General features: G+C 28.9%; 118 protein-coding genes, 3 tRNA genes and 1 pseudogene. 58 read left to right on the top strand and 64 right to left on the bottom strand.

The window, feature by feature from the left end:
* From L8W56_RS03070 to L8W56_RS02985, 19 genes and pseudogenes are all read right to left on the bottom strand, one after another.
* Nucleotides 1-1,732 (bottom strand): radical SAM/SPASM domain-containing protein (locus L8W56_RS03070; RefSeq protein WP_263659392.1); only part of this gene is annotated, 1,732 nt, incomplete at its 3' end.
* Nucleotides 1,732-2,367 carry a hypothetical protein gene (locus tag L8W56_RS03065; RefSeq protein ID WP_263659391.1) on the bottom strand — a complete coding sequence of 212 codons (636 nt, stop codon included), beginning with the start codon at nt 2,365-2,367 and terminating at the stop codon, nt 1,732-1,734. The genes L8W56_RS03065 and L8W56_RS03070, both read right to left, overlap by 1 nt.
* A gap of 10 nt (nt 2,368-2,377) precedes the next feature.
* Complete coding sequence (locus tag L8W56_RS03060) at nt 2,378-4,444, bottom strand: hypothetical protein (RefSeq protein ID WP_263659390.1); 2,067 nt, start codon at nt 4,442-4,444, stop codon at nt 2,378-2,380.
* Between the two features lies 1 nt (nt 4,445).
* Nucleotides 4,446-4,631: a hypothetical protein gene (locus L8W56_RS03055; RefSeq protein ID WP_087685567.1), complete on the bottom strand. Its 186-nt coding sequence runs from the start codon at nt 4,629-4,631 to the stop codon at nt 4,446-4,448.
* The gene (locus L8W56_RS03050) at nt 4,618-5,016 is read right to left on the bottom strand and encodes a hypothetical protein (RefSeq protein ID WP_039625773.1); all 399 of its coding nucleotides are present in this window, start codon (nt 5,014-5,016) and stop codon (nt 4,618-4,620) included. The genes L8W56_RS03055 and L8W56_RS03050 overlap by 14 nt, the downstream gene beginning before the upstream one ends.
* Nucleotides 5,013-6,029, bottom strand: coding sequence for a DUF5309 domain-containing protein (locus L8W56_RS03045; RefSeq protein WP_257941563.1), 1,017 nt, complete (start codon nt 6,027-6,029; stop codon nt 5,013-5,015). Before L8W56_RS03045 ends, L8W56_RS03050 begins: the two co-directional genes overlap by 4 nt.
* An 88-nt stretch (nt 6,030-6,117) precedes the next feature.
* Nucleotides 6,118-7,671: a hypothetical protein gene (locus L8W56_RS08850; protein WP_412175539.1), complete on the bottom strand. Its 1,554-nt coding sequence runs from the start codon at nt 7,669-7,671 to the stop codon at nt 6,118-6,120.
* 320 nt (nt 7,672-7,991) lie between these two features.
* Nucleotides 7,992-10,449, bottom strand: a pseudogene (locus tag L8W56_RS08845) (hypothetical protein); the annotation flags it as partial.
* The gene (locus L8W56_RS03035; RefSeq protein ID WP_263659388.1) at nt 10,446-11,564 is read right to left on the bottom strand and encodes a hypothetical protein; all 1,119 of its coding nucleotides are present in this window, start codon (nt 11,562-11,564) and stop codon (nt 10,446-10,448) included. The gene L8W56_RS03035 and the pseudogene L8W56_RS08845, both read right to left, overlap by 4 nt.
* A gap of 63 nt (nt 11,565-11,627) precedes the next feature.
* On the bottom strand, nt 11,628-11,987 hold the full coding sequence (locus L8W56_RS03030; protein WP_263659387.1) for a hypothetical protein: 360 nt from the start codon (nt 11,985-11,987) through the stop codon (nt 11,628-11,630).
* Between the two features lie 13 nt (nt 11,988-12,000).
* The gene (locus tag L8W56_RS03025; protein WP_263659386.1) at nt 12,001-12,642 is read right to left on the bottom strand and encodes a hypothetical protein; all 642 of its coding nucleotides are present in this window, start codon (nt 12,640-12,642) and stop codon (nt 12,001-12,003) included.
* On the bottom strand, nt 12,632-12,838 hold the full coding sequence (locus L8W56_RS03020; RefSeq protein WP_047208152.1) for a hypothetical protein: 207 nt from the start codon (nt 12,836-12,838) through the stop codon (nt 12,632-12,634). Before L8W56_RS03020 ends, L8W56_RS03025 begins: the two co-directional genes overlap by 11 nt.
* On the bottom strand, nt 12,835-14,331 hold the full coding sequence (locus tag L8W56_RS03015) for a hypothetical protein (protein ID WP_087685564.1): 1,497 nt from the start codon (nt 14,329-14,331) through the stop codon (nt 12,835-12,837). Before L8W56_RS03015 ends, L8W56_RS03020 begins: the two co-directional genes overlap by 4 nt.
* A complete protein-coding gene (locus tag L8W56_RS03010; protein WP_039625751.1) occupies nt 14,321-14,584 on the bottom strand; it encodes a hypothetical protein in 264 nt (87 codons plus the stop codon). Before L8W56_RS03010 ends, L8W56_RS03015 begins: the two co-directional genes overlap by 11 nt.
* Nucleotides 14,574-15,866, bottom strand: a complete 1,293-nt coding sequence (locus tag L8W56_RS03005; protein ID WP_257402308.1) for a terminase large subunit domain-containing protein — start codon at nt 15,864-15,866, stop codon at nt 14,574-14,576. Before L8W56_RS03005 ends, L8W56_RS03010 begins: the two co-directional genes overlap by 11 nt.
* The gene (locus tag L8W56_RS03000) at nt 15,857-16,234 is read right to left on the bottom strand and encodes a DNA-packaging protein (RefSeq protein WP_257402309.1); all 378 of its coding nucleotides are present in this window, start codon (nt 16,232-16,234) and stop codon (nt 15,857-15,859) included. The genes L8W56_RS03005 and L8W56_RS03000 overlap by 10 nt, the downstream gene beginning before the upstream one ends.
* Nucleotides 16,224-16,610: a RusA family crossover junction endodeoxyribonuclease gene (locus L8W56_RS02995; RefSeq protein WP_263659385.1), complete on the bottom strand. Its 387-nt coding sequence runs from the start codon at nt 16,608-16,610 to the stop codon at nt 16,224-16,226. Before L8W56_RS02995 ends, L8W56_RS03000 begins: the two co-directional genes overlap by 11 nt.
* Complete coding sequence (locus L8W56_RS02990; protein WP_263659384.1) at nt 16,607-17,272, bottom strand: hypothetical protein; 666 nt, start codon at nt 17,270-17,272, stop codon at nt 16,607-16,609. The genes L8W56_RS02995 and L8W56_RS02990 overlap by 4 nt, the downstream gene beginning before the upstream one ends.
* A gap of 7 nt (nt 17,273-17,279) precedes the next feature.
* Nucleotides 17,280-18,266 carry a hypothetical protein gene (locus tag L8W56_RS02985; RefSeq protein WP_263659383.1) on the bottom strand — a complete coding sequence of 329 codons (987 nt, stop codon included), beginning with the start codon at nt 18,264-18,266 and terminating at the stop codon, nt 17,280-17,282.
* Between the two features lie 32 nt (nt 18,267-18,298).
* Between L8W56_RS02985 and L8W56_RS02980 the strand changes: the two genes are divergently transcribed.
* Nucleotides 18,299-18,640, top strand: a complete 342-nt coding sequence (locus tag L8W56_RS02980) for a hypothetical protein (protein ID WP_250325565.1) — start codon at nt 18,299-18,301, stop codon at nt 18,638-18,640.
* A 126-nt stretch (nt 18,641-18,766) separates the two neighbouring features.
* Entirely contained in the window at nt 18,767-18,916 is a 150-nt protein-coding gene (locus L8W56_RS02975; RefSeq protein ID WP_263659382.1) for a hypothetical protein, read from the top strand.
* Here the strand turns inward: L8W56_RS02975 and L8W56_RS02970 are convergent.
* Together L8W56_RS02970 and L8W56_RS02965 are read right to left on the bottom strand one after the other, a co-directional pair.
* Complete coding sequence (locus tag L8W56_RS02970; protein WP_087685558.1) at nt 18,913-19,095, bottom strand: hypothetical protein; 183 nt, start codon at nt 19,093-19,095, stop codon at nt 18,913-18,915. The two genes, L8W56_RS02975 and L8W56_RS02970, sit on opposite strands and share 4 nt — an antisense overlap.
* Nucleotides 19,082-19,312 carry a hypothetical protein gene (locus L8W56_RS02965; RefSeq protein WP_318529804.1) on the bottom strand — a complete coding sequence of 77 codons (231 nt, stop codon included), beginning with the start codon at nt 19,310-19,312 and terminating at the stop codon, nt 19,082-19,084. Before L8W56_RS02965 ends, L8W56_RS02970 begins: the two co-directional genes overlap by 14 nt.
* Nucleotides 19,313-19,461: 149 nt before the next feature.
* Here L8W56_RS02965 and L8W56_RS02960 point away from each other — a divergent pair, with 149 nt between their 5' ends.
* The 7 genes from L8W56_RS02960 (at nt 19,462) to L8W56_RS02930 (ending at nt 23,293) form a co-directional block, all read left to right on the top strand.
* Complete coding sequence (locus tag L8W56_RS02960) at nt 19,462-20,163, top strand: XRE family transcriptional regulator (protein ID WP_257402313.1); 702 nt, start codon at nt 19,462-19,464, stop codon at nt 20,161-20,163.
* Between the two features lie 8 nt (nt 20,164-20,171).
* Nucleotides 20,172-20,552 (top strand): hypothetical protein, encoded by a 381-nt coding sequence (locus L8W56_RS02955; protein ID WP_257402314.1) that lies wholly within the window; start codon nt 20,172-20,174, stop codon nt 20,550-20,552.
* A complete protein-coding gene (locus tag L8W56_RS02950; protein WP_257402315.1) occupies nt 20,536-21,219 on the top strand; it encodes a hypothetical protein in 684 nt (227 codons plus the stop codon). Before L8W56_RS02955 ends, L8W56_RS02950 begins: the two co-directional genes overlap by 17 nt.
* A gap of 15 nt (nt 21,220-21,234) precedes the next feature.
* Nucleotides 21,235-21,657 carry a protein-export chaperone SecB gene (locus L8W56_RS02945; protein ID WP_257402316.1) on the top strand — a complete coding sequence of 141 codons (423 nt, stop codon included), beginning with the start codon at nt 21,235-21,237 and terminating at the stop codon, nt 21,655-21,657.
* 6 nt (nt 21,658-21,663) lie between these two features.
* Nucleotides 21,664-22,338, top strand: a complete 675-nt coding sequence (locus L8W56_RS02940; protein WP_263659380.1) for a DNA/RNA non-specific endonuclease — start codon at nt 21,664-21,666, stop codon at nt 22,336-22,338.
* 161 nt (nt 22,339-22,499) lie between these two features.
* The gene (locus L8W56_RS02935; protein WP_263659379.1) at nt 22,500-23,015 is read left to right on the top strand and encodes a Panacea domain-containing protein; all 516 of its coding nucleotides are present in this window, start codon (nt 22,500-22,502) and stop codon (nt 23,013-23,015) included.
* On the top strand, nt 23,006-23,293 hold the full coding sequence (locus L8W56_RS02930; RefSeq protein WP_039625734.1) for a hypothetical protein: 288 nt from the start codon (nt 23,006-23,008) through the stop codon (nt 23,291-23,293). Before L8W56_RS02935 ends, L8W56_RS02930 begins: the two co-directional genes overlap by 10 nt.
* Nucleotides 23,294-23,308: 15 nt before the next feature.
* On the opposite strand, the gene L8W56_RS02925 is transcribed toward L8W56_RS02930, so the two are convergent.
* Nucleotides 23,309-24,004: a sel1 repeat family protein gene (locus L8W56_RS02925; protein WP_412175227.1), complete on the bottom strand. Its 696-nt coding sequence runs from the start codon at nt 24,002-24,004 to the stop codon at nt 23,309-23,311.
* A 230-nt stretch (nt 24,005-24,234) separates the two neighbouring features.
* Here L8W56_RS02925 and L8W56_RS02920 point away from each other — a divergent pair, with 230 nt between their 5' ends.
* Nucleotides 24,235-24,426 carry a hypothetical protein gene (locus tag L8W56_RS02920; RefSeq protein ID WP_066008559.1) on the top strand — a complete coding sequence of 64 codons (192 nt, stop codon included), beginning with the start codon at nt 24,235-24,237 and terminating at the stop codon, nt 24,424-24,426.
* Here L8W56_RS02920 and L8W56_RS02915 read toward each other — a convergent pair.
* Nucleotides 24,407-24,556 carry a hypothetical protein gene (locus L8W56_RS02915; RefSeq protein WP_263659377.1) on the bottom strand — a complete coding sequence of 50 codons (150 nt, stop codon included), beginning with the start codon at nt 24,554-24,556 and terminating at the stop codon, nt 24,407-24,409. The genes L8W56_RS02920 and L8W56_RS02915 overlap by 20 nt on opposite strands.
* Before the next feature lie 50 nt (nt 24,557-24,606).
* Here L8W56_RS02915 and L8W56_RS02910 point away from each other — a divergent pair, with 50 nt between their 5' ends.
* The 12 genes from L8W56_RS02910 to L8W56_RS02855 all read left to right on the top strand — a co-directional run bounded on the left by L8W56_RS02910 (nt 24,607) and on the right by L8W56_RS02855 (nt 32,286).
* On the top strand, nt 24,607-24,885 hold the full coding sequence (locus L8W56_RS02910) for a hypothetical protein (protein ID WP_263659376.1): 279 nt from the start codon (nt 24,607-24,609) through the stop codon (nt 24,883-24,885).
* Nucleotides 24,886-25,489: 604 nt separating this feature from the next.
* On the top strand, nt 25,490-25,693 hold the full coding sequence (locus L8W56_RS02905; protein WP_039625728.1) for a hypothetical protein: 204 nt from the start codon (nt 25,490-25,492) through the stop codon (nt 25,691-25,693).
* Nucleotides 25,693-25,944: a hypothetical protein gene (locus L8W56_RS02900; protein WP_263659375.1), complete on the top strand. Its 252-nt coding sequence runs from the start codon at nt 25,693-25,695 to the stop codon at nt 25,942-25,944. The genes L8W56_RS02905 and L8W56_RS02900 overlap by 1 nt, the downstream gene beginning before the upstream one ends.
* The gene (locus tag L8W56_RS02895; RefSeq protein WP_263659374.1) at nt 25,934-26,794 is read left to right on the top strand and encodes a lambda exonuclease family protein; all 861 of its coding nucleotides are present in this window, start codon (nt 25,934-25,936) and stop codon (nt 26,792-26,794) included. The genes L8W56_RS02900 and L8W56_RS02895 overlap by 11 nt, the downstream gene beginning before the upstream one ends.
* 1 nt (nt 26,795) lies before the next feature.
* The gene (locus tag L8W56_RS02890; RefSeq protein WP_039625725.1) at nt 26,796-27,512 is read left to right on the top strand and encodes a hypothetical protein; all 717 of its coding nucleotides are present in this window, start codon (nt 26,796-26,798) and stop codon (nt 27,510-27,512) included.
* A complete protein-coding gene (locus L8W56_RS02885) occupies nt 27,496-28,191 on the top strand; it encodes a hypothetical protein (protein WP_263659373.1) in 696 nt (231 codons plus the stop codon). Before L8W56_RS02890 ends, L8W56_RS02885 begins: the two co-directional genes overlap by 17 nt.
* 191 nt (nt 28,192-28,382) lie before the next feature.
* The gene (locus L8W56_RS02880; protein ID WP_412175538.1) at nt 28,383-29,042 is read left to right on the top strand and encodes a hypothetical protein; all 660 of its coding nucleotides are present in this window, start codon (nt 28,383-28,385) and stop codon (nt 29,040-29,042) included.
* Between the two features lie 361 nt (nt 29,043-29,403).
* On the top strand, nt 29,404-30,177 hold the full coding sequence (locus tag L8W56_RS02875) for a hypothetical protein (RefSeq protein ID WP_263659371.1): 774 nt from the start codon (nt 29,404-29,406) through the stop codon (nt 30,175-30,177).
* Entirely contained in the window at nt 30,177-30,572 is a 396-nt protein-coding gene (locus L8W56_RS02870) for a hypothetical protein (protein ID WP_263659370.1), read from the top strand. Before L8W56_RS02875 ends, L8W56_RS02870 begins: the two co-directional genes overlap by 1 nt.
* A 173-nt stretch (nt 30,573-30,745) precedes the next feature.
* Nucleotides 30,746-31,426 (top strand): antA/AntB antirepressor family protein, encoded by a 681-nt coding sequence (locus L8W56_RS02865; protein ID WP_263659369.1) that lies wholly within the window; start codon nt 30,746-30,748, stop codon nt 31,424-31,426.
* 10 nt (nt 31,427-31,436) lie between these two features.
* Nucleotides 31,437-32,096 carry a pentapeptide repeat-containing protein gene (locus L8W56_RS02860; protein ID WP_263659368.1) on the top strand — a complete coding sequence of 220 codons (660 nt, stop codon included), beginning with the start codon at nt 31,437-31,439 and terminating at the stop codon, nt 32,094-32,096.
* A 10-nt stretch (nt 32,097-32,106) separates the two neighbouring features.
* Complete coding sequence (locus L8W56_RS02855; RefSeq protein ID WP_039625719.1) at nt 32,107-32,286, top strand: DNA-binding protein; 180 nt, start codon at nt 32,107-32,109, stop codon at nt 32,284-32,286.
* Here L8W56_RS02855 and L8W56_RS02850 read toward each other — a convergent pair.
* From L8W56_RS02850 to L8W56_RS02835, 4 genes are all read right to left on the bottom strand, one after another.
* Nucleotides 32,279-33,490 carry a tyrosine-type recombinase/integrase gene (locus tag L8W56_RS02850; protein ID WP_263659367.1) on the bottom strand — a complete coding sequence of 404 codons (1,212 nt, stop codon included), beginning with the start codon at nt 33,488-33,490 and terminating at the stop codon, nt 32,279-32,281. The genes L8W56_RS02855 and L8W56_RS02850 overlap by 8 nt on opposite strands.
* Nucleotides 33,491-33,672: 182 nt before the next feature.
* Nucleotides 33,673-33,749 (bottom strand) — tRNA-Arg (locus tag L8W56_RS02845).
* Between the two features lie 42 nt (nt 33,750-33,791).
* Entirely contained in the window at nt 33,792-34,808 is a 1,017-nt protein-coding gene (locus L8W56_RS02840; RefSeq protein ID WP_263659366.1) for a sensor histidine kinase, read from the bottom strand.
* Between the two features lie 2 nt (nt 34,809-34,810).
* Nucleotides 34,811-35,662, bottom strand: coding sequence for a DUF234 domain-containing protein (locus L8W56_RS02835; RefSeq protein ID WP_133319274.1), 852 nt, complete (start codon nt 35,660-35,662; stop codon nt 34,811-34,813).
* A 58-nt stretch (nt 35,663-35,720) separates the two neighbouring features.
* Here L8W56_RS02835 and L8W56_RS02830 point away from each other — a divergent pair, with 58 nt between their 5' ends.
* Nucleotides 35,721-36,986 carry an aminotransferase class V-fold PLP-dependent enzyme gene (locus tag L8W56_RS02830; protein WP_263659365.1) on the top strand — a complete coding sequence of 422 codons (1,266 nt, stop codon included), beginning with the start codon at nt 35,721-35,723 and terminating at the stop codon, nt 36,984-36,986.
* Here L8W56_RS02830 and L8W56_RS02825 read toward each other — a convergent pair whose 3' ends face one another.
* The 6 genes from L8W56_RS02825 to L8W56_RS02800 all read right to left on the bottom strand — a co-directional run bounded on the left by L8W56_RS02825 (nt 36,987) and on the right by L8W56_RS02800 (nt 42,412).
* Entirely contained in the window at nt 36,987-37,745 is a 759-nt protein-coding gene (locus tag L8W56_RS02825) for a basic amino acid ABC transporter substrate-binding protein (RefSeq protein ID WP_263659364.1), read from the bottom strand.
* A gap of 190 nt (nt 37,746-37,935) precedes the next feature.
* Entirely contained in the window at nt 37,936-39,099 is a 1,164-nt protein-coding gene (gene ftsW, locus L8W56_RS02820; protein WP_220566762.1) for a putative lipid II flippase FtsW, read from the bottom strand.
* A 69-nt stretch (nt 39,100-39,168) separates the two neighbouring features.
* Complete coding sequence (locus L8W56_RS02815; protein WP_133319278.1) at nt 39,169-39,975, bottom strand: adenylosuccinate lyase; 807 nt, start codon at nt 39,973-39,975, stop codon at nt 39,169-39,171.
* 18 nt (nt 39,976-39,993) lie between these two features.
* Nucleotides 39,994-40,713 (bottom strand): arginyltransferase, encoded by a 720-nt coding sequence (locus L8W56_RS02810; protein WP_133319279.1) that lies wholly within the window; start codon nt 40,711-40,713, stop codon nt 39,994-39,996.
* Complete coding sequence (locus L8W56_RS02805) at nt 40,713-40,973, bottom strand: hypothetical protein (RefSeq protein ID WP_012661304.1); 261 nt, start codon at nt 40,971-40,973, stop codon at nt 40,713-40,715. The genes L8W56_RS02810 and L8W56_RS02805 overlap by 1 nt, the downstream gene beginning before the upstream one ends.
* Nucleotides 40,970-42,412: an acetyl-CoA carboxylase subunit A gene (locus L8W56_RS02800; protein WP_220566761.1), complete on the bottom strand. Its 1,443-nt coding sequence runs from the start codon at nt 42,410-42,412 to the stop codon at nt 40,970-40,972. The genes L8W56_RS02805 and L8W56_RS02800 overlap by 4 nt, the downstream gene beginning before the upstream one ends.
* A gap of 119 nt (nt 42,413-42,531) precedes the next feature.
* On the opposite strand from L8W56_RS02800, the gene L8W56_RS02795 reads away from it, so the two are divergent.
* Nucleotides 42,532-42,608: transfer RNA gene (locus L8W56_RS02795), tRNA-Arg, on the top strand.
* A 1-nt stretch (nt 42,609) separates the two neighbouring features.
* Here L8W56_RS02795 and L8W56_RS02790 read toward each other — a convergent pair.
* The 5 genes from L8W56_RS02790 to folD form a co-directional block, all read right to left on the bottom strand.
* Complete coding sequence (locus L8W56_RS02790) at nt 42,610-43,368, bottom strand: CorA family divalent cation transporter (RefSeq protein WP_263659363.1); 759 nt, start codon at nt 43,366-43,368, stop codon at nt 42,610-42,612.
* The gene (tgt, locus tag L8W56_RS02785; RefSeq protein WP_220566759.1) at nt 43,362-44,483 is read right to left on the bottom strand and encodes a tRNA guanosine(34) transglycosylase Tgt; all 1,122 of its coding nucleotides are present in this window, start codon (nt 44,481-44,483) and stop codon (nt 43,362-43,364) included. The genes L8W56_RS02790 and tgt overlap by 7 nt, the downstream gene beginning before the upstream one ends.
* Before the next feature lie 89 nt (nt 44,484-44,572).
* Nucleotides 44,573-45,739, bottom strand: a complete 1,167-nt coding sequence (locus tag L8W56_RS02780; protein WP_263659362.1) for a pyridoxal phosphate-dependent aminotransferase — start codon at nt 45,737-45,739, stop codon at nt 44,573-44,575.
* A 162-nt stretch (nt 45,740-45,901) separates the two neighbouring features.
* Nucleotides 45,902-46,750 carry a signal peptidase I gene (gene lepB / locus L8W56_RS02775; protein WP_220566758.1) on the bottom strand — a complete coding sequence of 283 codons (849 nt, stop codon included), beginning with the start codon at nt 46,748-46,750 and terminating at the stop codon, nt 45,902-45,904.
* Nucleotides 46,747-47,595 carry a bifunctional methylenetetrahydrofolate dehydrogenase/methenyltetrahydrofolate cyclohydrolase FolD gene (folD, locus tag L8W56_RS02770; protein ID WP_263659361.1) on the bottom strand — a complete coding sequence of 283 codons (849 nt, stop codon included), beginning with the start codon at nt 47,593-47,595 and terminating at the stop codon, nt 46,747-46,749. The genes lepB and folD overlap by 4 nt, the downstream gene beginning before the upstream one ends.
* Before the next feature lie 81 nt (nt 47,596-47,676).
* On the opposite strand from folD, the gene L8W56_RS02765 reads away from it, so the two are divergent.
* Genes L8W56_RS02765 through L8W56_RS02735 form a run of 7 tightly spaced genes read left to right on the top strand, consistent with a single transcriptional unit; the run spans nt 47,677 to nt 53,520 of the window.
* Complete coding sequence (locus L8W56_RS02765) at nt 47,677-48,030, top strand: c-type cytochrome (protein WP_263659360.1); 354 nt, start codon at nt 47,677-47,679, stop codon at nt 48,028-48,030.
* The gene (gene hemL / locus L8W56_RS02760; RefSeq protein ID WP_263659359.1) at nt 48,017-49,294 is read left to right on the top strand and encodes a glutamate-1-semialdehyde 2,1-aminomutase; all 1,278 of its coding nucleotides are present in this window, start codon (nt 48,017-48,019) and stop codon (nt 49,292-49,294) included. Before L8W56_RS02765 ends, hemL begins: the two co-directional genes overlap by 14 nt.
* On the top strand, nt 49,291-49,569 hold the full coding sequence (locus tag L8W56_RS02755; RefSeq protein ID WP_263659358.1) for an AtpZ/AtpI family protein: 279 nt from the start codon (nt 49,291-49,293) through the stop codon (nt 49,567-49,569). Before hemL ends, L8W56_RS02755 begins: the two co-directional genes overlap by 4 nt.
* A complete protein-coding gene (locus L8W56_RS02750; RefSeq protein WP_133319289.1) occupies nt 49,553-50,038 on the top strand; it encodes a hypothetical protein in 486 nt (161 codons plus the stop codon). The genes L8W56_RS02755 and L8W56_RS02750 overlap by 17 nt, the downstream gene beginning before the upstream one ends.
* A complete protein-coding gene (locus L8W56_RS02745) occupies nt 50,032-51,228 on the top strand; it encodes an MFS transporter (protein ID WP_263659357.1) in 1,197 nt (398 codons plus the stop codon). Before L8W56_RS02750 ends, L8W56_RS02745 begins: the two co-directional genes overlap by 7 nt.
* Nucleotides 51,218-53,227, top strand: coding sequence for a flagellar hook-length control protein FliK (locus tag L8W56_RS02740; protein WP_263659356.1), 2,010 nt, complete (start codon nt 51,218-51,220; stop codon nt 53,225-53,227). The genes L8W56_RS02745 and L8W56_RS02740 overlap by 11 nt, the downstream gene beginning before the upstream one ends.
* A 2-nt stretch (nt 53,228-53,229) precedes the next feature.
* Nucleotides 53,230-53,520: a FlhB-like flagellar biosynthesis protein gene (locus L8W56_RS02735; RefSeq protein ID WP_133319292.1), complete on the top strand. Its 291-nt coding sequence runs from the start codon at nt 53,230-53,232 to the stop codon at nt 53,518-53,520.
* On the opposite strand, the gene L8W56_RS02730 is transcribed toward L8W56_RS02735, so the two are convergent.
* Entirely contained in the window at nt 53,495-54,304 is an 810-nt protein-coding gene (locus tag L8W56_RS02730) for a phosphatidylserine decarboxylase (protein WP_133319293.1), read from the bottom strand. The two genes, L8W56_RS02735 and L8W56_RS02730, sit on opposite strands and share 26 nt — an antisense overlap.
* The gene (locus L8W56_RS02725; RefSeq protein WP_263659355.1) at nt 54,305-55,435 is read right to left on the bottom strand and encodes a metallophosphoesterase; all 1,131 of its coding nucleotides are present in this window, start codon (nt 55,433-55,435) and stop codon (nt 54,305-54,307) included. It lies immediately after the preceding gene.
* 70 nt (nt 55,436-55,505) lie between these two features.
* Here L8W56_RS02725 and abc-f point away from each other — a divergent pair, with 70 nt between their 5' ends.
* The 7 genes from abc-f to L8W56_RS02690 are packed head-to-tail and all read left to right on the top strand — an operon-like array spanning nt 55,506 to nt 62,245.
* Nucleotides 55,506-57,443, top strand: coding sequence for a ribosomal protection-like ABC-F family protein (gene abc-f / locus L8W56_RS02720; protein ID WP_263659354.1), 1,938 nt, complete (start codon nt 55,506-55,508; stop codon nt 57,441-57,443).
* Nucleotides 57,444-57,496: 53 nt separating this feature from the next.
* Entirely contained in the window at nt 57,497-58,684 is a 1,188-nt protein-coding gene (locus L8W56_RS02715) for a M48 family metallopeptidase (RefSeq protein WP_263659353.1), read from the top strand.
* On the top strand, nt 58,684-59,484 hold the full coding sequence (locus L8W56_RS02710) for a HemK/PrmC family methyltransferase (protein WP_165955269.1): 801 nt from the start codon (nt 58,684-58,686) through the stop codon (nt 59,482-59,484). The genes L8W56_RS02715 and L8W56_RS02710 overlap by 1 nt, the downstream gene beginning before the upstream one ends.
* 30 nt (nt 59,485-59,514) lie before the next feature.
* Entirely contained in the window at nt 59,515-59,982 is a 468-nt protein-coding gene (locus L8W56_RS02705) for a DUF4149 domain-containing protein (RefSeq protein ID WP_133319299.1), read from the top strand.
* A 33-nt stretch (nt 59,983-60,015) separates the two neighbouring features.
* Nucleotides 60,016-60,765 (top strand): flagellin, encoded by a 750-nt coding sequence (locus L8W56_RS02700; RefSeq protein ID WP_263659352.1) that lies wholly within the window; start codon nt 60,016-60,018, stop codon nt 60,763-60,765.
* Between the two features lie 38 nt (nt 60,766-60,803).
* Entirely contained in the window at nt 60,804-61,679 is an 876-nt protein-coding gene (cmoB, locus tag L8W56_RS02695) for a tRNA 5-methoxyuridine(34)/uridine 5-oxyacetic acid(34) synthase CmoB (protein ID WP_263659350.1), read from the top strand.
* A 2-nt stretch (nt 61,680-61,681) separates the two neighbouring features.
* Nucleotides 61,682-62,245 (top strand): hypothetical protein, encoded by a 564-nt coding sequence (locus tag L8W56_RS02690; RefSeq protein ID WP_318529802.1) that lies wholly within the window; start codon nt 61,682-61,684, stop codon nt 62,243-62,245.
* Here L8W56_RS02690 and L8W56_RS02685 read toward each other — a convergent pair.
* Together L8W56_RS02685 and L8W56_RS02680 are read right to left on the bottom strand one after the other, a co-directional pair.
* Nucleotides 62,225-62,410, bottom strand: a complete 186-nt coding sequence (locus L8W56_RS02685) for a hypothetical protein (protein ID WP_263659349.1) — start codon at nt 62,408-62,410, stop codon at nt 62,225-62,227. The genes L8W56_RS02690 and L8W56_RS02685 overlap by 21 nt on opposite strands.
* An 8-nt stretch (nt 62,411-62,418) precedes the next feature.
* Nucleotides 62,419-62,943, bottom strand: a complete 525-nt coding sequence (locus L8W56_RS02680) for a thermonuclease family protein (RefSeq protein ID WP_263659348.1) — start codon at nt 62,941-62,943, stop codon at nt 62,419-62,421.
* Nucleotides 62,944-62,996: 53 nt separating this feature from the next.
* Here L8W56_RS02680 and L8W56_RS02675 point away from each other — a divergent pair, with 53 nt between their 5' ends.
* Nucleotides 62,997-64,265, top strand: coding sequence for a M20/M25/M40 family metallo-hydrolase (locus L8W56_RS02675; RefSeq protein WP_263659347.1), 1,269 nt, complete (start codon nt 62,997-62,999; stop codon nt 64,263-64,265).
* Nucleotides 64,266-64,399: 134 nt separating this feature from the next.
* The gene (locus L8W56_RS02670) at nt 64,400-65,794 is read left to right on the top strand and encodes an anaerobic C4-dicarboxylate transporter (RefSeq protein ID WP_263659346.1); all 1,395 of its coding nucleotides are present in this window, start codon (nt 64,400-64,402) and stop codon (nt 65,792-65,794) included.
* A 33-nt stretch (nt 65,795-65,827) separates the two neighbouring features.
* Here L8W56_RS02670 and L8W56_RS02665 read toward each other — a convergent pair whose 3' ends face one another.
* The 4 genes from L8W56_RS02665 to L8W56_RS02650 form a co-directional block, all read right to left on the bottom strand.
* The gene (locus L8W56_RS02665; RefSeq protein WP_263659344.1) at nt 65,828-67,684 is read right to left on the bottom strand and encodes an aryl-sulfate sulfotransferase; all 1,857 of its coding nucleotides are present in this window, start codon (nt 67,682-67,684) and stop codon (nt 65,828-65,830) included.
* A gap of 21 nt (nt 67,685-67,705) precedes the next feature.
* Nucleotides 67,706-68,443: a protein-disulfide oxidoreductase DsbI gene (gene dsbI, locus L8W56_RS02660; protein WP_263659343.1), complete on the bottom strand. Its 738-nt coding sequence runs from the start codon at nt 68,441-68,443 to the stop codon at nt 67,706-67,708.
* A gap of 13 nt (nt 68,444-68,456) precedes the next feature.
* On the bottom strand, nt 68,457-69,119 hold the full coding sequence (locus tag L8W56_RS02655) for a thiol:disulfide interchange protein DsbA/DsbL (protein WP_263659342.1): 663 nt from the start codon (nt 69,117-69,119) through the stop codon (nt 68,457-68,459).
* 196 nt (nt 69,120-69,315) lie between these two features.
* Nucleotides 69,316-69,966, bottom strand: coding sequence for a thiol:disulfide interchange protein DsbA/DsbL (locus L8W56_RS02650; RefSeq protein WP_220566742.1), 651 nt, complete (start codon nt 69,964-69,966; stop codon nt 69,316-69,318).
* A gap of 174 nt (nt 69,967-70,140) precedes the next feature.
* On the opposite strand from L8W56_RS02650, the gene L8W56_RS02645 reads away from it, so the two are divergent.
* Entirely contained in the window at nt 70,141-70,521 is a 381-nt protein-coding gene (locus L8W56_RS02645; protein ID WP_087699453.1) for a YbgC/FadM family acyl-CoA thioesterase, read from the top strand.
* Here L8W56_RS02645 and L8W56_RS02640 read toward each other — a convergent pair.
* The 3 genes from L8W56_RS02640 to L8W56_RS02630 are packed head-to-tail and all read right to left on the bottom strand — an operon-like array spanning nt 70,499 to nt 72,797.
* Nucleotides 70,499-71,716, bottom strand: a complete 1,218-nt coding sequence (locus tag L8W56_RS02640; protein ID WP_263659341.1) for a hypothetical protein — start codon at nt 71,714-71,716, stop codon at nt 70,499-70,501. The two genes, L8W56_RS02645 and L8W56_RS02640, sit on opposite strands and share 23 nt — an antisense overlap.
* Nucleotides 71,713-72,324 (bottom strand): uracil-DNA glycosylase family protein, encoded by a 612-nt coding sequence (locus L8W56_RS02635; protein ID WP_263659340.1) that lies wholly within the window; start codon nt 72,322-72,324, stop codon nt 71,713-71,715. The genes L8W56_RS02640 and L8W56_RS02635 overlap by 4 nt, the downstream gene beginning before the upstream one ends.
* Nucleotides 72,324-72,797 (bottom strand): GNAT family N-acetyltransferase, encoded by a 474-nt coding sequence (locus L8W56_RS02630; RefSeq protein WP_263659393.1) that lies wholly within the window; start codon nt 72,795-72,797, stop codon nt 72,324-72,326. Before L8W56_RS02630 ends, L8W56_RS02635 begins: the two co-directional genes overlap by 1 nt.
* Before the next feature lie 141 nt (nt 72,798-72,938).
* Between L8W56_RS02630 and rpmH the strand changes: the two genes are divergently transcribed.
* The 11 genes from rpmH to L8W56_RS02575 are packed head-to-tail and all read left to right on the top strand — an operon-like array spanning nt 72,939 to nt 84,000.
* Entirely contained in the window at nt 72,939-73,073 is a 135-nt protein-coding gene (rpmH, locus tag L8W56_RS02625) for a 50S ribosomal protein L34 (protein ID WP_012661270.1), read from the top strand.
* Nucleotides 73,070-73,396 carry a ribonuclease P protein component gene (gene rnpA / locus L8W56_RS02620; RefSeq protein ID WP_082018444.1) on the top strand — a complete coding sequence of 109 codons (327 nt, stop codon included), beginning with the start codon at nt 73,070-73,072 and terminating at the stop codon, nt 73,394-73,396. The genes rpmH and rnpA overlap by 4 nt, the downstream gene beginning before the upstream one ends.
* The gene (gene yidD, locus L8W56_RS02615) at nt 73,384-73,767 is read left to right on the top strand and encodes a membrane protein insertion efficiency factor YidD (protein ID WP_039664776.1); all 384 of its coding nucleotides are present in this window, start codon (nt 73,384-73,386) and stop codon (nt 73,765-73,767) included. Before rnpA ends, yidD begins: the two co-directional genes overlap by 13 nt.
* On the top strand, nt 73,731-75,314 hold the full coding sequence (gene yidC / locus L8W56_RS02610) for a membrane protein insertase YidC (protein WP_263659339.1): 1,584 nt from the start codon (nt 73,731-73,733) through the stop codon (nt 75,312-75,314). The genes yidD and yidC overlap by 37 nt, the downstream gene beginning before the upstream one ends.
* Nucleotides 75,298-76,143: a Jag N-terminal domain-containing protein gene (locus L8W56_RS02605; RefSeq protein WP_133319314.1), complete on the top strand. Its 846-nt coding sequence runs from the start codon at nt 75,298-75,300 to the stop codon at nt 76,141-76,143. The genes yidC and L8W56_RS02605 overlap by 17 nt, the downstream gene beginning before the upstream one ends.
* Nucleotides 76,140-77,468 carry a tRNA uridine-5-carboxymethylaminomethyl(34) synthesis GTPase MnmE gene (gene mnmE / locus L8W56_RS02600; protein WP_263659338.1) on the top strand — a complete coding sequence of 443 codons (1,329 nt, stop codon included), beginning with the start codon at nt 76,140-76,142 and terminating at the stop codon, nt 77,466-77,468. Before L8W56_RS02605 ends, mnmE begins: the two co-directional genes overlap by 4 nt.
* A gap of 13 nt (nt 77,469-77,481) precedes the next feature.
* Nucleotides 77,482-79,659 (top strand): phosphoribosylformylglycinamidine synthase subunit PurL, encoded by a 2,178-nt coding sequence (gene purL / locus L8W56_RS02595; protein WP_263659337.1) that lies wholly within the window; start codon nt 77,482-77,484, stop codon nt 79,657-79,659.
* A 2-nt stretch (nt 79,660-79,661) separates the two neighbouring features.
* Nucleotides 79,662-80,429, top strand: coding sequence for a DnaJ domain-containing protein (locus L8W56_RS02590; protein ID WP_133319317.1), 768 nt, complete (start codon nt 79,662-79,664; stop codon nt 80,427-80,429).
* Nucleotides 80,429-81,961: a bifunctional phosphoribosylaminoimidazolecarboxamide formyltransferase/IMP cyclohydrolase gene (purH, locus tag L8W56_RS02585; RefSeq protein ID WP_263659336.1), complete on the top strand. Its 1,533-nt coding sequence runs from the start codon at nt 80,429-80,431 to the stop codon at nt 81,959-81,961. The genes L8W56_RS02590 and purH overlap by 1 nt, the downstream gene beginning before the upstream one ends.
* Before the next feature lie 15 nt (nt 81,962-81,976).
* Nucleotides 81,977-83,569: a methyl-accepting chemotaxis protein gene (locus L8W56_RS02580; protein WP_263659335.1), complete on the top strand. Its 1,593-nt coding sequence runs from the start codon at nt 81,977-81,979 to the stop codon at nt 83,567-83,569.
* A 17-nt stretch (nt 83,570-83,586) separates the two neighbouring features.
* Nucleotides 83,587-84,000: an META domain-containing protein gene (locus L8W56_RS02575; protein WP_133319320.1), complete on the top strand. Its 414-nt coding sequence runs from the start codon at nt 83,587-83,589 to the stop codon at nt 83,998-84,000.
* A 10-nt stretch (nt 84,001-84,010) separates the two neighbouring features.
* Here L8W56_RS02575 and pyrF read toward each other — a convergent pair whose 3' ends face one another.
* Genes pyrF through L8W56_RS02545 form a run of 6 tightly spaced genes read right to left on the bottom strand, consistent with a single transcriptional unit; the run spans nt 84,011 to nt 88,679 of the window.
* The gene (pyrF, locus tag L8W56_RS02570) at nt 84,011-84,694 is read right to left on the bottom strand and encodes an orotidine-5'-phosphate decarboxylase (protein WP_263659334.1); all 684 of its coding nucleotides are present in this window, start codon (nt 84,692-84,694) and stop codon (nt 84,011-84,013) included.
* Nucleotides 84,691-85,089, bottom strand: coding sequence for a transcription antitermination factor NusB (gene nusB, locus L8W56_RS02565; RefSeq protein ID WP_263659333.1), 399 nt, complete (start codon nt 85,087-85,089; stop codon nt 84,691-84,693). Before nusB ends, pyrF begins: the two co-directional genes overlap by 4 nt.
* Before the next feature lies 1 nt (nt 85,090).
* Complete coding sequence (gene ribE / locus L8W56_RS02560; RefSeq protein ID WP_012661257.1) at nt 85,091-85,561, bottom strand: 6,7-dimethyl-8-ribityllumazine synthase; 471 nt, start codon at nt 85,559-85,561, stop codon at nt 85,091-85,093.
* 12 nt (nt 85,562-85,573) lie between these two features.
* Nucleotides 85,574-86,377 (bottom strand): 3-deoxy-8-phosphooctulonate synthase, encoded by an 804-nt coding sequence (gene kdsA / locus L8W56_RS02555; protein WP_263659332.1) that lies wholly within the window; start codon nt 86,375-86,377, stop codon nt 85,574-85,576.
* 18 nt (nt 86,378-86,395) lie between these two features.
* The gene (locus tag L8W56_RS02550; RefSeq protein ID WP_263659331.1) at nt 86,396-87,757 is read right to left on the bottom strand and encodes a uracil-xanthine permease family protein; all 1,362 of its coding nucleotides are present in this window, start codon (nt 87,755-87,757) and stop codon (nt 86,396-86,398) included.
* Nucleotides 87,747-88,679 carry a DMT family transporter gene (locus tag L8W56_RS02545; RefSeq protein ID WP_263659330.1) on the bottom strand — a complete coding sequence of 311 codons (933 nt, stop codon included), beginning with the start codon at nt 88,677-88,679 and terminating at the stop codon, nt 87,747-87,749. Before L8W56_RS02545 ends, L8W56_RS02550 begins: the two co-directional genes overlap by 11 nt.
* A gap of 99 nt (nt 88,680-88,778) precedes the next feature.
* On the opposite strand from L8W56_RS02545, the gene der reads away from it, so the two are divergent.
* The 5 genes from der to L8W56_RS02520 are packed head-to-tail and all read left to right on the top strand — an operon-like array spanning nt 88,779 to nt 95,259.
* Entirely contained in the window at nt 88,779-90,164 is a 1,386-nt protein-coding gene (der, locus tag L8W56_RS02540; RefSeq protein WP_263659329.1) for a ribosome biogenesis GTPase Der, read from the top strand.
* Nucleotides 90,148-90,645 (top strand): shikimate kinase, encoded by a 498-nt coding sequence (locus L8W56_RS02535; RefSeq protein WP_263659328.1) that lies wholly within the window; start codon nt 90,148-90,150, stop codon nt 90,643-90,645. Before der ends, L8W56_RS02535 begins: the two co-directional genes overlap by 17 nt.
* Nucleotides 90,642-91,601, top strand: a complete 960-nt coding sequence (trpS, locus tag L8W56_RS02530) for a tryptophan--tRNA ligase (protein WP_263659327.1) — start codon at nt 90,642-90,644, stop codon at nt 91,599-91,601. The genes L8W56_RS02535 and trpS overlap by 4 nt, the downstream gene beginning before the upstream one ends.
* A gap of 11 nt (nt 91,602-91,612) precedes the next feature.
* Nucleotides 91,613-92,848, top strand: a complete 1,236-nt coding sequence (gene serS, locus L8W56_RS02525; RefSeq protein ID WP_263659326.1) for a serine--tRNA ligase — start codon at nt 91,613-91,615, stop codon at nt 92,846-92,848.
* A gap of 8 nt (nt 92,849-92,856) precedes the next feature.
* A complete protein-coding gene (locus tag L8W56_RS02520; protein ID WP_263659325.1) occupies nt 92,857-95,259 on the top strand; it encodes a tetratricopeptide repeat protein in 2,403 nt (800 codons plus the stop codon).
* Between the two features lie 102 nt (nt 95,260-95,361).
* Here L8W56_RS02520 and L8W56_RS02515 read toward each other — a convergent pair.
* The 7 genes from L8W56_RS02515 to secA all read right to left on the bottom strand — a co-directional run bounded on the left by L8W56_RS02515 (nt 95,362) and on the right by secA (nt 102,882).
* Nucleotides 95,362-95,436, bottom strand: a tRNA-Asn gene (locus L8W56_RS02515).
* A gap of 67 nt (nt 95,437-95,503) precedes the next feature.
* Nucleotides 95,504-96,412, bottom strand: a complete 909-nt coding sequence (locus tag L8W56_RS02510; RefSeq protein WP_263659324.1) for a radical SAM protein — start codon at nt 96,410-96,412, stop codon at nt 95,504-95,506.
* Nucleotides 96,409-97,431, bottom strand: a complete 1,023-nt coding sequence (gene hemE / locus L8W56_RS02505; protein ID WP_263659323.1) for a uroporphyrinogen decarboxylase — start codon at nt 97,429-97,431, stop codon at nt 96,409-96,411. Before hemE ends, L8W56_RS02510 begins: the two co-directional genes overlap by 4 nt.
* A gap of 14 nt (nt 97,432-97,445) precedes the next feature.
* Nucleotides 97,446-97,952 carry a YqhA family protein gene (locus tag L8W56_RS02500; protein WP_087699510.1) on the bottom strand — a complete coding sequence of 169 codons (507 nt, stop codon included), beginning with the start codon at nt 97,950-97,952 and terminating at the stop codon, nt 97,446-97,448.
* A gap of 11 nt (nt 97,953-97,963) precedes the next feature.
* Complete coding sequence (locus tag L8W56_RS02495; RefSeq protein ID WP_263659322.1) at nt 97,964-98,983, bottom strand: aspartate-semialdehyde dehydrogenase; 1,020 nt, start codon at nt 98,981-98,983, stop codon at nt 97,964-97,966.
* 9 nt (nt 98,984-98,992) lie between these two features.
* Nucleotides 98,993-100,282, bottom strand: coding sequence for a sigma-54-dependent transcriptional regulator (locus L8W56_RS02490; RefSeq protein WP_263659321.1), 1,290 nt, complete (start codon nt 100,280-100,282; stop codon nt 98,993-98,995).
* Between the two features lie 8 nt (nt 100,283-100,290).
* On the bottom strand, nt 100,291-102,882 hold the full coding sequence (secA, locus tag L8W56_RS02485; protein WP_263659320.1) for a preprotein translocase subunit SecA: 2,592 nt from the start codon (nt 102,880-102,882) through the stop codon (nt 100,291-100,293).
* Nucleotides 102,883-103,001: 119 nt separating this feature from the next.
* Here secA and lolA point away from each other — a divergent pair, with 119 nt between their 5' ends.
* Nucleotides 103,002-103,508, top strand: a complete 507-nt coding sequence (lolA, locus tag L8W56_RS02480; RefSeq protein WP_263659319.1) for a LolA-like outer membrane lipoprotein chaperone — start codon at nt 103,002-103,004, stop codon at nt 103,506-103,508.
* On the opposite strand, the gene L8W56_RS02475 is transcribed toward lolA, so the two are convergent.
* Together L8W56_RS02475 and L8W56_RS02470 are read right to left on the bottom strand one after the other, a co-directional pair.
* Nucleotides 103,509-104,159 carry a flagellar basal body-associated FliL family protein gene (locus L8W56_RS02475; RefSeq protein ID WP_263659318.1) on the bottom strand — a complete coding sequence of 217 codons (651 nt, stop codon included), beginning with the start codon at nt 104,157-104,159 and terminating at the stop codon, nt 103,509-103,511.
* Nucleotides 104,156-105,502 carry an ATP-dependent DNA helicase gene (locus L8W56_RS02470; protein ID WP_263659317.1) on the bottom strand — a complete coding sequence of 449 codons (1,347 nt, stop codon included), beginning with the start codon at nt 105,500-105,502 and terminating at the stop codon, nt 104,156-104,158. The genes L8W56_RS02475 and L8W56_RS02470 overlap by 4 nt, the downstream gene beginning before the upstream one ends.
* Nucleotides 105,503-105,536 lie beyond the last annotated feature (34 nt).

Below are 105,536 nucleotides of genomic sequence, written 5' to 3'. Positions count from 1 at the left end.
TAAATTCAAGTCTTAAAAAAGGTAAGTTAATAGCTTGTATGTGATAAAAAGCATTCTTTGCGTGTTTTTCATAGTGATATTCACGCATAGCTTTTGTGGTAAAAAAGATAAAATTTCTTTCATCTTTTTTGTAATTTTTTACATTAGCTCTTAGAAAATAAGAAATATCATAAATAAAATATCCTTCTAATTCTTTAGCTTCTTGTGTTAACTTATTCCAATAAACATACTCAGTAGCAATGTGTGGTATTTTTAATCTTTGTTCTTCGCCATATCTTTGTTTATCTCCGCCAATTAAGGCCATCCATACAAAATTATCAATTGCTTCTTTAGAATTAATAAAAAATGCATCTTTTTTGATGAAAAGTTTGATTTCATCATTTTTATTAAGTTTTTTTAAAGAGCAAATATCATCAAGCTCTAAATCAAGCTCAAGTAATTTATCATTAATGCTTAGATAAAAATTGCTTTTATCATAGACTTGTTTTAAAATTTCATCTCTTGCTATGATATTTTCTAAAGAATTTTTTCTTTCATACATTTCAGAACTTAATGTTGGAAGTCTTTTATCAAGATGTTTATATATTTGATTAGCTCTTAAAAAAGTATCTATTTCAGTTTTAGCTTTTTGTTTATCAGCTTTGAAAAAATCAGGATTGTTTTTATAAATTTCTTTTTGTAAAGCACAAGTGTAGGATTTTTTAAGTCCTGTATCTTTTCTTTCTATCACGCAACTTGCTTTGCAATAATGAAAATAATCACATTCTAAACAATCTTTACTAAGTTCTAAAGAATTTTCTAATAATTGAATATTTTTATAAGCATTAAACTCTATTTCTTTAAAACTTTGATTTAAAATATTTCCACTTTTTAATTCTTTCAAAGCTTGCGATCTATGACAAATGAAACTATCGCCATTTTTTTGAATTAAAAGATGATTAGAGCAGTTTATACTATTGTTGCAATATCCACCCAAAAACTCTTTAAACCAAAAATGTTCTAGTGCAAAAGCATATTTAGTATCTTTTAGTTTTTCTCTTAAGCCTTTATAAAAATTTAGCATAGCTTCATCATTTGCCATAGCAAATTCTTTATTTGCATTAGCACTTTGATAAGCAAACATAATATAAAAATCATTTGCCATATCAAAACCTAAGCCCTCAAGCATATAAATATCTTTTATAAACTCATCTACATTTAAATGCTCACTAGTCATGGTCGCTGAAATTTGCTTAAAATATGGATAAGTGCTTAAAAGTTCTATCATTTTTAAGGTTTTCTCTAAAGTGCTTTTTCCATTTTTCAATACTCTATATTTTTCATGCATTCTTAAAGGTAAATCCACGCTAGCACTAATGCCAACTTGATATTTTTTAAAAAGCTCATAGAATTTATCTAGATTGTAAAGATTAGTTTTTAAATGCACTAAATGATTGATTGTTTTTTCTTTTTCAAAAAGTTTAATATAATGCTTATTTTCTTTAAAATAATCATCAATCGCACTTAATAAATCTTCACTATCTTTTAATGAGCAAGTACTAAATTCAGCCCCATGTAAAAACACTTCTGTGATAATCACTCCATCATCTTTTAATTTTTTAGCTATTTTTTTAAATTGCTCTGCCATATCACTTGTTTTTTCTTTTTGCTCTGTTAATTTTCCAAGATAGCAATAACTACATGCAAAATTACAATATGAATTTGGCACAAAAGTTAAACTTTTTCCTATCATTAAAAACCCTTTGCTTTCTTAAAAAGTTCATCTACTTCATCATCACTTAATTTTGCTTGTTGTTGAAAAAACAAAATAAGCTCGTTATTTCTTTCAAATTCTGTTGCATATTCCCAGCTTATTTGAGTTGCCTTAGGAGCACTTTGCATCATAGTTTCTATTGTCTCTAAAAGTCCTACTTCTAAAAGCGCTAATTTAGCTTGTCTTATACTTATCTTTCTTGGCACTCCTTTTTCATCATAATCACTCATTCTTTCTTGCATTAAAGGATGATTGTTAATGAGTGCATCAACTTCTTCTTTTAAAATACTTTGTGCTATTTCTTTTAAATTAGGGATATTAACTTGTTCTTTATCTACCTTTGTGTAGCAAGGTAAGATTTCATCTTCATTCATTTCTTCTATGGGTTTATGCCCCCAAGTTAAAGTATAAATTTGATGCAAGAAAAAATCATATTTATCATCATCTTTTTTTTCTAAGCATTTTTGCAATGAAGCCTTACTTTCATTTAAATGTTTAGCTTTGTTAATACTTTTTTGATCACTAGCACCATCTAGTGCTAAAAGCTTTTGTTCTATTCTAGCTATAGTAGTTTCAAGTTCTAAAAAATCATTTGCATTTATATTATAAAACATAATATTTCCTTTAAAAGTTATTGCCACTAGATGATGGAGCGTAAGTAGAATAAGTTATTGATCCACAAGATTTTCCATTTATATAAAAAGTTGTTGTTTTGTAATAACGATTTGTTTTTGTACTTAAAGTTAATTTTGCTTCTTTAGTGCCAATTAGGTTAGTAAGCTTGGTTTCTAAAGCTTTATCTAAATTAGCAGCAGTGCCTTTTGCTTCTTTAGCATTAATCAAATTAGTAAGTTCTGTTTTTAATGCATCTGTTAGTGATTTTGCTACTCCTGTGTTTTCTTTTTTATTAATAAGTGTTGTTAATTCTTGTTTTAATTTAGCATCTAAAGAAGATGCTACGCCGCTGTTTTCTTTAGTTTCTACATTTTCTAAAAGCTTTTCTTTTGTTTGTTCTATTTTTTGAGTATTAGTATTAATAGCATTTTCTAGTATATCAATCTTAGCATCTTTGTTTATCTTGTCAAGCTCTAAAGCCTCAACCCTAGGTTTCAAATTTACAACATCTTCTTTTATACTCACTATATCATAATCAATAGCCTTTGCATCTATCTCTTCCAAACACTCATCTTTTTTTGCATCAAGTTCGACTTTACATTCTTCTTTTTTTACATCAAGTTCTTGTTTATATTCTTCTTTTTGAGTATGTAAATTTTGCAAATGATTATTTACAAAAACATCAAATTCATTTTTATACCCTTGATAAGTAGTGATAAAAATTTGAGTTAAATTATCAATCAAAGCTTTTGATGTTTCTATATATTCCCTAAAATTATTTTCTCTTTCTTCTATATTGGAAACTATACCTGTTGCATCATCGCACATTTTTTGATAAATATCATTCATAGCTTCGATAGTGCTATCACGCAAAGCTTTTAATTCTGTCTCATAGATTAACTTGTCATTGCCTAGCTCTTTTTTAGCAACTTCGGCTAGTCTCCCCAAATCTTCATTAGCTATTAAAGCTCTTTGATTGAACCTATCATAACTTTGCTCAAAATATATTTTATATCCTTCACATTTTGCAACAAGCTCATCAAATTTAACAATAGCTTCATTTTTTGCTGTTTCTATGGATGAGATTACTTGTTTACCTTTTGCTTCTAAAGCTTCGTGTAAACCTTGTGCTTTATTTTCTAAATCACTTTCTAAATTCGCAATTTGTTCTTTGAAATTTTTTATAAGCTCTGAATATGATTTAATGTCGTTTTCAAATTCTTTGTATAAAGCAATAACTTCTTTTAACTCTTCTAAACTCTCTTTGGTTTCTAGTAAAAGATTATAAGCTTGTATTATTTCTTTATACTTTATGCCAACATCATATTTTATTTCCTCCAATTTTTTGACACTATCTATCATTTCTTGATTTAATCTTTGATTTTCAAAAAAGATAGTATTTATTTTATTTTTTATAATTTCGCTTGCATCTAAAACTACTTTACTAGCTTGCGATGAAAGCTCGTTTACTTCTTTTTTTATCTGCAAAAGCTCTGGCTTTAGTCCCCTAAGCTCATCAGCACTATAGTTTAACTCTTGCACCAAATCTTTGCAATGTTCTAATTCTCTTAAAATATCATCTTTTATTTTTGAGCTTAATTCAAAATATTCTTTTGATAATTTTGTATTATTTGTAGCTTCTGTGATAATGGCTTCTAGATCTATCTTCATACTTTCATATTTAGATAAATCATCTTTTAAGCTTTCAAATACAGGTTTATTTTCTTCTATAAAGCCTTTTATAAGCTCAAGTTCTTCTTTAGAACTTGAAAAATCATTATAAGCTTGCTCTATAAAACTAAAACGCTCTTGCATAATGCTAAATTTTTCATTAACACTAGAAAATTTAGTATCAAAATCTTTTTTATTTTCGCTAAAACTAGTATACATTGTTGAAACTTCTTGTTTTAGTTCTAGTGTTTGTTCATGTAAAGAATTTACACTCTCTTTTAAACCGACAATTTCATCAAGTCTTGTATTGTCTAAAGCTCTAGCTATAGTATCAATTCTTAATAAAATTTGATTAATTAATTCTAGCTTTTCTTTACCTGTTTTCAATTCAGCTAAACTTACCATTTTACTCCCCTGTATAAAAATCGCTATCTTTTATTCTTCTTTGGCAAAATAACAACAAATCATCCATTGCTTCAAGCCATTTTTTAGTATCCAAATAAGCTATAAAATCTAAGTTTGTAATACTTTTTTCATAATCATCATAACTCTTTGCTCTGATAAATTTTTTATATGTATCACAAGTGTGCATTTTCAAGCTCCTTTCCATCGTTACTAATATAATCATTGATAATTTCATTGCAAAGCTTTAAATACATCACATTTTCGCCTTTGCTCATCAAAAAACATACATAATTAATAACAGCGTAGCAAAGGCTTTCATCTATCATTAAATGTTCTTGTTCATCTTCAAAATTTGGCTCATCAGGGACTATCAAAAATGCATTGTTTCTAGTGTTTCTTAAGACCACTTGATCATCTTCTCTTATGGTTTTAGTGAGTACGCTAGGCTCACATTTGCCACAAATATAATAAAAAGCCTCCATAATATAGGCTTTTATAAATTTATCATCAACACTAGTTCTTTCTTTGGACATTTTCTTTAAGATAATATCCCTAACTAATACACTTTTCATTTTTTAAGCTTTAAAGCTTCACCTTCTACGCCACTAAGCCCAACACCTATAGCAAATGCATCAGCATTTCTTACTTCTAATGTGCTTTGAGTATAAAATCTTTTTGCTTTTGCTGTTGCATCAGTAGGTACATCTTCAATAAAAGTAGGAATGTAAAGCCCGTGTTTCATAAACTCAAAATCACCTGCTATTAAAACATCACCTAATCCATATTTAGGGCTTAATAGTCTATGTAAGTGAAAATTGATTGTTCCAAAATCTGTCTCAAGGCTCATAACATTTCCAACTAGATTTTTCTCATTTCCAAAAATCCTAGTAGCGAGTTTATTAATAGCCGGTTTTAAACTAGCTCCTAAAAATACATCTTTAGGTGTAGCACCACTATCCCAAATGCTTTGTAAAATTTGACTTAATTTATCTTCAGTAAGCAAGCTAGGAGTTCCGCTCCAATCTTTTGCTTCATCAAATGCTAATACATTGCCTCTTTTTCCACCACTAAAGCTTGTTTCTCCTTTTGCTATATAGTGAAACAATCCTGCCATTTCTCCACTTACACCATTTTGCGCTTGAATATGCTCTTTAAACACTGATTTTTTAACATCACTATCACGACCCAATCCAAATAAAGCATATTCTATATCTCTTTTATGCTCTTTTGTCTTTTTACCAACTTGATATTCCATCTCATTGCCACCATATTGTTTAGCTTTCATTAAAGCCGTGGTAACTGAAACTTCTGTAATAAAAATTTGTGTTGCATTAGATGTTTTTTGAGTTGTGTTTTTTGTTTCGCCATTAAATTTACTTAATTCCAAATTAGCATTCTTCTTTGGGTCTGCTAATGTGTCTGTAAGCCAAGAATGCAACAGTGGGCTTGTAACACTTGATGTGCCTATTTTGTTTAAAAGTGGTGTCTCGCTTGCACCTATTTGTATAATCTTTTCATATACGCTAGGTTTTAATTTAACATTTTGTGTTGCTGGTGGGGTAAAGTCCATAGATGACAAAGCCATTTTAAAATCTCCTTTGATATTTTTTGGAGATTTTGACAAAAATGGCTATTTCAAAACTAGTATATTTTGAAATAAATTAAAAAATATTTTATTTTTTCATATTATTTTTAAGCTTTTTAGTATATTTATCCATAAACTCCTTCCTAGCTTCTTTATCCTCTTTCAACTGAACAAGTATACTTTTTTTATGATTAGATGTTTGCTTTGATATAGTATCTATTGCCTTAGACAACATTTCTTGATATTTGACCGAATTTGATATATTTGTATTTAGCATATTATTTATAATATCATAATTACTCAATTTTACATCCTCAAATAAAGAGTGTGTATTATTTTCATTTATAAATTCAATCGCATTTTTTATTTTTATTTCAAATGCTTCACTAGGATTACTTAAAGTATCATTATATTTTATAATAAAGCCCAAAATATCAGCTTGTAAGTCCTTGTGTGTTGGTATAAAACTATCCTCAAGTTTAAGACTAGGTTGGGCATATTTTGATAAGATTTCATAAAGCTCACTAGAACTTTTATATGCATTACTTTGGTTCATACTCTCTATGGCTCTTTTAAAAAGACTAAAAAAATCTTCATTGTTATTCAATATTTTGTTTTCGTTAAGAGACTGCTTCAAGTGCAATAAATTTAATGCGTTGTTATTCAATATTCTACTAAATTCGCTATCTCCGCCACTTCTTCTCTCCCAAGCTAGCAAAGCATTAGAAATATCAGGCATCATATAGTCTAATAACGCCCTCTTACTTTCCAAGACATCTTTTGAACCCAAAAATAACATTAATTCTTTATCACTATTTATCTTTGCTTTTTCTATATTTTTTAATTTATCTTTATATTTTGCTCCTAAAGCTTGCAATTTTTCACTTTCATCACTAAGCCTTCCATCATTAGACAATTTAGAAAGCCTTATGATGGTTTCATCATCACTCTTGTCTAAAATTCTAACTATCATGGCATTTTTCTCATCAAAACCACTAAAAACATCTCTTCCAAAAACTTTTTTAGCTTGATTTATGTATCTATTTAAGTTATCACCCTTTAAATATTTTATAGCAGTGCTTCTATGATTTCCTGCTATAACCAGACCATCTTTAGTAATAGTAGGTAAGCCATCAAAATTAGAGCTTTCCTTAAAATGCTCTCTTTCGTTAAATTGTTCTCTTATGTTGTTTATAGTTGAATTAGAGTGTCTATTTCTAAACTGGTTTAAACTTCTCGTTAATGATGTTTTAAGGTCTTTTTTGTTTACTACGGCAAAAACAACATCTTCATCTACATTGAGCAAATCATCTAATATATATCCTTTTTTTATGCTTTTATAGTTTATTTCTTTTGGCTTTTGAGCTTTAAAAATTTCTAATTTATCTTGTAGTCTTTTGATATCTAATAAATCTGTTTTGCTTGTATATAAATCAAAAATATCAAACTTTTTACCATTTTTACTAGCAAAAAAATCATGTATAGATTTTTTTTGCCTGTTCTTATTGTCCTTTAATTTCTCAATTAAGTTTTCTTTAGGCTTATCTTGGGTAGAATGTTTGAAAGAATGCTGTAATAAACCGCCTTCCACATTGGTAGTACTTCCTTTAGTGGTTGCAGGAGTTGGCGTACCTGTCAGCATTTCTTTATTTCTACGATTTAATCTCTCCAAATCTTTATCTTTTGTTTTATTAATGTGTATAATTTTGCCACTATCTTTTTTTATGGCTATATTACCAACCTTATTATCTTTTAAAGGTTTAGCTATTAATGCCACCTCATCATCATAGTTTTTAAAAAAATGCGTAGGATTGTCCTTTATCTCTTTAATCACCCTAAATACATCTGCTTCATTTTTAAACATTTCAGGGTGTTTTTTAGCCATAGCTTTTAAATTCACTACCCATTCATCTTTTAAAATTCCTGTAACATTATTAATCCATTTTTCTACATTAAATTTAGCAGTATAATCACTTTTAGCATATTTAAGATCAGGCTTGTCCATATAAAAGTTATCGCCTTTGATAAGCCCTTCTTTTATTAGCGTATCTTTTAAAATTTTGTTTTGCTCTTTATCTACTTTAATATAATTATCCAAAGCATCTTTAAAGATTTTACTTTGTTCTGGATTTGATATTTTTATGTTTTTGAGATTTTTTATAATCTGCTTGTTGGTTTTAGCAAGTTTTAATGCATCTAATATTTGATTTCTTAACGCTTGCTCTTTAGCACTTTTCATAAAAGGAACTAAAGCATGTATTCTAGCAAAAGAACCGCTTATTAATATTCTATCAAAAACCCCACTAAATGTTGTGGCTATTGAAGAATTTGTTTTTTTGCCACTACTAGCTAAAGCCGTCATTATTAAGTCTTTATTGTTTTGATAAATTTTTGCATAAACATTTACTACTTCTTTTGCATATTTTAAGTCTTTACTTACAAATTCTACATTATCCATATCTTTTGATAGGCTCTTAAAATCATATCCTATATCTTCAATTCTATGTTTTGCTAGTAATGCATTAAAAGCATGTTTTTCATTTACTTTTCGCTCTGCTTCATTCATACCTTCGAAAGCTCTTTTTAAATCCTTATCTTCATTGATATTTCTAGCACCATTAGCTATTCTTTGTGCGAGCGCTTCGGGCGTTTCTTGGTCTTTTATTTTTCCTAGATAACTATTATTAAAATTTTCTTTTAACGCATAGTTTTTATTAGCATCTTCTAAAATCTTCCTTGCTAGTTCTTTATCACTTGCATTTTTTATCATAGTTTCATCTAAAGTATCTTTTACTAGTCTATAAGCTTCTTTAGTATTATATGTCTTGTTTCCTGTGGCTAATTGCTTATTTATAGCACTTCTTAAGTTAAATATTTGCTCAGCACTTAAGTCTTTATCAATAGCATCTTCTAGAAAGCTACTAATATTTGTTTTTATATCTTGCTCTAAAAAATTGTTGTTTTTAAACTCTTCAATCTTTGCTAAATCTTCTTTGCTTAACCTTATTGAGCCGTTGTTAAGCTCATCTATACTTTTTATAGCTTGAGCATATTCATTATTAATTCTTTTTTTATAAGAGCTATTATCTTTTTGCCAAGCCTTAACATCAAACTCCCCACTTAAACCAGTTTTATTCTTAAACACCTCATCTTGTTCTTTAACTATGTTTAAAAAAGAAATGCTAGCATCTTTATCGGCTTTTAAAACATCATCTAAAAAACTACCTATTTCAGGATACGCTTGTGCTGCTTTTAGTAGTATTTCTCTTCTTTGTGTAGTGGGGTAACCCGACAAAGCATTAGAAATATTTTTTAAAATAGCACTTGTTCTTTTAGCACTATCTTGTATAAATTGCGGATTGTTTTTGTTAAGTCCTTGCTCAACAAGGTTTTTTAATATTTCTATTGTAGGTTTTCCATTTTCTAAGTATATTGGGTTTTCTTTTAATATTAATTCATCAATTTGGGCTTTATTTTCCACATTTTTTGTAAGATTGTTAAAAATTGTTTCAGCATTTTGCAAGCCACCATCACTAAACTTGCCAACTATGGGAATATCTTTTTGACTGATTTTATCAATAACTCTATTTCCCTTAACAGCTATCCCATCTATCATATCTTTGCCAACAGCTGACCCTGTTTTTGCCATAGCGTATGTATTTTTTAAAGCTCTTGCACCTTTAGCTACTCCGGCTAAAGCTGCATCTCCAACTAAAGAAAGTCCAGCATTTTCCCCCATAAGCATAAGAGCTTCTTTTAAATTTGCTTTCTGATTTGTATCTTTTGTGTTCCCATAATAATCATATCCAGCTCCTAAAGATGCACCTAATGCACCCCCAGCGACCATACCAACTCCACCACCTAACATACCACCGCCAATTGCACCTGCTGTTCCTAGTGCTACACTAGCACCATTATCTCTAATCCCACGATATAAGTCACCTATTAGGCTTCCTTGAACCTTAGCATAATTGCCTTTTACATCTTTAACCCAATATGAACCATCGCTATCTTGTAAAAGTTTTCCTCTTCCGGATTTTTGAAGCTCATCTCCTAAATCTCTCATAAGCTGATTGCTTTTTCTCGCCACTTCGTTATCATCAGCAAAAATAGGTTTAGAAGCATTAAATTGAGATTGTTTATCTAAAATATAATCACTTAAATCATCAGCATTCATTTCCTGATTATTTTCATAATCATACAAATCTCGCTTGTATTGACTAATATGCCCGAGTGGATTTGTTAGATTTTGGTCTTGTATATTATATATTGAGATATTATTTCTATTTTGTGTAATTGCTTTATCTATGTCATTTCTTAACTCATCTAAATAATCATTCTTATCTTTATTATCCTGCTGCAAAAAAGCTAAAATATCACTTTCTCTTGGTTTTTCTTTTAAAAATTCTCTTATGCTCATTTTACTAACCCCTCTTTTCTTAGTTCTTCCAAGCTTACTTGTTTTCTTTTTCCTACGCTGTTGATTAAAATAACATTTCCATTAGAATCAGGTTCAGAAATTTGTGCCTCAAAGCCTCCTAAATTCACATCATAAAATTTTTGATTATTAGCAAACGCTAATAAGTTATGAGAATTTTGCGGAGCCTCTTTTGTTTTTTGGTTTTCTACTGTAATTGCTTTTTTGCTAGGTTTGTCATACTTTCCATCTTTAATATAATAAACCTTAAGCTCTTGTGCTAAACCCTCTCTAAAATCTTTTAAATCTTTTTGTCTTTGCTCTTCATAAAGATGATTAATGTAAGGATTTTTTAAATTAGAAATCTTTGCCATTTGCTCATCATAGTAAGCATTAATCTTAGCCTCATTAACAGCTATATAATCTCTTGTTATTCTTTCAAATTCTTTAGCATTTATAGTTTGTGGTTTCCAAGCTGAAGGCTCTTTATAAATTTCATCATGCCTTGTTCTATTATAGGTTGTATCTCTTCTAACTTTTTCATTATAAATACTATCACTCATAAATTTAAACAAATTATCTTGTTCGTTATTTATATTATTTGCACCAAAAAGTCCTTTTATATTTTGCCATGTTCCACCCAAAAGCCCCTGCCCATCATAATAAGAATCACCACCACCTTTTTTTATAGTATTAAATCTTTCTTCTATTGCTTTTATCTCAGGATTTGACTTTGTGTAACTTGGTAAATTAATCATTGCTTGCTTTGCTAAAAAATCATATTCTCTTTGTCTTTTTGTTTGCTCTAAATCTATTTTTGATTTTTTTAAAAGCAAATCTTGCAAAGTTAAATTACTCTTTATTCTATCTTGCTCCATAGCATACTCAAAAGCTCTTTCCTTTTGCAATAAATTATTATTTAAAAAAGCATTATTAATCTCATTTTGTTCTTGTCGAGCTTTTAATTCTTCATCTCTTTGCGCCAAAAGTCTTCTTTTGTTTTCTTCTTCTCTATATTGTTTCATACTATTGTATAAAACTCCACCTACTTTTCCTGCATTTTGGATTACACCAAGACTTGGGTTAAATACTACTTGCTGTGGGTTATAATATGCCATTTTTCTACCTTTATTTAATATCTAAAATAAAGGATTTAAGGTAACCCCTTAAATCCATAAACTTTAACTAGCCCAAACTTCTTTTAAGTTATTTTCTCTATTTTGTCTTCTTCTAAGCTCCTCTTGTGCTAAGTATTTGTTAAAATTGTAAGCATCTTTTTGAAGCTCAAAATTCTTTTTTGCCATTTTCTGCTCTTCATATCCACCCCAAAGTCCTCCGGCAAGCCCACCAAGGTCTATAAGCCTATCAAAATTAGTTCTTGCTCCATTTTTTGCTGTTTCTTTATTCCCCCATTTACTAAAATTATCAAAACCTTTGCTTAGAAAATCAGTAAATGAAAAACTATCAACCTTTGGAGCCTGAGCTTTAACTAAGTTTTTTGAAAAATCAAAACCATTATTCATTAATGCTGCGTAATTCATTAAATACCCCTCTTTAAACTAAAGATAATAATTCTTTACCTAAATCAATATTAGAAATATCATCACCTTTTTTTATTTTTGAGTTAAAATCACTCTCGCCACCTGCGTAATTTGATCTAGGTAGGCTCTCATCTGCCTTTTTACCAATATCTTTTTTATAAACCATAGCCAAAAGTGTTCTCCAGCTTTGTAAATCTCCACTTGCTAATCCACCAAGTTTGTTTGCTAATTCTCCCATAGTTTTTAAGTCAGCATTTGGATACTCTTTTCTAATTGTTCTTTCAACCTCCATGTATTTAGCACGCAAGCTTTCTTCCTCATCTTTTTGCTTAGCTTTTGCTTCTAATTTATCTAGTTTTTTAAGCCTTTCATCAATTCCATCAAGCCCTAATTGCTTTAAATACTCTTTCCTTTCTTCTTCTTCTTTACTTGGCTTATTTTTATTATTAAGCAGTGCTAAGCTTTCTTTTAAAGTTTTAATTTCATTTGCTTGCTCTTTTAAAAGTTTAGATAAATCTTGATTATTTTGTTCATCTTGTTCTACTTGCTCTACTTCTTGTCCTTCCTCTTTGTTTTGAATGGTTTCTTCATTGTCATTAAGTGAGTTTAAAAGTTCATTTAAAGCATCATTTTCATTCATTTGTTCATTCATCATCTTCTTCCTTTAGTAAATTTATTATCGTGTCTAAAAAAGCCATTTGCTCTAAAGCTTTTAGCCTATACTCTGCTGTTTGTTGTTGGTTTTTTGCCATTGCAAAACATTCTTGGTATTTTTTATCTATAAAATCAACTAGCCTCTTACCTCCTTTTGTTTGTTGTATATCAAAATTTAAATCCAATAAAATCTTCATTGCATATCCTTGTTGAAAGCAAATAAAGAATTGACATTTTTTATCCCCAAAATAGGTAAAAGTTCTTTAACTAACTCTTCATTAGCTTTAACAATTCCATATGCACTTTGCATATCCCCTATACTCATATACATTTGATAAAGTTGTGAAAATACTTGCATACTTGCTTGAAGTCCTGCTCTTCTAACTTCTTTATTCATAGCTCCAGTACCTGTTTGTATATTAAATCTAAAACTAGGTATATCCTCTCTTGTAAACCCATTAAAAAATTCATCATTTCCATACTTAAATACTAGTTTTGCAAATCTATCAAACAAAGGCTCTACAAAAGTCTCATTATATGATCTAATATAATCTGCACTTCTTCGACCACCTTCTTGTGCTTTTATGCTAATCTCAGTAGCAGTTTCATTTTGTGCAGTTTGCGCACCGTTATTTTGTGGGCTAACACCAGTAACCTCTGTGATTTCACTCTCTAAGAGTTCTAAATTAACCCCCGAGCTACTTATATTCGGTGTTGGCAAAAAACCAACACTTGAAGGCTCTGTAAGATATATTGGCTTGCCAACAGTCTCTAAGTCTTCTCTTGAAACTCCGGCAGATTTTTGAAGTATTATTTTTGGGTTTAATGCACTTCTCATTGCATCTATTAAAAGATTTCTTGTGATATTTATTTCCTTTTGCAAAGACAATGCACTTGACATAACAGGTTCGCCATAAGCACACACATATTCTTCATTGTCTATTGTTTTTAATTGTGGAAGCATTGACCCCCAAACAAAAGGCTGTCCATCTTCTAAAACCACATCATCGCGCAACAATTCCTCTTCTAAAAGTGTTGAAACAACCCATTTATCATCATCTTTTTTCACATAAATATCATATAACTTAACCTTTTTAAACTCTTCATTTTTGTCAAAATGCACATCTATATTTGTCTTTTGATAAAATCCTAATTTTTGCCTTTGCTTAATTTGTGCATGTGAAAGATAAATCTCATTTACGATAAAACTAATATCATCATTATTTAAAGCATTTGGATCAAAATAAACCTCATCTATACCAACTCTTTCAATACGAGGCATACCCTTGTGCCAAGTTACTTTTGCTATTGATGTTCCTGTTGTTAAAACATCTAAAAATAAAGGCTGAAAGAGCTTAAACAAATTAATTTCTCCTGTATAAAAATCTAAAGCTCTTTGCCACATAGCTATAATTTGCTCATCTGAATTAATATAACTTTCAATATCTGCCATTCTCTCACTGTTAAAATACACATCATTTAAAGCAGTTATTAAATATTTAATTTTTGCATTAATCTTTGGTATAAAGATGCAAGATTTGTTTCTTTTTTCATAAATTTCTTTTTTTTCATTTTTTAATAAATATGCATCTTGCAAGGCAGAAAAATAAGGCTTGTATTTTTCATAAGCATTTTTACTTTCACTTATAAGTTTTACTAAATACGTAATTTTTTCTTCTTTATTTCTCATTATTAATTCTCCATATGGTAACTTTACTAAGCTTTGTTAGCTTAGCAATATCATCATCACTCACACCTTTTTCTTTTAAAATTTTCACCATTTCTCTCTTGTATTGCTTTTTAGAAATATTTCTAAAACCCCCAAAAAGATCTAATATCCACTTAGCCAAAATTATTTTTATAACATCATCTTCTTTCTTAGCTAACTCTTTAATTTTAAGCGGATCTATATTCTCATATACCATTAAAAACTCACCAGCCATCATAACTCCAATCTTCACTAGTATTGTTTTTTGGGTGCAATTTTTCAAAGAAAGTTAAAGCTAAAGCATCACTAGTATCAGGGCTTTTTCCGTAATCTTTTTTTATCTGTTCTTTTGCCTTTATCTTTAAAAGCCCCTTATCAGAATACTCATATTCAATCATCCGTAAATCTTTTTTTAGCTCATCATCTTTGATAATTTGCATATGTTTTATGTTTTTAGCCAAAGTAAAATACATTTGTGCTCTTTTGTTTAAGTATTCATTGCTAGTTGCAGAATTTGCAGAATTTGCCTCAAATACAGGCAAGCCATAATCACTCAATATATCATATACACCAACTCCAAGCCCACAAGTATCTATAAAAATACCTCGTGGCTTTTCCTTGTCTTTATTAAATTCTGCTAAAACAACATTTGCTAAAGCACTAATACTAAGCCCACTATATTTTTTAATTTCATCTACAACAAAACCTTTTCTTTTGACCAAAACGCTCTTATCATCTCCATATCTTGCTACATCAAGTCCCCATATATTGTCTCCTTGCATTTTTTGCATATCAAAACTAACAACATTCATACTTTTTTCAATATCACTTAAAGCAAAAAGTTCTGCACTAGAGTTATCTATAAAGTCTCCATAAATTTCTTGTTTAACTACTTCGCTATCTTCTCCGCCTACTTCTTCGATTAGCTCTTTGATTTGATCTTTACTCAAAAAAGGATTATCATAACTTGAGAACTGAAAATGTTTCCAATTTTCATCACTTAATTCTTTTTTACAAAGCTCATAAAAAAGATTTTTTCCTTTAGGAACTCCACCTATAATCGCTCTTGATTTAGGATTATCAAGCAACATAGGGCGTATGGCGTTGTACCAAAGATACTCCCCTTTAGAGCCTTTTAAGATAATTCCTGCTTCGTTTAAAATTACCAAATCATAGCCAAAGCCTTCTATATTTTCAGGTCTTTCAGCACTTCTCATATGAAGCACAGCATTATTTAAAATGAGTTTTTTATCTTGAACGCTCCAAGAATAAAATTCTTTTGGGAGTTTTTTTAGCTCAGGCATAAAGTAAAGCTCGAAATAATTCTGTAAGTTGCTTTGAACCGTGTCAACCCAAAGAACATTTAACCCCATTAAAAGATTTTCTATTACATATTTTGCACTTCCTCTTGTAAAACCCAATCTTCTCCCCTTTGCTACAGTTATGAAGCGTGGATTTTTATCATCAAAAACTTTAAGTTGTGCCGGAGTGTAAGAAAAATCAAGTTTTAATTGCATTTAACTTCACTTCTTATGATTTCTATTTTTTGAACACTATCACTAACCACTTCTTGTTTATCTACATAGCCATGATTGTTTTTAAGCAAAAACATGCTTATGCTAGGAGTGTAAGTGCCTATCAAAGAATGATCTATTATAGAGCTAGCGCATCTTTGTTTAGCTATTTGAATTATTTCTCCAAATTCTGCATCTTTCTCCCAAATACTAAGAGTTTTTGTCGTAACACCTAAAAATACAGCTAGACTTTCTATTGTCTTTGGCGCATAAATAGTTTTTTCTTTTGTTTCAGCAAGTGGTGTATTTGTAGCAAAAAACTCATCAACTTTTTGCTCTAACTCATCTTTTGTTAATACTTTATTGCTCATAAGATAATCCTTCCTTAAAATCATATTGGCTAATTTCTAAATCCAAAAAAGCCTTTTTAAAAGCAACAATTTCATATTTCCCTTTTAACACGTTCTTATCATTTTCAAACAGCGCATCCAATACGGCTTTTACGATATTATCTGCATCACCATGTTTTTTATTGTTAAAACCTATTTTTAAAGAAAACTCGTATTGCTTTTTAGAGTCAAAAGCTTGATTAGGGCTTATTCCATTTTGCTTTCTAAACTCAATTTGCAAGAGTTTTTTAAAATCTAAATACTTAAGATAATCCTTGCAAACAAACTTGGCTCTTTGAGTTGTTCTTTTATAAGGCACAGGGTTATTTTTAAGCTCTATTTTTAAAGAATAGCTCATCGTATTACCTTTTCTTTGTTTTTGCTTAAATAATTAAAATTGGTGTCGGTTTTTTCTTTTAGTTTTTGAGAAAACTTTTCCAAATTTTGCAAGTGCAATATTTTTTCTTCTTCTTTTGTTTTTTGATGGCAAAGTTCTGTTTTTAATTCTATCTTTTGAATATCCAAGCTCAAATCTTTACCAACTCTATGCTGGTTTTTAAACATGAAGTCTATAAGCGCCTCTTTAAAATACCCATCTTCTACCAAAGACCCATCGTGATATGTTAATTCTTTAAAGCCATTTATACATATTAAACAATCATTTGAACTATTTTTAAGTTTTACTTTATTTTTGAGACTATCATAAGCAAAATATTCATATGTAAAATCATTTTTATATAATCTAAAAAAAGCTCTTGACTTGTAATTTCTAAAAATCCATTTTAAAAAACTTTCTTTATTCTCAAATCGTTCTTTAAACTCAAGTTGTGCTATCTTGCAAACAATTCTAAGTTTTTCATAAGTAGAACCGATGATTTTTTCACTCATACATGTCTCAAAATAATAATCTAAAAAAACATGTATATCTTTGACATCTTTTAAATATCTACCAACTATATCCACCGCTTGAGCTTCATTAAGCTCTAACAAATTCATTAAAATTTTAACTTTTTCTTTCATTTCACCCTCAACTAATACTTACTACATCAATACATTTTTGTTCTTGACTATCTTCAAATCCATAATAATCCATCAAAGAGCTCACCACACAAGCTTCAGCCTCTTTTTTTCTAACTTTAAAAGCATTTTTTCTTAATGCATTTTCCTTTGCATATTTGAGCCAAGTATGTAAGCTACCAGCAACAGAAGCCATTTTTTTGTTGCCTCTCTTCCACTGTCTAACATCCCAATACTCTATAAAATCTTCAGCCAAACTCTCATCAAAGCAAGTATTGTGTTTTTGATTAAAGGTATTAATCTGCTCCATTAGATCATCTACACTAGGTTTTTTAAATTTACCCATGCTAAACTCCTGTGTTTTTAAAGCTCCAAAATCAACAACAAAAAAAGTTCGCGTAGCGTTATTATTTTTATTTGTATTCTCTTTATTTTCTAAATTTTCTAAATTTATAAATTTATTATTATTTATACTTATATTATTTTCTTTATACGCGTGCGTGCGTGTTTCTATATATAGGGAATTTTCATTTTTTTCTTTTTCCGTATTCAAATTTCCGACTACGGAAGAAGTATTATTTTTAAATATTTTGCTTGGTTTTTTATCAGCACTTTTAAGCTTATATTCAGTTTTGTTAAAATGCTTAATTATTTCATTGTTTTCATCTTTTAAAATCCACTCATAATTAAATCTATGATGATTTGTTTTTTTAATTTGAAGTAGATTAAAATTGATTAATTCATCTTTAGCAAGTCTTAATCTTTGCAAGCTTATTCTTGTATCTTTTTTGATTAAAATAAGTTCTCTTAAGTAAATTTCACTTACTAGAGTTTTTTCACTCATTCTCTTAAGCTGTAAATAAAGTGCCAAAGCATCCATACTTAAGCCACCATAAAAAATCGTATTAGCTACTTTTGTGAAACCTCTTCTAGCTCTAAGTGGCTTTTTAGCTCCTAAAGCCACCTCTAAACTAGCTTTAAAATGCGGTATACTCATCATTTTTCCTTAATTTATTTCTCATTTTTAATATGATAAAATCAAACGCAAAAAGGCCTAAAATGGATCTACTTAACTCTTTAGCGCAGATACTAGGTGAAAAACAAGCCATTTTTATATATGGACTTATCATAGGTTTTTTACTTGGGCGTTTTTTTACAAAAGCGCAAAACAAAACGCAAATAACCACATTCCAAAGCACATGCAACGCTATTTTAAGAGTTAAAATACCCATCACTTTGGTATATAAAGATGGAATAGAGCAAGCTCCAAAATGCGATTTTTTAAGAAAAGATGGCATTTGTGCTAAAACAAAAGTCACTTGCCTTTACCTCCGAACTTTTGATGTAAAAAATGAGACAAAGAATAAATAAAAACTCCGATTAAAAATCCTATACTAAGACCCGAAAGCAAGTAGTTAATCACACTCATAAAACATCCTTTTCATCCGCACTCCTTTTTAGTTAAAATTCCCCATCTTTAAAGAAAGGAGGATTAAAATGGAAATCCAACAATTAGAAAAAATCATTTTAGATTTAAAACTAAGAGTTGAAGCATTAGAAAGCAAAGTGGCTTCATTGGAAAAGGATAAAAACACTTCGCAACACTTTAGTCTTGACACTCCAGATTTAATTAGCGACAAAGATTAATCCTTATTAAGTATCAAAGCGTTTTCAACCCTTAAAGCCAAGCTAATATCAAGAGAGATGAATTTATTTAAAGTCGAAAAAATATATTCATCAACACTTTTATTATCTTGGCTAGAAAGTGTTTCAAGCACCTTATAATGCTCATCTTTAATTTTAATTTTTAAATTAAGCTCTTTCACTCACACTCTTTTTTGGTTTTCTTCCTCTTTTTGGTATATTTGTAAGATTAGAACGCACATCTACCCAAAACTCATGTGGAATTCCATATAACCTTTTAAACTCTATTTGTTTTTTAAAAGATACTCTTCTCTTATTTATTTTTATATCTCGAGTCATGCTTTCAGAATAATGCTTTTTTAAAATTTTTGTTATTTTGTAATAATCGATTTTTTTCATATCGTAAGAATACATTATGTAATCTTAAAATTATTTTAAATATTAAGGATAAGTATGCTTTTTGTATTTACAAAATATGATACAATTTGTATAAAAAATAATACTTATTGTCGATATTTTTGTTTTAATTTTATAGATTGGGTAAAGATATGAAAAATGTAGATACTAAAAAATTACAAGACTTACTATACTCCAAATTTTCCAACTATCAAGACTTTATACAAGCATGTTCTAAAAAAGGATACAACCCTTCACTATCTACGGTAAAATCATGGTTTAATAATAATCTGCAAGGCACAAGAAGCCCGAGTATTAATAAGTTACCTATAATAGCAGAGATTTTAAATGTTCCAATTGAAGAGTTGTTATCCTTTACCTCAACAAATAAAAACCACAATCAAATCGAATTTAAATACTATCCTGATATTTCTGCTTCAGCTGGATATGGAGTTTTAGCACAAGATATAAATTATACTAGTATTTGTGTTGATGGAAGTTTTCTAAAAGAGATTTTAGACATTCCTATAAAAAAAAGCTACGATATTATAAAAATAAATGGCGATAGCATGGAGCCACTTTTAACACATGGAGATTTTGTTGTTATTGATAGAAGCAAAAATACTCTTGGTACTATATCAAGTGCTGATATAGTTATTTTTAGACAAGGCGAAGATCTATATTGTAAAAAAATTAAAAAAGAAGCTTTTTGCGATTTTATTTATTTAGTATCTGAAAACAAGGACTACAAAGAAGTTAAAATTAGCGATTTTGCGCAGTGTGAAATTATAGGGGTGGTTGTATCAAAAATGACAGTTGAAACCTTTAAAAATTTTATAGAGTTTGTAAGATAAGAGTAAATATGAAAAAAGATAATGAATTAGAAAAAATAGGTCTTAAAGATTTCAATAGTATTTTATATGCAAGAGAATTAAAGTATAATAAAATAAACAAAATTTATCGAACAGAAAATTGTGAAATATTCACAAAAAATAAAGATGTTAAAAGTTGTTTTAAACTAGAAGTGGATCAAATAGTACTTGAAAGCGGAGGAATAAAAATCAAAGAAGTTGATATGAAAAAAATAAATTATGAAGATTTTGCTTATTTGCAAACTATTTTAGAGAAAAAAGAAAGGATTGTTTATGTTTATAAAGAAAATAACAATATAATATACAGTCCAAGAGAAAATGAAAATTATTTCATAAAGAAAGAAATACAAAACAATGAAAAATATTTTTAAATTACTCAATAAGAGAGAGCAGAAGATATTTTTAGAAAATAAAAATCTTGCTAATAAACTTTGGAAAATTATCCCAGAATCAAATAAGCGACCAATGGATGCAACGAGAGTTATTGATATCGTAAAGAATGAGAATTCCTCATTAAACATTGATACTATATGTAAAAAATTTAACATTGTTTTAAAGAGAAATATGAAACTAAAAAAATACAATTCGAAATCAATTTTTGACGGTAACAATATTACTATAGAATATAAAGACAAGAAAGAAGTTTATGAGCAGTTGGGACATATATTTCAAAATTTTTTAAGTAGTATTTATTTTCAATATCCACCAAAATATAATCTAAAAACAATTGATTTACATGAAAAAAAAGCTAAAAATTTTGCAAAACACTTAAAAATTTTAGAATACAATTTTGCACTTGATTCTAAAGATTTTTCTGAAACGCAAATTAGTTTTAAAGATTTTTCTGAAACGCAAATTAGTTTTAAAGAATGTTTTGAAATGTTGAATAATCTTGAAAATAAAGTAAAATCAACCAAAAACCAACAATACTTTAAAATTAACAAAACTAAATATAAAAATGATGAGCTTAAAATTAACAAAACTAAATATAAAAATGATGAGCTTAAAATTAACAGTAATTTTAGCAAAGTAGCTTAGAAATAAGGAGTTATAATGAATGAGATAAAATCGGGGGTATTTCAAATTTTATCAATAGAAATAAAAAAATTTAATTTTGAACAAAATGGAGTGCTAGATGATTCTGGCACTATCAATTGTAAAAACAACATAGGTGTCATTGCACATCAAAAAGATGACAAGAAAAAAGATATATTTTTAATCCGATTAGATTTAGATATTCAAGCAGATAGCGGTAGTGAAAGTGTTTATAATATATCAACAACAATACTATCATTAATTGCTTTTGAAACTAAAGATGAACAAAATAAAATTCTTCTAAACAATGCCGTTGCAATAATGTTTTCATATTTAAGACCAATGATAGCCCAAATAACAATGCTATCTGGCTTCCCGCCTTATCACCTACAACCTGTTAGCTTTGAGGAATTTAAAGTTAAAATTATAAATGAAAAATAACAACAAATGAAAAAACTTATAATTTTACCACTATTAACAACTCTAGCCTTAGCTAATTACACACAATATAAACCGAGTGAAGATTTTGCAAAGTATTTTACTAAACAAAACTGCTCTCAGGTTTTAGATAAATTTTATTATATTAATTGCTATGATTATAACTACAAAGGCACTAAAGCAATAGCTTATAAATTAGAAGCTAAAATTTTAAATCAAGGACACATCAAAAAACGCCCAAAATTTAAAGATGATACCAATATTCCTAAAAAGTATAGAACTTATTGGGAGGATTATCTAAGAAGTGGTTATACAAGAGGACATGTCGTGCCAAATCAATCCATGAATGCAACCCCACAAGCCCAACTTAGCACTTTTTTAATGAGTAATATTACTCCGCAAAATCCACAAATTAATCAAAAAGTATGGAATAAGATTGAAAAAAGAGAAAGGCAAATAGCTTTAAAGCTTGGAGAAATTGAAGTTTTAAATTTAGTTAATTATGATAGCAACCCACAAAGAATAAAAAATCAAATTGCTATTCCAAACTCTTATATCAAGATTATAAAAGGTAGTAATTTTAAAGAATGCTATAAAGTTCCAAATTATGAAGTCGATAATTTAAGTATAAAAAGATATAAGTTTAATTGTGGTGTTTTAACTAGCAATAATCATCAGTCTTAAACGATTTTTTAGTTTAAACTATAAGATAATATAAGATAATATAAGATAATATAAGATAATATAAGATAATATAAGATAATATAAGATAATATAAGATAATATAAGATAATATAAGATAATATAAGATAATATATTTTATATTTTAAAATAAGGTAAAAACTATGAAAGCATTAGATGTTGCAAAATACTTTTTATTCTTAGCAAGAAGTAAAGAAGCTGGTGACACGCTATCAAATTTAAAAATACAAAAAATGCTTTATTATGCACAAGGGTATATGCTTGCCGTATTTGAAAAACCACTCTTTGATGATAGAATAGAAGCGTGGCCGCATGGACCAGTGGTTAAAGCAGTGTATGAGCAATTTAAAAAATATGGATCAAATTCTATCTCTTTTGATGAACTTGAAGATTTTGATACAGATTGTATTGCTAACAATAAAGATGCCCATGAGCTTTTAGTTCTTATTTTTGACAAATACGGTTCTATGGGGGCTTGGGAGCTTAGAGAAAAAACCCACGAAGAATATCCTTGGAAAAGTTCTTATGTTGCGAGTCTTGGAAATGAAATTACACAAGATACAATAGCTACTTTTTTTAAGGAAGAAAATAAAAAAGAAGCATTAAGACTAAAAGAATTACAAAAAAATGATATGGAAATTAATGAATTATGGCCTTAATTAATTTTAGATATTTCTTAATTCTTCTTTCTAATATGACTGATATAGATATAGAAATTTTACTTGAACACAAAAACGAATTACTTAAATACTTATCTCATCTAGGAGATAGTAGTGTTTTTGAAAAAGATAAGTGTTTTAAAGCTTTAAATAATATAGAGCAAGACTACTTTATTTGTATTGGTTTAACAGACAATGAAAAACAAAAAGATTTCTGTAAAAGTGTTTTTATTATCTTAAGAGATCATTGGAAAAAATTTAATTCTACTTTCTATTAACACTAAACTATTCTCTCAATACCACATCAACCTTTTATATCCATCACAGCCAAGTTGATAACCGCCATCACAAGCTAAGCCATAGTATTTTTTTGCTTGTTTAAAATCTATCCTTATACCTTTTCCATTTTCATAAAGACCACCAACAGCTCCACAGCTTACACTATCTTTATATTTATCACATAAAAGTTTTAAATTTAAAAAAGCTCGTCTTATAGTATCTGGTTTTATTAAAAGTGCAGTATTTTTTTTACAGGCACAGGGCATGTCTATTATATCAGATTGTAATTTATCATTATAATACAAAGGACACGCATAAGCCCGATTAACTTCAAAATCACTCATCTTTTTTAGTAGCTTTAATGCCTCTATAGCTTTTGTATCATTAGTTTTATTTAAAGCAAAATCTATCAATTCTGATAATTTTTTCCAACTATCTAAAGCTATCAAGCGATTAATTTCTTTATACTTTTTATCTTTGTCCATATCAAGAATTAAACCAACATAAGCCATTATTTCAATCAAATTAAATATATTGCTCTCAACTTTAAAATTTCCATCTATAGCAAAATTATTATAAATATATAAACAAGCTTCTTTATTCTTTTTATCATAGCAATCGCTAAAAGATTTTTTGTATAGTTTTTCTTCTGAAAGATTAAAATTTTTGCTTTTATAACCAACAGCATGTTTTTCTATATACGCAGACATTTCAATCTCTCTTCGCTCACACACATCAAACCCAAAAGCATATATACATACAAATAAAATCAGTAATTTTTTCAACAACAACCCTTTATTTTGCCTCTATTTTATACTCAAAATTATATCATAAAAAATAAAATACATTTTGTGTTCTTTTTAATAATTATTTAAGCATACTTTTTGTATTCTTTCTTCATCGAAACAAATGAAACCTAAGAAACAAAAAAGGATTTAAAATGTTAGTGATTAGATTAGATCTAAGAGAAGATTTAGAAAAAATGCTAGAGGTAGCTTTTGAAAGAAATTATTCAAAACATTACGCTTCTTTGGAAGAGTTTTTGGCTACTCTTTTAGAGCATTCAGTTAAGAACTTAATCACCAAAGAAGCGTTAGAGAACAAAGGGTTTGTTATTTCTCTAAAAGATTAGGAGTGTCAGTGAGTTCTTCTAAGTCTTTATCGTTTAGTCTTTTTTCAAGAATTGTGACTTTGCTTTCTAATTCATCAATTCTTAAAATAAGTTTGTTTAGTTGAGCTTTTAAGTTTTGTAATTCTTCCATAATTCGCCTTTCTAGAGTGAAATGGATTATAACAAATATAAGGATTTAAAATGTTAGATAGTTGCTACCTTGATTTAGAAAAAAGAGAAAGAGAAGCTGATACTCTAGCTAAAGAGCTTATGCATGATGAGAGTATGAGTGGTAAAAATCTTTTTTATCTTAAAGATTTGATAGAAGATTTTATAACAGATCTTGAGTGCAAAATGGAAGATTGGGAGTTTTCAACTTCTTTAGAAACTTACAAAGAAGAAGATATTAACTTTAAGATTTGGGATTTAATATCCAAAGTAAAGGAAACGCAAAAAACTTTAAATACTATTAAAGTTTAACAAAGTCTTTTACTAAAAAGACTTGATTAAGCTTTTGACTGCTTGGAAATTAAGCTTTACTACCTTGTTGATAGTTCTTATAGCAGAAGGGTTAGCAAGTTATCCAAAAACTTGGCTTAGTATAAATGTTTATAGTGCTATTTTATGTTTTCTTGCACTTTAAAAATGACAGAAAACTTAAGGGTTAAGAAATAATTTTGTATAATAACAATTGTATTAAGTATGGCTACTCTTTCGGTTTTTTAGAAAGGGGGTTATTGGTGAGCAAGATAATTGATTTTATAATTCTTATTTTAGAATTAATAAAAGAGATAATTAAGCTCGTTAATTATCTCATCTAAAATCCTTAGAGCATATTATATATATCCACGCTTAGTCTAAGCTTAATACAATTATAACACAATAACCGAAAGAGAGCGTGGCTTTCGGCTTTCTTAAACCCCTTTTTATACTCAAATGAGCGCAAAGATTTTTGTTTTGATTTTACATCACATTCATTAAGTTTTTTTTCATTGCGATTACTCCTTAATTATAAACAATAAGACATATTTTTTCCTTTTTGCTTTGCGCTCATTTGAGTATAAAGATTTTGAAAGGAATATCAATGAGAGCAGAAGTAATAAACAAAAAGGCATACGTTCGTTTTGATGATTATGCAAATGAAGTCAGCGAATATAAAAAGAAAATAGTTTTATTAGAAGAAAAACTAAAAGAAGCTAAAGACTTATTTAAAAGTGAAAATAACTTAAGAATGGCTATAGAAGTTGAAAACATTAAACTATTAAGCTTATTAACAAAGGAGCTTTGATGTTGTTGTTTTTCAAAAAAGATGATGATTTAAAAATAAAGCTTTTCAAAGCCCAGTATCATATCAGACTTAAAAACAAGGCAATCAATCAAAGCTTATTAGCTTTAGAAGAAAAAGAAAAAGAGCTTAGAGAACTTCACTCTTTTAAAATAAAAATACTTGATGAGTTAGGGCTTATAACTATGGATAACGCTGAAGAATTAGCAATTAAAAAAATAAAAACACTAAAGGAGAAAACAAATGAAATATAAAATCATAGAATTAGAACAAGGCTCTAAAGAATGGCTTGAGTTTAGAAAAGGAAAAATCACAGCTAGTATAGTCGCTTCTTGCATTGGTGAAAAAGGTGCTTTTTTAAACAAAGAAAAGGCAAAAGAACTCATACAAGGACTTTTTGAGCCATATACCAATAAAGCTATGCAAAAAGGTAGAGAGTATGAGGAATTAATCAGAGCAAAAATGGAATTTATAATAGGAAAAGATATAACTCCTATTGTTATTCAAAGCTTAGAAAATGAGCTTTTTATGGCTTCTTTAGATGGTATAGATGATGAAAAAACAATATACGAGTTTAAATACTCAACAAACAACGAAGAATACGAGCAAGTGTTAAAATTTAAAAAACCTAGCCCAAAATACTACGCTCAAGTTCAATTTCAACTTTTTGTAGGTGGTTTTGAAAAATGTGTTTTTGCGGTCTTAAATGAGAATGATGATTTGACTTATTGTGTGGTTAAAAGCGATAAGGAATATCAAGATTTTATGCTTAGAAAAATAGATGAGTTTATAAAAGATTATCTCGTTAATCAAAAAAGCGACTACAAAGAACTTGATGATACTCATGCAAAAGAATTGGCCTTAGAAATAATTAGACTTGAAAGCACAATGAAGCCTATAAAAGAAAAACTAGAAGCTCTTAAAAAAGAATTTATAGAGCTAGCGAATGGTGAGAAAGTTAAATGCTTGGATATTAGTGTTTATCCGCAAAATAGAACAACGATTGATTATAAAGGCTTTTTAGATTTTACTAAATTAGAAATCCCAAAAGAATATATAAAACAAAGTACCTCAATGTGTTTAAAAATCAAAAAAGGAGCATAAAATGAGTGAATTAGTAGTAGCTGAAAAAACACAAAAAAATAATTTTAACTTTAATCCATATGAATTAGCATTAGTTAAAGGAGATTTATCAGAATTAAATGATGAAGAAAGAACTTCTTATGTAAAAAGTATTTGCGATAGTTTAGGCATCAATATGCTAACTAAGCCTTTTGAGTACATTATACTTAATGGCAAATTAACTCTTTATGCAACAAAAACAGCAACAGATCAGTTAAGACAAATCCATAAAGTATCTATCACTAAAACAGAAGCTAATCAAATTGGAGATATTTATATGGTTACGGTTTATGCTAGCACTCCAGATGGTAGAACAGATTGCGACACAGGAGCTTTAAATATTAAAAATTTGGGCGGAGATAACCTAGCAAATGCTTTAATGAAAGCCATAACTAAAGCTAAAAGGCGCGTTACTTTAAGTATTTGCGGTCTTGGAATGTTGGATGAGAGTGAATTAGATACTATCAAAGACTATAACAATACTAAAGCAACGCTAATAAAAGATGAAGCAAATGAGCTAAAAAAACTTGGGCTTGAACTAAGAAAAACCTTAGAGGATATGGGTTTAAATAAAGAAGAACAAAATGCATTTATCAAAAACAACAATATCTTTACAAGAGAGAAAATAAAAGAATTGTTAGATGATAAAAATAAAATATTCGAACTTAAACAAGGACTAAAAAATGATACCAATATTTAAAGCAAATTATGAAGTGGCAAATTATCAGCCACTACTTGAATATTTAAACGAAGGTGGTTTATATAGTGGCTATTTTAGAAAAATATTCTTATATGATACTATCGGCAACACAGGCCATACAAATACTTTTGTAAAATGTGAATTTGTATGCCAAAAACACAATAAATTAGCTGATTTTAATTTATTTATTGCAAAGAATGGAGATTTTACATACACAACTTCAAAAGGCGAAAAGGAAAGCTACTTAGGCTTTAGACAACTTAACGCAATAATGCTATTTTTAGGTATAGAAGAACTTGATCTTAGCAAAAAAACAAAAGCAAATATCTACGGAAAAGAAACAGAAGCTACAAGTCTTGATGAGCTAACAAATAAAACTTTGCTTTTGGGTTTTGACACAGAAGAGTTTTTAAATAAAAACAATCAAGTTGAAAATAAAATAGTACTTAGTAGAATTTTTAACTCAAAACTACAAAGTCTTGATGAATTTAAAAACCAAAAAGAGCCAGTTGCATATAAAAACTTTAAAGCCAGACACAAAAAATTACCACAAGAGCAAAATGAGTTTCAAGCTCAAAGCATTTCATTTAATCCATATGCACAAAATTTTAGCCAAAAACCTCAACAAATTCATACTTTAGATGCCACTTTAGAAGATGATGGTGAGCTTCCATTTTAAAGTAAGTAAAAATGTTAAAAGAAAAAATTAACACAGCCATAGAACACGCAAGAGCTTTGGCTTTAATTAACAAAGAATGCTTAGAGTTGATTGACTACATGGAAGAGTGTGATGAGGATGAATTAAGATCTAATTTAGATGACTTAAAAAAAACTCTTGATAAAAGCAAAAGAATTATTGAAAGGCGAAAAATGACAAGAGAACAATTTAACGAAATCAAAGAAAGATTAGCTAAATATAGAGAAATAAGGCATTTAACATATGAAAATCAACAAGAAGCATTTTTAGGTAATGCTTTTGAAAAAGCTAGCGAGTATTTTAGAGCTAAGAATGACTTAGAAAGAATTGACGCTTTGTGTGATATTGCAGTATTTTGTTTTAATGCTTTTGATTTGAAATATAAAGACCGCTACGAAGATATTTACCCATTTTCTATGTGGCATATAATTGATAATATTAATGAGAAGATTATAGAGTTTAAAGATAAATTAGAAGATTTTAATATAGTTACACAAGGATTAATTTACAAAATATCAAGTTTAACTTACATATTAGGCTTTGATTTTTATAAATGTATGCTAGAAACTATAAAAGAGATTGAAAGTCGCACAGGATATTACGATGATGAGTTAAAGAAGTTTGTAAATAAACTATGTGCTTTTAACAAAGATGAAGCTATTAGCAATGTATCTAAAGATTTTGGGTTTTTGGGAAATTCAATTATTTGTAGATTAACGCAAGAAGATAAAAACTTCTGGTTTATAACTTGTAAAGAAATAGAAACTAATTTACAGATAGACTATAAAGTTAAAAAAATCTATAAAGCTGATTATGAGAGTTGCAAGCTATGATTACAAAAACAATAAGATCTGCTTTAAATGCCCTCTCAAAAGCTTTTAATATTATTATCTCAATATTAGCTTTAACTTTTGCATTTCTTGGGATTTGTGCAATTATCATAGGATTATTTATTCTTGAAATTTTCTCAAAAGATAATCTTAAAAAATGTAAAAGGATTTTTAAATTTTATAGATAAAACATACTAAAATCTTCAAATGTACAAACAAAGAAGTTGTTTATAAAATACTTTTTGATAAAATTATCAAAAATAAAAAAAAGGAAAATAATGGAAAACTTAGAAAAATATAGAAAAGAAATATTTAAAGATGAGACTTCAGCAGGTGATTAAGGAATTGTAAAAAAGGGGACATTATGGGAGATACAATTGAAAATGTAAATATAAGATTTACTATACAAAAAGATAATCCAATAGACATTAAAACCTTATCTAACGCACTATTAGCACTAAATAATTCTATAGATGAGTATATCTATATAACTCAAGGAACTAGCGGTATTAAAACAACTTTAAAATCAGTAGAAAAAGGAAGTGATGTTTTTAATCTTGTTATATGTGGTGCTCTTATGTTTGGAGAATTACTACCAAATATAAATGCTTATTTTGATTTTTTTAACAATATTAAAAATATAGGTAAAAAAAGCATAGAAGAGATTAAAGAAGATAAAACATTAACTAAGAGTAATCTTGACAACTTAGAAAGCATTTTAGCCTTAGCAGAGCAAAAAGATTTAAATCTTAGTATTACTTATAATGATTATAAAGATTGTGTTGTTGTTAATCAGGAAAATAAAGACGCTTACAAACAAGGTATAGCCACAGCAAAACAAATTAAAAACTATGAAGATAAAGAACAAAAACACTTCCAAAATGTTTTAATAAGAATGAAAGAAGTTAAAGATAGCGAACGCATAGTAAAAGATAAGGCTATATGTGATGATATTGTTCCAAATAAAGCAATAAGCACGGAAATAGTAGATAAAGAAGCAAAAGAGCTTATCAATAAAAATCCATTCGATAATTACTACTTAGTAGATTTATCAGTACATAAAATAGACGGCTTAGTTAAGCTTTATCGTATTACAGCATTACATAGCATTATACCAAAAGATACAAAGGAAAATTAATGGATGAAAAAGATTTTATTGAAATAAGTAAAAAATTTATGGATGAATATCCAACAAAATTTTTAAATCCAAATAAAGAAAAATATTACAAAAGATTTTACAAGTATTGTGAAAAAAATAATTTAGATATGAATAAAAATACAGCTTATGAGTGGCTTTTGAAAGAGGTTGAAGAAGATCATTATGATATTATGATTACAAATCCAAATGCAAAAGAAAAAGATATAGAAAAGGATAAAAAGAAAATGGCAGAAGAAAAAGAACAGGCACAAAGAGTTATGCTAACTATGAGTGCTAAACTCAAAGAAACACTAGACAAAAAGGCCGAAGAGTTAGGCATTAACACAACTCAATACATCATTAATCTTATTATAAATGATATAAAAGAAAAATAAAGATGTTAAATTAACGCTCGGATTTTAAATCTTTTTGTTGTCAGTTTTATTTTTCTCAAAAATGAGAAAAATACATTTTATTACTTTTTAGTAAGCATTCGCTATCATTAAGTAATATTTAAGTAATAATATGTAATCATTTGCTTATCAATTAATTACATAAAGGTAAGCAAATGCAACTACAATTAACATTCCCACACACGGAATTGCAAGGTACTTTTCCAGCTAATGTTAAATTTCTTTTTTATTTTTTAGAAATTGATACAAAATTCGCTGATTGGATTAATCGTAGGATTAGTCATTATAGTTTTATCGAAAATCAAGACTATATCATTAAAGAAGTTTTTACGGGACGCAGACCACGCAAAGAATACTATGTAACCTTAGATATGGCTAAAGAGCTTTGTATGGTTGAAAACAATGAAAAAGGCAGACAAGCAAGGCGTTATTTTATAGAATGTGAAAAACGCCTTAAAAATCTCGAACAAGAGCAAATACAAAAGCTAGCTTTTCACCAAAGCTTAGGTTATAAATCTCAACTTAAACAGCAAAAGCTAAAATATGAAAATGAGATTAAAGCTTTAAAGTATGATTTAGAACATAAAAACGAGTTAAGCTTTAAAAGAAAACTTAGCGATGAAGAATTACTAGAGCTTAGGAAAATACTTGCTCGTGATTATAACATTCTTTGTATGAAAGAGTGGGAGTTTAGTTTATTTGCAGAAAAAATAGGAAAAAATGAAGTTTTTGAAGCTATCTTAAAAAGGCTAGAAAACAAATTATACTACTATAAAAACTACGATGATATAGAAAAATTTTATTCAAAACACCCATTCTTTAAAAAACAATTCTAAAGGAAATAAAATGGCTATAATTTATGACAAAAATGGAAATATTATTATAGAAAAAACTGAATTTAGTTTGAGCGAACTACTTGATTTTTGCAGAAAGCAAAAAATATCTTTAAAAAATGCTAATTTTAAAGAGCAAAATTTAACAGGCGCAGATTTTAATAGTTTAGATCTAATCGGGGCTGATTTCACTAATGCCATTTTACAATATTGCGATTTTCAATCAAGCATTATATCAAATGCTGTTTTTACAAATGCTGTTTTAAAAAACGCTTATATGCAAGATGTAATTGCAAATGAAACTAATTTTAAAAATTGCTCGCTACAAAACATTTTTTCAAATTCTGCTAGATTTATAGATTGTGATTTTAGCGGGGCTGATTTAAGAGAAAACAATTTCTTAAAAACAAGAATTACAAATCCATTTTTTAAAAATACTTTAATTTCAAATACCATAGGAGATATGGAAAACATATGCTCATTACAAGTAGAAAAATTTTCCATATCCTTTAATTCTCAAGATATAGCCATAGGTTGCAAACAAGAAAGCATATCATGGTGGAAAAATGTAAAAAATGAAGAGTTAAACGATGGTCGTGAAGATTATACGCAAGTATGGAATGCATACAAAGACATTTTGTTTAAAATCATCAATATAAAATACAATATTTAAAGGAAACCCCATGTCAAATATAGAATTTTTAACACCAAAGCAAGTAGAGCAAATGTATGGATTAAACCCTTTACAACAATTTAGAGCAAGAAGCAATGGCATGCCACACTACAAGATTGATGTTAAAACAATCAGGTACAAAAAAACAGAACTAGATCATTGGTTTAAATCTAAAAAAGTTATCATTTAAAATCAAATGGACACAAGGAATTTAAGTATTCGCCATACCAACTCATAAGCTGTTTCCTTAAATCAATGGCCTTACTTCTATTATAAGCTCTTTCAACTTCACTTCCATTTACATGGTGCAATATCATCTCAGCGATATCTTTGCCTATGCCAAGTTTTATAAGCTCGTTGCTTTTTTCTGTACATATACTCCTAAAAGTACTTCTAAATCCATGTATTGTATGTTTCAAATCATACATTTTGAAAAACTTGCTTGCAAAGTTATCGCTAATGCATTTATCAAAATTAAAAAACACATATTCTTTGTTTACATTAAACATCTTTTGCATTTGTAATATTTTTAATGCATATTCATTCAATGGGATAATATTTTCACCATTACTTTTTACCTTCATATCTTCAGCTTGTATAACCCAAAGATTATTATCAAAATCTATCTCACTCCATTTAGCAAATCGTATGTTTTTACTTCTTTGCGCTGTCAAAAGCGTAAAATAAATTGCATTTATAATATTCACATTAACCCTAGCTCTTTGTCTGTATTCTTTCATACATTCGAGCATAAACTTAACCTCTTTTTCTTCTACCAAAGCTTTAAAATGCTTCACATTGCAATCATCATTGATTAATCTATAGTACTTTTGTAAATCTTTCAAATCTGCAATAATGCTAGTTTTTAATTCTCCTCTTTGTCTTGCAAGTTCTAAAATTCTGCAAATAAAAGCAATACTTTTATTTAAAGTTGAATAAATATTTTTTGAATTCATATGATCATAAATAGGAAGAAAGTCTTTCTTTTCTAGCAAATTAATAGGCTTTTCTCCTAGCATAGGCTGTATGTATTTTACAAAAGTCCCCTGCTCCTTTTTGATAGTAAAATATGAAAGTTTTTTTCCTATAGTTTCTATATAATGATCATTTGCCATATTTAATGTAAATTTTTTATTCTTGTTATCGATAAAATCCCCGCTTCTTAATTGTTGTAAAATCTTAATCGCTTCCTTTCTAGCTTCTGCAAGACTTAACAATCCTTTTCTAAACTCTCCTATGGTTATATATTTTTTTAATTTTTGCTCTCTAAGTTGAAAAACTTTTCTACCTGTAGGATGAATTTTTAAATAAAGCTCTTTTGGCTCACCGAGCGGAACTAAGTATTGTTTTTCCTTTATTTCTAATGCTTCTATATCACTTTGAGAGAGTGCCATTTTTCGCCCCTTTATACCCAAAAAATACCAAAAATATACCCAATACCTATAAAAAATAACGCTGGGTATAAAATGGGTATTGAAATTATATCAAATAAATGAAATAAAAGAAATAAATAAAATACTACAAATGCCTAAAAATAGAGGTTTAAAGAAATGTAAGAAATGTATTTAAATAATAATGGTGTCCCCAGCAAGGTTTGAACTTGCGACCTCAGAATTAGGAATTCTGCGCTCTATCCAGCTGAGCTATGAGGACAAATATTTTTATTATTTTAAGAAAAAATTTATTTTATAGAGCTTAAATTTTAAGCTCTATAAAAAAACATTTTGGATTTTCATCAAAACCTAAAACTCCATTATGCGCATCAATAATTTGTTTTGATAAAGAAAGACCTAAACCATTACCTTTTAATTTAGTTGTTTTAAAAGCCTCAAAAACCATTTTTTTATCTTTGATACTTACACCATTATCATAAACTTTAATAAAAACCCTATCTTCTTTTTGTTCGCACTTAACCTTTATATAACCATCATCATTTTCGCTTTCTTCAATAGCATCTATGGCATTATAAAGTAAATTTTGCAAAACTAAAGCAAGTAAAGATTTATCTGCATTGATTTTTAAATCTAAAAATTCAAATTTAAAATCGATATTAGCTAGATAATTATAAGCTCCAATAGCTTGCTCACACTCATCTTGTAACTCCTGTAAATTAAACTCATTTAAATTAACATGTACTCCTTTTGTAAAAAGTAAAGTAGAATTTACAATACGCTCTACTCTTGAAATTGCTTTTTGGATTTCTAAAACTATATGCTTATTTTTTAACTCACTTCTTTCAAACAAAGTAGAGCTTAATAAAGAAATAGAACCTATAGGATTGCGTATTTCATGCGCTAGATGTGCTGCAACTGTTCCCATGCTAGCTAACCTTTCATTTCTTTTTTCATCACTAATATCTGTTGCATTTACTATAAGTTTATCAGTATGAGAGGTGATTTTGATTAGATAAAATTTATGATCAAACTCAAGCTCATAATGTGTTTTATCAAGATCAATGCATTCTAAAAGCTTTGGCTTTTGTGTAGCTAGGTTGTTTTGCAAAATAATATTTTTATTTGCGTCTAAAATCCACAAAGCCATAGGCAAAACCTCTATAATCTCACTTACCATTTGTCTTAATGCAGTGTAGTTTTCATTAAGTTGCTTATATTCATTTTCTATAACATAGGTTTGCTCTATTAAGGCTTTTAATCCTTGTTGTAAGTTTTCTTTTTCACTAGAATCTAAACTTTTTAAAATATTCTCATCCACACTTAATCCTTAATTAAAAATTGAAAATCTTCTAAAGTATATAAAAGCAAATTACGCTCCTTATTTAGAATAAGCTCTTTACTAAAGCCACTCTTTGAAAAAAGCACATATAAATTAGGTTGAATTTGCAACTGTTTTGCTTTACTTTTCAAAATATTTAAAACATTTTTACATATTTTTCTTTCTTTAAATTTAACTTCACCTAAAACACAAAAATTGTTTTCATGATAATACAAGTCTATTTCATGATAATAATTCCAAAAACTATACACTTGATCCACTTTAAGTTTTTTTGCTAAAAATTCTTTACATAAAAGTTCAAAAGTAAAACTTTGGTATTTTTCCAAATTTTCTTGGATAAGTTCTATTAATTCATTGTATTTTTTCATCGCGATTAAATTAAGTTTAGGATATATAAAATAAAAGAAAAATCTTAATCCTTGATTTTTAAAAACAACCTTATCTTGTATATTATAAGAGCGTAATTCTTTTTTAACTTTCTGTCTTTTGTTTTTTATAATTGGCTTTTCTTGACTTTTTTCTAAAATCAAAATATTTTTCTCTAAAAGTTTATTAATAAGTCCTAGAGCCTGAAAATGCGGAATAGATTTATTAATAGAATAGCGTTTTCTATCGTTTTTACTTAAAACACTCAAAGCTTTTAAAGCATTCTCATCTAAATTTAAAGAAGCTAAAATATCAAAGGCTTTCAAAATAAAAACATTTAAGATATTTTCATATAAACTTAATTTCAAATCAAATTCAAACTCATCAAAAATACTATAAAAATCAAAAATACTTTCAAGCTCCAAAGTTTCACAGCGTTTTGAAAAATCACCAAATTTTATAATCACATCCTTAAAATAAATATTTTGTATGTTATAATTTTAACAAAAAATTAGAGGATTTTTTTTGGATATTGAAAAACTAAAACAAGATATTATTTTAAAAAAAGGAATATATTATTTTGATTTTACAGCTAGCGCTTTAGCACTAAAAAGCATAGAAAAAGAAATTAAAAAAATTCTTACTACCTATGCAAATACACATTCAGATAGTTCTTTAAATTCTTTTATCACACAACAGCATTATGAAAACGCGAGAATAAATTTAAAAAAATACCTTGAATTAGATGATAGTTTTGCTCTTATAGCTTGTGGGAGTGGATCTTCAGCAGCTATAAAAAAATTTCAAGAACTTTTAGGTCTATATATACCACCACTTATTAAAGAAAAATATTTTAAAAATACAGGCAAAAATACCTTACCTTTGGTTATAGTTGGACCCTATGAACACCATTCTAATGAACTTTCATTTAGAGAAGCTTTGTGTGAATGCGTTCGAGTGCCCTTAGATAAAAATGGAGAATTAGATTTTAATTTTTTAGAAAAATTATTACAAAAATCCAAAAACAGACAAATCATAGCAAGCTTTAATGCAGCTTCTAATGTTACAGGAATTTTAAGTGATTATAAAAAAATTTACACTTTAATCAAACAACACAACGGTATAGTTGCTTTTGATATTTCCACTTTAGCTCCTTATGCTAATTTAGATCCTAAATTTTACGATGCAGTGTTTATTAGCTCTCATAAACTACTTGGAGGTGTAGGATCTTGTGGCTTACTTGTTATCAAAAAAAATCTATGTGGCAATACCCCTAGCTTTGCAGCAGGTGGAACTGTGGGCTATGTTTCAAGAACATCTCAACAATATTTATGCGAAGTTGAAAATTTAGAAGAAGGTGGTACACCTGGAATTATTCAGCTTATTAGAGCAAGTTTGGCTTTTAAAATACGCAATGAAATAGGTTTAAAAAATATAGAAAAAAAAGAAAAAGAACTTTGTGAATATTTTTTCAAACAATGTACAAATTTTCCAAAAATGATCTTATATGCAAAAAATATCACTAATAGATTACCTATTTTTGCTTTTAATATAGAAGGAATTTCTCCTTTTGATTTAGCTTATAAACTAAGTAAAACTTATAAGATAGAAACAAGAGCAGGTTGTGCTTGTGCAGGACCTTATGGGCATGATTTACTCAATCTAAAAGACAATCAAGAATTAAAATCTAAACCAGGTTGGCTAAGAGTGGGTTTTCATTATACACATACAAAAGAAGATATAGAATATTTTTTTAAAGCCTTGAATATAAGTATCAAGGCTTTAAGTTAATTATTGTAAATCGTATTTTTCTACGATTTTTTGGTAAGTACCATCAGCTTTAACTTTTTCTAAACCTGCATTAATTTTTTGAACAAGCTCATTTTGTTTTCCTTTATCAAAAGCTATACAAAACCCTGAACTTCCATCATTTTCTTCTAAAAATGCTTCTAGCTCTTCATTAGTTTTTAAATAACCTTTACCAATATCTTTATCCGTTAAAACCACATCTACTTTGCCAGCTTTTAAAGCTAAAATCGCGGCTAACATTTCTTCACTTGCAACCACTTGAGCATTTGGAATAGTCTTAGCAGCACTTTCTTGAATAGTTCCAAGTTGAACACCTATTTTTTTACCTTCCAAACTTTGTTTATCGCTAATACTAGAATCTGTTTTTAATTTTAAATATAAATTTTTAGTATTGAAATAAGTATCACTAAAATCCATACTTGCTAATCTTTGAGGAGTTGAACTCATAGCAGAAGCTATCATATCAATCTTTCCAGCTTTTAAGGCAGGAATTAAACCATCAAAACTCATATTTACCCATTCAAGTTTTAAATTTTCTCTTTTAGCAATTTCTTCCAATAAATCAACATCAAAGCCGGTAATTTTTGCATCTTTAATAAAATCAAAAGGAGGATAATTTGCAGCTATACCTACTTTATAAACTTTTTCACCAGAAGCACTAGCTTGATTTTTATCGCTTGAACAAGCACCTAAAGCTAATATACCAAATAACGCTAAAACAACATATAATATTTTTTTCATTTTTTTCCTTTGTTAAAATTAAAATAAAATTGATAAATGATTATAATGTGTTTAAACGCCTGTATTTCTTCATATCCGCCTCCTTTATAATAAATGTGAGCATAATTATAGCAGAAAAAAGTTTTTTGTAAAGAGTTGTTATAGAATATTTTTTATTTAAGTTAATTTTTATATATTTTAATTAATGAGTTTAAATTTTTACCTTCTTGCTAATCATTAAAACATAACCTATTCCAAGACAAATAGACCACATAGAACTGCCACCATAACTTAAAAGTGGCACAGCAACTCCTTTTAATGGAGTTAAAGAAATAATTCCAAAAGCATTCATAAAAAATGAAAATAATAAAAGTAAAGCTACACCTGAACAAAATAAAAAATGGACCTTATTTTCACAGCGCCCAGCAATTCTAAAAATTCTAAGTATAACCATCAAATAAATCAAACATATAATGCTCAATCCCAACAATCCTATTTCCTCAGTAATCCCTGATAAAACAAAATCCGTATGCACCTCACTTAAAAATCCCAATTTGAAAGTTCCAAGACCCAACCCTTCTCCAAAAAATCCACCATGAGCTATAGCATTTAAACTATGTGAAATTTGATAAGGTTCTGAGTTATGGCTTACTCTTAAAGCACTTGCTAGCCAATCAGGAAAAAAAGGTAAAAACGCATCTTGGATATTTCCCCACCAAGCAGAAATACGCTGAATTCTTCTTTGATTACTTAAAATCACCAAAACCCCAATCATTCCAACAATAACCACGCCAAAAGCAAAAAGTCTTTTACTAGCTCCTGCAAAAAATGCTAAAGCAAAAACCAAGAAAAAAGAGATAACACTTTGGCCTAAATCATTTTGTGTCATATAAATATAGCCAATAACAAAAGCAGCTAAAATAAAATAAGGAATTAAAATTAAAACTTCGTGTTTGATTGCTTTTTTGCTATCATCAATTCTTCTTGTATAAGACCAAGCAAGGAAATAAATCAAACCTATCTTAAAAAATTCAACAGGAGAAATAGATAAAGGACCAAGCCTGATCCACCTTTTAGCACCACCTGCTGCAGTAGCAAGAAAGGTAGGTAAAAAAGGCAAAATAAGTATAAATAAAAAAGAGATTAACAAAACACTTATCATTAAATAATGTGCCATTTTACTATCAGGATTTAATCTTGAAACAAAATAAATAATAGCTATACCACTAAGTCCAAAAAAAAGCTGTCTGATAAAAAAATGAAATTCATTATATTCTAAATAAAGCACAGTAAAAGCACTTAAAGAATATGAAAAAAGTATCCCTATAGTTATTAGAATGCAACTTAAAAAAAATAATTTTCTATCAGCAACCAAAATTTCTTCCTAGAATTTTATAAAAATTAATTTTAATAAATTGCAACTTAAAATGATGTTATTTGGAGATTATGTATTGTTTTTATATAAAGATTTTAAACTCTCATAAGCAAGCTGAATTTTTTCAAATTCCTCACGACAATAAGCTTGTTCGATTTTGCTTTTACCTTGATGGCGATCAGGATGATAAATTTTAACTAAATTAAGATAATTTTGTCTAATAGTAGCAAAATCATCACTAGAATTACATCCTAAAGTTTGGAAATAATTCTCAAAAAGTTTAGCCAAAGCATTAAATTTCCAATTAGTATTGGCTTTATTTTTCATTTTATTTCTAAATTCTAAAAGCTGAGTTTCATTGATTGTAAAATCCACACAATATTTTAAATGCTCATTTACGCTTGCTAAAATTTCTAAAAGATTTAAAGTATTATCATCTTTGTATTCTACTGAAAAAATACAATTTTTCTCATCATACATGCTTTTATGATCTTTAAAATATTGCTCTAAATATACAGCAAACATTTTTTCATTAGAACTTAAAGTTATTAAGATATTTTTTTGTGCAAAACCTATTTTAGCAAAGATTACAGGCTTTAAAGTATTTGCTTGAGCAAGATTTAATTTAAAGGTCTTATAATGCGCAAAAGCAAGATTATCGATTTGGTTTCCAGTATTTTTTTTATACTTGTGATTAACAAGTTTTAAAAAATATCTTCTTTGAGGAATTTCATTTTCCACAAAAAAAGATAGGGTTTTATTTTTATTACCTATAACTTTAGAAAAATTTTTACGGATAAGATCTTGAAAATATTTAAACATTAAAAAATCATCAGTATTAACACTAACAGATTCTAAAGTTTGCACTACTTGCATAAAATCCTCTCTATAAACCTAACTCCACAAAAATGCCTGTTCATCTAAAGCACTAGTGTGTTTTAAAATTTCATTTGGACTATAATCGGCTTTATACGATAAAGATTGACACCCTTTTACAAAATATCCTAAATAAATATATTTTAATTTTTTTAATTGTGCAAGCTTGATTTCTGTTAAAAGCGAGTATTTTCCAAGACTTAGATGTGAAAAATCAGGATCATAAAAACAATATATACTAGAAATTCCATCTTCTAAAATATCAATCAAATCAACACACACTAACTTATTATCTATATAAAAATCAAGTTCATATCCAAAAGTACCTGCATTATCTACATAAAGATTGTAATATTTTCTAAAATTTAAATCATAAATTTTCCAATTTCTTTTATCTTTTTGATAATGGTGGTATTTTTCATAAAGCAATAAATGCTCATCACTTAAAGAAGGTTTTTGTAAGATTATTTTAGTAGCTATATTTTTTTTTAAAACCCTACGATAGCTTTTGCTAAAATGGAAATTTTCTACCAAAATACGCAAATTTTGACATTCATTACAATCATTACATATTGGTCTTGAAAAATATGAACCAAAGCGACGCCAACCTCTTGAAACTAATTCTTGATTTTGCGCTTTGTTAATAAAAGATATATAATTATACTCATTTCTACAATATCTATTTTCAAGATAAGGACATTCTTCTTCTAAAGTACAAAAACCAATAATATTATTCATTAGATCTTTTTAATATCACTATTTTTTACAAATTCCATAAATTCATTAGCTAAACGCTCTTCTTTTAAAAACATATCTTCAAATTCTTGTTCTTGCTTTTTATCTTCATTTTGCTTAGCTAAGTCTTTTTGTATAGCATCTAAGTCAGTATTTTTCATACTAACTCCGCTTTTACTCGCTTTAACCTTTTCTTTTTTTGTTTGACCTTGTTCTTTTTGGAGTGCTTTTTTTATATCTTTTAATTCATCTAAAAAACTCATGATTGCCTACTTTCTTTTATCTTTTGTAAGGCTGCAGCTATAGCAGCAATTACTTCTTCTTTATTTTCTTGGTGTCTATCTTCTGTCTTTTCCAAAAGCTCTTCCATATGTGTTTCTATGAAAGAAGTATCAAAATACCCTCTTCTAAATTCTCTTATTTTGGTAATTGCAATCAAAAATGGAACAGTTGTTCTAATATCATCAATCACAAATTCTTTCAAAGCTCTCTCAAGTCTATTAACTGCACTATCATAACTTGAACCCTTAACAATTAATTTTGCAAGTAAAGAATCATAATAAGGTGGTACAGTATAGTCTTTATATAAATGACTATCCACTCTCACAGATGGCCCTAAAGCTGGAAAATACTCTGTAATTTTGCCTGGACTTGGAATGAAATTTTTCCATACATTTTCTGCTGTAATCCTAGCTTCTATCGCGAAACCTCTTGGTTTTATATCGCTTTGCTCAAGATCTAAAATTTCCCCATTTGCTATACGAATTTGTCTTGTAATAAGGTCAATCCCCGTAATTTCTTCAGTAATTGGGTGTTCTACTTGAATTCTTGTATTCATTTCCATAAAATAAAATCTATTATAATCATCAAGTAAAAACTCAACCGTCCCAACATTCGTATAACCTACAGCTTTTGCAGCAGCTACTGCAGTAACTCCTATGGTTTTTCTTAGTTTTTCTGAAATACTTGGGCAAGGTGCTATTTCAATGATTTTTTGATGTCTTCTTTGTATTGAGCAATCTCTTTCACAAAGATGAATGATATTACCATAATTATCTGCTAAAATTTGAAATTCAATATGCCTTGGATTAATAACATATTTTTCCATAAAAACTTCATCATTTTTAAAAAAACTTAGTGCTTCTCTTTTGCATGCTTCAAAAGATTTTTCCAAATCCTCTTCTTTATGTACTACGCGTATGCCTCTACCGCCACCACCACCACTAGCTTTTAAAATTACAGGATAGCCTATTTTTAAAGCTTGAAGTTTGATTTCTTCTAATGTGCAATGATTTAATTTTTCAGTACCTGGAACTACAGGGATTCCATTTTTTTTCATTAAATATCTTGCTATGTTTTTATTACCCATTTTACGGATAACATCTGATTTTGGACCTATAAAGATAATCCCTGCTTCTTCGCATTCTTTTGCAAATTCATAATTTTCACTTAAAAAACCATATCCAGGATGTATAGCATCAGCTCCACAAGCTTTAGCAATCTCAACTATTCTTTTACCATCTAAATACCCTCTTATGGCATCAGTTCCTATTCTATATGCTTCATCAGCAACTTTTACATGCAAACACTCATAATCAGGTTCAGTATAAACAGCAACACTTTGTATATGCAAATCTCTACAAGCACGGATCACCCTTACTGCAATCTCACCTCTATTGGCTATTAAAATCTTATGTATCATGGACTTTGCCTTAAGCTAAAATATTAAAAAGAAGATTAGCATAAAAATATAAAAATTCTATAAAAATATTTATTTTTGCTAATTTTAAGAATTTTTTGATAGAATTACTCTTTATTTTTGCGCCCATAGCTCAGCTGGATAGAGCATTTGATTGCGGTTCAAAAGGTCAGAGGTTCGAATCCTCTTGGGCGTACCACTTATTTCTTTTTTACAGAAAATTCATCCAAATCCAATTCTTTTTTATCTTTAAATTGATACCATAAAAATAAAATAAAAAATATCGTTAAAATCACAGCCAAAACATAGTAAGTTCCGTATTCATTTTCAGATAAAAATAAATTTTTGGTATTCATACCAAAAAATCCAACGATTAAATTTAAAGGTAAAAAAATTGCAGACATAATACTTAAAAAGTAAATATTTTTATTTATTTTTTCATTTCTTGCGGTATTAATATAAGTGTAAATCCCTTCTAATCTTGATATATTTTCTTTAATATTTTTTTCCAAAACAGCTAAATTTAAAATAATTGTTTTTAAACTTTTCTTTATAAAATGATGCTTACTATGACAAATTTTACAAGCCTCTAAAACAGAAGAAACCATGTTATAACTTTTACTAAGCTTAACTTTTAATATAAAATATTTTGTCAAGAAATTCTTTACTTTTTTATTTTCTAAAATCAACTCCTCTCTTTTTTCTATAGAAAGGTTAATGGTATTATTTTTTTCTTTTTCATTTTGCAAAATTTCTTTTAATATAGCTATAAATTCCGTATTAGAAAATAAAATCAAATTTTCATCTTTATACTCAAAAATTTGATTTTCTTTAAAAACAAATACACTTTTAGAATTTTTAGTTATATCTAGAGTGAAAATATCAAAATCATCAAATTCATAATAAGCATTTGATATATTAATATTGCTAATAATTTGTTTTAAAACATCATTTAACACATTCTTTGCCTATAAAATTCTTTTCTAAAATTTTCAAATTCATCTTTAATAATAGCTTCACGCATTTGCTTGACCAAATTTAAATAATAGTGTAAATTATGAATACTTGCAAGTCTAAAAAAGGTTAATTCTTTGGCTTTAAATAAATGATTTAAATAGGCCCTTGAAAAATTCTTACATGTATAGCAAGAACATTTGCCGTCTATAGGAGCATGATCAGTGATAAATTCTGCTTTTTTGATATTAAATTTTCCAAAGCTAGTAAATAAGGTACCATTTCTTGCATTTCTTGTTGGCATCACGCAATCAAACATATCCACACCTCTTGCTACATTTTCTACTAAATCTTCAGGCGTGCCAACTCCCATTAAATATCTAGGGCGATTGTTATCCACATAAGGCATCATAGCTTCAACCGTATCATACATAGCCTCATTTTCTTCTCCCACGCTTAATCCACCTATAGCAAGCCCATCAAAATCCATCTCACAAAGTGCTTGAGAGCAAATTTTTCTAGCTTCAAAATCAGTCCCACCTTGGATAATACCAAAGATATTTTGCCCTATTCCCACACCTTGACTTTGTTTTAACTTATGATAATCAATAGCTTCTTTTGCCCATTTTATAGTGCGTTTTAGAGAAAGTTCTATCCTTTCTTTACTTGCAGGTAAGGCCACTAAATCATCTAAAATCATCATAATATCTGAATTAAAATCATATTGCGCATCCAAAACACTTTGCGGGGTAAAATAGTGCAAACTTCCATCGATATGACTTTTAAATTGAATACCTTTTTCATCAGGTTTTGAATTTTTACTTAAAGAAAAAGCTTGAAAACCTCCACTATCTGTTAAAAAAGAGCCTTCAAATTTACTAAAACCGTGCAGGCCACCCATTTGCTTAATCACTTTAGAACCAGGCCTTAAATACAAATGATAAGTATTTGCTAAAATAATTTTTGCATTTAAAATCTCACTCATATCAACAGCATCTAAACTTTTAATCGCAGCCAAAGTTCCAACGGGCATAAAAATAGGAGTTAAAATTTCACTATGTGTAGTTTTTATACGACAAGCTCTAGCATTTGCACTTTTATATTGAACTTCAAATTCCATTATTTTTCCTATATTTTTTGCATAATCATACCAAAGACTTGCTTATAAGTTTTTTTGAAAGAAAGCCTGTTTTTAACAGGCTTAAGAAATTAGTAGTTTTTTACAAATTCAACGATTTTTTCACAACCTTCAATAATATCTTTTTCATTAGTTGCATAAGAGAGCCTAAAATACCCTTCCATGCCAAAACCAATACCTGGCACCAAAGCTACTTTTTGCTCTTCTAGTAGTCTTTTACAAAATCTCATAGAATCATTATCAACTTCTTTACAAGATATAAATAAATAAAAAGCTCCTTGTGGAATTTGTTCTAATTTTAACTTATCACTTTTGGCTAAAATTTCACAAGCTAATTCTCTACGCTTTAAAAAGGCTTGTCTCATCATTTCAATATCATTATCTGCTTTTCCAAGTAAGGCTGGTAAAGCTGCGTATTGGATGATTGAACAAATATTTGATGTACTTTGCCCTTGTAGTTTTTTAACAGCATTATTAAACTCGCTCATTTTACTTGCCATGTATCCAAAACGCCACCCTGGCATAGCACCACATTTGCTAAGACCATTAATACTTACAGTTCTATTTAAAGCATCTTCACTAACTTGTGCAAAAGCACAAAATTCTCCATCATAAACTAATTTTTCGTAAATTTCATCACTTAAAACTACTATTTTAGTTCCTTCTAAAACCTTAGCTAAAGCACTTATTTCTTCTTTAGAATATATAGCTCCTGTAGGATTTGATGGAGAATTAAACATCAAAACCTTAGTTTTTGAAGTAATAGCTTGTTTTAATTGTTCTGGGGTGATTTTAAATCCATTTTTTGCTTCACCTTCTATAAACACAGGAGTTGCACCTGCAAATTTTACCATTTCAGGATAACTCACCCAATAAGGACTTGGAATGACAACCTCATCACCTTCTTCAACTAAACACTCAATCGCCATAAACAAAGAATGTTTAGCACCAACATTGGTAATGATTTCACTTGTTTTATAATCTAAACTATTATCATTTTTAAATTTATATTGTATAGCCTCTATAACTTCTTTTATACCCACAACTGGCGTATAAGCTCCACAACCTTTTTCAATAGCTTCAATTGCTGCTTTTTTAATGATTTCTGGAGTATCAAAATCAGGCTCACCTGCCGAAAAACTAATAACTTTCTCACCATTTGCTTTTAAAGTTTTGGCTATATCAGTCATTACTAAAGTTAAGGATTCTCCTAAATTTTGAGATCTTTGGCTTAGCATTTTCTATCCTTTTATCTTATACTAATTTTAATTTTTGTAATTGTTACAACTTGGAGCTTAAAAAATTCTACGAGTAAAATCAAGATTGTATATTTTTAAAAAATTTTGTGTAGAAACTATACATTTTCTACACAAACTATTTTTATTTGTTTCTTTGGGTAATTATTCTAAAGCTTCTATGTCGCTTTCATTATGATGAATAAAGCGTTCATCTTTTTCTATAGTTTCAACTAAACGCCCTACTCTTTCCCATCTAACTTTTTTATTTTCATCCCATGAAAAATAAATAAACCAAGGTTGCCCAACTATATATTTATAATCTACACTTCCCCAAAATCGACTATCGCTAGAATGATCACGGTTATCGCCCATCATAAAATATTCATTTTCAGGTACTTTATAATAATAAGCATTAAAACCATAAATATTATTAGCACCTAATTCATCAAAAGAAGCAGGCTTCATAGCAAATTGCCCCAAATTTAAATAGCGAAAAAATACACTGTCTATATCCACTCTAGAATCATAATGTATCCCTTTTTCCACAAAAGGCTCTTTTACAAAAAGTCTTCCGCCTATGATTTTTGTTTTATTAGGATAATAATCTTTCATATATTCATCACCCTCAACCATACGCACATATAAGGTTTTATTTGCAAAAACTACTTCATCTCCGCCTTTGGCCACACATCTTTTTACATAGTGGATTTTTGGCTCATGCGGATATCTAAATACCACAATATCCCCTCTTTTAGGACCTTCACCACTTACTAAATGTCCATTTTTATTAAAATCAGGTAAAACAGGAATTTCCACCCAAGGAATATGCGGGGTTGGAATACCATAAGAAAATTTTTTTACAAATAAAAAATCCCCTACTAATAAAGTATTTTTCATAGAACCGCTTGGTATAGTAAAGGCTTGTATAAAGAAAAATATAATCAATAAAACAACTACTAAAGTTCCCGTCCAAGATTGTGTAAATTTATAAATTTTCTTCAAAAATTTCATTTTTTTATCCTATTTTTAGCTGATTTTATAGTATTTTCTAAAAGCATAGTAATAGTCATAGGCCCTACTCCACCTGGTACAGGAGTGATATAACTAGCTTTTTTACTAACATTTTCAAAATCGACATCGCCTACTATTTTTCCATCAACTCTATTAATCCCAACATCAATTACCACCACACCTTCTTTAACCATATCTTCTTTTAAAAGATTTGGACAACCTGCTGCTACGATAACAATATCAGCATTTTTTGTATAAGCTTTTAAATCTTTTGTATAAATGTGACAAATACTCACACTAGCGTTAGCATTTAACAAAAGAGTAGCCATAGGACGGCCTACTATATTTGAAGCTCCTATTACAACTACACTAGCTCCTTGTAATTTTATATCATAATGTTCTAAAATTTTCATAACGCCTAAAGGTGTACATGGTAAAAAACCACCTTTTAAATTAAGATTTAAATTTCCGACATTAAAGGGGTGAAAGCCGTCTACATCTTTATTAAAGTTAATACTTTCTAAGATTATATCTTTATTAATATGCGATGGCAATGGAAGTTGAACTAAAATTCCATCTATACTATCATCATGATTTAAAGTATTAATCAAAGCCAAAAGCTCATTTTGAGTTGTATTTACATCAAGTTTATAAACTAAAGACTTAATTTCACATTGCTCGCAAGCTTTTGCTTTAGAACCCACATAAGTAGCACTAGCAGGATCCTCGCCTACTAAAATTACAGCCAAACAAGGCTCTATACTTTGAGCTTTAAGTTCTAATACTTCTTGTTTTAAATTTTCTTTTAACTTATCACTTAGCTTTTTACCATCTAAAAGTGTCATTTCTTTCCTTAAATTTTATAGCTTTCTTTAACTTAAAAAATTGTATCATAACAAAACTTCTTTTTTTGTTAAAGGCAATGAATGAAAATTGTATTATTTTTATTTTTTATAATTTATGGTGCTTGGGCTGAAGATTTTATCTCTCCTAAAGAATACCAAGAGTCCCTTTACAAAAATCCAAGAGGTATAAGTTGTGCTAAATGTCATGGCGATGGAGGTCAACAAATACTAGGTTATTACACTAAAAATGGAGAAAAAATTCCTTTTATTGTGCCAAGTATTAAAAACACTCCTTATACGCGTTTTAGAAAAATTCTAAATCAACCTCAAGAGGCAAAAAGCATTATGCCAACTTACTCGCTAACAGAAGATGAAATAAAATCACTTTATGATTATATTACTAGCAATAAAAGGAGTAAAAATGAAAAACAATAAAAAAGCCTTTGAGGAAGCTTGTGAGTATATAGCAGGTGGGGTAGATTCCCCAGTGCGTGCTTTTGCAAGTGTAGGTAGCAATCCTTTATTTATCAAACAAGGCAAAGGTGCTTATATTAGCGATATAGAAGAAAATACTTATATAGATTATGTGCAAAGTTGGGGACCTTTACTTTTTGGACATTGTGATGAGGATATTGAAAAAGCTTGTAAAAAAGCATTAGAGCATGGCTCGAGCTTTGGTGCGCCAACTTTAGCTGAAACTAAATTGGCCAAATTTATCTTAAAAGATTGGCCACATTTGGATAAAATCCGTTTTGTAAGTAGTGGCACTGAAGCTACTATGAGTGCTATTCGTCTTGCAAGAGGATTTAGTAAAAAAGATAAAATCATCAAATTTGAAGGATGTTATCATGGGCATTCTGATTCTTTATTAGTAAGTGCTGGAAGCGGTGCAGCTACTTTTAACACCCCAAGCTCACTAGGAGTTTTAACCGATGTAGCTAAAAATACTCTAGTAGCTGTTTATAATGATATTGATAGTGTTAAAAACTTAATCAATAATGATGATAATATAGCTTGTATCATCATAGAGCCAATTGCAGGAAATATGGGTTTAGTACCTGCTAAAATAGAATTTTTACAAGAGCTAAGAAAACTATGTGATGAGTATCAAATTCTTTTAATTTTTGATGAAGTTATGAGTGGCTTTAGAGCTTCATATCTTGGCTCTTTTGGGATTAATAATATAAAAGCTGACATAGTAACTTTTGGTAAGGTTATAGGCGGAGGTATTCCTGCAGCTGCTTTTGCTGCAAGAGCTGAGATTATGGATTTATTAAGTCCTTTAGGTGGAGTATATCAAGCAGGAACACTAAGTGGTAATCCTCTTGCTATGGCTGCAGGTTATGCGAGCTTAAAAAAAGCAAGAAATTATGAAGGTTTATATGAAAAATTAGAAAAACTAGGTAAAAGACTTACTCAAGGCTTTAAAGAAGCTGCAAATGATTGCAAAATTCCTTTGCAAGTTAATTGCGTTGGTTCTATGTTTGGATTTTTCTTTTGTGAAAACCCTGTTAATAATTATCAAGACGCTTTAAAATCAGATACTAAATTATTTGCCAAATTTCATGCACAGATGCTAAGCAAAGGTGTATATTTAGCACCATCTCAATTTGAAACAGGTTTTATATGTGAATGTATGGATAAAAAAATCATTGATAAAACTATACAAGCAGCACAAGAAAGTTTTAAAGCATTATGAATAAAAGACAAAAAATCATTCGCAAAGGTATAGAAGCTGCAGATGGATTAAGCCTTGGTATATCCATGGTTGTGGCTGTTTTAATCGGAGTTGGTATAGGCTATTTTTTAAAAAACTTAACCGGCATTGTTTGGCTTTTTTGGGTAGGAGTGTTTATAGGAGTAGCTGCGGCGATTTTAAATGTTTATAAAGCCTACAAAGCACAAATAAAAAGTTACGAAGAATTTAAAGAAGAAAATCGCTATAAAGATTTAAAAAATGATCCTAAAGCCTAAAATTTTATTAAAACTCTTGCTAGGATTAAATTTACTTTTCTTAGCAGGAGTTTTTTTTTACAAAGAATTAAGCTTTAAAACCTTTATAAGCTTTGAATTTGGCTTTTTAGCTCAAAATTTAATCATTCTAATATCTTTTTTAAATTATAAAAATTTTATTTTTAAAGCAGCTAAAAATTATGATTTTACGCAAAGACCTTTACAAATTTTTGCTAAAAAACAATATTCTTTGCCAAAAATTATAAAATTTATCTATATAGATGACGATTTAAAACCAAAATTTAAAAGTATTTTTAAAAACGCGTTAGCTTTTTTTTCTTTATTTAAAATTTTTGCTTATGTGTTTTTAATAGCAGGATTTTTATTTTTAGAGTTTCAAGGTTTAATGAGTATTTTTGCCTTGTTTTGTGCAATGTTTGTCACACCCATAGCGGTATTAATATATAATTTTTTAATAAGAAAATGTTAAGCTCAAAAAGAACGATTAGATCACTAACAGCATTATTTCTTGGTATGATTTTTGTTTTCATAGGAAGTGCTTTAACAGTAAATTCCATAGCTATTATTTTAAAGCATAATAATGTTAGTAATTTTTATATAGGCGTAATAGGAAGTTGTTATTTTCTTGGTGCTATGGTAAGTACAATTAGTGCCCATAGAATAGTTTCTAAAGTAGGACATATAAGATCATTTGGAATTTTTGCTATTATTTTTGGTATAGCCACCATGCTTCATAGTTTAAATTCTAATCTTTATTTTTGGATGTTTTTAAGATTTTTGCTAGGTTTTTGCTATTATGCGCTTTTAATGGTAATAGAATCATGGCTTAATGAAAAAGCAAAAAACACTATTCGCTCAAGAGTGATAGCCTTTTATGAGGTTGTATTTTACTCATCATCAGGTTTTGGAATTTTACTTATGTCTTTTGACTTTCCAAGTAATACAGTATTTATTTTAAGTGCTAGTTTTATTATGTTTGCTTCCATTCCTTTATTTTTAATCCGCATTAAAGAGCCTATTTTGCCACAAAAAACAAAAATTTCCATTCCTAAGGTTTTTGATATAGTGCCTTTAGCCTTAGTAACAAGTTTTATAGCGGGCATGCTTTTAAATGGCTTTTTTTCCATGGCTTCTTTATTTGTACTTATACAAGGATTTGGCGCAAAAGAAGCTTCTATTTTTATTTTCTCTACTATGGTAGGTGGCTTTATTTCGCAACTTTATATCGGAACTCTTTCTGATAAAATTAGCAGAAAATTTGCCATTATATTGTGTGCTTTTATTGCTTTAAGCGCTATGCTTTGCATACTACTTTTAGAATATAATATTTATCTAAAATACTTTTTTGGATTTTTGCTAGGCATGGGCATGTGTTGTTTATACGCTCTTTCTTTAGCAAGAGCAAATGATATGCTTGATAATCCTAGCAAAAGAGTTGAACTTGGCAGAGCAGTTCTTTTTACCTATTCTTTTGGTGCTTTATTTGCACCTGCAATTTTGGGAACTTTGATGTATTATTTTCAAGCTTATGGCTTTATGTATTTTTATATAGTTTTATTAAGTATTTTGATACTATTTGCCATCGATAAACCAAAATTTAAAAAACTTACCAAATTTAAAAGAAAACCTGGTAATATGGTAATGCTAGATGATAACTAATATCTCTAATAATCAAAATCAGTTTGCAAAAAATGAAACAAATAAAGAAAATAAAAGTGAAAAATCAGACAAAAAAACCTCGCTCAATGAAGCGTTAAAAAATCCTTTATTTTCCAAAAGCGATTCTGAAGTTAAATTACCCAAAGATTATATTAGCAAAATTGATCAAAAACTACAAGAATTACTTAATAAACTTTTAGATCAAATCAAAACCAATAAAGATCCTGATTTGGCAGTATTAAAAAATCATAAAGATTTAAATTTTGCACCTAATTTTGCCAATGAAGTAAAAAAACTCCAAGTAGAGCTTTCAAAAAATCCTGAATTTGAAAAACTGCTTAAAATTTTAGAAGATTTAGTCAAGCCTGCTAAAGATATTAATAATAAAAATCTTTCATCTTTAGTGAAAAATTCAGGCATATTTTTAGAAGCAAAGCTCAATCATTCTTTAAAAGAACAAAATTTACCACAGAGTTTTTTTAATCTTTTAAGTACTATAAAAGGCGCTACAAGTGAAAATTTAAAACACGATATAAGTAATTTAGATCTTAAAAATCTTGATACTACAAGCACCTTAAAAGAGCTTATTCACATCTTACAAAATCACAAAAAAGATAATAAAATTTCTTTGGAAAATACAAACTACAAAACACTTTTTAAGCTATTTGATAAAATAGAAAATTTTAAAAATTATATCAATAAAAACCCAAGTTCTATTAGTCAAGAAAAACTCCAAAATATTGCGGATAATTTTATCAAAAATCTTAATAAAAATTTAACACTTATCAACAAAGAACTAGCTAAACCCGAAAACATAAAAATTCAAAACACTCATATACTAAAAGAGCTTAGCCAAAATATAAAAGATTTTATAATACTTTTAAAAGATATAAAAAATCACAAAAACAAAACCGAAACAACACAAGAAAATTTAAACAAAACTCCACACACTAAAGACATCAAAGAAGAGTTAAAAGAAGAAATAAAAACTCTACAAAAAAGCACAGAGGATAAAAAAGAAACTCAACAAAAACAAGAAAGCATAGCAAAAGATAAAGAAATTCAAAACACAAAAGAAGAAAAAATACCACAAAGTAAAGATATCAAAGAAAATCCCAAAGAAGAGCCAAAAATACCACAAAAAAATACTGAAGATTTAAGTAAAAATGATAGTAAAAGTCAAAATTTACAAACAAATAATACTAAGCTAGAGGATATATTTAAAAGCACTTCAGGTAAAATTTTACTAGAAGATATTTTCAAACAAAATGTAAGTAAAAATCTTAATTTTAGCCAAAATTTACAAGAAGAGCTTTTAAACAATCTAAACAAAGAACTAGGCTTAATAGGAAGAAAACTCAATGAAGTTTTAAAAGCTTTAGATCCTAAAAATTATGAGGCAAAAAATTCTTTAGATGATATAAAAAATATAGAAAAAAAATTAGAACTTTCTATAAAAGATCTTGGAAAAATCACCCAAAAAGATAGTGCAGAAATTTCTTCAGAATTACAAAAAGATATTAAATCCACTCTTTTGCAAGTTTCTAATCTAGCCAAAAATTTAGACAATGAAAGCATACTAAATCAAGCAAATCGTCTTATAGCTCAGCTTGAATTTAACCAACTTTTATCTTTAGCCAATAATAGCATTCATACTTTTTTACCTTTCTTTTGGGATGATTTAGAAAAATCTAATGTAGTTTTTAAACGCGGTAAAAAAGATAAATTTTATGCACAAATTAATCTTGAATTTGAAAAATTAGGAAAAATCAATGTATTTTTATCTCTAAGTAATGATAAATACATCGATATAAATATGATGATAGAAAATGCTAATTTTAGAAAAAAACTTTATGAAAGAGCACATGAACTAAAAAAAGCCTTAGTTAAAGTAGGACTTCTAAGCTCTAATTTTTTCATCAGCGATATAATTAAAAGTAAATTTCACAATCAAGAAGAATACAATGACTTTAATATGGGTTTTGACACAAGGGCTTAAAAATGGCTAAAAAAACAAAAAAAGCCGTTGCACTAGGCTATAACAAAGAAGAACAAAATGCACCAAAAATCCTAGCTAATGCCAAAGGTGAAAACGCTGCTAAAATCATCTCTTTAGCCAAAGAAAATGGCATACCCATAAAAGAAGACAAAGACTTAGTAGAAGTGCTTAGCAAACTTGATCTAGGCGATGAAATCCCACCTAATATGTATAAAGCAGTGGCTGAAATTTTTGCCTTTTTATATAAAGTTGCTAATGAAGATGAGACTAAGCAAAGTCCGCAATCTTCTTAGAAAATTCAACTTGCTCATAAGCATTTTTACTAAATTTTAAAAACCCTTTTTGAGCGATTAAAACTATAGTTGAACCTAGTTCAAAATTTCCAAGTCTTTGGCCTTTTTTTACAAAAAGATCTTCATAGGTATGAGTAAAATCAAAATTTGCAGCATTAGTTTGTATGCTAGCATCAAAGCTAAAGTGCATTTTACCGACATTTAGTGCACCCACAAATACCATCCAAAGTATAAATTTTCCTTCCACTAAGCACTTTAAAACTACTCTTTCGTTTTTAGTATAAAGGTTTATAATCTTAGCTAACTTTGCCTCACTCACACTAAATAAGGCCCCGCTCATATAAGTAGCACTTAAAATTTGCATATTACAAGGTGCATGATAATGATGATAATCTTTTGGAGACAAATAAATATTTGCATAATCTATGCCACTTTCTAATTCTTCTTTACTAGCTGAGTTTTTTAAAAGCTCTTCTATACTATAACTTGAACCTTTAACGCTAAAGGCTAAATTTTCTTTTAAATCATTTTGAAAGCTACTTCCAAGTTCTAAAATTTTACCATCACTTGGACTTATAAAGCCATCTTCTAATTCTCGCTCATTTAATAAAGTTCTTGTAAATAAAGCATTTAAACTCTCATATTCTTCTAAAGGTTTGAATTCACTCATATTGATATTAAAAGCATTTACATAAGCTTTATTAATATTTTTTTGTATAATTTTTGGAAATTTATATTTTGCTATGATTCCAAACATTTTTGAAGCACTATTGCTAAATCCCACTCATTCTCCTTTTAATCTAATCAAAGCTATCTCACTAGGGGCTAAAAATCTCACAGCAGGCCCCCAAAATCCAGCTCCACTACTTACATAAAGCAAGCTATCTTTGCTTAATTTATAAAGCCCATACACAAAACCTTGTTCTAAATATACTAGCAAAGAAAAAGGGAAAATTTGTCCTGCATGTGTATGTCCTGATAAAATCAAATCAAACCCACTTACATCATAAGTTTTTACATACTTTGGTTGATGAGTGATTAAAATATTAACCTTTTCTTGATTGATTTGAGTTTTGATTTTTTCTATATTGCTTTCTTTAAAACCCAAACGCTTGGCAGCCAAATCCAAAGTCCCACTTAAAGTAAAATCCCCAAAATCAATACTTTCATCTTCCAAAACTTTGAAATTTTTAAGAGTTTTAAGCTTTTTGCTTATTGCATTTATATCATTATAATACTCATGATTTCCATAAACAAAATAAGTACCATATTTTGATTTAAAATTTTCTAATAAATTAATATAAGGCATACTAGCAATATCTGCATCGATTAAATCCCCAGCTATAATAACCATATCAGCATTTAAAGCATTAACTTCACCGATTAAGGTTTTTAAAAAATCTTCTCCTAAATTTTTTCCCAAATGCACATCAGAAAGTAAAACTATATTTAAATCTTCTTTTAAATTTTTAACTTTAATATCTACCTCATTAACCTTAGGTGTGCTAATAGCATTTATAAAACCTTTAAATACCATACTAACGCTAAGTATAATAAGCCAAGAATCAAAAATTAATTTTAAAAACTTTCTTCTTTGGACATTGAAAATTTGCTCTTTTTTATTTTCATTAAAAAAAATCCAAGAGCCAATTTCAAAAATCACTCCAAAAAGCAAGAAAAAGCAAGTAATAGTAGGAAAAATAGCTAAAATATAATAAAGCTTTTCATGTAAAAAGTCCCCGCGCATATTTATAAAAAAGATTAATTCACATGCAAAAACTATTAAAATAAAAGCTAATACAAACTTCTTATAAGGTTTTAAAAAATCAACCCTACTTAAAAATCTTTTATAAATATACCAATTTGCCAAAGCAAAAAATAAAACTAATAAAGTAAAAAAAACAAATGCTCTCATGGCGTAATTTTATTTAAGCAAAATTAATACTTTTTAAAGTAAAATCGTAAAAAACATTTGGGAAAGAAATTTGGCTTTAATAGATTTAATCGATGCAAATAAGAAATTTAATACAAAAATAGTTTTAGAAAATGCAAATTTTAGTGCAAATTTAGGAGAAAAAATCGCCATTATAGGCAAAAATGGCGAAGGAAAATCAAGCTTTTTAAAAGCCCTTATGGGAACTTTAAAACTAGATAGCGGTAGAGTAATTAAACAAAATAACACTAGTATAGATATGCTAAGCCAACAAGTAAGCTTTGAAAGTACCTTAAGCGTGAGCGAAGCCATCAAAAAAGAACTTGAAGAAATTTATCAAGCCTTGAAAGAATTTGAAAGCTATAATGAAAAACTAGCTTTTGATCCTGAAAATAAAGAATATTTAAAAAAAGTAGATGAATTAAGTTTATTTATAGATTCAAAAGACGCATGGAATTTAGACCAAAAAATACAAAGAATATTAGAAGAATTTAAACTATTAGAATACAAAGACAGAACACTTTGCTCTTTAAGTGGGGGCGAAATAAGACGCGTAGGGCTTTGCACACTTTTGCTAAAAAATCCTGATATATTATTGCTTGATGAACCAACTAATCATCTAGATGTATATATGAGTAACTTTTTAGAAGAAAGGTTAAAAACCTCTAAAATGTGTGTTATTTTCATCTCTCATGATAGGTATTTTATCGATGCTATAGCGCAAAAATGCGTAGAAATAGAAGCGGGAAAATTAAGCATTTTTGAGGGTGGATATACGCAATATCTAGAAAAAAAAGCAGCTATTTTAGCTTCCTTAGCTAAAAGCCATGAAACCTTGCTTAAGCAACTAAAAAGTGAGGAAGAATGGCTAAGAAGAGGAGTCAAAGCTAGGCTTAAACGCAACGAAGGACGCAAAGAACGCATTTTTAAAATGCGTGAAGAAGCTAAGAAAAACCCAGGAGCTATCAAACGCTTACAACTTGAAATCAAAAGAGCAAGTAAAAATTTTAACCAAACTCAAAGCCAAAACCGCAAAAAAATGCTTTTTGAATTTAAAAATATCTCAAAGTCTATTGCCAACAAGACACTTTTTAAAGACTTTAATGCACGAATTTTACAAGGTGAACGCATAGCCATAGTAGGTAAAAATGGCTGTGGGAAATCTACTTTCTTAAAGATTTTACTTGACCAAATTCCACTTGATAGCGGAGAGATTAAAAGAGGTGAAGTTAAAATAGGCTATTTTGATCAAAGCAGAAGTTTATTAAACACTGATAAAAAACTTTTAGAAATTTTTTGCCCAAATGGTGGCGATCACATTCAAGTGCGTGGTAAAAATATGCATGTTTATGGGTATTTAAAACAATTTTTATTTCCAAAAGAATTTTTAGAGCAAAGCGTGAGTGTGCTAAGTGGGGGTGAGAAAAACAGAGTTGCTCTAGCCTTGCTTTTTACCAAAGAATATGATGTATTAATCTTAGATGAACCAACAAATGATTTAGACATAGCTACGATTAATATCTTAGAAGAATACTTACTTTCTTTTGAAGGCGCGATTTTGCTTGTCTCACATGATAGATATTTTGTCGATAAAATAGCAACTAAACTTTATGCTTTTGAAGATAATGCAAATATTAATATAGAAGTTCTTTCTTATAGTGAATATTTAGAAAATGAAAAAGAATACAAAGACTTTGAAGAATTTTCTAAAAGCTTAGAAACAAACACCACCGCAAGTGTAAAAACAAAAGAAAAATCGAGTAAAAAACTAAGCTATAAAGAAAATGAAATTTTAAACTCATATCCTGATAAAATTCATAAATTAGAAGAAGAAATAAAAGAAATCAAAAATGCTCTAAGTAATCCTACAATCTATCAAAAACTAGGTATAAATACCCTTTATGAAGAGCTAAATTCCTTAGAAAATGAACTTAGTATTTTAGAAGAAGCTTATTTTGAGGTTTTGGAAAAAAGTGAAAATACTGATTAACTTTATATATTTTAAATAAGATAAAATTACTCAAATTTATTTAAGGAAAAACTATGACTTTGATAACTATTTTATGTATTTACACAGCTTTTTTGGTTTTTATATCTTATGTGCAAATTTCTTTTTTAAAAAAAGAAAGAGAAAAACAAGCAATTATTTTAAATGAACAAGATTATAAAAATGCTGCAAATATCGCCATAGAAAATGAAAAATACAAAATCTTTTCTAATCTTTATAATCTGATGGTTAACATTTCTTGGATTAGCTTTGGCTTTTTGTATTTAAAAGAAATTTTTATAAAAGAAAATTCTACCTTAGAAAATACTTTATTTTTGCTTGTATTTTTATTGATTATTAGTATTTTAAATTTACCACTTAGCTATTATGAAAGCTTTATAAAAGATAAAAAACACGGCTTTTCAAATATGACTTTAGCACTTTTTGTTAAAGACAGCATTAAATCTTTAGCTCTAATGCTTGTTTTTGGCTTTTTAATCATCTATGCCTTAGTATTTTGCTTTGAATTTTTTAACACATACTGGTGGGTAGTGGCTTTTGCTCTAAGCTTTATAATTATACTTATTATAAATCTCATCTACCCTACACTTATTGCACCTATGTTTAACAAAATGAAAAAACTTGAAGATGAAAATTTATTAGAAAAAATCACTAATTTAATGCAAAAATGTGGCTTTAGTGCAAATGGTGTTTATGTTATCGATGCAAGCAAAAGAGATAAAAGATTAAATGCTTATTTTGGTGGCTTATTTAAAAGCAAAAGAGTAGTACTTTTTGATACACTTTTAAATGCTTTAAAAGAAAAAGAACTCATTGCTGTTTTGGGTCATGAGCTAGGACATTTTGTGCATAAAGATTTGCTAAAAATGTTATTTGCTAGTGCTTTGATGCTTTTTGCTTTATTTTTCATCTTTGCACATTTACCAAACTTTTTTTATATTGAAAGTCATTTAGATGGAGTGAATGCTGGAGTTTTTGCACTTTTATTGATTTTTGGAAATATTTTTACTTTTATTATTTCTCCACTGCTTAATAAAATGAGTCAAAAAAATGAATTTAATGCTGACTTACACGGAGCAAAACTAAGCTCTAAAGAAGATATGAAAAATGCTCTCATAGCTTTAGCAAAAGAAAACAAAGCCTTTGTTAAAACAAGTAAAATTTATACTTTCTTTCATCTAAGTCATCCTTGTATTTACGATAGAATCAAAGCTTTGCAATGATTTCAATCAAACAAGCTTTAAAGCAAGCTTACGCAAAAGATCCTACTCACAAAGAATATATACTTTTTATTCTTTGTGAACTTTTACAAAAAGATAAAGCTTGGATTTTTTTAAATCCTGAATTTCAAATCAATGAGAAAGTTTTTTTAGAATATATAGATAGATTTTTAAATGGTGAGCCTTTTGAGTATTTATTTCAAAAAACACAATTTTATGGTTTTGATTTTTTTACTAAAAAAGGGGTTTTGATACCGCGTTTTGATAGTGAAATATTACTTGAAAGATGTTTAGAAATTTTAGATCATAACTCTTTTAAAAATATACTTGAAATTGGCTTTGGAAGTGGAATTTTAAGTATTTGCTTAGCAAAGTTAAAACAAATTTTTATACAAGCTTGTGATATCAATCCAAAAGCATTAGAGCTTGCTAAAAAAAATGCAGATTTTCATAATGTTTCAAATTTAATCAATTTTCAACTTTGTGATTTTAAAAATATACAAGGAAATTTTGACTTTATTTTTTCTAATCCTCCTTACATAAAAAATGACTATCCTTTAGATAAATGGGTTCAAAACGAACCACACAATGCTTTATTTGGTGGAGATAAAGGTTGGGAAATTTTACATGAAATTATTCTTTTTGCCAAAAATCACAACACAAAAGTCTTAGCATGTGAGTTTGGCTATGATCAAAAAACAATTTTAAATAAAATTTTAAAAGAAAATGATTTCAAGGCTACTTTTTATCAAGATTATAATGGATTTGATAGAGCCTTTGTTGCATGGAATTTAAAAAATTAGACTATAATTATCTTTATTATAGGAGAAAATATGAAATCAATATATTTATTTTTACTAGCAAGCTTAATTGGGATTGAAATTAGCATAGGTGTGTTTTTAGCTCCGACTATATTTTATCCTGCTAAATTCATAGGTGAAGGGGTTTTAACTCATTTTCAAAGTGGGCTTTTAATGACACACATTTTTGTGCAATTTGGCTATGTTTTGTTAGGTGTGAGTGTTTTGTCTATTTTAATAGAAATTTTTTCATTTAAAGACAAAAATTTAACTTTTAAAATAAATTTTTCAAAATTTATGCTTTCTTTGATCATTTTGGCACTAAGTTTGCTTTTTGTATTTTACTTCACTGCTTATGTTTTAGAAGCACAAAGTTTAGGAGAAGAAGCAACTAAAACTCAAGAATTTATAAAAATTCATGGTGCAAGTGAAGTTGTGATGAAAATTATCATGTTATCACAAGTAATTTTGTTTTTCTTAAATTTTAAAACAAAAAAATGATATAATAAAATAAGTCTTTAAAAGGAGTCAAAGATGAAAATAGGCGATATAGGAACAACTCAACAAAATCACTACTTAAATCAAGCTCAAAAAAGCCAAGAAAAAGCTTTAGAAAACATAGCCACAATCCGTGCTATAGATGGGAGCGATGGAGCAAATTTAGCCATAGCTGATTCTTTAAGAAGTCAATATAGCACTATAGATCAAGGTATTTTAAATGCCTATGATTCCATAGGAGTTTTACAAATTGCTGATTCAACTTTAAATAGCATTTCAGCTACTGCAGATAAACTTAATGAACTTTCAGTGCGCTCAAACAATGCTGCTTTAAATGACAGACAAAAAAGTATGCTAAATTCTGAAGCAAGCAAACTTGTAACTTCAATCAATGATGCTTTTTCCAATGCGACTTTTAATGGAAAAAATGTATTTCAGAGTATGGATTTTGTTGTTGGTACTGGGGTTGAAAGTATTAATTTAAATCAACCAAGCACAGCAAATTTAAGCCTTGAAAATCAAGACGGAATTCGTGATTTTCAAGATCAAGTAGGTTCTTTACGCGCAGATATTGGTGCTGGAATTAACGCTATCCATTCTAATATCAACTCATCTTTGCAAACTAGTATTAACACTAAAGAAGCTGAAAGCAAATTACAAAATAATGACTTAGCTCAAAATATCAATGATTTTAATGCAAATTACCTAAAAGAAAATGCATTTTTATTTGCAAATGCTCATTCAAATGTAATGTTACAAACTAAACTAGCAAGCCTACTTCAATAATAAAAACTCCCAAATAAGGGAGTTTTTCAAGGAAAAATATGCAAAATAATGCTTTATTTAAGCAAGTTTTAAAACATCCTTTATATGAAAAAATCCAAAAACTTAGTAAAAAAATTCAAAATTCAAATTACCTTATAAATGAAAGTTTTGATATTTTTTGTGATAAAAGTTTAGATGATGAGATCAAGAATATCACTTTAGAATTAAAACCTTGGCGTAAAGGACCTTTTAAAATTAATGATTTATTTATAGATACAGAATGGCAAAGTTTTATCAAATTTAATATTTTAAAGCCTTATATGCAAGAAATAAAAGGCAAAATAGTAGCAGATATTGGCTGCAATAATGGTTATTATATGTTTAAAATGCTTGAATTTAATCCTTCAAAGCTCATAGGTTTTGATCCTTCTATTAAATATTATTTGCAATTTTTACTTTTAAACTCCATTGCAAAAACTCCTATACAATATGAGCTTTTAGGCGTAGCTGATGTACCAAATTATGGCATAAAATTTGATGTGATTTTTTGTCTTGGAGTGATTTATCATCGTAGTGATCCCATAGCCATGCTAAAACAACTCAAACAATCTTTAAATAAAGATGGCATAGTCTTTTTAGACACTATGTATATAGAAGATGAAAGAGAAATAGCACTTATTCCTCAAAAAACTTACTCAAAAATACCAAATATTTTTTTCATTCCGTCGATATTAGGTTTAAGAAATTGGTGTTATAGGGCTGGATTTAGTGAATTTGAAGTTATAACAACTAAACAAACCGATCTTTTAGAACAAAGAAAAACACAATGGATTGATTCTTATTCTTTAGATCAATTTTTAGATAAAAATGATTCAAATTTAACTTGCGAAGGCTATGAAGCACCAAAAAGAGTTTATGTTAAATTAAAGGTGTAAAAATGGCAAGAACAGTAAGTGCTGTTACTATAGAAGAATTAATAGACCCAGAAGAGTTAAATCGTATTAAATCAGAACTTATCACTTGTCCAGGGATAAACAATACTTTAGCAGGAAGTATTTCTCATATAGAAAAAAATTTCGCCAAAGGTATTTTAATCACAACCCATGATATGGCAGTAGATGAACTAGGATTAGTGCATAGTGGCTTTGTATTTAATGCAGCAAATTACATAGCACAAGCTGCAATTAATAAAGAATTTAGCGTCTTAATAGGCTCAAGAAGCTTTTTTTATGCTCCTTTAAAAGTGGGAGATATTTTAAATCTTGAAGCGAGTGCTTTATTTAGCGATGACTCAAGAAAAAGAGAGGTTAAAGTAGCTGGTTTTGTAAATGAGATTAAAATTTTTGACGCATCTTTTCAAGTTATTACTACAGATGATCATATATTTAAACTTAAACAAAATCAAGCCGCTGCAAATAATAATCAAAATCAGCAAGAAACAACTAAACAAGAATCAATGCAAGAAGAACTTAATGCAGTCTTAAAAGGAATCGGGGGTTAAAGGTAAATCCACCCAATTCTTTGGACATTCTTTATGATAAGTCCCGCTTGCATCATAATATTCTTTACAATCATCATAAAAGCGATTTGAAACCCCTCTTTCATTTACAAAACAACCGCTAAAAAATAATGCTAAAAATCCAAACAATAATATTTTTTTAAACATCTTATATCCTATTTTAATCTTATTTGTTTACGCCATTTATAAGGCTCTATAGGATTTTCACTTTCCCATAATCCTTTTTTATTTATCTTGGCATAATTTTGCTCATTTATATACAAATCACTATAATGCTCATATGCCCAAGCAAAACCATTTTTAACCATAACTTGATTAATATCTTTATCATTTAAATATACAATGGCTAAAATTCTACCATATTTATCCTCATCTTTTACATTCAAAACTACTTCTTTGTTTAATACAATAGCTTTTAGAAATTGCGTAGCCATCTTTCCATAAGCTTGATCACTCTCAGGTGCATCTATACCAAAAAGTCTGATTTTAAGTTTTTCATTTTCGAATTTAGCCTCAATAGTATCTCCATCTACTACACGACTTACTTTAGCATTGATATATGAACCACTATCATAGTTTAAAACATAAGCAAAAGCAACTAAAAAAAATGCGATTAAAAATTTCTTCGGATCTTTTAATAAGTTTATAAATAATTTAATTTGTTTCCTAGAAAATTTCATTTAAACCTCATCTATATAAAAATATGCCATAATTACAATAAAAAGGAGAATTTATGCAAGAAATTATACAAAATTTTAAACAAATTGCTCAAATACCTCATTGTAGTTTCAAAACCGAAGAATTGAAAAATTTTCTCATTGATTTTGCTAAAAGTCAAAATTGCCAAGTAAGCGTTGATGAAGCAGGTAATATCCACGCACACAAAGGAAATCCTAAAATTTGTTTACAAAGTCATTATGATATGGTTTGCATGGGAGAAGCTCCAAATATACAAATATATGAAGAAAACGGATATTTAAAGGCTAAAAATTCAAGCTTAGGTGCAGATAATGGCATAGGAGTATCGCTAATGATGCAAGCTTTAAAAGATTTTGAAAATATAGAATGTCTTTTTACTAATGATGAAGAAGTTGGACTTTGTGGAGCAAACAATCTCACCCATACTTTGATCTCAAGCAAGCTTTTAAATTTAGACCACGAAAGCGATGATGAAGTTGTTATAGGTTGTGCTGGTGGGGTAGATATTTTTGCTAGTTTAAACTTAGAAATAGATGAAAAAGAAGAAGATTGTTATGAGATAGAAGCAATTGATTTTAAAGGTGGGCACTCGGGAATTGATATTGTTAAAAATATTAAATCTTCTATTAAAGAAGTGAGCTATTTTATCACTCAAAATCAAGGAGAACTTTGCGAATTTAAAGCAGGTGAAAGAATAAATTCTATACCAAAACATGCTAAAGTTATAGCATTTTTTAAAAATCCTCCAAAAGAAAATGATTATTTTAAAGTAAATTATATAGGTAAAATCGAAAGAACATATTATAAAAATTCTCAAGTTATTTTAAATCTCATTAATGCTTTTGCACAAGGAGTTAGAACTTTTAATCATCAATTAAATTTAGTTCAAACAAGTATCAATCTTTCACTAGCTTATGAAAAAGATAACAAATTTCATTTTGAGCTTTTTGCAAGATCTAATGATTTACAAGAACTTAAAAACATAGAATTTGAAACCTTAACTTATTTTAAGATGCAAAACTGCGAAGTTTCAAGTGCAAATTTTTATCCACCGTGGGCTAATAAAGATACTAAATTTGGAGAAGAAATTCTAAGTTATTTTAAAAAAGAAAACCCAAACGCCAAGCTTTACACTATACATGCTGGTTTAGAATGTGGCATTATAAGTGAAAAACAACCTTTAGAATGTTGCTCAATAGGACCAAATATCCATAACCCTCACTCAACAGATGAAAAATGTGAAATAGCTTCTATTGAAAAAATCAGTAAAATTCTTTATGCAATCTTAAAATATTATCAATAAATATAAAATAACCAATATTTTGATAAATAAATTCAAAATATTGGTAAATATTTATTTAAATAATAAAAAATTTTATTTACTATTAATAAAACTTGGATTATACTCTCACATATTTCAAAAAATAAGGAGAGAGTATGGAAATACTAACTAGCCTTAGCGAAGGTGTTCAATTTAGTATTCAACTAATTGTTGTTCTTATTTGTCTTTTTTATGGGGCAAAAAAAGGCGGTATCGCTCTAGGCTTATTAGGCGGTATAGGTTTATTAGTTTTAAGTTTTGGTTTTGCTGTAGCACCTGGAAAACCTTCTATTGATGTTATGCTTACCATTTTAGCTGTTGTTGTTGCTAGTGCAACTTTGCAAGCTAGTGGTGGTTTGGATGTAATGTTGCAAATTGCAGAAAAAGTTCTAAGAAAAAATCCTAAATTCTTAACTATTTTAGCGCCATTTGTAACTTGCATTCTTACCATGCTTTGTGGAACTGGGCATGTTGTCTATACTATGATGCCTATTATTTATGATATTGCTATTAAAAATGATATTCGCCCAGAAAGACCAATGGCTGCTTCTAGTATTTCTTCACAACTTGGTATTATCGCAAGTCCTGTTTCAGTTGCAGTTGTAAGCTTAACAGCCCTACTTTTAAATCCAGAAATTAATAAACATCCTTTAGCAGGATTTGATGGCTATGTAGATTTACTTGCTATTACTATACCTTCTACCTTAGTAGGTGTTTTGGCTATAGGAATTTTTTCTTGGTTTAGGGGAAAAGATCTTGATAAAGATGAGGATTTTCAAGCTAAGATTAAAAATCCAGAACAAAGAGAATATATCTATGGCGATAGTAAAACTCTTCTTGGACAAAAACTTCCAACTATCCAATGGGTAGCTATGTGGATTTTCCTAGGTGCTATTGCTATAGTAGCTATACTTGGAGCTTTTCCAGAACTTAGACCGCAATTTACCTCAAAAGGCGTTACCAAACCTATGAATATGGTAGCAACTATTCAAATGTTTATGCTTTTAGCAGGTGCAGCGCTAATCATTTTTACCAAACTTGATGCAAGCAAAATTGCAAAAAATGAAATTTTTAAATCCGGTATGATAGCCTTAGTAGCTGTTTTTGGAATTTCTTGGATGGCAGATACAATGTTTGCAGTGCATACTCCTATGATGAAAGAATCTTTAGGTAATATCGTTATAGAACATCCTTGGACTTATGCTATTATGCTTTTACTTATTTCTAAATTTGTTAATTCTCAAGCAGCAGCAATTGCAGCTTTTGTGCCACTTGCACTAGGAATTGGTGTTGAACCAGGTATTATCATTGCTTTTGCAGCAGCTTGCTATGGATACTATATTTTACCAACTTATCCAAGCGATCTTGCAACTATACAATTTGATAGATCAGGTACTACAAAAATAGGTAAATTTGTTATCAATCATAGCTTTATCTTACCAGGATTAATTGGTGTGATTGTTTCTTGTATAGTAGGTTATTTTTTAGCTTTAGGTGCAGGATATTTATAAAAATTAAAAGGGCTTTAAAAAAGCCCTTTTTTCTTATTTAAATGCTTTTTCTAAATCAATAGGCATAGCTTGATAACCAGTACTTGCTCCGCTAAAGCGAATTTGTACTGAAGGTTCTTTAGCTCCCCATTTAAATTCATCTATTTCAGGTTTTGGCTCACCTACAGCAGCACCCTTGCTTAAGTCAAATGACATTCCAGCAGTAGCACTATAAACCATGATGGAATTTTTATCTTTATGGTATTCTGCCAAAGAAGTGACAGGTGAAAACCATTCATTGCCTCTTTGCTTTCCATACTCCCAAATTTGTTCTACGGTTTTATTTTTTTGATCTATTTTATACACAACTGCTCTTGAGTATTTCATTGAAGCAAAAGCAGGTTGCTCTATACCTCTTGCATCGCCATTATCAAAAGCTGTGATATAAATATATCTTTTGTCAGATTTTTCATCTATTCTAAAAGCAGTATGCTGTGTCCATGTAAAATCAAAACCACCTTCTTCGTTTTCATATCCTGGACATTTACTATACTCATCTTCACAAACTATCTTTTTGCCATTTTTATAAACAGGTTGCAAAAGTGTTTTTTTATATTTTTCTCCCCATCCTTTGTGTGCTCCTAATATCCATTTTACTTTTTTATCGCGTCCTATTTTTATAATAGCACTTTGATGACGACTTGAAATAATAATACTATCATCACTTGGATCATAATCTACGCTATTTACATGAGCCCAGTTACGCCCTACTCCAGTACCTGCTATATCGCCAAAAGAATCACTTGCATCCATTTTAGCTAAATCCTCATCACTTAAAGTAACCCCTGCTTTACTCGCATCAATATTTAAACAAACAGCACCTTGATCTAATGCTTTGATTACATTTGCTCTATATGGATCTAAAATTTCAAACAATCTCCACTCATCTACTACATTACCATTTTTATCAACTTCTACTATCACATCGCGTACTGAACGCACATTTTTACCATCAGGACGCTTAACATTGGCAGAAGCCACCCTTAAAAGATAATTTCCATTTTGCATATTATCCATAGAATGAGAAAAATCTATATAAGAAGAAGGTAAAAGACGATTAAAAATTTCTCTACCCATTAAATCATATTTAACATATCTTTGTCCAAAACCCCAAGTTAAAGCTCCATCAGTATTTTGCCTAAATCCCATCATAATACCACGGTTGTAAATATTATTCCAATCCATCAATTTATCATTGTCAAAATACCAACGAATTTCACCTTTTGTATCAATGATAAATGCATTTGAATTTTCATCCCATTCCATTGCACCACCTGCTGGGTTATTCCAAACAGATTGAGAACCTTTTCCACTTTGTTTCCCTGGAGCATTATTAACCAAATACAACCTATCTTCAAAACCTTTATCTACTTTAATCACTTCTACTTTTTCAAAAGGTACACCTCTTTGCATAATACTTCCACTTGGCTCTATATTAACTCCACCAGTTGCTATTTTATATACCTCATCTACTACTTTTTCACTCTTTCCAAAAGCAGTTTTAGTATAACTTACTTTTACTGTATTAAAATATGATGGATAAAGTCCAAAAACAGGAATTCCTCCATAAGTTTTAATTTTATTAGGGCTAACCTTATAAGATATAGTCTGTCCATTTGGCTTTGGAACTATAGTTACGCTCACATCGCTTAGTTTGTATCCACCATCCATAATTATAGCACTAAGCGGAGATAAACCATAAGGATTCATCTTTACTGCGCCAATTTTGCCTTGAATTTCCCAATCAATTTTAGCACCACTAGGTCCACCCATAGCCAAAGAAACACTAGGCGCTACCATAACAACACTACCAGCAAGCAAAATACTACTTACAATTTTACTAATCTTCATTTTTTCTCCTTTTTTATATTATTAAGCTATTTGCACACTTGGCTCACCTAAAATTTTTAGCAAAACTACTAATATTAAAACAATCAAAGCATAAAATTTAGCCTTAGAATGTGAAAATGTATAAGAAACAAACATGCTTCCTAAAATCACCAAACAAACAACAAAAGCCAACAAACAACAAATCGCCATATTCATAAATTCCATACTAGGAATCAAATACCAACCATTACTATACAAACCATCTTCAAAATTTGGAGGATTTCCAACAAAAAATTTCTGAAAAGCATTTAAACTACCATAAACATCTTCAGGCACTATAGGTGTATCCATACCACACTCACCTGTTGGTAAAAACCATCCTGGTGCCCATTCATGCAATGGTAAATTAAAAGGATATATAGGAATTTCTCTACACCCATCAACACCAGCAAAAGGATTTTCTGAATGTACTACCTCATGGATATGATTAAGAGTAATACAATACTCTATACCAAGCCATATACCCCAAAATACAAAAGTATAAGCAAAAATTTTTAGATAATCATTTTTAGGATCTATCAAGGCTAAAATACCACCAAAAGCCATAGTTAACATAGCAAATCTTATATAAACACACTGCTCACAAGGCTCCATATAAAGGTATTCTTGAAACAAAAAGTGTGCTATAAAAGTTAAGCCTACCATAGCTATAACCATTATCAACCAAGGAACTCTTGTATTTTGCCAAGTAGTGATTTTACTAATAGGACAAGAACTCATAAAATACCTCAAATCACATCTTGCTTAATTCTTCTGTTATTTCTATTAAAGCTTGTGGAGATGTGATAGCTTGTGGTATGATTTGGTATTTACCATTTACTACAAATGCAGGCGTACCATAGTTTTTAGAGATATCATTAGCATATTCATAAGATTTTAAAATTTCACTAGCTTCAGGAGTTTTTAAAAAGTTATCTAAATCTTCTTTACTTGCTGAAATTGCTTTTAATCCTACTTCATAAAACGCTTCAGGATTGGCTCCATTTCCCCATCTTTGTTTTTTCTTAAAATAAGCATTAAAATATGCTTCAGAAGCTTTATGAGTTAAACTATTTTTATCGCTTTGACTTACTTTATTTTGCTCATCTTTAAAAGCAGCAAAAGCAAAAATTTCATTAGCTTGCTTACCATAATCACCCATAGAGCTAACAGGATAAAATTTATAAGTTAATTGTGGTAATTTTTCTTTGACTTTTGACATGGTATTAAACTTATGATGATCATAACAATGTGTGCAACGATAAGAAAATACTTCTATTAAAGAATTTTGAGCATTTGGGATAGGTGTTTTTAAAACCACATACTCTTTACCCTCACTAAGTGCATTTGCACTCACACCAAGAACAAAAGCAGCTGCCGCCATTGCTTTTGACAAATTATTTAAGTTGAATTTCATTTTATTTCTCCTATTTGTATTTTATATATAATAAATATTTGCAATTTATTATAAACATGCTTAAGTTATATTAATATAACTTAAATATTAATTAAACAATAAGAAAAAATTTCAAAATGAAAATATAATTATTAAAAAAATAAAAAATAATAATACTTTATCACAAAAATTACAAAAAGTAATGCTTAAAAAAGCATTACTTGGTAGAAAGTTCTTTAACTATACGGATTAGTTCCTCTAAAGAAGTGATATACTCAGGATTGATTTGATATTTGCCATTTACTACAAAAGCAGGCGTACCATAATTTCTTGAAATTTCATTAGCTACATCATAAGCAACTAAAAGCTCTTTGGCTTCTTTAGTTTGTAAAAATTTTTGCAATTCTTCTTTACTAGCACCAATAGCATTTAAACCTATTTTATAAAATAAATCAAGATTATTTAAATTTATTTTTTTTTCAAAATGACTTACAAAATACACATCAGCAAGCTTATAAGTAAGACTTTTTTCACTAGTAACATCTAAACCTAAAGCTTTTTCTTTAAAAGAAGCTAAAGCAAACATCTCATTTAAAGCACCACCGTACTCGAGCATAGAACTTACCGAGAAAAGATCATATTTTAAATTTGGTAAAGCTTGTTTAACTTTTGCTAGAGTGTGAAATTGATGATGATTATAGCAATGAATACAACGATAAGAAAATACCTCTATTAGAGAATTTTGTGCATTTGGAATAGGTGTTTTTAAAGTAATATACTCTTTACCCTCACTAAGTGCATTTGCACTCACACTAAAAACAAAAGCCATAATAGCTAGCAATTTAAACATTTTTTGCAAAACTTGCATGATTTTCCTTTTTTCAATGATATAAAATACAATTTTAACATAAGATATAAAATCAAGAATATTTTATGCTTTTCTTATGACATTTTAAGTAGAATTTCAACAAATTTATCAATAAAAAAAGTTGATTGTAAGCGATATTTTCCGATCAATATATAATAAAATAAAAGGTCTAAAATGCAAATACGAATTTATTATGAAGATACCGATGCAGGTGGAGTGGTATACCATAGCAACTACTTAAAATTTTGCGAAAGAGCAAGAAGTGAGATATTTTTTCAAAAAAATGCAAAAATTTTTGATAAAAATACAGGACATTTTCTACTTACAAAAGCGAATTGTAACTTTTTAAAACCCGCTAAACTTGGAGATCTTATAGAAGTAAAAACATTTATCACAAAGCTTAAAAAAGCCTCAGTTTGTATAAAACAAGAGATTTATAAAGAAAATACCAAGCTTTTTGAAGCTGAATTTACCCTAGCTTTTTTAAAAAATGAAAAAGTAGCCCCTATAGATGAGACTATAACTAAGGTTTTTACTGATCTTGCAAAGGAGTAAAACCTAAGCCTTGCGAGCGAATGATTTTAACCTTATAGTCAAATTGATTATCATTTAAACCCTCATCAAAAATTCTTTGAGAATCTTTATCTAAAAACTGCGTATAAAAATAATCAAGGCCCACGCTAGTTGCATAAGCTATCCAGTTGTAATTAATATTTTGCGAAAAAAGCTCATTAAGATAGCTTAGAGTTTGATCCTCATTAGAAATGGAATTTGCTAGCAAAAGTTTTTTTCTATCATTAATTTGCGTTAAACTTAGCAAAATAGGATTATAATTAATCTGAGTTGATAATAATACAAAAGGCTCTATATCATAAGTTCTTATTTGTGAGCTTATGAGTGCTGTTTTAATCAAAGAAGTATTTAAAATAATACTAGAATCTTGAAAACTTCTATTTTGATTTAAAATGCTTCTAAAATCAAATTTAGAACTATTAATAGTATAAATTTTCTCACTACCATTCCCTACGTTTAAAACGTTTTCATCTAAGCGATTTGCCAAAGGTGTTCCATCTGAAAAAATAATATTTTTACCATTGGAGTATTCCAAAAGTTTTTGGATTTGTTTTTGATAATCTATACTTCCAAAATACACATTTTCATTTTGCGTATCAAAATTTCTTTTATGTGCAGTAGGAATAAAAACTTTTACATTAGAATCAAGGCTTTCTTTTAATAAATTTTTCACACCTTTATCTGTAAAACCTGCGATAATATAATTAAATTTCTCATCTTGAGCTTGTTTAAAAGCTTTAGTTATCTTGCTCTCATCTTCTGTACCTATTAAAAACACCTTTACTTTTATTTGCGCTCTTTGTCTTAATAAATACGCTATGCTTGAATTTATAATAGTATTAGAATAACTTTTAATCGTTTGCTCAGGTATAATAATAGCTAGTTTTATGCTAGCATTTTTTTGAATTCTTTTTTCAAAATCTATAATAGAATTTAAAAGTTTGGTATAGATATTGACTAAAAGCTCATTTGCATTATCATTATTAAATCTTGATAAAAAATTAAAATAAAGTCCTGTTTCCAACAAAGTAAATAAACAATCATTATCACAATTTTGAAATTCTAAATTAGGATAAAAAGACTCACTAGGTTCTATGGGCGATGGTTTTTGCTCTTTCGCAAAGACATTTAAAGTTAAAACAAAACTCATCATCAAACAAACTAAACTTTTTCTCATAAATAACCTTTTATTTTTTTAATATCTTCTATAAATTCAGCATAAAAGCTAGGATTTTTACTCAAAAAATTCAAATCATAACTTGGCAAAAGTAAGGCATTATTATAATACATACATTGTCCTTTATATTTTTGAAAATTCTCAAAACCCAAACTTGCAAAAGCTTCTTGACCAAGACATAAAATAATCTTTGCTTTTATAAAATCAAGCTCATTATAAAAATACGGCAAGCATAATTTTAATGCTTGATCGTCTATTTTAAAATTACTAAAACATTTAAACATATAAGAAAAATATATCTCATCATCTTTTAAATTTAAAAGCTCCTTGCATAATCTTAAAAACTCTTGCTTATTTTTAGAAGCAAAAAACTTTCCATTCTCATTTTCTTCTTTATCAACAAAAGCTTGGTAAATCAAAATTTTAGCATTTTTGGCTTCTTTTTCCATTAAACTATGCTTTCTTAGTCTAGAAAAATGACAAAGATTGCAGGTTTTTACCCTTTCGTTTAATTCTTTAAAACTTAAATTAAAATGCCTAATTTGTTTTTGCTCGTTAAAATATTCATAACCAAAAGCTTTTAAATAATACAAATTACGCTTATTCATTACATCAATACTTCTAAATTTTCACCCTCTAAACGATAAGTTCTCCACTCATTCATATGCTTTGCATCTAATTTAGTATAAAACTCAATCCCTAAATCATTATCATTCAAACATACCCATTCTAATCTTTTAAGATTTTTTTCTTTACAAATTTGTGCTAAATATTTAAAAACAGCTTTTGCATAGCCTTTTTTTCTATGTTTTGCCTGTATATAAATATCTTCTAGATATAACCCACCTAAACCCCAAAAAGACGAAAAAGTAAAATAATACATTGCGTAACCTATGATTTTACCATCAACTTTTAGACTTAAAGCCTTAGCATATTTATTTTCAAAAAAAGATTCTTCAAGTTCTTTAGTTGTGCATTTTACATCTTCAAGCATATTTTCATGGATAGCAAGCTCTTTAATTAATTCTAAAATTTTTTCTAAATCTTCTTTTTTACTCTCACAAATTTCAAAACTCATGATTTTTCCTTAAAATACATAAAAATAAAACAAAAATTTAGCAAAAACTTTTAAAATAACTCTTAATTAAAAGCAGATTTAAGTAAGATTTTGATAAAATACACGCTTATTATTTTGTTTTTTATTTTAAGTTAAGGAAAGAATATGAAAAGAACATATCAACCACACAAAACTCCTAAAAAAAGAACTCATGGCTTCCGCGTGCGTATGAAAAGCAAAAATGGTCGCAAGGTGATCAATGCTAGACGCGCTAAAGGTAGAAAAAGATTAGCGGTATAAAAGATTTTCTAAGTATTAACGACTTAGGAGAGTTTGCAACAATTTATAAAGAAGGTAAAAAGTGGCACTGTGAAGGTGTAATCATCTTTTATACTTTAAGTAAAGAAAAAAAATTTGCTGTTGTTGCTAGTAAAAAAGTTGGAAAAGCTGTCGTTAGAAATAGAGCCAAAAGGCTCTTAAGATCAGCTTTTTTTCAGGTTAAAAATCAAGTCGAAAACGGGAAATACATACTTGTAGCTAAGACAAGTATTACTGAAATTCCTTTTTTAAAATTAGAAAAAAACTTGAAATGGGGTTTGAAAAAAATAGGATGTATAAAATAGCTTGTTTAAAACTTATTAGATTTTACCAGCTCTTTATCAGCCCTTTTAAGCCACAATGCTGCAGGTATTATCCAAGTTGTTCTGAATATGCCTTATGGCAATTTAAAAAAAATAATATTTTTAAAGCATTTGGTGCAGTTTTTTTAAGAATTTTAAAATGCAATCCGTTTTTTAAAGGTGGTATTGATTATCCTAAAATACGCAAGAATACTCTAAACTCAGGTGTATGTTTTAAACCTAGTTTTAATGCTTTAAAACAACTCAATTATTTTTATATCCCTTGCAATGATAATCAATTTTTTTTAATTAAGATTATATTTCCAAAGGACAATCCGTGTCAGAAAATTTATCCCAGCAAAAACGCATATTAATTGCCGTTGTATTATCATTTTTATTTTTTGTAGTTTATGATTATTTTTTTATTCCAAAAGCACCACAAAATGAGCAAAATATCACTCATATAGAACAAAACAATTCAGCTCCACAAACTACAACCGCAAATACAAATACACAAGCTCCAAAGACAGAACTTAGTGTTAATCAAAAAGAAGAAATAGCAGTTGTTAAAAGTGAGCATTTTGAAGCACATATTGACTCTTTAGGTAGAATAGCTAAATTTTATCTAAGCGATGAAAAATATAAAGATGAAAATGGTAAAAGCATTAATCTAGTAGATACTTCTTTATCACCTTTGCCACTAGAAATAAGATTTAGTGATACAAAGATAAATCAAGAGGCATTCAATACAGTATATACAGCTAGTCAAAAAACTATCAATGTAAATGATGAAAATACAACATTAATTCTTACTCAAAATTTAAATGATCTAATAATAACTAAAAAAATCACTTTTCACAAATATGGAAATTATAATTTAGAAGTAAATCTAAGCAAAGATACAGCTTATTTTATCACTCCAGGTTATCGTCCAAATATAGCAGTTGATAGTTATACAGTACATGGAGTTTTAATCTTAGATAAAGATGATAAAATAACAATGTTAGAAGATGGTGATGTAGAAAATGATGAAAGTTTTTCTAATGTAACCCTTATGGCAGCTTCAGATCGCTATTATAGTGCTTTCTTTTATAATTTTGAAAAACCTTTAAATGCAGTAGTTACTAAAGATAATCACGAAAATTCTATCGTTTTTGCAAGTGCAACTAACAATTTTAAAGCAACCGGATATATAGGTTCAAAAGAGCATGAAATTTTAAGAAGCATTCATGCAGATTTAGATGATGTGGTAGAATATGGTTGGTTTACTTTTATAGCTAAACCTATGTTTGAATTTTTAAATTTCTTACATGGTTATTTGGGTAATTGGGGTTGGGCTATCGTAGTGATGACTTTAATTGTGCGTATTATTCTTTTCCCACTTACTTACAAATCAATGATTTCTATGAATAAACTCAAAGATTTAGCACCAAAAATGAAAGAAATTAGAGAACGCTACAAAGGTGATCCACAAAAAATGAATTTACATATGATGGAACTTTATAAAAAACATGGTGCAAACCCAATGAGCGGATGTTTACCTATACTCATTCAAATTCCAATTTTCTTTGCAATTTATAGAGTTTTACTAAATGCCATAGAACTTAAAGCTGCACCTTGGGCTTTTTGGATTACAGATTTATCTGTGATGGATCCATGGTTTATTTTACCTATATTTATGGGTCTAACTATGTTTATCCAGCAACTTATTACACCAATGGCTATACAAGATCCTATGCAAGAAAAGATTATGAAATTCTTACCATTAATTTTCACTTTCTTTTTCTTAACATTCCCAGCAGGTTTAACTTTGTATTGGTGTGTAAATAATATATGCTCACTTATTCAACAAGTAATTGTTAATAAGCTTTTCAAAAACCACAAAAAAGAGGAAATAGCTAAACATGAACATAGAAGCTAAAGACTTACAAACTGCACTCATAGAAGCCTCAAAACAACTTGAGTGCTCTGTGATTGACTTAGAATACGAAGTTATTCAACATGCTAAAGCAGGATTTTTTGGCCTTTTTAAAAAAAATGCGATAATCTGTATTAAAGGACATAAAAAAACTCAAAAAGTCCATAATGAAAAACCTAAAAAAAATCAAAATGAGAAATTTAACAAATATTCTCAAAAAAATTTTGAAAAAAATGAATATAAAAAAGAATATAAAGAAAATTTTCAAAAACCAATTGAAAATATTGCTCAACCTAAAGAACATTATAAAGTAAAAAATGATGCTATTTTTGATTCTTTCCATAAGGAGTCTTCAGAAGAAAAAAACATTGTTTCTTATATAGATGAGATAAAAATTTCACTAGAAAATTTACTAGCAACTTTTGATTTTGATATTAAAGTTGTGCAAGTTAGTGTTTGGGATGAAACCTGTGTTTTAATTAAACTTGATGGAGAAGATGCAGCCTTACTTATAGGCAAAGAAGCTCACAGATATAAAGCTTTTTCATATTTACTTTATAATTGGCTTAATGCTAAATATAAAATTCAACCAAGACTAGAAATAGCGCAATTTTTGGAAAACCAAACCCAAGCTATTGATAGTTATTTAAAAATTCTCATAGAAAAAGTAGAGAACACTGGAAGAGTTCAAACAAAACCACTAGATGGAATTTGGCTAAAACTTGCTTTAGAAAAATTAAGAGAACGCTTTCCTGATAAGTATGTAGCTATCAAACAAAATGACGATCAAAGATATATCGTTGTGAATGATTTTTTGAAGAAAAATGAATGAATGACACGATAACTGCTATTGCTACAGCTCACGGAGTGGGCTCTATAAGCATCATTAGAGTAAGTGGAAAAAAAGCTTTAGAACTTGCATTAAAAATTACCCACAAAAAAGAACTCACACCACGCTATGCGCACTTATGCAAACTTTATAAAAACAATAGTGACTTTTTAGACGAGGCCTTAGTAATTTATTTTAAAGCACCCTACTCTTTTACAGGAGAAGATATTGTGGAATTTCAACTTCATGGCGGTTTTTCTTTGAGTGAAATTTTACTCGATGAGCTTGTTTTAGCAGGCGCGCGCCTTGCCAATCCTGGAGAATTTAGCAAAAGAGCTTGCTTAAATGGCAAAATGGATCTTTTAAAAGCTTTAAGCATACAAGATGCTATCATGTCAAAATCAACAAGTGCTGCAAATATCATAGCAAAAAATATTAAAGGTGATTTAAGTAAATTTTTAAACACCATTCGAATAGACCTTGTTCAAACTCTTGCTTTTGTAGAAACTAGCATTGACTATGCAGATGATGATTTACCGCAAGATCTACTTGATCAAATCATTGCTATGTGTGAAAAAAATTCAAAACTTTTAAGCGATATAGTAGATATTTCCTTAAGTAAAAAAGGTCTTATAAATGGCTTTAAAGTTGCTATTATCGGCAAGCCAAATGCCGGAAAAAGTTCATTGTTAAATTCGCTTTTAGCATTTGATAGAGCTATTGTATCTAATATTGCAGGCACCACAAGAGATCGTATCGAGGAAAGTTTAAAAATAGGCTCACATTTAATTAAAATCATCGACACAGCAGGTATAAGAAACGCAGATGATGAGATAGAAAAAATCGGAGTCAACTTAAGTTATGAAAGCATTAAAGAAGCAGATATCATTATAGCTGTTTTTGACGGATCTAAAGAATTTGAAGAAGAAGATGAACGTATTTTACAAGCTTTAAAAGATTGTGATAAAAAAATTATTTATGTTTTAAATAAAAGCGATTTGGCTACCAAATTTAAACATGAAATTGGCACTTCTTGTATACACATTTGCGCCCAAAAAAACACTCAAGCCATTAAGGAAAGTTTAAATGAATACTTAAATACTTTAGATGGCGATGGAATGCTAATTAGCAATACCTTAATACTCAATGCTTGTAAAAATGCTAGTGAAGCTATTTTGCGTGCAAGAGATTTATTAAAGGAAAGTTCTTTAGAACTTTTTGCTTTTGAATTAAATTTAGCCATAGGAGAAATAGCTCAATTTACCAAAAATTTTGAAAGAGATGAAATTTTAGATGCAATGTTTAGTAATTTTTGTTTAGGAAAATAAAAAGGAGATAATTATGGATAAAGAAGTTATAAAACAACACAAAATTAGCGATGAGGAATATCAAGAAATTTTAAATATACTAGGTAGAGAACCTAATTTATTAGAACTTGGAGTGATTTCTGCAATGTGGAGTGAACATTGCTCATATAAATCAAGTAAAAAATACCTTAATGGCTTTCCAACTAAAGCTCCTTGGGTAATCCAAGGTCCTGGTGAAAATGCTGGAGTAATAGATATAGGCAAAGGAATGGCTGCTGTATTTAAAGTAGAAAGTCATAATCACCCAAGTTTTATAGAGCCATTTGCAGGTGCAGCTACTGGTGTGGGTGGAATTTTACGCGATGTTTTTACCATGGGTGCTAGAGTTGTTGCAGGTATGAATTCTTTAAAATTTGGTAATATCCACGATGAAAAAATAGGCAAACATCAAAAATATTTAGTTAAGGGTGTAGTAAGTGGAATTTCACACTATGGTAATTGTATGGGTGTTCCTACTATAGGTGGAGAATGCGCTTTTGATGAGTGCTTTAATGGAAATATCTTAGTTAATGCTTTTGCACTTGGAACTTGCAAAATCGAAGATATTTTTTATGCAAAGGCTGAAGGTATAGGAAATCCTGTAATTTATGTAGGCTCAAAAACTGGTCGTGATGGACTTGGTGGAGCTGTAATGGCAAGCGATAGTTTTAATGAATCTAGCAAAAGCTTAAGACCAACTGTTCAAATTGGTGATCCATTTGCTGAAAAATTATTAATGGAAGCTTGTTTGGAACTTTTCAAAACTGATTATATAGTTGGAATTCAAGATATGGGTGCAGCAGGACTTACTTCAAGCTCTTTTGAAATGGCAGGACGCAGTGGTAGCGGGATGAAACTTTACCTTGATAAAACTCCTATGAGAGAAGAAGGTATGACTCCTTATGAGTTAATGCTAAGTGAATCTCAAGAAAGAATGCTAATTTGTGCTAAAAAAGGCTATGAAGAAAAAGTTATTGAGATTTTTAATAAGTGGGGGCTTGATGCAGCCATTATAGGCGAAGTTACAGATACTGGCAAAATGGAATTATTTTGGCATGATGAATTAGTTGGTCTAATCCCTATTGAACCACTAAGCGAAAAAGCACCTATACTTGATAGACCTGTGGCTAAGCCAAAATACTTAGATGAAATAAAAAACTATCAATTTAAACTTAGCATTCCCACTCAAGAAGCCTTTGAAAAACTTCTTGCAAATGAAAATATCAGTAATAAAGCTTATATTTATGAGCAGTTTGACTCAAGCGTACAAACTAACACTTTAAAAAGCGATGGGGCTTTAGGTGCAAATAGTATTAGAATTAAAGAAAATAATTGCTTGCTTTCTATGGCCATTGAGTGCAACTCAAGATTAAACTATGTAAATCCAAAAATCGGTGCAGCAGCAGCCGTTGTAAGTGCAGGAAGAAAAATAGCATGCTCGGGAGCTAGACCTTTGGCAATTAGTGATTGTTTAAACTATGGCAACCCACAAAACCCTGAAGTAATGTGGCAATTTGCTCAAGGCTGCGAAGGTATTAAACTAGCTTGTAAAGAACTCAATACCCCTGTGGTAAGCGGAAATGTTTCTTTATATAATGAAACCGATGGAGTAAGTATTTTTCCAAGTCCAACCATAGCTTGCGTTGGTATTCACGAAAAAGCAGAAAATGTTTTAAAATCATACTTTAGTAAAGAAACGCAAGCTATTTATTTAATAGGAAAAAGCAAAGGTAGTTTTGGTGGATCTTTGATTGCTAAAGTACTAGATCAAAAAGTCGCAGGAGAGCTTGAAGATATAGATTTTAAAGCAGAATTAAAACTATGGGATTTCTTACTAAAAGCAAACGAAGCAAAGTTACTTGATTGTGCTAATAGCATAGGCATAGGTGGTCTTGCTATGACTTTAGCCAAAATGAGCGCAAAGGCGAATTTGGGTGTAAATGTAAAAACAAATTTTAAAAACAGAAGTTTTATTTTTGAAGAAAGTCCAACTAGAGTTGTAATTGGTGTTAAAAATGAAGAAAATTTTATTGAATTTGCAAACAAAATGAAAATTAATTTTGCAAAACTTGGAATTTTAAATGAAAAAGATTTCGTTTTAGATGATATTAAGATATCTTTAGTAAAACTACAAAAAAATTATTTTGATAAATTTAAAGAATATTTAGGATAGAAATGCTTTTTGTTTTATTAGTATTAGCAATTCTTGCATTTTATTGGTATTATAAAACTTGGGGTAAAGATGATCTTTTAGGCTCTTTCAAAAAAGGAGCTAAAAGCTTCTCTCAAGGCTTTAAACAAGGCTATCATGAAGAAAGGATTGATGGCTTTAAAAGGAGATTAAACTATTATGTTATAGCGCTTTTAGCAAAAATAGCAAAAAGTGATGGTAGAGTTAGCGAGAATGAAGCAAACATGATCTCACAAATTCTTGATTATAATGCTAAAGATAAAAAAGAAAGAGATTTTTTAAAACAATGTTTTAATGAACATAAAAACACTTTAAATGATACTTTTGATATAGCCAAAGAGTTTATCAAAGAAGTGCCTTTACCACAACAAGAAAGAATTAATATTTTAAATGTCTTAGTAGCAATGGCTTTGATTGATGGAGAACTTAACAATACCAAAAAAGATGTCTTAAGAGCTATCATTAGAGCTTTTGAACTTGATGTAAATATACTTGAAAAACTTTTAAACTCTATGCAAACACAAAATACAGGTATGAATTTACAAAAGGCTTGTGAAATTTTAGGCTTAAATGAAAATGCAAACTTACAAGAGCTTAAAAAACGCTATAGAGAACTTGCCAAAAAATACCACCCTGATATTTTAAACGCAAACAATAGTGATGAAGAAAAAATCAAAGAAGGTGTTAAAAAATTTCAAGAAATTAATGAATCATATGAATTTTTAAAACAATATATAGAAAGGAAAAATTAATGAAAGCACTAATTAGTGTGAGTGATAAAGAAGGTGTTGTAGAATTTGCTAGCGAACTTACTAAATTAGGTTATGAGCTTTTATCCACCGGAGGTACTTATAAGCTTTTAAAAGAAAATAATTTACAAGTACAAGAAGTTAGTGAATTTACTCAAAGCCCTGAAATGTTTGAAGGGCGTGTTAAAACATTGCACCCAAAAATTCATGGTGGAATTTTATACAAAAGAGAAAATGAAGATCATCAAAAACAAGCCAAAGATTACAACATCGAAAGTATAGACTTGCTTTGTGTGAATTTATATCCTTTCAAAAAAACTACAATTTTAACCCAAGATTTTGATGAGATTGTAGAAAATATCGACATTGGTGGTCCTGCTATGATACGCAGTGGTGCAAAAAACTTTAAAAATGTCATTGTCGTTTGTGATATTTTAGACTATGATAAAATCATACAAGCTTTAAAAGATAATACCTTAGATCTTGATTTTAGAAGAGCATTGATGATCAAAGCTTATGAGCATACAGCAAATTATGATGCTTACATAGCAAATTATATGAATGAGCGTTTTAATGGTGGCTTTGGTGCAAGTAAATTTATCGTAGGTCAAAAAGTGTTTGACACAAGATATGGAGAAAACCCTCATCAAAAAGGTGCTTTATATGAATTTGATGACTTTTTCACACACAATTTTACAACCTTAAAAGGTGAAGCAAGTTTTAACAATCTAACCGATATTAACGCGGCTTTAAATTTAGCAAGTGCTTTTGATAAAGCTCCGGCAGTAGCCATAGTCAAACATGCAAATGCTTGCGGATTTGCCATAAAAGAAAACTTACTCCAAAGCTATATCCATGCTCTTAAATGCGATACCTTGAGTGCTTATGGAGGAGTTGTTGCTATCAATGGAACCTTAGACAAAGAATTAGCGCAAAAAATCAATGAAATTTATATAGAAGTAATCATTGCAGCAAATGTAGACGATGATGCTTTGGAAGTTTTTAAAGATAAAAAGCGTATTAAAATCTTTACACAAAAAGCGCCATTTTTAACTAGAGCTTATGATAAATATGATTTTAAACACATAGATGGTGGTTTTGCATATCAAGATAGTGATGAAGTTAAAGAAGATGAATTAAAAAATGCGATTTTAAAAAGCGAAAGAAAAGCTAATGAACAAGAATTAAAAGATCTTGAAATAGCTATGAAAATTGCTGCATTTACTAAATCAAACAATGTAGTTTATGTAAAAAATGGAGCTATGGTAGCCATTGGTATGGGTATGACAAGTCGTATCGATGCAGCTAAAGCAGCTATTAATAAAGCCAAGGAAATGGGGCTTGATCTAAATGGTTGTGTTTTAGCAAGTGAAGCTTTCTTTCCATTTAGAGATAGTATAGATGAAGCTAGCAAAATAGGAGTAAAAGCCATCATTGAGCCAGGTGGAAGCATAAGAGATGAGGATATTATTCAAGCTGCTAATGAGTATGGTATCGCATTATACTTTAGCGGCATAAGACACTTTTTACACTAATAAAAGGAGTTTTAAATGTTTAAAAGCATAGGTGCAAAAATATCTTTAGCAATGATTTCTACATTGCTAATTAGTTTTATTATCATGCAGATTATCTTACAAAAAGATTCTCAACAAACTACAGATAGAATCAGCCGTGCACATTTAGATACTTTAAGCACTTCTGTTTTTCAAACATTAAGAATGGCAATGAATTTAGGCGATCCTGCTATTATAGAACAAGCTATAAAAGATGCTGGTGAAATAGAAGGTATAAAAGATATTAAAATTTATCCTTCAAAAAGCACAGTTGAGCTCTTTGAAATACAACATTTTACAAAAAGTGATGAGAGTATTATCAACGAGCAATTTAACAAGCCAGAAATTAAAGCCGTTGAAATCAATAACGAACAAGGACATTATCTAAGACTTATACGCCCACTTATCGCCAATAAAGGTTGTCTTGCTTGTCATGCTAATGCTAAAGAAGGTGATGTTTTGGGTGTTATGGATATGTACAATGATTTAAAACATGTAGATGATGATTTGGCAAGTTCAGCTAGAACCTATATTATAATCTTTAGTGTTGCTTTACTTTTTACCGTTTTTGCTGTACTTTATATTTTAAAAATAGTTGTAGGTAATCCTGTTTTAGATCTTTTAAAACATGCCAAAGAACTAGCTAGCGGCGATGGAGATTTACGCGCAAGAATTAATATAAAAAGCACCGATGAAATAGGTAAAGCTTGCACCTACATCAACCAATTTATTGAAAAAATTCAAAATACAGTGATTTCTACTAATGAAAATTCTCAAATGGTAGATAAACAATCTAAACTTTTAAATGCTAATGCACTTGATCTAGCAAATAGAACTAAAGAAGGTCATACAAAAACTGATGAATCTTATCATTTAAGTGAGCAAATTCATACAGAATTACAAGATCTTGCTGAACTTTCAAATAACGCAAATAAAGCCAATACAAAATCTTTTGAAGTTTTAAACACTATGCTTGACTCATTAAATCAAGTAGTAGATAAGGTAAAAGTTGTAGCTGAAAATGAAGATATATTGTCTCAAAAAGTAGAAGTTATGGAAAAACAAGCAGAAGAGATTAAAAAAGCTTCTGACATGATGGGAGAAATTGCTGATAAAACCAATCTATTATCTTTAAATGCAGGTATTGAAGCTGCGCGTGCTGGAGAATTTGGTCGTGGCTTTTCAGTTATTGCTGAAGATGTAAGAAATCTTGCTCAAAATTCAGAAGAATTTTTAAAAAATATTGCCATCGTAACCAAACAATTGGTAGATAGTATCAATGAAGTTTCTAAAGAGTTAAAACACAATGCTAACGAAATTAACTCTTTAAATCAAGATGCAAAAGAACTTGTAGAAGGAACCAATGAAGTAAAAGTTTGCAATGAAAATGCAAGAGATTTAGCAAATGCTTGCATGCAAAAAATTTCAAGCACACAAGAAACTTTGCAATCTTTGCTTGATAAAATGCAAGAAACGGTAAAATTAAGTGATAAAAATGAAGAAATTTCAAAAATTTTATTAGATGTTGCTCATGAGTTAAATATAGTTTGTCAAAATTTAGAGGATGAATTAAAACATTTTCATGTATAAATCAAAGGAGTATAAAAATGAAAAAAATAATCACATTAAGTATAGCGAGCTTAGCTATTTTTAGTGGGTGTTCTGTGGCAAATTTAAGTGTTGATGATTTACAAAATAAAGAATTTACTATAAGTTCTTATGAAGCTAATGGAAAAAATCATGAACTTCCTCAAAATACTAAAGCAAGCATTAGTTTTGATAATAAAGATAAAAGAGTTTTTGGTGTATCAGGATGTAATAGATTTTTTGGAAACTATAAAGATCAAGGAAGTAGTATCAAAATAGAAGATAATCTTGCTTCGACAAAAATGCTTTGCGATCAAGAATCTATGAAATTTGAAAACGACTTCTTAAGATATTTTAATGGAGAATTTCAAATTATTAGTGATGATGATGGAATTATTTTAGAAAATAAGAAAATGAAAATTTATTTAAAATAAGCCTCTAGGCTTATTTTAAATGCTCTAATATATTCTCACAAACCATTCTAGGTTCTTTTGCCTTATAAATAGGTCTTCCAACCACGATAAAATCTGACAGATTATCCTTAGCACACTGTATATCAGCTACTCTTTTTTGATCATCTAAATTTTCTTCAAAAGGACGAATTCCAGGAGTTAGTGTAATAAAATTTGTATTTGTATTTTCTTTAATCAATAAGCTCTCATATACCGAACAAACCATACCATCAAGACCGCTTTCATAGCTAATTTTAGAAAATTCCTTAACAGCTTGTTTGATATCTTGTTTGTATATACTAAAAAATTCTTGCTCATCAAAACTAGTTAAAGCAGATACAGCAAGCACCAAAGGTCTTTTGCTCAAAACACTTAAACGCTCCATAATCATGCACATAGCACTTTTACCTGCACTTGCGTGGATATTAAACATATCCACATCAAGCTTAGCAAGCTCTTCACAAGCATCTGCCATGGTATTTGGTATATCATAAAGCTTTAAATCTAAAAAGATTTTAAAATCATCCACTTTTTTAATCGCCTCTAAAAGCTTTACTCCATCTCTTAAATATGATCTAAGTCCTATTTTAACCCAAAGATCTAAACCTTTTAATTCTTTAGCCAAACTAATACACTCATCATAACTTGACACATCAAAAGCCACACAAAGTTTCATTGCTTTTCCTTGTTGATTTTATCCAACACCCCGTTGATAAATTTAGGAGCATTATCTCCTGCCATTTCTTTTGCAAGCTCTATAGCCTCGTTAATGATAATCGCTTTTTGTGTAGAAGTAAATAAAATCTCATAAGCACCTAAACGCAAAATGGCCTTTTCTATACTAGCTACTCCATCTAATTTGTGCTCTTTTAAACACTCATTGATTTTCTCATCAAGCAAAGTAAGTTGCTCATTGATACCATTATATAAATCTAGAGTGAATTTTCTTTGGTCATTGCGAATTTTTTTCTCATCTAAAAATTCATTGATAAAATCTTTATTTTCTTGATTTAACTGTGCTGCATAAAGCAAAGAAACTATACTTTGTCTTACTTGGTGTCTAGTAGCCATTTTAAGCCTTAATTTTTTGGATTAAATTAAGCATTTCAACCACAGTAAGCATAGCTTCAAAGCCCTTATTACCTGCTTTACTACCTGCTCTTTCTATGGCTTGCTCTAAGGTATCAGTTGTTAAAACTCCAAAACTCACAGGCACATTAGCTCCAAGCCCTACACTTGCTATACCTTTAGTAGTTTCAGCTGCTACATAATCAAAATGTGGTGTACTTCCACGAATTACTGCTCCAACACAACAAATTCCATCAAATTTTTTACTCTCACAAGCTTGTTTTAATGCAAAAGGAATTTCAAAAGCACCTGGCACTAAGATAAGACTTAAGTTTTCTTCCTTGCCTCCATGTCTTAAAAAAGCATCTTTAGCACCTTCAACTAAACGATCTGTGATGATATGATTAAATCTTGCATTGATAATCGCAATTTTCTCATCACCTTTTAAACTTAAATTTCCCTCTATTATCTTCATAATTTTCCTTTTTTAAATGATTTCTTGAATTTTTAAAAGCGTATTTACGCAGTTTTTAAGTCTTGAAAGATCAAGCATATTTGGTCCATCGCATAAAGCTTTGCAAGGATCAATGTGCGTTTCAAAGAAAAATCCATCTACGCCTACACTAGCAGCAGCTCTTGCTAATGGCTCTACAAATTCACTTTTGCCTCCACTACTTCCACCATTTGCTCCTGGCATTTGCACACTATGAGTAGCATCAAAAATAACTGGAGCATATTTTCTCATGACAACCAAACTTCTCATATCTACGACCAAATTTCCATAGCCAAAACTCGAACCTCTCTCAGCTACAAAAACTCCATTTTCTTTGGCTATTTCAAAACCTTCTTCATTAATGCCTCTAGTTTGTAAAATTTTAGCTACACTGTATTTAATATCCTCAGGATTTAAAAATTGCCCTTTTTTTACATTTACCTTGGCTTTTGTTTTAGCAGCAGCCACTAATAAATCAGTTTGCCTGCATAAAAAGGCTGGAATTTGTAAAACATCTACAACCTCAGCCGCAACACTCGCTTGAGAACTCTCATGAATATCAGTAAGAATTTGCATGCCAAATTTATCTTTCACTTTTTGCAAAATTTCCAAGCCTTTTTCAAGACCTGGTCCTCTAAAACTATTAATACTAGTTCTATTTGCTTTATCAAAACTTGATTTAAAATAAAAATCAATTCTATCATCTTTTAAAAAGCATTCAAGCTCTTGTGCAACTTTAAAAACAAGTTCTTCATTTTCTATTACACAAGGACCTGCTATTAGTATCATTTTTTTCATTATTTTTCCTTATTTTTATTATTTTACTTTATTTTTTTCATTTTCTTCAAGCGGAAAAACGCAATTTAAAATAATAGCCGTAATCCCACCTGCTGCAATCCCTGAAGAAAATAAAGTTTTAAACCACATTGGCATAAATTCTAAAATATCAGGATTATTAGAAACTCCAAGCCCTATACCCAAACTCATAGCTATGATGATAATAGAACGACGATTTAGATTTTCCTTAGAAATAATCCTAACTCCCGTTGCAGCTATAGTACCAAACATTACTAAAGTTGCTCCACCTAAAATAGGCTCTGGAATTTGTAAAGTAATATCAGCCACAATAGGAAATAAACCCAAAATCATCAACATAAAAGCTACAATAAATCCAACATATCGACTTGCAACACCTGTTAAAGCTATAACGCCATTATTTTGCCCAAAACATGAATTTGGAAAAGTATTAAAAAAGGCTGAAACAAAGGAATTAAAACCATTAGCCAAAACCCCGCCTTTTAATCTTTTTGCATAAAGTTCGCCTTTAACTGGCTGATTTGAAACTTCACTAGTAGCACTAATATCGCCGATAGTTTCTAAAGAAGTTACCATAAAAACTAAAATCAAAGGTAAAATAAGATTATAATCAATACTCAAACCATAATGTAAAGGATCGGGTAAAAACACTAAAGGTAAATTTTCATTAAAATTAAAACTAAAATTTTCAAAAGTCATAGCTACTAAAAGCCCTATTATCATAGCTATAAATAAAGAAGAAATTCTTATATAGGCATTATTAAAACGATTTAAAACAATAATACTTAAAATCACAACTCCAGCTAATAATAAATTTTGCAAAGAACCAAATTCACCACTTACCTTAGCCGCAAATCCACCTCCTGCACTCACAAGGCCAACATTAATCAAACTAAGACCTATAATCATCACAACTATACCTGAAACCAAAGGCGAAATCACTCTTCTAATAAAAGGTAAAATTTGTGAAATAATCATTTCAGTAGTAGAACAAAGCATTAAAGTGCCAAAAATGGCTCCAAGCATTGCTTCTTGCGATAAACCATTATTTTTTAAAACAAGCCCACCTAAAATAATAGGTGCAACAAAGTTAAAACTAGTCCCCTGAATAGATAAAAGTCCACTCCCTATAGGACCCCAAGTTTTAATCTGTAAAAGCGAAGCAACACCTGAAGCAAAAAGCGACATACAAATAATTCTAGCCGTATTAGTATCATCTATCCCAAGACCTTTGCAAATTAACAAAGCAGGTGTAATCACAGCCACAAACATAGCCATTAAATGCACTAATGCAGCAAAAAATGCCTTAGCAAAAGGTGGTCTATCTTCTAAACCATAAATTAAATCTGTTTTATTTTCCATTTTTCTTTCCTTTTGTTTGCTTACTAACCAAAATAATTCCTCCTAAAATAATGCTAAAAATTCCTATAAAAACCATTAAGCTAGGAAATTCATCTCCTAATAATATGCCCAAAAATAAAGTAAAAACTACATCTATATAGCTAACTCCCGCAACAACTCCTGCCTTTTTTGCTACTCCATAAGCTTTAGTAACATGAATTTGATACATTGCTCCAAAAATTCCCATCAAAACAATAAAAATCCAAGCTTTAAGACTAGGCATAACAAAAGGAGCAATTAAAAAATCAAGCTCTTTTATTTCATAAAAAGAACCTACAATCATAGACATTAAAGGCATCAAAGTACCAATTAAAACAAAAGATAAAGCTATAAATGGCGCTGGGTATGATTTTCTAAGCTCTCTTACGCTAGTTAGCGCCAAGGCTGCACAAAAACCGCTTAAAATTCCTAAAATACTATTTTTGAAATCAAAACCTGAATGCGTAGTGCTATCTGCAAAAGGCTGACAGATTAATAATACTCCTATAAAAGCAATCAAAATCCCAAAACAAGCTTTTAATCCCAAACTTTCTTTAAAAAACAAAAAAGCAATCAAAGCTATAAAAATAGGCGCTGTTTTTTGAAAAGCAAAAGCTCCACCTAATGAAATATTAGAAACATTATAAAAGAAAAGATATAAAGCGATCGTTCCTATAATACCTCTAAAAATAAGCAGTCCAAGATGTCTGCCACTTTTATGAAAATTTAATTTTGAAAGCGCATAAAGCATAAAAGCTGTGCCTATAATATTTCTAAAAAACATAATTTCAATCGATGATAATTCTTCACTAAGAATTTTTGCACAAGCACCTACAAATGCAAATTCTATAGAAGCAATAATCATAAAATATATACCTAAATTCTTTTTAACTATTCTTAACATATAAATTCCATATAAAATTCCTGTTATTTTAGTCTTTTTTGCTTAATTTTAAGGCAATTTTTATATAATCACAAATAAAAATTTAAAAAATGAGTATTAATGCAAAGTATTATTTTAATAGGAAAACCAAATGTTGGCAAATCAAGTCTTTTTAATAGACTTGCAAGAAAGCGCATTGCAATAACTAGTGACATAAGTGGAACTACAAGAGATACTAATAAAATAGAAGTAGAAATTGATGACAAAAAAGCTTTGTTGATAGATAGCGGCGGGCTTGATGAGAGTAATGAGCTTTTTAAAAATGTCAAAGCAAATTCGCTTAAAACTGCTAAAAATAGTGATATTATCTTTTATATGGTGGATGGAAAATTTTTACCTGATGATGAAGATAAAGCTTTTTTTTATGAAATGAAAAAACTCAACAAACCCATAGCTTTAGTAATCAATAAAGTCGATAACAAAAAAGATGAGGAAAGATCTTGGGAATTTTCTAATTTTGGAGTAAAAGAAGTTTTTAATATCTCTGTAACACATAATATAGGCATTGATGAGCTTTGTATGTGGGCTAGTAAGTTTTTAGATGAAAGTTATTTAAATACAGATGAAGAAGAAGACTTTGAAAGTTATTTAGAAAATTTTGATGAAAATAGCGGAGATTTTAAGCTAAAAACTATTAATGAAAATCATATTAAAGTAGGAATTATCGGCAGGGTTAATGTAGGAAAATCAAGTCTTTTAAATGCTTTAGTAAAAGAAGAACGTAGCGTGGTAAGCGATATAGCAGGCACTACAATTGATCCTGTTAATGAAAGCATTATGCATAAAGATAAAATCATCGAATTTGTAGATACTGCGGGTATTAGAAAACGCGGGAAAATACAGGGCTTAGAGCGTTATGCACTTAATAGAACTGAATATGCCCTAGCCAATGCTCAAATTGCACTTTTAGTACTTGACGCAGCTGAAGGCTTTAACGAACTTGATGAGCGTATTGCAGGACTTGCTGCTAAACATTGTTTAGGTGTGATTATTGTACTTAATAAATGGGATAAAAGCGAGCTTGATTTTGATAAAACTTTAAAAGAATTAAAACTAGATCGTTTTAAATTCCTAGCTTATGCGCCCGTTGTAAGCGTATCAGCTTTAAGTGGAAAAAGAATACATGTGCTTTTGGATAAAATTTTAGAAGTTTTTGCAAATTTCACCCAAAAAATTCCAACAGCAAAATTAAATGCTTTGGTAGAAGAAGCCACAAGAGCCCACCCGCTACCACATGATTATGGTAAATTAGTGAAAATTTATTATGCGGTTCAATACGACTTAGCACCTCCAAAAATAGCTCTAATTATGAATAGACCAAAAGCTTTACATTTTAGTTATAAACGATATTTACAAAATCAAATTAGAAAACAATTTAACTTTGAAGGTGTACCTTTAATTTTAGCTTCAAGAAAAAAAGGTAGCAAAGATGAGCAAGAAAACTAACCTCCTTTTTGTAGGATTTATGGGCTGTGGTAAAACAACTATAGCAAGGACTTATGCAAAAAAATATGATAAATTCTTTTTAGATACAGATGTTTTAATCAAAGAAAAATTTAATCTTGAAATTAGTGAATTTTTTAAAACATATGGAGAAAAAAAATTTCGCAAAGAAGAAAAAAAACTTGTTTCGTTTTTAACTTATGTGCAAAATTGTTCTATTGCAAGCGGTGGTGGCTTCATAGAACAAAAAAAATTAAAAAATATTGGCACTATCGTTTACTTAAAAGCAAGTTTTGATTATCTCTTACAAAGACTAAATAAAGAAGAATTGGCCGCAAGACCCTTATTTTCAAACACAAACAATGCTAAAATACTATTTGATCAAAGAATTAAAAAATATGAAAAAAAAGCAAATATCATTATAAATATTGAAAACAAAAATATCCAAGAAATAATTAAAGAAATCAAAAAAGAGGTAAAATGAGAATTATTACAGGATTACAGCCAAGTGGGGATTTACATATAGGAAATTATTTTGGCTCTATAAAACAAATGCTAAATATGCAAGAAGAAAATCAAATGTATATGTTTATAGCAAACTATCATGCTATGACTTCAAATTTTAATGGAGAAAAACTTAAACAAAATTCACTCAAAGCTGCGGCAGCTTTTTTAAGTTTAGGAATTGATCCACAAAAAAGCGTATTTTGGTTACAAAGTGATGTAAAAGAAGTGATGGAGCTTTATTGGATTCTTTCTCAATTTACCCCAATGGGACTTTTAGAAAGAGCACATAGCTATAAAGATAAAATTACCAAAGGTTTAAATGCCAACCATGGGCTTTTTTCTTACCCTGTTTTAATGGCTGCAGATATTTTACTTTTTAATGCTCAAGTAGTTCCTGTAGGTAAAGATCAAATTCAACATGTTGAAATAGCAAGAGATATAGCTTTAAAAGTAAATAATGAATGGGGTGAAATTTTTACCCTACCTCAAGCTAAAATTAATGATGAAGTTGCAGTAGTACCTGGTACTGATGGAGCTAAAATGAGCAAGTCTTATCAAAACACAATCGATATTTTTAATACACCAAAAGCTATTAAAAAACAAATTTCTTCCATTATCACAGATAGTACAGCTTTAGAAGATCCAAAAGATTGGCAAAATTGTAATGTATTTAAAATCGCAAAATTGTTTTTAGACAAAACAAAACAAGAAACTTTAAAAAGTCGTTATGAAAAAGGTGGCGAAGGTTATGGGCATTTTAAAATGTATTTAAATGAAATCATTAGTGAGTATTTTGCCTCGGCTAAAGAAGAATATGAAAAATTACTAGCTAATCCTTCTAAAATCGATGAGATTTTAGAATTTGGAGCAAGCAAAGCAAAAAAACAAGCCCGAGAAACAATGGAAAAAATTTATGCTAAAATAGGACTATAAAAGGAGTTAGAATGTTAGATTTAAAACTTTTGCAAAATAATTTTGATGAAATTGCGCAAAAACTAAAAGCTAAAAAAGTAGATGAAAATTTACTCAAAGAACTTAGCGACTTATTTATAAATTTAAAAAAAGAAAAAGCACTTTTGGAAGAATTTCAAGCTTTTCAAAATAAATTTAGTAAAGAGCTTGCAACAGCACAAGATAAAGAAAGCTTAAAAGCACAACTAAGCCAAAATAAAGAAAAAATCAATACTCAGTCAAAAATCGTTAGCACGCTAGAAGAAAAACTAGAACAAATTGCCCTAGCAATACCAAATACCCCTGATGATTGCGTACCTTTTGGAGAAGATGAAGATGAAAATGTAGAATTAAAAAAAGTTCTAACACCTCCTAGTTTTGATTTTGAAATCAAAGAACATCATGATTTAGGAGAAAAATTAAACTGGCTTGATTTTACAAGAGGGGTTAAAATCTCACAAAGTCGTTTCTGTGTGCTTAAAAATGAAGGAGCTTTACTAAGTAGAGCCTTGGTAAATTATATGATTGATTTTAATAGAAGTAGAGGTTTTGAGCTAGTCAATGTACCATTTTTAGTAAATAGCGCGACCATGTATGGCACAGGACAGCTTCCTAAATTTAAAGATGATATGTATAAGGTAGAAAATGATGATTTATATCTCATCTCAACTTCTGAAATTCCTGTAACTAATCTTTATTCTAATGAAATTTTAACTCAAGAAGAACTACCCTTAAAAATGACCTGCTATAGTGCTTGTTTTAGACAAGAAGCAGGGAGCGCGGGTAGAGATACAAGAGGTATTATAAGGCAACATCAATTTGAAAAAGTAGAGCTTGTTAGTATATGTAAGCCTGATCAAAGTGAATTGATGTTTGAAGAAATGTTAAATTGCGCCAGTGATTTACTAAGCTCTTTGGGCCTAGCACATAGGCATTTAATGCTTTGCACGGGAGATTTGGGCTTTTCTGCTGCGAAAACAGTAGACTTAGAAGTATGGCTTCCATCGCAAAACAAATACCGTGAAATTAGCTCTGTGTCAAATTGTAAAGATTTTCAAGCAAGACGTGCAAAGATCCGTTTTAAAAACGATAAGGGCAAAAATGAATTAGTTCACACACTTAATGGTTCTTCGCTAGCTGTTGGTAGAACCTTAGTAGCTATTATGGAAAATTATCAAGAAAAAGATGGAAATATAAGAATTCCTGATGTATTAAGAAAATACTTTTAAGAGAAAACATGGCCGAAGAAGTAACACCTAAAGAACAAGATAATCAAGAAAAAGCTTTTTCAGAGATTGATGAAAATCCAGGAGTGGAAGAACAAACTATCCCTCCTGGCACAATACCTCCTGAATTAGAGGAAGAAGAAAGTACTTTTCAAAGAGTAGAGGAAGAACCTCAAGCATCACAACCTGAAGAAAAGAAAAAGCTTTTTGATAAAAAATTTCTTATTTTGATTTCAACACTTAGTGCTCTTGCTCTAATTTTATTTATTATTTTAGTTTTACTTCTTGTTTTTAAAGAAGATAAAAAAGTAATCACAAATAATCCAATTTTAGAAGATAATGTTAGTACAAGTATCACAAAGGTGAAACAATCTGCTTTAGATCTTGTAGTACAAAAGGCAAATTTATTATATGAAAAAGGTGATATAGAAAGTGCTTTAGAGCTTTATAATAATATTAATATTTTCAATCAATCTTTATCTAGTTATAATCTTGGTGTAGCTCAAATGAAACAAAAAGATTATATTAGTGCTGTTGAGAATTTCAAACAATCTTTAGAATTAGAAGAACACAAAGTTGCAGCAGCTATTAATATAGCTGTGTGTTATTTTAATCTAGGCGATAAAGAGAAATTTAAATATTATCTTGATTTAGCAAGAGTACATTTACCACAAGATTCTAAATCTTCTTTGTATGATTATTATCTAGGATTAATTAATTACTATCAAGGATTTTATCCAGAGGCTTTACAAATGTTCATGCGTTCAAGTAATATCAACAGCTATCAAGGGGAGTCTTATTACCTTGGGGCAAAAATTTACGCATTATTAAAATCTGACCAAAACGCCATTAATCTTTTGCAAAAGCAACAAGATTATGAAGCAAGCTTACCCTTAGGTTTATTATATGCAAAACTAGGAGAGTATAAAAAAGCTAAAGAATATCTTGAAAAAGCATCAAAAATAGAAAATCAAGCCATAAGAAGCAAAATGGCTCTAGCTTTAGTAGAATTAAAAACAGGTCAATTTGACAATGGTGCACAAATTTTAAAAACTTTATATGTAAAAGATAGAGCTATTGGCTCAAAATACTATAACATAAAAACAAGACTAAAAAGAAATTTTTCAAATATTGATATAGCGCAGCAACATTTTGCCAAAAGTTTAATCACAGGAAAACAACAAATTTATGATTTACTTTTTTATTTTTCACCTTATCGCGTTTTTGATATAAAACAAAGCATGGAACTCATCACAAAAGCTGATTTGGGAAATTTCATACAAGGGTATGAGTATGAAAATGAATTGCTTGTTAAAAGCAAAGCTTTATCAGGCGTTAATGTGGAATTATCTCATGCTATCAATCTAGCTTTTAATTTTCATCTAAGAGAAGCAAATCAAGAATTTAAAAATTTAAGTGAAATTTATCATGCTCACGATGTAATTCATTACAATCTTGCTTTAACTTATGCACAACTGCAAGATTATAATAATGCATATAAACATTTTTCAACTGCTTATCATTTAAATCCAAAAAATTATATTGCAGGTATTTTTGCCATATATTGCATGGATTTAGTAAAAAAAGATTATACCAAACTTGCTAATGAACTTTTGGAAAATTTACAAGCAGATAATAATATCGATCAAAATCATAATATCTATAAATATTTACTACATCTAGTTAAAAGTGACTTTACTGCTATGATTCCTTATTTAGACAACCTTTCAAATAGCAAAAATACTCCTTTAGAACTAATGTTTGCTATAGTAGCTGCTAATGGCAATAATCTTGAAATTTTAAGAAATCAAAAAATAAAAGAATTAAAAGATTTGCTCGGTGAGGATATTATTAGCAATATTTTATATTTTAATTCTAAAAACACAAATCTTGATATTAAAGAGTATGCCAAACAAGCACAAATGTATTTTTTAACAACCAAGCTTGATTATAATTCTTTATTTGGTGGAGCTGGTATAGTTAAAGACAGCTATGTGACACTTATGCAAATTACAGGCTTGTTAAATCATGTTAGAAATGACATAAAAAAAAGACTTGCTATGAGTAATAAAAATTCCATCGGACTGATTTTTGCTCTAGCTTATGTTGATATTTTTGCTAAAGAATACCAAGAAGCATATACGCTTTACAATATCTTAATAGATGATTATAAAATCAAAGATGCGCAAACTTTATTTTTAGCCGCAGTAGCAGCGATAGGTTCTAATAATCCAAATTCAGCCATAGCTTTACTAGAGCTTGCAAAATTAGAAAATGAAGAAACCTTAGAAGCAAGACTTGCACTAGGACTATTATATCATGAAGTCCAAAATTTAGAACCTGCTATGTTTCAATATGAAAAAGTAGGAAATAATTTTGAAAGTAAATTTTTTACTTTTGATATTAAAAATTAGTATTTTCATAAAATAAGAAAATACTAATTAACTATCAAAAAATATAATTATAAATTACAAATTAGATTATTATAAAATATACATGAAGTTAACTTTATGAAGTGGCTCCGGATGTAGGATTCGAACCTACGACCAATCGGTTAACAGCCGACTACTCTACCGCTGAGCTAATCCGGAACATCAATAAATAAGAAATGACATTATATAAGAAAAAAACTTTTTTGTCAAGATTTTTTATAAAAAATTACGCTTTTTTGTAAAATTTTACTCCTGCTAAATTTTCTACAACAATTTTTCGTTCTTTAATTAATTTTTCTAATATATCTTTACTATGCTGACTAAATTTGTTTTCTATGTCAAATTCACTTTGTGCTCTAAGCTGCAGCATCTTCAAGAGCTCTTGGATATTAAAATCAATTTTTTCACCTTTGTAATAATGTTTAGCAAGCACAACAGGCACACTAGTAATATACATACTTAATTCTTCCAACTTTTCCAAAGATATACCTTTAACAGGATACGCAGGCGGTCTATCTATAGTGCTAAAATCCACTCTTGATGGTCTTATCTTGTCAAATGCTTCATTTAAAGCCAACATCTCATCTTTGTTATCATTCAATCCCTTGACAATTAAAACTTCCATAACAAGCTCACCCAAAAATTTCTCTCTAAAGGCGATCATTTGTTCTATCATTGTTTCAAGTTTTATTTGCTTTAAAGCCCTATCAACTCTATAAAAAGTTTTTTCCATTGCACTATCAAGACTAAATTTAACTACATCAATATACATTAAAGTATCAAAAATATCCGAATTTAAAACTCCACTACCATTGCTTAAGATTAAGAGTTTTTTATCTTGTTTTATTTTATTTAACTCATAAACTAATTCTTTTAAATGAGGATATAAAGTAGGCTCACCATTTGCAGTTAATGTTAAAAAGTCAAATTGCACATTACTTTTCAATACACTTTGTACTTCATCGATAATATTTTTTATTTTAGGATAAATTAAAGATTTTTCCAAAGGTTTTGCAGCTTGTAATTCACAATAAACGCAGTCAAAATTACATTGTTTTTGATTTGGACTTAAATCAATTCCCAATGAAAGTCCAAATCTTCTTGAACTTATAGGCCCAAAAGTTATTTTACTCACTTTTTAGATTTCTCTTGAACTAGCTTGATAAAATATTTAGCATTATCAACAGGAATATCAGGTAAAATTCCATGTCCGAGATTAAAAATATGTGCACTATCTTGCATAATATTTAAAATTTTATCCACACCTTGTTCAATAGCTTTTTTATCATAGAGTCTGCAAGGCTCCATATTACCCTGCAAAGTATATTTAGTGCCTAGTTTTTCCTTAGCCAACTCTAAAGGGGTACTCCAATCTACTCCAAAGACATCAAAATTTCCATTTATATCATCTAAGAACCCACTTACCCCTTTAGGAAATAAAATCACAGGAATATGCGGATATTTTTCCTTTATAAAATCAGCAATTTCAAGCATATATTTAAAAGAAAACTCAAAAAACATTTCTTTTTCTAAAGCACTTGCCCAACTATCAAATATCTGTATAGCATTAGCACCTGCTCTAATTTGCTCTTGAATATAATACTTTAAAACAAAAGTAAGTTTAGATAAAATTTGATGTAAAAATTCAGGATTTTGATAGACTAATTTTTTACACTTTGCATAATTTTTACTACTACCACCCTCTATCATATAAGTAGCAATAGTCCAAGGACTTCCACAAAAACCAATCAAAGCTTTATCTTGTGTAAGTTTTTCTCTAGTAAATGCTAGTGCATCATAAACGTAAGAAAGATTTTTAATGCTTTTTTCAACATCTAATCTTTCCAATTCTTCTTTTGTTTTAATAGGATTTGAAAATATAGGGCCCTCGCCTTTTTCAAATTTTAAATCCATACCCATTTCTAAAGGTACTACCAAAATATCTGAAAAAATAATAGCTGCATCAACACCCAAAATATCTACTGGTTGTAAGGTAACTTCACTCGCTTTTTTATAATCTTTACAAAGTGATAAAAAATCTCCAGCACTTGCTCTAACCTGCATATATTCAGGTAAATATCTTCCTGCTTGGCGCATCATCCAAACTGGAGTATAAGGGGTTGACTTTTTAAAACATGCATCAATAAAAATCATTTTTATTCCTTATTTTAATGATCACTTTTGTGTAAAAAATAAAGTCCTATACAAAGAGCTAAAATAGAACCTGCAAGATAAGTCATATCCAAAACCGTATTTAGTTGCATTTGCAAAATTCTTTGGAAAAAATTTACGACTAAAACCATAATAATAACTTTTGCAAGCTTATCTTTTAGTTGATCTAAACTGTGCACTTCTAAAACTTTTGACTGTTTAGTTTGTTTAAATTCTTCTATTTCACTAATAAAAAGTTCATAAATTCCAAAAGAAAATATAAATAAAACTAAAGCCATTAAATATAAATCTACAGCCCCTATAATCAAACCAACAATATCCTCATGCAAATCTACCGTAGAATTAGGCAACATAAAATACTCAAATACATATTTTAAAACTTTAATCACATCATAACTTGCAATAAAAAATAAAACAAAAGCTCCTATAAGGCCAAAAATTACAGGCAAAATAGTGACTAAACGACTTTTAACTAATAAATTTTCAAAAAATCTTTCTAACATTTTTCTCCTTTTTAAACCAATTCTAGCCATTTTTGTGCAATACGCACTGCATTTGTAGCAGCTCCTACACGAATTTGATCAGCCACGCACCATAAGTGTAAAATATTTTTATGATTAATATCGCGTCTAATTCTTCCTACATAAGTTTCATTAGTATCGCTTGTAAAAAGTGGCATAGGATATTTTTTATTTTCTGCATCATCAATCACAACAACACTTGGTGCTTTAGAAAGTATCTCTCTAACCTTAGCAACATCAACATCTTTTTCAAAATGCATAGTAATAGCTTCACTATGACTTCTAAGCACAGGAACTCTTACGCAAGTTGCTGAAATTTCAAGTTTTTTATGCAATATTTTTTGCGTTTCATTTACCATTTTTAATTCTTCTTTAGTGTAGCCATTTTCACTAAAAACATCAATTTGAGGAATTAAATTTAAAGCTAAGGTATATGGAAAAGTTTTTGCCTCAAATTCATCTAATTTAAAAGCAAAAAAACTTTGCATTCCTTGAACTAATTCTTCCATACCTTCTTTACCTGCACCACTTGCTGCTTGATAAGTACTTACATCTACCCTTTTTAGATTAAATACATCATCAAGTGGTTTTAAAACATGTACCATTTGTATAGTAGAGCAATTTGGATTAGCAATAATTCCTGTTTTTTCCCAATCTTTAATATCTTCGCTATTGCATTCAGGAACTACCAAAGGAACATTTTCATCCATTCTAAAATGACTAGTATTATCAATCACTACAGCACCACACTCTACTGCGTATTTTGCATACTCAGCACTTATGTTTCCTCCGGCACTAAAAAAAGCAATATCTACAGGATTTTCTTTAAAAACATTTGGAGTTAATTCTTTTACTTTATAACTTTTTCCTCTAAATTCTACTTCACTACCTGCACTTTTTGCGCTTGCTAATGGTAAAATACTTTCAACCGGGAAATCAAGCTCATCTAAAACATTTAAAAGTTCTTCGCCAACCGCTCCTGTTGCACCTACAATGGCTATTTTTTTCATCATCCATCCTTTTTAAGTAATATTGTATTTTTTCATTTTTTCACTAAAAATTTTTTCACTCATCCCTATAAGCTTAGCTGCTTCTGCAATATCTTGCGAATTTTTTAAAGCTTCTAAAATCAATTCTTTTTCAAGATTTTTAATATCTTTACTTTTTCTACTTTCTAAAAATAAATCTTGAGCGCTAATCTCATCATTTTCACTTAAAATACAAGCTCTTTGTATAATAGAAATCAATTCTCTAATATTACCTGGAAAATCATAAGCTAGCAAAGCACCTTGTGCTTCTTGACTTAAAGTTTTTTCATTAAAATCGTATTCTTTACATGTATCAAGTAATACCTTTTGTGCAATTTGCAAAATTTCTTCTTGACGCTCTCTTAGTGGTGGTATATTAATAGGAATAGTATTAAGCCTATAATATAAATCTTGTCTGAATTCATTATCTGTAATCTTTTTTTCTATATGAGCATTAGTTGCACTAATAATTCTTACATCAATCTTTATACTTTTAGTACTTCCTAATCTTGTAATTTCTTTTTCTTGCAAGGCTCTTAATAATTTTGCTTGAATTTCATAAGGCATTTCACCTATTTCATCTAAAAACAAAGTGCCTTCATTAGCAAGCTCAAACAACCCTATTTTAGTAGTATTAGCATCGGTAAATGCACCTTTTTCAAAACCAAAAAGCTCACTTTCTATCAAATTTGATGGAATTGCTGCCATATTAATAGCCACAAAAGGTTTTTGTGCTCTTTTTGAATTTTTATGCACAAAATTTGCAAAAACTTCTTTACCTACCCCACTTTCTCCAAAAAAAAGCACACTTGCATCTGTCTTAGCAGCCTTAGTAGCCAATTTTAAACAATCTTCCAAAGCTTTAGAAGTGCCATAAAAATCTTGATTTTCTTCTTTTTTGATAATCTTTTTGTTTGTTTTTTTAGAAGTCTTTTCTTGAATTATTTTTGCGCGTTTTATCGCAGTTACTAAAGTATTAATATCAAATGGTTTTACTAGAAAATCTTTTACTCCAAGTCTTACTGCTTCTATGGCACGATTTAGCGTTGCATTACCTGTAATAATAATAAAATCATATTTATTCTCACAAGCTTGCACAAATTCAATACCATCCATACCCGGCATATTAATATCTGTAATAATCAAATCAACATCATCATTTAGTTTTTTTAAAGCTTCAGTTGCTGATTTATAAGATTTTATAGCAAATTCTTCATACTCACTCAAAGCAATTTCGAGTGATTTTCTCATATTTATATCATCTTCAACTATAACTAAATTCATTTCAAACCTTAAGCTAAAATACCCTTTTTAGGACCACTTTTACCATGACATTCTTTATATTTTTTACCACTACCGCAAGGACAAGGTGAATTTCTAGGTACTTTAGTAATTTGTGCTTCACCATTTTCATCAACACCACTTTCTGTGGTATTAGCTAAAAACTGCTCGTTTTGTTCGTGGCTTTTTTCTTCAAAATTTTGTGCTTCTTTTTGAGTGAAAACTACATTAAATAGTAATTTCAAACTATCAAATTTAACACGCTCAACAAGCTCCATGAAAAGATTATAACTTTCTTTTTTATATTCTACTAAAGGATCTTTTTGATTATAACTTCTTAAACCTATACCAGTTTTCAAAATATCCATTTGATATAAATGCTCTCTCCATAGATTATCCAAAATTTGAAGATATAGAATTCTTTCAATTCTTCTAGCTTCCTTATCTTCAATAATATTCATTTTATCTTTGTAAGCTTTTTCTAAAATTTCACTTAATTTATTTTCTGCTTCAATTACACCTAAATCTTTAAAATCAGCTTCGCTAAGCTCAAGATTACACTCATAATTTACTTTTTGCTTTAAGCTTTCAAAATGCTTAATATCATCTTCAAGTTCTGCATTTAGATAAATTTGGCTTACTAAGTGATTACTATACTCGGCAATATTTTTTAAAATTTTATCTTGCAAGTCAAATTCTTCATCTAACAATTCATTTCTATAATTATAAATAGTCTTTCTTTGTTCATTTGCCACATCATCATATTCAAGCAAATGTTTTCTGCTCTCAAAATGCAAGCTTTCAACTTTTTTTTGCGCATTCTCAACAGCTCTTGTAACAATACGACTTTCTATATGCTCACCCTCTTCTATACCCAATCTTTCCATGATATTTTTTATGCGATCACCACCAAAAATTCTCAAAAGATTATCCTCTAAACTTAAGTAAAATCTACTTACACCAGGATCACCTTGACGCCCTGCACGACCACGAAGTTGATTATCTATTCTTCTGCTTTCATGACGCTCAGTTCCTATAATATAAAGCCCGCCTAAAGCTCTTATTTCATCATCTATTTTTATATCAACCCCACGACCTGCCATATTAGTAGCTATAGTCACTGCACCTTTTTTACCTGCATCTTGGATAATCAAAGCTTCTTGCTCGTGATTTTTAGCATTAAGCACATGATGAGGAATGCGTTCTTTTACAAGCATATTATGAAATACTTCACTTCTTTCAATACTTGCAGTTCCCACTAAAACTGGCTGACCCTTTGCATTTGCTTTTTTTATCTCTTCAATAACTGCTTTAAATTTTTCTTCTTGAGTTTTATAAATCAAATCATCTTTATCTATTCTTACAATTGGTATATTTGTAGGTATAGAAACTACATCTAAATTATAAATTTGAGAAAATTCCGTTGCCTCAGTTTGTGCAGTACCTGTCATGCCTGCTAACTTTTTATACATTCTAAAATAATTTTGGAAAGTAATATCTGCTAAAGTTTGACTTTCTTCCTGAATTTTTACCCCTTCTTTAGCTTCTAATGCTTGGTGTAAACCATCACTAAAGCGTCTTCCTTCACTTAATCTTCCCGTGAATTCATCAACAATTACAACTTCTTTATCTCTTAATACATAATGCACATCTTTTTCAAATAAATTATGCGCTTTTAAAGCCTGATCAAGCTGATGGGCCAATATTGCATTATCTAAGCTATATAAATTTTCTACTCCAAATAATTTTTCAGCCTTAGAAATTCCAGCCTCTGTAATCATAATAGTTCTATTTTTCTCATCAACAACAAAATCACCACTTGGCAATTCTTGAGGAGTAGTAGCTGCTTGGCCTTTTTGCATTTGTTTTGCTACTTCATTTGCTTTAACATAGCCGTCTAAAGTTCTATTTGTAGGCCCACTTATAATAAGCGGAGTTCTTGCTTCATCTATTAAAATACTATCCACTTCATCAACTATAACAAAATTATGCTCTCTTTGTACTTTTTCAAGCTTTGAAAATTTCATGTTATCGCGTAAATAATCAAAGCCAAATTCATTATTTGTACCATAAGTTATATCACACTCATAAGCTTTTTTATGTGCCTCATCACTATTTTGTTCTGAAAGTATCACACCTACACTAAAACCTAAAAAATTATAAATAGCACTCATTTGCTCTGCATCTCTTTTAGCCAAATAATCATTTACGGTAACCACATGCACACCCTTACCACTCATAGCATTTAATACAACAGGTAAAGTTGCAACCAAGGTTTTACCTTCCCCAGTTTTCATTTCAGCAATTTTTCCATCATGTAAAACCATACCACCAATTAATTGCACATCAAAATGACGCATATTAAGAGTTCTTTTTCCTACTTCTCTAACTATCGCAAAAACATCATTCAATATTTGGTCTAAAGTTTGTTCTTCTTTTTGAATTTGTGTTTTAAATTCTATAAATACTTGTTTTAATTCATCATCGCTTAAATTTTGGTATTTTGATTCTAAAGCATTAATTTGTGCAACCCTCTTTAAATATTTTTTTACTTCTCGATCATTTTTTGTGCCAAATATTGCTTTAAATACACTAGAAAACATTTTTTTACCTTTAATTACAAAAATATATGCTAGATTATACCTTGAATTTAATTAGAACTATATAAAAAGTTTTGTTTGGATAAATTTTATATAATTTACAAAATTTTTAAAGGATAATTATGAGATATTTTATATTTTTAATGTTATTTGCTTGTAGTATTTTTGCTTTTGATATAAATTTTAAAAATTTTAGTAGTGATTTTGAACAAAAGGTGCAAAGCAATAATTCTTCACTAAATTATAAAGGAAATTTTATCATTACTCAAAATAAAGCCTTTTGGAATTATACTAAACCAAATAAAAAACAAATTTATATCAATCACAAAGAAGTTATTATCATAGAGCCTGAGTTAGAACAAGCTATTTATACTCAATTGCAAAATTTACCAAATCTTCAAGAAATTTTTAAAAATGCAAAATTAATATCTCATGAAAATTATGAAGCAAAATACGAAAATATCACATATAATATCAAACTAAAAAATGATAATCTTAGTAATATTTCTTATAAAGATGAGTTAGGAAACTTAGTTAGTATTTATTTTTATAATCAGAAATTTGATCAAAATATCAACGAAAATATTTTTATACCAAAAATCCCAAGCCATTTTGATATTATTCAATAATCAAAATGGTATTTCATTAAACAAATCTTGTTGTTCTTTACTTGGAGCTAACATTTGCATTTGAGTTTTTTCCATGGTTTTTAAAATCATATCCATAGCCTCTTTACTTGTGTTAGTATCTTGATTAAAACTTTTATTATCATCTTTATCATTGTTGTTTATTTGATCGGTATTTATATCTTTTGATTGAGTATTATTTTGATCCGTATTTTTTGCAACTTTGGAATTATCTTGAATTTCCTTTTGTTTGATAGTTTTTATTGTATTGTCATCTTTTTTTTCCAAATCATTTATAAAACGCTTAAATTCTTCCAAGTCAAACTTAGCTACCGAATTAATTTTTAAAATATAAATATTTTTAATTTGAGTTTTATATTTTTTATTACTAAATTTAAGCAAGGTTTCTTTAAAATTATTTTTACCAACTTCTGTAAACAAATCTTCATAAAAATAACTAGATACAATGGTATTTAAAGCATCTATAATTTTCTTTTGATCTAAATTTTCTCCTTCAAAATCTAAATTCATTTCAATTTTTTTTAAAGTATTGTTTCCAACCTTTGAATATAAATCAGTTCTAAAATTTTCTATACTCAAGGAACTAGCATGGATATTAAAAAACATTAAAAGCAAAACTATAATCCACTTCATATTATCTCCTCATCTTCTTCTAAATCTATAAATTTTTCTTGTAAATAAAATTTTTTCACTTCTTTATCGGTTTTTAAAATTCTTAAAAAATAATCCTCAAAAGGCATTTTATAATTATATATGATTTTTAAATTACAAGGATTAATGGCCCTTGATAAACATACATATAATTGTCCTTTTTCAAAAATTCCATCAATATCACATATAAGCTTATCTATACTCATACCTTGAGATTTATGGATTGTTATAGCATAAGCTAGTTTTATAGGAAATTGAACAAATTTAGCTTTTATCTTAACTTCTAGTTTTTCATCTTTGTCTAACTCATACTCTTCTAAGGTATATTCATATGGTTTTAATTTCAATCTTTCACCATTATTTTTCTCTATCAGAATATATTCTTGCTCTTTATCTTTTATAAAATCTAAAATAATTCCTTGTTCTCCATTGTAATAATTTTCCTCTTTATTATTTACACAAAAAATAATCTTAGAACCTATTTTTAATTTTAACTCCTCTAAAGAATTTAATCCTTTAATCCACTGCTCATAAATTTTATCATCTAAAGTATAATCTAATTTTTCCATTCTTGATTTAAATATTTTTTCTTTACCTTGCAAAAGATTTAATTTTTTAGCATTTATACAATTAGCTTTTTTATTTGTAGCACACAATAGGGTATATTCGTCCATATACTCAAGCAAATCTTTTGGATAAATTAACATTTTTTTAAAAAAACTTAGTATTTCTTGATTTACTTTGCCAATTCTAAGAAAAAATAAATATTCATAAAATTGTTTATCTAAAGTTCTTTTAGTAATACTAAGCTTTAAATTGACAAATTTTAAATCATTCCAAGCTTGAGAAGAAAAAGCATATAGAGTATTTTGAAATAAAGTGTTTTGATTCTCTTTGTAGTTTATTACAGGTGGAAGTTGAAAAAAATCACCGACTAATAAAATTTTACCACTAAAGTCACTTCTTGTTAATCTATAATAAATCATTTCCATCAAAGATGCACTTATCATAGAAATTTCATCAATAATTAATAAATCACATTGTTTTAAAATTCTTTTTAATTTTTCTAACTTATTTCTTTGTTTTCGATCTTCATAATACAATTCATCATAATTTTGACATCTTTTAAAGGCAAAAAAACCATGTAAAGTAACTCCTCCTATATTAAATGCACTTAATCCAGTAGAACCTAATACAACAACAATTCTACCTTGTTTTCTATATAATTTAACAAGTTCTGTAGTTAAGAATGATTTACCAACTCCAGCAGAACCACTTAGAAATATATTATTATCTTTTAAGAAAAAATCTAACTTATTTAACATCATCCTAATATTATATTATAATCTACTAAAACTC

It is taken from the genome of Campylobacter sp. IFREMER_LSEM_CL1085, from assembly GCF_025772235.1.
Taxonomy (GTDB): Bacteria; Campylobacterota; Campylobacteria; order Campylobacterales; family Campylobacteraceae; genus Campylobacter_D; species Campylobacter_D lari_D.
The sequence above is the reverse complement of the archived record's forward strand: the minus strand, read 5'-3'. Positions and strand labels throughout refer to the sequence as shown.

Excerpts from the sequence above, each read along its gene's own strand:
- L8W56_RS02725 (WP_263659355.1), bottom strand. The coding sequence starts at position 55,435 with ATGAGAGCATTTGTTTTTTTTACTTTATTAGTTTTATTTTTTGCTTTG.
- cmoB (WP_263659350.1), top strand. The coding sequence starts at position 60,804 with ATGCAAAATAATGCTTTATTTAAGCAAGTTTTAAAACATCCTTTATAT.
- L8W56_RS02870 (WP_263659370.1), top strand. The coding sequence starts at position 30,177 with ATGGATGAAAAAGATTTTATTGAAATAAGTAAAAAATTTATGGATGAA.
- L8W56_RS02475 (WP_263659318.1), bottom strand. The coding sequence starts at position 104,159 with ATGAAGTGGATTATAGTTTTGCTTTTAATGTTTTTTAATATCCATGCT.
- L8W56_RS02645 (WP_087699453.1), top strand. The coding sequence starts at position 70,141 with ATGCAAATACGAATTTATTATGAAGATACCGATGCAGGTGGAGTGGTA.
- L8W56_RS02675 (WP_263659347.1), top strand. The coding sequence starts at position 62,997 with ATGCAAGAAATTATACAAAATTTTAAACAAATTGCTCAAATACCTCAT.
- L8W56_RS02750 (WP_133319289.1), top strand. The coding sequence starts at position 49,553 with ATGATCCTAAAGCCTAAAATTTTATTAAAACTCTTGCTAGGATTAAAT.
- tgt (WP_220566759.1), bottom strand. The coding sequence starts at position 44,483 with ATGGAATTTGAAGTTCAATATAAAAGTGCAAATGCTAGAGCTTGTCGT.
- nusB (WP_263659333.1), bottom strand. The coding sequence starts at position 85,089 with ATGGCTACTAGACACCAAGTAAGACAAAGTATAGTTTCTTTGCTTTAT.
- L8W56_RS02490 (WP_263659321.1), bottom strand. The coding sequence starts at position 100,282 with ATGAATTTAGTTATAGTTGAAGATGATATAAATATGAGAAAATCACTC.
- L8W56_RS02700 (WP_263659352.1), top strand. The coding sequence starts at position 60,016 with ATGAAAATAGGCGATATAGGAACAACTCAACAAAATCACTACTTAAAT.
- L8W56_RS02990 (WP_263659384.1), bottom strand. The coding sequence starts at position 17,272 with ATGAAAGAAAAAGTTAAAATTTTAATGAATTTGTTAGAGCTTAATGAA.
- L8W56_RS02985 (WP_263659383.1), bottom strand. The coding sequence starts at position 18,266 with ATGAGTATACCGCATTTTAAAGCTAGTTTAGAGGTGGCTTTAGGAGCT.
- yidD (WP_039664776.1), top strand. The coding sequence starts at position 73,384 with ATGTATAAAATAGCTTGTTTAAAACTTATTAGATTTTACCAGCTCTTT.
- L8W56_RS02680 (WP_263659348.1), bottom strand. The coding sequence starts at position 62,943 with ATGAAATTTTCTAGGAAACAAATTAAATTATTTATAAACTTATTAAAA.
- L8W56_RS02670 (WP_263659346.1), top strand. The coding sequence starts at position 64,400 with ATGGAAATACTAACTAGCCTTAGCGAAGGTGTTCAATTTAGTATTCAA.
- pyrF (WP_263659334.1), bottom strand. The coding sequence starts at position 84,694 with ATGAAACTTTGTGTGGCTTTTGATGTGTCAAGTTATGATGAGTGTATT.
- L8W56_RS02800 (WP_220566761.1), bottom strand. The coding sequence starts at position 42,412 with ATGATACATAAGATTTTAATAGCCAATAGAGGTGAGATTGCAGTAAGG.
- purL (WP_263659337.1), top strand. The coding sequence starts at position 77,482 with ATGGATAAAGAAGTTATAAAACAACACAAAATTAGCGATGAGGAATAT.
- L8W56_RS02965 (WP_318529804.1), bottom strand. The coding sequence starts at position 19,312 with ATGAAAAAAATCGATTATTACAAAATAACAAAAATTTTAAAAAAGCAT.
- L8W56_RS02865 (WP_263659369.1), top strand. The coding sequence starts at position 30,746 with ATGCAACTACAATTAACATTCCCACACACGGAATTGCAAGGTACTTTT.
- L8W56_RS02855 (WP_039625719.1), top strand. The coding sequence starts at position 32,107 with ATGTCAAATATAGAATTTTTAACACCAAAGCAAGTAGAGCAAATGTAT.
- ribE (WP_012661257.1), bottom strand. The coding sequence starts at position 85,561 with ATGAAGATAATAGAGGGAAATTTAAGTTTAAAAGGTGATGAGAAAATT.
- L8W56_RS02745 (WP_263659357.1), top strand. The coding sequence starts at position 50,032 with ATGTTAAGCTCAAAAAGAACGATTAGATCACTAACAGCATTATTTCTT.
- L8W56_RS03035 (WP_263659388.1), bottom strand. The coding sequence starts at position 11,564 with ATGGCATATTATAACCCACAGCAAGTAGTATTTAACCCAAGTCTTGGT.
- L8W56_RS02860 (WP_263659368.1), top strand. The coding sequence starts at position 31,437 with ATGGCTATAATTTATGACAAAAATGGAAATATTATTATAGAAAAAACT.
- L8W56_RS03025 (WP_263659386.1), bottom strand. The coding sequence starts at position 12,642 with ATGATGAATGAACAAATGAATGAAAATGATGCTTTAAATGAACTTTTA.
- L8W56_RS02920 (WP_066008559.1), top strand. The coding sequence starts at position 24,235 with ATGTTAGTGATTAGATTAGATCTAAGAGAAGATTTAGAAAAAATGCTA.
- der (WP_263659329.1), top strand. The coding sequence starts at position 88,779 with ATGCAAAGTATTATTTTAATAGGAAAACCAAATGTTGGCAAATCAAGT.
- L8W56_RS02665 (WP_263659344.1), bottom strand. The coding sequence starts at position 67,684 with ATGAAGATTAGTAAAATTGTAAGTAGTATTTTGCTTGCTGGTAGTGTT.
- L8W56_RS02780 (WP_263659362.1), bottom strand. The coding sequence starts at position 45,739 with ATGCTAAGCCAAAGATCTCAAAATTTAGGAGAATCCTTAACTTTAGTA.
- L8W56_RS02735 (WP_133319292.1), top strand. The coding sequence starts at position 53,230 with ATGGCTAAAAAAACAAAAAAAGCCGTTGCACTAGGCTATAACAAAGAA.
- mnmE (WP_263659338.1), top strand. The coding sequence starts at position 76,140 with ATGAATGACACGATAACTGCTATTGCTACAGCTCACGGAGTGGGCTCT.
- L8W56_RS02755 (WP_263659358.1), top strand. The coding sequence starts at position 49,291 with ATGAATAAAAGACAAAAAATCATTCGCAAAGGTATAGAAGCTGCAGAT.
- L8W56_RS02940 (WP_263659380.1), top strand. The coding sequence starts at position 21,664 with ATGAAAAAACTTATAATTTTACCACTATTAACAACTCTAGCCTTAGCT.
- L8W56_RS03020 (WP_047208152.1), bottom strand. The coding sequence starts at position 12,838 with ATGAAGATTTTATTGGATTTAAATTTTGATATACAACAAACAAAAGGA.
- L8W56_RS02805 (WP_012661304.1), bottom strand. The coding sequence starts at position 40,973 with ATGAGTTTTTTAGATGAATTAAAAGATATAAAAAAAGCACTCCAAAAA.
- L8W56_RS02495 (WP_263659322.1), bottom strand. The coding sequence starts at position 98,983 with ATGATGAAAAAAATAGCCATTGTAGGTGCAACAGGAGCGGTTGGCGAA.
- serS (WP_263659326.1), top strand. The coding sequence starts at position 91,613 with ATGTTAGATTTAAAACTTTTGCAAAATAATTTTGATGAAATTGCGCAA.
- L8W56_RS02900 (WP_263659375.1), top strand. The coding sequence starts at position 25,693 with ATGTTGTTGTTTTTCAAAAAAGATGATGATTTAAAAATAAAGCTTTTC.
- L8W56_RS02955 (WP_257402314.1), top strand. The coding sequence starts at position 20,172 with ATGAAAAAAGATAATGAATTAGAAAAAATAGGTCTTAAAGATTTCAAT.
- L8W56_RS02975 (WP_263659382.1), top strand. The coding sequence starts at position 18,767 with ATGGAAATCCAACAATTAGAAAAAATCATTTTAGATTTAAAACTAAGA.
- L8W56_RS02655 (WP_263659342.1), bottom strand. The coding sequence starts at position 69,119 with ATGAAATTCAACTTAAATAATTTGTCAAAAGCAATGGCGGCAGCTGCT.
- L8W56_RS02825 (WP_263659364.1), bottom strand. The coding sequence starts at position 37,745 with ATGAAAAAAATATTATATGTTGTTTTAGCGTTATTTGGTATATTAGCT.
- L8W56_RS02925 (WP_412175227.1), bottom strand. The coding sequence starts at position 24,004 with ATGTCTGCGTATATAGAAAAACATGCTGTTGGTTATAAAAGCAAAAAT.
- L8W56_RS02575 (WP_133319320.1), top strand. The coding sequence starts at position 83,587 with ATGAAAAAAATAATCACATTAAGTATAGCGAGCTTAGCTATTTTTAGT.
- L8W56_RS02705 (WP_133319299.1), top strand. The coding sequence starts at position 59,515 with ATGAAATCAATATATTTATTTTTACTAGCAAGCTTAATTGGGATTGAA.
- lolA (WP_263659319.1), top strand. The coding sequence starts at position 103,002 with ATGAGATATTTTATATTTTTAATGTTATTTGCTTGTAGTATTTTTGCT.
- L8W56_RS02890 (WP_039625725.1), top strand. The coding sequence starts at position 26,796 with ATGAGTGAATTAGTAGTAGCTGAAAAAACACAAAAAAATAATTTTAAC.
- L8W56_RS02960 (WP_257402313.1), top strand. The coding sequence starts at position 19,462 with ATGAAAAATGTAGATACTAAAAAATTACAAGACTTACTATACTCCAAA.
- L8W56_RS03000 (WP_257402309.1), bottom strand. The coding sequence starts at position 16,234 with ATGAGCAATAAAGTATTAACAAAAGATGAGTTAGAGCAAAAAGTTGAT.
- L8W56_RS02715 (WP_263659353.1), top strand. The coding sequence starts at position 57,497 with ATGACTTTGATAACTATTTTATGTATTTACACAGCTTTTTTGGTTTTT.
- L8W56_RS02875 (WP_263659371.1), top strand. The coding sequence starts at position 29,404 with ATGGGAGATACAATTGAAAATGTAAATATAAGATTTACTATACAAAAA.
- L8W56_RS02740 (WP_263659356.1), top strand. The coding sequence starts at position 51,218 with ATGATAACTAATATCTCTAATAATCAAAATCAGTTTGCAAAAAATGAA.
- L8W56_RS02765 (WP_263659360.1), top strand. The coding sequence starts at position 47,677 with ATGAAAATTGTATTATTTTTATTTTTTATAATTTATGGTGCTTGGGCT.
- L8W56_RS02880 (WP_412175538.1), top strand. The coding sequence starts at position 28,383 with ATGACAAGAGAACAATTTAACGAAATCAAAGAAAGATTAGCTAAATAT.
- L8W56_RS02690 (WP_318529802.1), top strand. The coding sequence starts at position 61,682 with ATGGCAAGAACAGTAAGTGCTGTTACTATAGAAGAATTAATAGACCCA.
- L8W56_RS03005 (WP_257402308.1), bottom strand. The coding sequence starts at position 15,866 with ATGCAATTAAAACTTGATTTTTCTTACACTCCGGCACAACTTAAAGTT.
- L8W56_RS03045 (WP_257941563.1), bottom strand. The coding sequence starts at position 6,029 with ATGGCTTTGTCATCTATGGACTTTACCCCACCAGCAACACAAAATGTT.
- L8W56_RS02550 (WP_263659331.1), bottom strand. The coding sequence starts at position 87,757 with ATGGAAAATAAAACAGATTTAATTTATGGTTTAGAAGATAGACCACCT.
- L8W56_RS02590 (WP_133319317.1), top strand. The coding sequence starts at position 79,662 with ATGCTTTTTGTTTTATTAGTATTAGCAATTCTTGCATTTTATTGGTAT.
- lepB (WP_220566758.1), bottom strand. The coding sequence starts at position 46,750 with ATGAAATTTTTGAAGAAAATTTATAAATTTACACAATCTTGGACGGGA.
- L8W56_RS02535 (WP_263659328.1), top strand. The coding sequence starts at position 90,148 with ATGAGCAAGAAAACTAACCTCCTTTTTGTAGGATTTATGGGCTGTGGT.
- L8W56_RS02850 (WP_263659367.1), bottom strand. The coding sequence starts at position 33,490 with ATGGCACTCTCTCAAAGTGATATAGAAGCATTAGAAATAAAGGAAAAA.
- L8W56_RS02470 (WP_263659317.1), bottom strand. The coding sequence starts at position 105,502 with ATGTTAAATAAGTTAGATTTTTTCTTAAAAGATAATAATATATTTCTA.
- hemL (WP_263659359.1), top strand. The coding sequence starts at position 48,017 with ATGAAAAACAATAAAAAAGCCTTTGAGGAAGCTTGTGAGTATATAGCA.
- L8W56_RS02950 (WP_257402315.1), top strand. The coding sequence starts at position 20,536 with ATGAAAAATATTTTTAAATTACTCAATAAGAGAGAGCAGAAGATATTT.
- L8W56_RS03050 (WP_039625773.1), bottom strand. The coding sequence starts at position 5,016 with ATGAAAAGTGTATTAGTTAGGGATATTATCTTAAAGAAAATGTCCAAA.
- L8W56_RS03055 (WP_087685567.1), bottom strand. The coding sequence starts at position 4,631 with ATGCACACTTGTGATACATATAAAAAATTTATCAGAGCAAAGAGTTAT.
- L8W56_RS02815 (WP_133319278.1), bottom strand. The coding sequence starts at position 39,975 with ATGCAAGTAGTGCAAACTTTAGAATCTGTTAGTGTTAATACTGATGAT.
- L8W56_RS03065 (WP_263659391.1), bottom strand. The coding sequence starts at position 2,367 with ATGTTTTATAATATAAATGCAAATGATTTTTTAGAACTTGAAACTACT.
- L8W56_RS03030 (WP_263659387.1), bottom strand. The coding sequence starts at position 11,987 with ATGAATTACGCAGCATTAATGAATAATGGTTTTGATTTTTCAAAAAAC.
- L8W56_RS03010 (WP_039625751.1), bottom strand. The coding sequence starts at position 14,584 with ATGGCTGGTGAGTTTTTAATGGTATATGAGAATATAGATCCGCTTAAA.
- L8W56_RS02650 (WP_220566742.1), bottom strand. The coding sequence starts at position 69,966 with ATGCAAGTTTTGCAAAAAATGTTTAAATTGCTAGCTATTATGGCTTTT.
- L8W56_RS02910 (WP_263659376.1), top strand. The coding sequence starts at position 24,607 with ATGTTAGATAGTTGCTACCTTGATTTAGAAAAAAGAGAAAGAGAAGCT.
- L8W56_RS03015 (WP_087685564.1), bottom strand. The coding sequence starts at position 14,331 with ATGAGAAATAAAGAAGAAAAAATTACGTATTTAGTAAAACTTATAAGT.
- trpS (WP_263659327.1), top strand. The coding sequence starts at position 90,642 with ATGAGAATTATTACAGGATTACAGCCAAGTGGGGATTTACATATAGGA.
- dsbI (WP_263659343.1), bottom strand. The coding sequence starts at position 68,443 with ATGAGTTCTTGTCCTATTAGTAAAATCACTACTTGGCAAAATACAAGA.
- L8W56_RS02545 (WP_263659330.1), bottom strand. The coding sequence starts at position 88,679 with ATGTTAAGAATAGTTAAAAAGAATTTAGGTATATATTTTATGATTATT.
- L8W56_RS02640 (WP_263659341.1), bottom strand. The coding sequence starts at position 71,716 with ATGAGAAAAAGTTTAGTTTGTTTGATGATGAGTTTTGTTTTAACTTTA.
- L8W56_RS02980 (WP_250325565.1), top strand. The coding sequence starts at position 18,299 with ATGATAAAATCAAACGCAAAAAGGCCTAAAATGGATCTACTTAACTCT.
- L8W56_RS02605 (WP_133319314.1), top strand. The coding sequence starts at position 75,298 with ATGAACATAGAAGCTAAAGACTTACAAACTGCACTCATAGAAGCCTCA.
- L8W56_RS02580 (WP_263659335.1), top strand. The coding sequence starts at position 81,977 with ATGTTTAAAAGCATAGGTGCAAAAATATCTTTAGCAATGATTTCTACA.
- hemE (WP_263659323.1), bottom strand. The coding sequence starts at position 97,431 with ATGATTTTTATTGATGCATGTTTTAAAAAGTCAACCCCTTATACTCCA.
- rpmH (WP_012661270.1), top strand. The coding sequence starts at position 72,939 with ATGAAAAGAACATATCAACCACACAAAACTCCTAAAAAAAGAACTCAT.
- L8W56_RS02945 (WP_257402316.1), top strand. The coding sequence starts at position 21,235 with ATGAATGAGATAAAATCGGGGGTATTTCAAATTTTATCAATAGAAATA.
- folD (WP_263659361.1), bottom strand. The coding sequence starts at position 47,595 with ATGACACTTTTAGATGGTAAAAAGCTAAGTGATAAGTTAAAAGAAAAT.
- L8W56_RS03060 (WP_263659390.1), bottom strand. The coding sequence starts at position 4,444 with ATGGTAAGTTTAGCTGAATTGAAAACAGGTAAAGAAAAGCTAGAATTA.
- L8W56_RS02500 (WP_087699510.1), bottom strand. The coding sequence starts at position 97,952 with ATGTTAGAAAGATTTTTTGAAAATTTATTAGTTAAAAGTCGTTTAGTC.
- L8W56_RS02520 (WP_263659325.1), top strand. The coding sequence starts at position 92,857 with ATGGCCGAAGAAGTAACACCTAAAGAACAAGATAATCAAGAAAAAGCT.
- purH (WP_263659336.1), top strand. The coding sequence starts at position 80,429 with ATGAAAGCACTAATTAGTGTGAGTGATAAAGAAGGTGTTGTAGAATTT.
- L8W56_RS02635 (WP_263659340.1), bottom strand. The coding sequence starts at position 72,324 with ATGAATAAGCGTAATTTGTATTATTTAAAAGCTTTTGGTTATGAATAT.
- L8W56_RS02995 (WP_263659385.1), bottom strand. The coding sequence starts at position 16,610 with ATGAGCTATTCTTTAAAAATAGAGCTTAAAAATAACCCTGTGCCTTAT.
- L8W56_RS02930 (WP_039625734.1), top strand. The coding sequence starts at position 23,006 with ATGGCCTTAATTAATTTTAGATATTTCTTAATTCTTCTTTCTAATATG.
- L8W56_RS02685 (WP_263659349.1), bottom strand. The coding sequence starts at position 62,410 with ATGTTTAAAAAAATATTATTGTTTGGATTTTTAGCATTATTTTTTAGC.
- L8W56_RS02895 (WP_263659374.1), top strand. The coding sequence starts at position 25,934 with ATGAAATATAAAATCATAGAATTAGAACAAGGCTCTAAAGAATGGCTT.
- L8W56_RS02885 (WP_263659373.1), top strand. The coding sequence starts at position 27,496 with ATGATACCAATATTTAAAGCAAATTATGAAGTGGCAAATTATCAGCCA.
- L8W56_RS02905 (WP_039625728.1), top strand. The coding sequence starts at position 25,490 with ATGAGAGCAGAAGTAATAAACAAAAAGGCATACGTTCGTTTTGATGAT.
- kdsA (WP_263659332.1), bottom strand. The coding sequence starts at position 86,377 with ATGAAAAAAATGATACTAATAGCAGGTCCTTGTGTAATAGAAAATGAA.
- L8W56_RS02915 (WP_263659377.1), bottom strand. The coding sequence starts at position 24,556 with ATGGAAGAATTACAAAACTTAAAAGCTCAACTAAACAAACTTATTTTA.
- L8W56_RS08850 (WP_412175539.1), bottom strand. The coding sequence starts at position 7,671 with ATGCTGACAGGTACGCCAACTCCTGCAACCACTAAAGGAAGTACTACC.
- L8W56_RS02935 (WP_263659379.1), top strand. The coding sequence starts at position 22,500 with ATGAAAGCATTAGATGTTGCAAAATACTTTTTATTCTTAGCAAGAAGT.
- secA (WP_263659320.1), bottom strand. The coding sequence starts at position 102,882 with ATGTTTTCTAGTGTATTTAAAGCAATATTTGGCACAAAAAATGATCGA.
- L8W56_RS02810 (WP_133319279.1), bottom strand. The coding sequence starts at position 40,713 with ATGAATAATATTATTGGTTTTTGTACTTTAGAAGAAGAATGTCCTTAT.